This is a genomic window from Microbacterium sp. cx-59 (assembly GCF_020805625.1).
In the GTDB taxonomy this organism is placed as follows: domain Bacteria; phylum Actinomycetota; class Actinomycetes; order Actinomycetales; family Microbacteriaceae; genus Microbacterium.
Map to the genome: position 1 here is coordinate 456,123 of NZ_JAJHGO010000009.1, position 97,923 is coordinate 554,045.

93 protein-coding genes and 1 tRNA gene (1 of these 94 cut by a window edge) are annotated in these 97,923 nt (G+C 70.3%); 42 read left to right on the forward strand and 52 right to left on the reverse strand.

Features of this window, described 5'->3' with window-relative positions; translation table 11 throughout:
- Nucleotides 1–208, reverse strand: the 5' end (the start) of a protein-coding gene (locus LMI96_RS14305; protein ID WP_228361966.1) for a hypothetical protein. Its footprint begins 860 nt before the window's first position; only the first 208 of its 1,068 coding nucleotides appear in the window; the start codon lies at nt 206–208; its stop codon lies beyond the left edge, outside the window.
- 131 nt (nt 209–339) lie between these two features.
- On the opposite strand from LMI96_RS14305, the gene LMI96_RS14310 reads away from it, so the two are divergent.
- Nucleotides 340–1,698 carry an ATP-dependent RecD-like DNA helicase gene (locus tag LMI96_RS14310; RefSeq protein ID WP_228361967.1) on the forward strand — a complete coding sequence of 453 codons (1,359 nt, stop codon included), beginning with the start codon at nt 340–342 and terminating at the stop codon, nt 1,696–1,698.
- Between the two features lie 350 nt (nt 1,699–2,048).
- On the opposite strand, the gene LMI96_RS14315 is transcribed toward LMI96_RS14310, so the two are convergent.
- Together LMI96_RS14315 and LMI96_RS14320 are read right to left on the reverse strand one after the other, a co-directional pair.
- Nucleotides 2,049–2,705 (reverse strand): heme oxygenase (biliverdin-producing), encoded by a 657-nt coding sequence (locus tag LMI96_RS14315; RefSeq protein WP_228361968.1) that lies wholly within the window; start codon nt 2,703–2,705, stop codon nt 2,049–2,051.
- Between the two features lie 83 nt (nt 2,706–2,788).
- Nucleotides 2,789–3,097 (reverse strand): DUF2470 domain-containing protein, encoded by a 309-nt coding sequence (locus LMI96_RS14320; protein WP_228361969.1) that lies wholly within the window; start codon nt 3,095–3,097, stop codon nt 2,789–2,791.
- A 79-nt stretch (nt 3,098–3,176) separates the two neighbouring features.
- Here LMI96_RS14320 and LMI96_RS14325 point away from each other — a divergent pair, with 79 nt between their 5' ends.
- Both LMI96_RS14325 and LMI96_RS14330 read left to right on the forward strand, forming a co-directional pair.
- The gene (locus tag LMI96_RS14325; RefSeq protein WP_228362034.1) at nt 3,177–4,433 is read left to right on the forward strand and encodes a serine hydrolase; all 1,257 of its coding nucleotides are present in this window, start codon (nt 3,177–3,179) and stop codon (nt 4,431–4,433) included.
- Complete coding sequence (locus LMI96_RS14330; RefSeq protein WP_228361970.1) at nt 4,430–5,389, forward strand: DMT family transporter; 960 nt, start codon at nt 4,430–4,432, stop codon at nt 5,387–5,389. Before LMI96_RS14325 ends, LMI96_RS14330 begins: the two co-directional genes overlap by 4 nt.
- Before the next feature lie 166 nt (nt 5,390–5,555).
- Here LMI96_RS14330 and LMI96_RS14335 read toward each other — a convergent pair whose 3' ends face one another.
- A complete protein-coding gene (locus LMI96_RS14335; RefSeq protein ID WP_228361971.1) occupies nt 5,556–6,512 on the reverse strand; it encodes a nucleoside hydrolase in 957 nt (318 codons plus the stop codon).
- Nucleotides 6,513–7,194: 682 nt separating this feature from the next.
- Here LMI96_RS14335 and LMI96_RS14340 point away from each other — a divergent pair.
- Nucleotides 7,195–8,031: a ribokinase gene (locus LMI96_RS14340; RefSeq protein WP_223723271.1), complete on the forward strand. Its 837-nt coding sequence runs from the start codon at nt 7,195–7,197 to the stop codon at nt 8,029–8,031.
- A gap of 378 nt (nt 8,032–8,409) precedes the next feature.
- The gene (locus tag LMI96_RS14345) at nt 8,410–9,417 is read left to right on the forward strand and encodes an aldo/keto reductase (protein ID WP_223723327.1); all 1,008 of its coding nucleotides are present in this window, start codon (nt 8,410–8,412) and stop codon (nt 9,415–9,417) included.
- A 148-nt stretch (nt 9,418–9,565) separates the two neighbouring features.
- Here the strand turns inward: LMI96_RS14345 and LMI96_RS14350 are convergent, their stop codons facing one another.
- Nucleotides 9,566–10,216 carry an NAD(P)-dependent oxidoreductase gene (locus LMI96_RS14350; RefSeq protein ID WP_223723270.1) on the reverse strand — a complete coding sequence of 217 codons (651 nt, stop codon included), beginning with the start codon at nt 10,214–10,216 and terminating at the stop codon, nt 9,566–9,568.
- Nucleotides 10,217–10,296: 80 nt separating this feature from the next.
- On the opposite strand from LMI96_RS14350, the gene LMI96_RS14355 reads away from it, so the two are divergent.
- The gene (locus LMI96_RS14355; RefSeq protein ID WP_263317739.1) at nt 10,297–10,701 is read left to right on the forward strand and encodes a helix-turn-helix domain-containing protein; all 405 of its coding nucleotides are present in this window, start codon (nt 10,297–10,299) and stop codon (nt 10,699–10,701) included.
- A gap of 65 nt (nt 10,702–10,766) precedes the next feature.
- Here the strand turns inward: LMI96_RS14355 and LMI96_RS14360 are convergent, their stop codons facing one another.
- From LMI96_RS14360 to LMI96_RS14370, 3 genes are all read right to left on the reverse strand, one after another.
- The gene (locus LMI96_RS14360; RefSeq protein ID WP_223723269.1) at nt 10,767–11,192 is read right to left on the reverse strand and encodes a nuclear transport factor 2 family protein; all 426 of its coding nucleotides are present in this window, start codon (nt 11,190–11,192) and stop codon (nt 10,767–10,769) included.
- Nucleotides 11,183–11,989, reverse strand: a complete 807-nt coding sequence (locus tag LMI96_RS14365) for an MBL fold metallo-hydrolase (protein WP_223723268.1) — start codon at nt 11,987–11,989, stop codon at nt 11,183–11,185. Before LMI96_RS14365 ends, LMI96_RS14360 begins: the two co-directional genes overlap by 10 nt.
- A gap of 111 nt (nt 11,990–12,100) precedes the next feature.
- Nucleotides 12,101–12,595, reverse strand: coding sequence for a MarR family winged helix-turn-helix transcriptional regulator (locus LMI96_RS14370; RefSeq protein ID WP_223723267.1), 495 nt, complete (start codon nt 12,593–12,595; stop codon nt 12,101–12,103).
- A 106-nt stretch (nt 12,596–12,701) separates the two neighbouring features.
- Here LMI96_RS14370 and LMI96_RS14375 point away from each other — a divergent pair, with 106 nt between their 5' ends.
- Nucleotides 12,702–13,880 carry an SDR family oxidoreductase gene (locus LMI96_RS14375; protein ID WP_223723266.1) on the forward strand — a complete coding sequence of 393 codons (1,179 nt, stop codon included), beginning with the start codon at nt 12,702–12,704 and terminating at the stop codon, nt 13,878–13,880.
- A 115-nt stretch (nt 13,881–13,995) separates the two neighbouring features.
- On the opposite strand, the gene LMI96_RS14380 is transcribed toward LMI96_RS14375, so the two are convergent.
- Both LMI96_RS14380 and LMI96_RS14385 read right to left on the reverse strand, forming a co-directional pair.
- Nucleotides 13,996–14,136, reverse strand: a complete 141-nt coding sequence (locus tag LMI96_RS14380) for a hypothetical protein (RefSeq protein WP_223723265.1) — start codon at nt 14,134–14,136, stop codon at nt 13,996–13,998.
- 424 nt (nt 14,137–14,560) lie between these two features.
- Nucleotides 14,561–14,634 (reverse strand) — tRNA-Gly (locus tag LMI96_RS14385).
- 58 nt (nt 14,635–14,692) lie between these two features.
- Here LMI96_RS14385 and dcd point away from each other — a divergent pair.
- Complete coding sequence (dcd, locus tag LMI96_RS14390; protein WP_223723263.1) at nt 14,693–15,298, forward strand: dCTP deaminase; 606 nt, start codon at nt 14,693–14,695, stop codon at nt 15,296–15,298.
- Between the two features lie 199 nt (nt 15,299–15,497).
- Here dcd and LMI96_RS14395 read toward each other — a convergent pair whose 3' ends face one another.
- Nucleotides 15,498–16,307: a MarR family winged helix-turn-helix transcriptional regulator gene (locus LMI96_RS14395; RefSeq protein ID WP_228361972.1), complete on the reverse strand. Its 810-nt coding sequence runs from the start codon at nt 16,305–16,307 to the stop codon at nt 15,498–15,500.
- 115 nt (nt 16,308–16,422) lie between these two features.
- On the opposite strand from LMI96_RS14395, the gene LMI96_RS14400 reads away from it, so the two are divergent.
- From LMI96_RS14400 to LMI96_RS14410, 3 genes are all read left to right on the forward strand, one after another.
- Nucleotides 16,423–16,971, forward strand: a complete 549-nt coding sequence (locus tag LMI96_RS14400) for a MarR family winged helix-turn-helix transcriptional regulator (RefSeq protein ID WP_228361973.1) — start codon at nt 16,423–16,425, stop codon at nt 16,969–16,971.
- Between the two features lie 135 nt (nt 16,972–17,106).
- Nucleotides 17,107–17,559, forward strand: a complete 453-nt coding sequence (locus LMI96_RS14405; RefSeq protein WP_228361974.1) for a GNAT family N-acetyltransferase — start codon at nt 17,107–17,109, stop codon at nt 17,557–17,559.
- Nucleotides 17,560–17,765: 206 nt separating this feature from the next.
- Nucleotides 17,766–18,401, forward strand: a complete 636-nt coding sequence (locus LMI96_RS14410) for an NADPH-dependent F420 reductase (protein WP_228361975.1) — start codon at nt 17,766–17,768, stop codon at nt 18,399–18,401.
- Nucleotides 18,402–18,577: 176 nt separating this feature from the next.
- Here the strand turns inward: LMI96_RS14410 and LMI96_RS14415 are convergent, their stop codons facing one another.
- Nucleotides 18,578–20,014, reverse strand: coding sequence for an MFS transporter (locus LMI96_RS14415; RefSeq protein WP_228361976.1), 1,437 nt, complete (start codon nt 20,012–20,014; stop codon nt 18,578–18,580).
- A gap of 378 nt (nt 20,015–20,392) precedes the next feature.
- Between LMI96_RS14415 and dnaK the strand changes: the two genes are divergently transcribed.
- The 8 genes from dnaK (at nt 20,393) to LMI96_RS14455 (ending at nt 29,613) form a co-directional block, all read left to right on the forward strand.
- Nucleotides 20,393–22,261, forward strand: coding sequence for a molecular chaperone DnaK (gene dnaK, locus LMI96_RS14420; protein ID WP_223723257.1), 1,869 nt, complete (start codon nt 20,393–20,395; stop codon nt 22,259–22,261).
- Between the two features lie 10 nt (nt 22,262–22,271).
- Nucleotides 22,272–22,880 (forward strand): nucleotide exchange factor GrpE, encoded by a 609-nt coding sequence (locus LMI96_RS14425; protein WP_223723256.1) that lies wholly within the window; start codon nt 22,272–22,274, stop codon nt 22,878–22,880.
- Between the two features lie 9 nt (nt 22,881–22,889).
- Nucleotides 22,890–23,888, forward strand: a complete 999-nt coding sequence (locus tag LMI96_RS14430; RefSeq protein ID WP_223723255.1) for a DnaJ C-terminal domain-containing protein — start codon at nt 22,890–22,892, stop codon at nt 23,886–23,888.
- A 16-nt stretch (nt 23,889–23,904) separates the two neighbouring features.
- Nucleotides 23,905–24,354: a heat shock protein transcriptional repressor HspR gene (locus LMI96_RS14435; protein WP_269216550.1), complete on the forward strand. Its 450-nt coding sequence runs from the start codon at nt 23,905–23,907 to the stop codon at nt 24,352–24,354.
- A gap of 23 nt (nt 24,355–24,377) precedes the next feature.
- Nucleotides 24,378–25,178: a potassium channel family protein gene (locus LMI96_RS14440; RefSeq protein WP_223723253.1), complete on the forward strand. Its 801-nt coding sequence runs from the start codon at nt 24,378–24,380 to the stop codon at nt 25,176–25,178.
- A 99-nt stretch (nt 25,179–25,277) separates the two neighbouring features.
- On the forward strand, nt 25,278–27,005 hold the full coding sequence (locus tag LMI96_RS14445) for an ABC transporter ATP-binding protein (RefSeq protein ID WP_223723325.1): 1,728 nt from the start codon (nt 25,278–25,280) through the stop codon (nt 27,003–27,005).
- On the forward strand, nt 27,002–29,167 hold the full coding sequence (locus LMI96_RS14450) for an ABC transporter ATP-binding protein (protein ID WP_223723252.1): 2,166 nt from the start codon (nt 27,002–27,004) through the stop codon (nt 29,165–29,167). The genes LMI96_RS14445 and LMI96_RS14450 overlap by 4 nt, the downstream gene beginning before the upstream one ends.
- Nucleotides 29,168–29,298: 131 nt before the next feature.
- On the forward strand, nt 29,299–29,613 hold the full coding sequence (locus LMI96_RS14455) for a DUF2277 domain-containing protein (RefSeq protein ID WP_223723251.1): 315 nt from the start codon (nt 29,299–29,301) through the stop codon (nt 29,611–29,613).
- Nucleotides 29,614–29,634: 21 nt separating this feature from the next.
- Here LMI96_RS14455 and LMI96_RS14460 read toward each other — a convergent pair whose 3' ends face one another.
- On the reverse strand, nt 29,635–29,943 hold the full coding sequence (locus LMI96_RS14460) for a hypothetical protein (RefSeq protein ID WP_228361977.1): 309 nt from the start codon (nt 29,941–29,943) through the stop codon (nt 29,635–29,637).
- 149 nt (nt 29,944–30,092) lie between these two features.
- Between LMI96_RS14460 and LMI96_RS14465 the strand changes: the two genes are divergently transcribed.
- Complete coding sequence (locus LMI96_RS14465) at nt 30,093–30,263, forward strand: hypothetical protein (RefSeq protein WP_228361978.1); 171 nt, start codon at nt 30,093–30,095, stop codon at nt 30,261–30,263.
- Between the two features lie 68 nt (nt 30,264–30,331).
- On the opposite strand, the gene LMI96_RS14470 is transcribed toward LMI96_RS14465, so the two are convergent.
- Nucleotides 30,332–30,970, reverse strand: a complete 639-nt coding sequence (locus LMI96_RS14470) for a hypothetical protein (protein WP_228361979.1) — start codon at nt 30,968–30,970, stop codon at nt 30,332–30,334.
- 134 nt (nt 30,971–31,104) lie between these two features.
- On the opposite strand from LMI96_RS14470, the gene LMI96_RS14475 reads away from it, so the two are divergent.
- Nucleotides 31,105–32,319: a glycosyltransferase gene (locus LMI96_RS14475; RefSeq protein ID WP_223723247.1), complete on the forward strand. Its 1,215-nt coding sequence runs from the start codon at nt 31,105–31,107 to the stop codon at nt 32,317–32,319.
- A gap of 14 nt (nt 32,320–32,333) precedes the next feature.
- Nucleotides 32,334–33,434, forward strand: a complete 1,101-nt coding sequence (locus LMI96_RS14480; RefSeq protein ID WP_228362035.1) for a glycosyltransferase family 1 protein — start codon at nt 32,334–32,336, stop codon at nt 33,432–33,434.
- On the opposite strand, the gene LMI96_RS14485 is transcribed toward LMI96_RS14480, so the two are convergent.
- Nucleotides 33,370–33,765, reverse strand: a complete 396-nt coding sequence (locus LMI96_RS14485; protein WP_228361980.1) for a hypothetical protein — start codon at nt 33,763–33,765, stop codon at nt 33,370–33,372. The genes LMI96_RS14480 and LMI96_RS14485 overlap by 65 nt on opposite strands.
- 111 nt (nt 33,766–33,876) lie before the next feature.
- Between LMI96_RS14485 and LMI96_RS14490 the strand changes: the two genes are divergently transcribed.
- The 3 genes from LMI96_RS14490 (at nt 33,877) to LMI96_RS14500 (ending at nt 38,188) form a co-directional block, all read left to right on the forward strand.
- A complete protein-coding gene (locus LMI96_RS14490) occupies nt 33,877–34,899 on the forward strand; it encodes a GlxA family transcriptional regulator (RefSeq protein ID WP_223723245.1) in 1,023 nt (340 codons plus the stop codon).
- A gap of 116 nt (nt 34,900–35,015) precedes the next feature.
- A complete protein-coding gene (locus LMI96_RS14495) occupies nt 35,016–37,211 on the forward strand; it encodes an ATP-dependent Clp protease ATP-binding subunit (protein WP_223723244.1) in 2,196 nt (731 codons plus the stop codon).
- A gap of 122 nt (nt 37,212–37,333) precedes the next feature.
- Nucleotides 37,334–38,188 carry a UbiA family prenyltransferase gene (locus LMI96_RS14500; RefSeq protein WP_228361981.1) on the forward strand — a complete coding sequence of 285 codons (855 nt, stop codon included), beginning with the start codon at nt 37,334–37,336 and terminating at the stop codon, nt 38,186–38,188.
- A gap of 148 nt (nt 38,189–38,336) precedes the next feature.
- Here LMI96_RS14500 and LMI96_RS14505 read toward each other — a convergent pair whose 3' ends face one another.
- The 10 genes from LMI96_RS14505 to LMI96_RS14550 form a co-directional block, all read right to left on the reverse strand.
- Complete coding sequence (locus tag LMI96_RS14505) at nt 38,337–39,464, reverse strand: NAD(P)/FAD-dependent oxidoreductase (RefSeq protein WP_223723242.1); 1,128 nt, start codon at nt 39,462–39,464, stop codon at nt 38,337–38,339.
- Entirely contained in the window at nt 39,457–40,338 is an 882-nt protein-coding gene (locus LMI96_RS14510) for a methyltransferase domain-containing protein (RefSeq protein WP_308015777.1), read from the reverse strand. The genes LMI96_RS14505 and LMI96_RS14510 overlap by 8 nt, the downstream gene beginning before the upstream one ends.
- A gap of 11 nt (nt 40,339–40,349) precedes the next feature.
- A complete protein-coding gene (locus LMI96_RS14515) occupies nt 40,350–41,432 on the reverse strand; it encodes a type III polyketide synthase (protein WP_228361982.1) in 1,083 nt (360 codons plus the stop codon).
- A gap of 310 nt (nt 41,433–41,742) precedes the next feature.
- On the reverse strand, nt 41,743–42,327 hold the full coding sequence (locus LMI96_RS14520; RefSeq protein WP_228361983.1) for a nitroreductase family protein: 585 nt from the start codon (nt 42,325–42,327) through the stop codon (nt 41,743–41,745).
- 605 nt (nt 42,328–42,932) lie between these two features.
- Nucleotides 42,933–43,853, reverse strand: coding sequence for a carbohydrate ABC transporter permease (locus LMI96_RS14525; RefSeq protein ID WP_223723239.1), 921 nt, complete (start codon nt 43,851–43,853; stop codon nt 42,933–42,935).
- Nucleotides 43,843–44,793, reverse strand: coding sequence for a carbohydrate ABC transporter permease (locus LMI96_RS14530; protein WP_223723238.1), 951 nt, complete (start codon nt 44,791–44,793; stop codon nt 43,843–43,845). The genes LMI96_RS14525 and LMI96_RS14530 overlap by 11 nt, the downstream gene beginning before the upstream one ends.
- Nucleotides 44,794–44,795: 2 nt before the next feature.
- Nucleotides 44,796–46,085: an ABC transporter substrate-binding protein gene (locus LMI96_RS14535; RefSeq protein WP_228361984.1), complete on the reverse strand. Its 1,290-nt coding sequence runs from the start codon at nt 46,083–46,085 to the stop codon at nt 44,796–44,798.
- Between the two features lie 20 nt (nt 46,086–46,105).
- Nucleotides 46,106–47,710 (reverse strand): FAD-dependent oxidoreductase, encoded by a 1,605-nt coding sequence (locus tag LMI96_RS14540; RefSeq protein WP_228361985.1) that lies wholly within the window; start codon nt 47,708–47,710, stop codon nt 46,106–46,108.
- Complete coding sequence (locus LMI96_RS14545; protein WP_228361986.1) at nt 47,707–48,753, reverse strand: LacI family DNA-binding transcriptional regulator; 1,047 nt, start codon at nt 48,751–48,753, stop codon at nt 47,707–47,709. Before LMI96_RS14545 ends, LMI96_RS14540 begins: the two co-directional genes overlap by 4 nt.
- 309 nt (nt 48,754–49,062) lie before the next feature.
- The gene (locus LMI96_RS14550; protein WP_228361987.1) at nt 49,063–50,430 is read right to left on the reverse strand and encodes a glucose-6-phosphate dehydrogenase; all 1,368 of its coding nucleotides are present in this window, start codon (nt 50,428–50,430) and stop codon (nt 49,063–49,065) included.
- A gap of 75 nt (nt 50,431–50,505) precedes the next feature.
- Here LMI96_RS14550 and LMI96_RS14555 point away from each other — a divergent pair, with 75 nt between their 5' ends.
- On the forward strand, nt 50,506–52,299 hold the full coding sequence (locus LMI96_RS14555; RefSeq protein WP_228361988.1) for a glycoside hydrolase family 15 protein: 1,794 nt from the start codon (nt 50,506–50,508) through the stop codon (nt 52,297–52,299).
- A 105-nt stretch (nt 52,300–52,404) separates the two neighbouring features.
- On the opposite strand, the gene LMI96_RS14560 is transcribed toward LMI96_RS14555, so the two are convergent.
- From LMI96_RS14560 to LMI96_RS14580, 5 genes are all read right to left on the reverse strand, one after another.
- Complete coding sequence (locus LMI96_RS14560; RefSeq protein WP_228361989.1) at nt 52,405–53,532, reverse strand: ABC transporter permease; 1,128 nt, start codon at nt 53,530–53,532, stop codon at nt 52,405–52,407.
- Entirely contained in the window at nt 53,529–54,413 is an 885-nt protein-coding gene (locus LMI96_RS14565; protein ID WP_228361990.1) for an ABC transporter ATP-binding protein, read from the reverse strand. Before LMI96_RS14565 ends, LMI96_RS14560 begins: the two co-directional genes overlap by 4 nt.
- Nucleotides 54,414–54,977: 564 nt before the next feature.
- A complete protein-coding gene (locus LMI96_RS14570) occupies nt 54,978–55,640 on the reverse strand; it encodes a response regulator (RefSeq protein WP_374197934.1) in 663 nt (220 codons plus the stop codon).
- 50 nt (nt 55,641–55,690) lie between these two features.
- The gene (locus LMI96_RS14575; RefSeq protein ID WP_228361991.1) at nt 55,691–56,953 is read right to left on the reverse strand and encodes a sensor histidine kinase; all 1,263 of its coding nucleotides are present in this window, start codon (nt 56,951–56,953) and stop codon (nt 55,691–55,693) included.
- 355 nt (nt 56,954–57,308) lie between these two features.
- Nucleotides 57,309–58,154, reverse strand: a complete 846-nt coding sequence (locus tag LMI96_RS14580; RefSeq protein WP_228361992.1) for an exodeoxyribonuclease III — start codon at nt 58,152–58,154, stop codon at nt 57,309–57,311.
- 163 nt (nt 58,155–58,317) lie between these two features.
- Between LMI96_RS14580 and pyrE the strand changes: the two genes are divergently transcribed.
- Nucleotides 58,318–58,896, forward strand: a complete 579-nt coding sequence (pyrE, locus tag LMI96_RS14585; protein WP_223723228.1) for an orotate phosphoribosyltransferase — start codon at nt 58,318–58,320, stop codon at nt 58,894–58,896.
- A gap of 254 nt (nt 58,897–59,150) precedes the next feature.
- Here pyrE and LMI96_RS14590 read toward each other — a convergent pair whose 3' ends face one another.
- Nucleotides 59,151–59,960 (reverse strand): HAD-IIA family hydrolase, encoded by an 810-nt coding sequence (locus LMI96_RS14590; RefSeq protein WP_223723227.1) that lies wholly within the window; start codon nt 59,958–59,960, stop codon nt 59,151–59,153.
- 120 nt (nt 59,961–60,080) lie between these two features.
- Here LMI96_RS14590 and LMI96_RS14595 point away from each other — a divergent pair, with 120 nt between their 5' ends.
- On the forward strand, nt 60,081–61,034 hold the full coding sequence (locus LMI96_RS14595) for an SDR family NAD(P)-dependent oxidoreductase (protein WP_228361993.1): 954 nt from the start codon (nt 60,081–60,083) through the stop codon (nt 61,032–61,034).
- Between the two features lie 129 nt (nt 61,035–61,163).
- Here LMI96_RS14595 and LMI96_RS14600 read toward each other — a convergent pair whose 3' ends face one another.
- The gene (locus LMI96_RS14600) at nt 61,164–61,820 is read right to left on the reverse strand and encodes a metal-dependent transcriptional regulator (RefSeq protein ID WP_228361994.1); all 657 of its coding nucleotides are present in this window, start codon (nt 61,818–61,820) and stop codon (nt 61,164–61,166) included.
- A gap of 9 nt (nt 61,821–61,829) precedes the next feature.
- Entirely contained in the window at nt 61,830–63,098 is a 1,269-nt protein-coding gene (locus tag LMI96_RS14605) for an Nramp family divalent metal transporter (RefSeq protein ID WP_228361995.1), read from the reverse strand.
- A 341-nt stretch (nt 63,099–63,439) separates the two neighbouring features.
- Between LMI96_RS14605 and LMI96_RS14610 the strand changes: the two genes are divergently transcribed.
- Entirely contained in the window at nt 63,440–64,198 is a 759-nt protein-coding gene (locus tag LMI96_RS14610) for a TrmH family RNA methyltransferase (RefSeq protein WP_228361996.1), read from the forward strand.
- A 130-nt stretch (nt 64,199–64,328) separates the two neighbouring features.
- On the opposite strand, the gene LMI96_RS14615 is transcribed toward LMI96_RS14610, so the two are convergent.
- Entirely contained in the window at nt 64,329–65,309 is a 981-nt protein-coding gene (locus tag LMI96_RS14615) for a lytic transglycosylase domain-containing protein (RefSeq protein WP_223723222.1), read from the reverse strand.
- A gap of 207 nt (nt 65,310–65,516) precedes the next feature.
- Nucleotides 65,517–66,842, reverse strand: a complete 1,326-nt coding sequence (locus tag LMI96_RS14620; RefSeq protein WP_223723221.1) for an MATE family efflux transporter — start codon at nt 66,840–66,842, stop codon at nt 65,517–65,519.
- Nucleotides 66,843–66,907: 65 nt separating this feature from the next.
- Here LMI96_RS14620 and LMI96_RS14625 point away from each other — a divergent pair, with 65 nt between their 5' ends.
- The 3 genes from LMI96_RS14625 to LMI96_RS14635 all read left to right on the forward strand — a co-directional run bounded on the left by LMI96_RS14625 (nt 66,908) and on the right by LMI96_RS14635 (nt 71,063).
- On the forward strand, nt 66,908–68,872 hold the full coding sequence (locus LMI96_RS14625) for a M13 family metallopeptidase (protein WP_228361997.1): 1,965 nt from the start codon (nt 66,908–66,910) through the stop codon (nt 68,870–68,872).
- Between the two features lie 76 nt (nt 68,873–68,948).
- On the forward strand, nt 68,949–69,869 hold the full coding sequence (locus LMI96_RS14630) for a serine hydrolase (protein WP_228361998.1): 921 nt from the start codon (nt 68,949–68,951) through the stop codon (nt 69,867–69,869).
- Nucleotides 69,870–69,950: 81 nt separating this feature from the next.
- Nucleotides 69,951–71,063, forward strand: coding sequence for a 5-methyltetrahydropteroyltriglutamate--homocysteine S-methyltransferase (locus LMI96_RS14635; RefSeq protein WP_228361999.1), 1,113 nt, complete (start codon nt 69,951–69,953; stop codon nt 71,061–71,063).
- Between the two features lie 313 nt (nt 71,064–71,376).
- Here LMI96_RS14635 and LMI96_RS14640 read toward each other — a convergent pair whose 3' ends face one another.
- The 4 genes from LMI96_RS14640 to LMI96_RS14655 are packed head-to-tail and all read right to left on the reverse strand — an operon-like array spanning nt 71,377 to nt 74,885.
- Nucleotides 71,377–72,324, reverse strand: a complete 948-nt coding sequence (locus LMI96_RS14640; RefSeq protein WP_228362000.1) for a VOC family protein — start codon at nt 72,322–72,324, stop codon at nt 71,377–71,379.
- Between the two features lie 29 nt (nt 72,325–72,353).
- Nucleotides 72,354–73,427 carry a 4-oxalomesaconate tautomerase gene (locus LMI96_RS14645; protein ID WP_223723216.1) on the reverse strand — a complete coding sequence of 358 codons (1,074 nt, stop codon included), beginning with the start codon at nt 73,425–73,427 and terminating at the stop codon, nt 72,354–72,356.
- Nucleotides 73,417–74,133 carry a 4-carboxy-4-hydroxy-2-oxoadipate aldolase/oxaloacetate decarboxylase gene (locus LMI96_RS14650; RefSeq protein WP_228362001.1) on the reverse strand — a complete coding sequence of 239 codons (717 nt, stop codon included), beginning with the start codon at nt 74,131–74,133 and terminating at the stop codon, nt 73,417–73,419. Before LMI96_RS14650 ends, LMI96_RS14645 begins: the two co-directional genes overlap by 11 nt.
- Nucleotides 74,130–74,885, reverse strand: coding sequence for a PIG-L deacetylase family protein (locus LMI96_RS14655; protein WP_228362002.1), 756 nt, complete (start codon nt 74,883–74,885; stop codon nt 74,130–74,132). Before LMI96_RS14655 ends, LMI96_RS14650 begins: the two co-directional genes overlap by 4 nt.
- Before the next feature lie 276 nt (nt 74,886–75,161).
- On the opposite strand from LMI96_RS14655, the gene LMI96_RS14660 reads away from it, so the two are divergent.
- Nucleotides 75,162–76,565 (forward strand): aminomethyl transferase family protein, encoded by a 1,404-nt coding sequence (locus tag LMI96_RS14660; RefSeq protein WP_228362003.1) that lies wholly within the window; start codon nt 75,162–75,164, stop codon nt 76,563–76,565.
- A 359-nt stretch (nt 76,566–76,924) separates the two neighbouring features.
- On the opposite strand, the gene LMI96_RS14665 is transcribed toward LMI96_RS14660, so the two are convergent.
- From LMI96_RS14665 to LMI96_RS14675, 3 genes are all read right to left on the reverse strand, one after another.
- The gene (locus tag LMI96_RS14665) at nt 76,925–77,389 is read right to left on the reverse strand and encodes an SRPBCC domain-containing protein (RefSeq protein ID WP_228362004.1); all 465 of its coding nucleotides are present in this window, start codon (nt 77,387–77,389) and stop codon (nt 76,925–76,927) included.
- Nucleotides 77,386–77,718 carry a helix-turn-helix transcriptional regulator gene (locus LMI96_RS14670; RefSeq protein ID WP_228362005.1) on the reverse strand — a complete coding sequence of 111 codons (333 nt, stop codon included), beginning with the start codon at nt 77,716–77,718 and terminating at the stop codon, nt 77,386–77,388. The genes LMI96_RS14665 and LMI96_RS14670 overlap by 4 nt, the downstream gene beginning before the upstream one ends.
- Before the next feature lie 89 nt (nt 77,719–77,807).
- Nucleotides 77,808–78,791, reverse strand: a complete 984-nt coding sequence (locus LMI96_RS14675) for a LysR family transcriptional regulator (RefSeq protein WP_228362006.1) — start codon at nt 78,789–78,791, stop codon at nt 77,808–77,810.
- Nucleotides 78,792–78,886: 95 nt separating this feature from the next.
- Between LMI96_RS14675 and LMI96_RS14680 the strand changes: the two genes are divergently transcribed.
- The gene (locus tag LMI96_RS14680) at nt 78,887–80,248 is read left to right on the forward strand and encodes an aminomethyl transferase family protein (protein ID WP_228362007.1); all 1,362 of its coding nucleotides are present in this window, start codon (nt 78,887–78,889) and stop codon (nt 80,246–80,248) included.
- 168 nt (nt 80,249–80,416) lie between these two features.
- On the opposite strand, the gene LMI96_RS14685 is transcribed toward LMI96_RS14680, so the two are convergent.
- A complete protein-coding gene (locus LMI96_RS14685; protein WP_228362008.1) occupies nt 80,417–80,854 on the reverse strand; it encodes a MarR family winged helix-turn-helix transcriptional regulator in 438 nt (145 codons plus the stop codon).
- 145 nt (nt 80,855–80,999) lie between these two features.
- Here LMI96_RS14685 and LMI96_RS14690 point away from each other — a divergent pair, with 145 nt between their 5' ends.
- From LMI96_RS14690 to LMI96_RS14700, 3 genes are read left to right on the forward strand one after another with little or no spacing between them, the layout of a single operon-like run.
- Complete coding sequence (locus LMI96_RS14690) at nt 81,000–81,464, forward strand: MaoC family dehydratase (RefSeq protein WP_223723209.1); 465 nt, start codon at nt 81,000–81,002, stop codon at nt 81,462–81,464.
- A 5-nt stretch (nt 81,465–81,469) separates the two neighbouring features.
- A complete protein-coding gene (locus LMI96_RS14695) occupies nt 81,470–82,366 on the forward strand; it encodes an SDR family NAD(P)-dependent oxidoreductase (RefSeq protein WP_374197935.1) in 897 nt (298 codons plus the stop codon).
- A 43-nt stretch (nt 82,367–82,409) separates the two neighbouring features.
- Nucleotides 82,410–84,077 (forward strand): AMP-binding protein, encoded by a 1,668-nt coding sequence (locus LMI96_RS14700; RefSeq protein WP_228362010.1) that lies wholly within the window; start codon nt 82,410–82,412, stop codon nt 84,075–84,077.
- Nucleotides 84,078–84,132: 55 nt separating this feature from the next.
- On the opposite strand, the gene LMI96_RS14705 is transcribed toward LMI96_RS14700, so the two are convergent.
- Genes LMI96_RS14705 through LMI96_RS14715 form a run of 3 tightly spaced genes read right to left on the reverse strand, consistent with a single transcriptional unit; the run spans nt 84,133 to nt 87,210 of the window.
- Entirely contained in the window at nt 84,133–84,918 is a 786-nt protein-coding gene (locus LMI96_RS14705) for a DUF1932 domain-containing protein (RefSeq protein WP_228362011.1), read from the reverse strand.
- Nucleotides 84,915–85,808: an IclR family transcriptional regulator gene (locus tag LMI96_RS14710; protein WP_228362012.1), complete on the reverse strand. Its 894-nt coding sequence runs from the start codon at nt 85,806–85,808 to the stop codon at nt 84,915–84,917. The genes LMI96_RS14705 and LMI96_RS14710 overlap by 4 nt, the downstream gene beginning before the upstream one ends.
- 37 nt (nt 85,809–85,845) lie before the next feature.
- Nucleotides 85,846–87,210 carry an aminomethyl transferase family protein gene (locus LMI96_RS14715; RefSeq protein WP_228362013.1) on the reverse strand — a complete coding sequence of 455 codons (1,365 nt, stop codon included), beginning with the start codon at nt 87,208–87,210 and terminating at the stop codon, nt 85,846–85,848.
- A 278-nt stretch (nt 87,211–87,488) separates the two neighbouring features.
- On the opposite strand from LMI96_RS14715, the gene LMI96_RS14720 reads away from it, so the two are divergent.
- From LMI96_RS14720 to LMI96_RS14740, 5 genes are read left to right on the forward strand one after another with little or no spacing between them, the layout of a single operon-like run.
- Nucleotides 87,489–88,268 (forward strand): ABC transporter ATP-binding protein, encoded by a 780-nt coding sequence (locus LMI96_RS14720; protein ID WP_223723203.1) that lies wholly within the window; start codon nt 87,489–87,491, stop codon nt 88,266–88,268.
- Nucleotides 88,255–88,965, forward strand: coding sequence for an ABC transporter ATP-binding protein (locus LMI96_RS14725; protein ID WP_223723202.1), 711 nt, complete (start codon nt 88,255–88,257; stop codon nt 88,963–88,965). The genes LMI96_RS14720 and LMI96_RS14725 overlap by 14 nt, the downstream gene beginning before the upstream one ends.
- A 3-nt stretch (nt 88,966–88,968) precedes the next feature.
- Nucleotides 88,969–89,850 carry a branched-chain amino acid ABC transporter permease gene (locus LMI96_RS14730; RefSeq protein WP_223723201.1) on the forward strand — a complete coding sequence of 294 codons (882 nt, stop codon included), beginning with the start codon at nt 88,969–88,971 and terminating at the stop codon, nt 89,848–89,850.
- The gene (locus LMI96_RS14735; protein ID WP_228362014.1) at nt 89,850–90,980 is read left to right on the forward strand and encodes a branched-chain amino acid ABC transporter permease; all 1,131 of its coding nucleotides are present in this window, start codon (nt 89,850–89,852) and stop codon (nt 90,978–90,980) included. Before LMI96_RS14730 ends, LMI96_RS14735 begins: the two co-directional genes overlap by 1 nt.
- Entirely contained in the window at nt 90,977–92,236 is a 1,260-nt protein-coding gene (locus LMI96_RS14740; RefSeq protein WP_228362015.1) for an ABC transporter substrate-binding protein, read from the forward strand. The genes LMI96_RS14735 and LMI96_RS14740 overlap by 4 nt, the downstream gene beginning before the upstream one ends.
- 196 nt (nt 92,237–92,432) lie before the next feature.
- On the opposite strand, the gene LMI96_RS14745 is transcribed toward LMI96_RS14740, so the two are convergent.
- The 6 genes from LMI96_RS14745 to LMI96_RS14770 all read right to left on the reverse strand — a co-directional run bounded on the left by LMI96_RS14745 (nt 92,433) and on the right by LMI96_RS14770 (nt 97,742).
- Nucleotides 92,433–93,083 (reverse strand): GntR family transcriptional regulator, encoded by a 651-nt coding sequence (locus tag LMI96_RS14745; RefSeq protein ID WP_223723198.1) that lies wholly within the window; start codon nt 93,081–93,083, stop codon nt 92,433–92,435.
- A gap of 169 nt (nt 93,084–93,252) precedes the next feature.
- On the reverse strand, nt 93,253–93,837 hold the full coding sequence (gene folE, locus LMI96_RS14750) for a GTP cyclohydrolase I (RefSeq protein WP_223723197.1): 585 nt from the start codon (nt 93,835–93,837) through the stop codon (nt 93,253–93,255).
- Nucleotides 93,834–94,430, reverse strand: coding sequence for a PadR family transcriptional regulator (locus LMI96_RS14755; RefSeq protein ID WP_223723196.1), 597 nt, complete (start codon nt 94,428–94,430; stop codon nt 93,834–93,836). The genes folE and LMI96_RS14755 overlap by 4 nt, the downstream gene beginning before the upstream one ends.
- A 72-nt stretch (nt 94,431–94,502) precedes the next feature.
- Nucleotides 94,503–95,906, reverse strand: coding sequence for an aminomethyl transferase family protein (locus LMI96_RS14760; RefSeq protein ID WP_228362016.1), 1,404 nt, complete (start codon nt 95,904–95,906; stop codon nt 94,503–94,505).
- A gap of 50 nt (nt 95,907–95,956) precedes the next feature.
- Entirely contained in the window at nt 95,957–96,832 is an 876-nt protein-coding gene (gene purU / locus LMI96_RS14765; RefSeq protein WP_228362017.1) for a formyltetrahydrofolate deformylase, read from the reverse strand.
- A gap of 34 nt (nt 96,833–96,866) precedes the next feature.
- Nucleotides 96,867–97,742, reverse strand: coding sequence for a methylenetetrahydrofolate reductase (locus LMI96_RS14770; RefSeq protein WP_374197932.1), 876 nt, complete (start codon nt 97,740–97,742; stop codon nt 96,867–96,869).
- Between the last annotated feature and the right edge of the window lie 181 nt (nt 97,743–97,923).

Below are 97,923 nucleotides of genomic sequence, written 5' to 3' on the forward strand. Positions count from 1 at the left end.
TCGCGAGCGCATCGGCGGCGCGACCGGACTCCAGCATCGACAGGTAGCGGAGGACGAAGGCGGACGGACTGTAGAACCCGCGGTAGAGCGTGGCGGTGCCCGCCGCGAGCGCGCCGAACAGCAGAACGCCGATGAGCGCGAGGATGCCGAGGTCGAACGTCCGACCCCGGGCGCTCCGCATCCGCCCCCCGGTCGTCGCATTGCTCACGCGGTCAGTCTAGGAAACCCTCCCCGCGAGAACGTGGGGAGTCGCCACGGGGCGCAATGTGTGCTGTGGACGGCGGACGCGCGGGTGTGGACGGCCCGATTCTGCGCATCCGCCCGCCTACCATGGGAGGGATGAACACGCCGCCGCTCTCTGCCGAGCAGGAGGCGCTGTTCCGGCTCATCGAAGACACGCGCGAGCACGTGTTCGTGACGGGACGCGCCGGCACCGGAAAATCCACGCTCTTGCAGCACCTCGCGTGGAACACCGCGAAGACGATCGCCGTCTGCGCGCCCACCGGCGTCGCCGCGCTGAACGTCGAGGGCCAGACGATCCACTCGCTGTTCAAGCTGCCCATCGGCCTCATCGCGAACACCGAGCTCGATCAGTCCGAGGCGACCCGCAAGATCCTGAACTCTATCGACACCCTCGTGATCGATGAGATATCGATGGTCAACGCCGACCTGATGGACGGCATCGACCGCTCGCTCCGCCAGGCGCGTCGCCGCCGCGCCGAGCCGTTCGGCGGCGTGCAGCTGATCATGTTCGGCGACCCGTACCAGCTGGCACCCGTGCCGCCGCGCGGTGACGAGCTGCGGTACGTCAACGACCACTACCGGTCGTTCTGGTTCTTCGACGCGCACGTCTGGGCGGGCGAGCCATCCGACGACGGTCTGGTCGACCTCGGCCGGTTCGGTGCCGAGCTGCACGTGCGTGAGCTCCGCGACATCCACCGCCAGGCCGATCCGGGGTTCAAGGCTCTGCTGAACGCCGTGCGGCACGGCCAGGTCACGGCCGACATGGCGAAGATCCTGAACGACACCGGCGCACGTCGGCCCCCCGAGCCCAGCGCCGACGAACCCCCCATGATCACGCTCGCCACCCGCAACGACCGGGTGAACGCGATCAACCGGCGCCACCTCGAAGCGCTCGCAGGCAAGGCGCAGACGGCGCGCGCGGAGATCAGCGGCGACTTCGGTCGCGGTGAGGCGAACTATCCCGCGGATGCGGAACTGCAGCTGAAGCCGGGGGCGCAGGTGATGTTCCTCCGCAACGACATCCAGCCGCACGGCGAGGGCCCGCGATGGGTCAACGGGACGATCGGCACGGTCGTGAAGATGCGCGGAGGGTCGGTGCGGGTCGAGGTCGACGGCCGCGACCACGACGTCGAACCGGCCGTCTGGGAACGTTTCCGCTACGCCTACAACCCGGCAACCCGGTCGCTGAGCCGCGACATCGTGGCCGAGTTCACGCAGTTCCCGCTGCGGCTCGCCTGGGCCGTCACGATCCACAAGTCGCAGGGCAAGACCTACGAGCGCGCAATCGTCGACATGGGGGCCGGCGCCTTCGCGCCCGGCCAGACGTACGTCGCGCTGTCACGGCTGACATCGCTGGACGGGCTGTATCTGTCGCGACCGCTCCGCCCCTCGGACGTGCGGGTCGACCCCGACGTGGAGCGGTTCATGCGGAGCGCGCGCGCCGCCACCTCCTGACGCCGGGCGGGTGCGGGTGCGGGTGCGCGGTGCGGGCGCGCGGCGGTGTGGGTGCGGGTGGCGGGTGCTGCGGTGCGGGCGCGTGGCGGTGTGGGTGCTGGTGGCGGTGCTGCGGTGTCGCGAGATTCGGAGATGCGGCGAGATTCGGACCGGATCGGGGCGCAGCATCCGAATCTGGTGACATCTCCGAATCTCGTGACCGGAAGCGGTGGCGTGAGGGATGCCGGACGGGCCACGGGGACCGGATGCGGAGCCTTACCGGATGCGGCGGCGCAAGGGCTACCGGACGGGCTACGGCGACCGGATGCGGGTACGCCCGCGACCGCAGGCGGAGCACCCGCCCGGGCGGGTCAGGCGACGGCGGACTCGGCCTTCGCGCGCGCGAGGTCCTCGAAGAGTTCGGTGTTGAACCGGTAGGCCTGCAGGACCTCGTCGATCACGCGCTCGCGCTCGTCGTCATCCCACGGCACGGCGTCGAGCTGGAGGCGGTAGACGTCCTTGAACGCCTTCGGGTCGGCGATGTCGCCGAAGATGTAGAAGCCGATGCCGTTCGTGTCGAATCCGAAGCGGCGCTGCATGAGCTTGCCGATGAAGAGCCCGCCGGACAGGTCGCCCAGGTAACGCGTGTAGTGGTGCGCGACGAAGCCGCCGGCCCAGGTCGCGCCGACCTGGCGGATGCGGTCGACGTAGCGCTGCGTGGTCGGCAGGGGGGCGATGCGCTCGCGCCAATCCGGGCCGACGAGGAACTCGAGGTCGGCCTCGAGAGCGGGCAGCCGGGTGAGCTTCTCGGAGATGAAGACGGATGCCACGGGGTCGCGCCGCATCCGATCGGCCGCTCCTTCGAGCGCCTCATAGATAAACCAGTGCTGCGCCACGAGATTGATGTAGTCGTCTCGGGTGCCCTCGCCCTTGATGAGGTCGGACATGAATCCCGCGCCCTCGCTGCCGGAATGGGCGCCGCTGGAACGCTCGCGAAGGGCTGCGGAGAAGGAGATCGGCTCGCTCATGCCGCCACTATACCTTCAGCTAAGCAGAACCTAACCTCTGAATTTCTTCGGGTGTCGCTGAGTGTCCGCGAGCCCGCAGCCGCTCAGTGGGGCCGAGGGGTGATGCCGAGGCGACGGCACGCTTCGTCGTACAGGGCGACGACCTCGCGCCGCACCTCGGGTCGGGCCGTGATCGGGCCGCCCGGCCACGGAACCCGGAGTTCCGCGGTCTCGCCGCCGGCGGTGGTGACGACCCAATCCCCGCCGTCGCCGTCGAACCCGGTCATGCGTGCCGACTCCGGGGCGGGGGAGTCGCCGAAGGCGCGGGCGATGAGGATGTTGTCGTCGGTGTGGTCGGAGTTCATGTGACCGAGTACCGCGGTGACGGTCTGGTCGTCGAAGGCGTGAGGCATCCCCATAGCGTACGGACCGTCGTGATGGTCCTGTGATGTGCGTGTGTTTGAATGCTGGAGCACGATCACGGGGGTGAGCATGCCGTTCCGCACCGGCCTCAGACGCGCCGCCACAATCGTGGCGGGCGCGGCCGTCGTCGTGCTCGCGATCAGCGGATGCAGCGACTCCCGCACCGTGACCGTGGATGTTCCCGAGCAGGTCGAGGCCGCCTTCCCCGCCGAGACGCAGGCCTCGCTCGAAGCCGCGGTGACCTTCGCGATGGCGGCGACCGGCTCCACCGGGGCCGTCGTCGGCGTATGGGCGCCGTGGAGCGGTTCGTGGGTCGCCGGGGTGGGCGATGCATCCGCCGACGACGCGTTCCGTGTCGGCAACCTCACGCGTCCGATGACCTGCGACGTGCTCTACCAGATGGTCGATGCGGGAACCGTGTCGCTCGACGACGAGGTGCGCGAATACGTGCCGAGCGTCGCCGGGCTCGCGAACGTGACGCTCGGGATGCTGTGCGATGGCACGAGCGGGCTCGGATCTTACGGCCCCGTGCTCGGCCCGGAGGCCGTGGAACTGCCCACCCGCGTCTGGAACCCGAACGAGCTCGCGGCCTACGGCATCGTCGGGTACGACCCGTCGACGGCGGGTGCCGCCTGGCGCGACTCCGACACCGGATACGTGCTGCTCGGCCTCGCCCTGCAGAACGCGGCGAAGACCCCCGCGCCCACACTGCTCCAGCAGGACGTCTTCGGCCCGCTGGAGCTCGAGTCGACTTCGCTGCCGGTCGGCGCCGCCGCTCCGGCGGGCGACCCCGTGCTCACGGGGCTCCTGTCTCAGCCCGGCGCGGATGGTGCGCTGAACTGCGCCGAACCGCGCGACATGACCGACCTTTCGGCGAGCATCGGCTTCACCAACAGCGGTGTCGTCTCGAACATCACCGACGTCGCGCGGTACACGCAGGCCCTGGCGGCCGGGTCGCTCGTCCCGAGCGGCATCGATCGTTTCGGCAGCCCGCAGCCCATCGCCGCTGATCAGCCCTCGTGGCTGACGACCGACGGCGGCGCGGTTCAGGCCGGGTCGCTGATCGGTCAGTTCGGTTCGATCCCGGGCTACATCACGGCAGCCTTCGCCGATCCCGCGACCGGCATGACGGTCTCGGTCGTGCTGAACAACTCGGCGGCATCCGACCGGGTCGGCGCATACCTCGCGTGGGAGCTCGCCGCCACCGTCTCGAAGGCGCCCGCCGCGAGCGGGCGCACGGCCCCGGATGCCGGTCTGCCGTGGACCGCGCAGCAGTATCACGACGCGATCGCCGCTTCGGCGGTCTGCCCGCTGCCCGCCTCGTGACCCGCCGGTGGGGCGCGGGCCCCGCGGTGGGGTTCGTCTTCGTCGGGCTGGCGTGCCAGGAGATCGGCGCATCGGTCGCCGTTCTGCTGTTCCCCGCGGTCGGTCCGCTCGGCATGGTGATGCTGCGCCTCGTGTTCGCGGCGGTCGTGCTGCTGCTCATCTCGCGGCCGACGCTGCGCGGACACGGCCGCTCCGCCTGGACGGCGGTCGTGCAGTTCGGCGTCGTGCTGGCCGTCATGAACGGCCTGTTCTACCTCGCGCTGGAGCGGCTGCCCCTCGGGGTGACCGTGACGATCGAGGTGCTCGGACCCCTCGTGTTGTCGATCGTCGCGGCGAGGCGCGCCTCGGCGTGGATCTGGGCACTGCTCGCATTCGCCGGCGTCGCCGCGCTCGGCGGTGGCGGGTGGGAGCGTCTCGACCTGCTCGGCGTGCTCTTCGCGCTCGGCGCCGCGGTTGCGTGGGCGTTCTACATCCTCTCGTCCGCGCGCGTGGGGCGGGAGTTCGCGCGCCTCGACGGTCTCGCTCTCGCGATGGCGGTCGGCGCCGTGCTGTCGCTGCCGTTCGGGATCGCGGATGCGGGCGCCGCGCTGCTGCGCCCCGACCTGCTGGCGCTCGGGTTCGCGGTCGCGATGCTGTCATCGACGGTGCCGTACGCGTTCGAGCTCGTGGCGCTGCGGCGGTTGGCCGCATCCGTCTTCGCGATCCTGATGAGCCTCGGACCCGCGATCGCATCGATCGCCGGCTTCCTGCTGCTGGGGCAGCACCTGAATCTGCTCGAGGGCGCCGGAATCGCGCTCGTGATCGTCGCGAGCATCGGTGCGGTGCTGACGGGTGCCCGGCGCGGCCCGGGTACGGTGCGTTCGGGGGCGTCCGGCTCGGGTGGGGGGCGTTCGGGCTCGTCGGGCGAGTCGGGCCCGTCCGGCACGCCGGTGCCGCCCGCCGAGCCGCTGGCCTGACCGCGCTGCGCACCCGCCCCTTGACCGCGAGACGGGTTCTTCGCGCCGAAACCGTGGGGTAACCCCCCTGTCTCGGCGCGAAGATCCCGTCTCGCGGATGGAAGCCGGGCGCGGGGCCGGGCGCGGGCCGCGGGCGCGGGCCTCAGCGCGACCCTCGGGCCGAGGGTCAGACCGAGAGGATCGTCTCGAGCAGGTGCGGCCCGATCGGAGCGTCGACCTCGAGCACGACGCGGGTGCGGGCGCCGTCGTGGTGGCGCACGCCGAGGCGCTGTCCGCGCAGGTCGGCGATCGTCTGACCGCGCCCGGGACCGTGCGACACGTCGACCTCGACGGGCACGCGCGGCGCGCGCGTCGGCTGAGAGCCGCCCGCCGCGATGACCGCCGCCAGCGGGTCGTGCAGTGCGCAACTGCGCACCCCGTAGGTGGGCAGGTAGAAGTCGAAGTAGTGGTCCAGAATCTCGCCGACGGCCCGGACGAACGGATGCGGCGAAGCCAGCAGCATCCGCCGCTGATCCTCGTCGAGAGTGTGATCGAGGGTGACGTCGAGCGGCACGAGCGTGACATCCCAGTCGGCGCCGACCAGCGCGGCGGCCGCCTGCGGGTCGTTGTAGACGTTGGCTTCGGCGACGGGCGTGATGTTGCCGGCGGCCAGCGCTGCGCCCCCCATCGCGGTGACCTCGGCGACTCGACCGGGCAGGGTCGGGTCGAGTTCCAGCGCGTGGGCCAGATTGGTCATCGGACCGATCGTCAGCACGTGCAGCCGTCCCTCGTAGGTGTGCGACAGGTCGACCAGCAGCTGCGCCGCGCCTCGCGGGTCGGGCTCGGCGGCCGCGCGGGGAAGTTCGACGCCACCGATGCCGTTCTCGCCGTGCACGTGACGAGCGCCGCCACCGTAAGGGTGGTCGAGGTGGTCGTGAGCGCCGACGGCGACGGGGATGTCTGCGTGCCCCGCGAGAGCGAGCAGATCGAGCGTGTTGCGGGCGGCTTGTGCGGCGTCGATGTTGCCGCTCACCGTGCCGATGCCGACCACTTCGACGGCGGGGGAGGCGAGCAGATACGCCAGCGCGACGGTGTCGTCGACACCGGTGTCGCAGTCGAGGTAGACGGGGATGGGCGTGGTCATGACGTGCTCCTGGAGTCGGGCGGATCGGACTCCGTCGTCCGCGCGCCCGGATGCGGGCACTCTCTCGGTTATAGCTCGATCGTGTGTCGCGCACGTGACGCGGTGTGCTCGTGCGGGTGCGGGTGCGGGTGCGGGTGTGGGTGCGGGTGATCGTGAGACAGATGTTGCGGCGGGCTGCTTTTCGGCCGGAAGCGAGGTGATCTGCCGGAGCGAGGTTCGGGTGGGCCGGATTGCTCCTCGCTTGGGCAGATCTCCTCGCAAGGGCCAGGGCCAGGGCCAGGGCCAGGGCCAGGGCACAGGGCACAGGGCCGAGCCAGGACTCAGGGCTGGGGCCCGTGCGCACGTGCGGTGCGGTGCGGGAGGCCCCTCAGCGGCTGGGTTTCCGGCCCGAAGCGAGGTGATCTGCCGGAGCGAGGTTCGGATGCCGGGAATCGCTCCTCGCTCGGGCAGATCTCCTCGCTAGGGCGGGGCTGGGGCTGAGGGCTGGGGCCCGTGCACACGCCACGTGCGGTGCGGGAGGCCTCGCGGCGGCTGGATTTTCGGCCCGAAGCGAGGTGATCTGCCGGAGCGAGGTTCGGATGCCGGGAATCGCTCCTCGCCTGGGCAGATCTCCTCGCTAGGCCCGGGCGGGGGCTGAGGGCTGGGGCCCGTGCACACGCGCAGGGCGTGGTCAAATGGAGCTATGCCCGCTTCCTTCGGCCCCCTGTGCGTGGTGGGCAGCATCAACATCGACGTGACCGCATCCGTCGAACGACTTCCCGCTCCGGGCGAGACCGTGCTCGGCGGGGCGCTGCGTCGTGAGCCCGGTGGAAAGGGCGCGAACCAGGCCGTCGCCGCGGCGCGGCTCGGTGCCCGCGTGCGGATGATCGGCGCGGTCGGCGACGACACGGACGGCCAGCGGATGCTGCAGAACCTCGCCGACGCCGGCGTCGATCCGAGCGGAATCTGGCTGGGTGACACCCCCACCGGAACCGCGCTCATCACCGTCGACGAGACCGGCGAGAACCAGATCGTCGTGTGCCCCGGGGCGAACGACGATGTGACGGCGGATGCGGAGACCTTCTCGGACGACGAAGCGGTGCTGGTGCAGCTCGAGATCCCGATGGCGACGGTGGAGGCGGTGGCCGCATCCGTCTCCGGGTTCTTCGTGGTGAACGCGGCACCGGCTCAGTCGCTCCCGCCGGAGGTGGTGGCGCGCGCCGACCTGGTGATCGTGAACGAGACCGAGTACGCGCTGCTGCCCGAGCTGTCGGCGGCGCGACTCGTCGCGGTGACCTACGGCTCGGCGGGAGCCGCCCTCGTGCGGGACGGCGTCGAGATCGTGCGGGTGCCCGCGCCGCGGGTGCAGCCGGTGAGCGCGGTCGGCGCCGGCGACGCGTTCTGCGCGGCCCTCACGCTCGGCCTGCACGCCGGTTGGGAGCCCGAGCTCGCCCTGACGGCCGCGTGCGCGGTGGGGGCGGATGCGGTCACCCACCCCGAGTCGCAGCCGCCGCTCCGGGGTCTCGCGGCGTACACCTGACGCCCGGCGGCCCCGCCGCCCCCGACATCAGGTCGCCCCGCGCCACTTTCCCGCTCGCGCGCGACCTTCCCTCTCGCGCGCCACCTTCTCGCTGCGCGCCACTTCCGCGCGCTACCTTGCCGCCCGCGCGCGACCTTCCCCGCCCGCGCGCGACCTTCCCCGCCCGCGCGCAATCTTCCCGCCGCGCGCCACTTTCCCGCTCGCGCGCTACAGATCTGAGGCGCGTGAGCAGGAAAGTGGCGCGCGCGGGCACGGGGCTGGCGCCAGAGCGAACGGGGCGACGCGCGAGCAGGACCGCCACGACCGCTAGAGTTCGCAGAGCTCCCCACCCAGGAAGAGGCACCGATGCCCATCTCGCCCGATGATTCCCGCCTGCCCGTGCCCCACGTCGCCGCGGCGACCCGGTACGACGACGTTCCGTTCGCTCGAGCGGGGGCGAGCGGCATCCGTCTTCCGAAGGTGTCGCTCGGTCTGTGGCAGAACTTCGGTTCGGGTCGTGCGCTCGCCGATCAGCGCGAGATCCTGCTGCATGCGTTCGATCGCGGTGTGACCCAGATCGACCTCGCCAACAATTACGGCCCGCCCTACGGTCAGGCGGAGGTCACGTTCGGGACGGTGCTCGACAGCGATCTCGGGCGGTACCGCGACGAACTGTTCCTCACGACGAAGGCCGGGTACGACATGTGGCCGGGCCCGTACGGCGACGGCGGATCGCGAAAGTACCTCGTGCGTTCGCTGGAGCAGAGCCTGACCCGGATGCGGACCGACTACGTCGACGTCTTCTACTCGCACCGGCACGACCCGGAGACTCCCCTCGAAGAGACGATGACGGCGCTCGCCGATATCGTGCGCAGCGGCAAGGCCCTGTACGTCGGCATCTCGAACTACCCGGCCGACCTCACCCGGCGGGCCCACGAGCTGCTCGCGAACGAGGGCGTTCGGCTGCTGCTGCACCAGCCGCGCTACTCCGCGCTCGACCGCACGCCCGAGGAGTCGCTGTTCCCCGCGCTCCGCGAGCTCGGCGTCGGCAGCGCCGTCTTCTCACCGCTCGCGCAGGGACTGCTGACGGCGAAATACCTCGACGGCACGGTTCCCGCCGACTCCCGCGCGGCCAACAGCATCTTCCTGAACTCCTCGGCCCTGACCGACGATTATCTGCGCCGCATCCGCGGAATCGCCGGCGTCGCCGAGCAGGCGGGTCTGTCGATCCCGGCTCTCGCAGTCGCGTTCGTGCTGCGCGACCCCGTGGTCACGACCGCGATCATCGGGGCGTCGCGCCCCGGGCAGGTCGACGAGGCCATCGAGGCGAGCAAGGCCGAGATCCCCGCGGATGTCTGGACGGCTCTCGACGAGTTCATCGCTGCACCGGGCGAGCGCCTGGCCTGACGGCTCGGACACGGGGCGGCACGGCCCGAGCGCCTCGCGTGACGGCGCGGACGCCGGGCGGCACGGACCGCCCGCCTGGCCTGACGGCTCCGCCGCCGGACATGACGCAGGGCCCGGGGAATCTCCCGGGCCCTGCGTCATGCGTTTCTCAGTATGCGACGCTGGCGTGCTCCCGGCGGTGCGCGGGGCGCTCGATCTCATCGACGATCGCGAGGGCGAAGTCCGCGCCGCTGATGGCAGAGACCCCGTTCTCGTCGAAGAACGCGACGTCACCGCCCAGGCGGTAGCGGCCGAGCGTCTCGCCGGGGGCGTACGACCCGAACTGCTGCGCGGGAGAGAAGAACACCCAGTCGACGGACGGGGATGCAGCCAGCAGCTCGGTGAGGATGGTGTTCATCTGCTTCGCCTCACCCGCGAACTGCGGGGGCAGGTCGTCGCCGTCGGCGAACCGGGGCGCGCCGTCGGCGGGGCGCAGTGAGCTGAAACCGCCCACGATCGCGATGCGCTTTCCCTGCTCGCCCGCGAGGGCAGCGAGCTCGCGATCGACCTCGACCAGGCGGCCGTCGAGTTCGCCGCGCGGAGAGAGTGTCGAGACGATGACGTCGGCTCCGGCGACCGCGCGGGAGCGGACGTCGGCATCGAGCATCGACCCCGTCTCGTACTGCACCCCGTCGATCCGGGCGTCGACGGCGGGCAGGTTGCGGCTGTAGGACGTGACGTGATGACCGCGCGATGCGGCCTCGCGAACGACGTTGCTCCCGGCGTAGCCGGTTCCGCCGATGACGGTGATTCGGGTCATGAGATTTCCTCCGGTCGTGCGTGTGTTGCTCTGCGTCGATACGCTAGATCCGATAGTCACTTTTCGGAAGTAGGCACTTCTTGGTAACCATCAACACCCCGGCGACCTTCACGGCGGCTGATCTCGATCCCTATGCCGACGGATGCCCCAGCCGCCGCCTGCTCGATCGCATCGGCGACCGGTGGACGGTCCTCATCATCGGCACGCTGGGCGACGGTCCCCGCCGTTTCTCGGAGATCCGCCGGGCGGTCGAGGGGATCTCGCAGAAGATGCTCACCCAGACCCTCCGGGGTCTCGAGCGCGACGGACTCGTCACCCGCACGGTGTACGCCGAGGTTCCGCCGCGGGTCGAATACGAGCTGACGGATGCGGGCGAGACCCTTCGTGCACCGCTCAAGGCGCTCGAGCGCTGGTCGATCGAACACTTCGGCCAGGTGGCGGCATCCTGGGAGCGTTACGACGGGACCGCCGCGAACGCAGGCTGAGGCGCCGCACCGGGCGGGCCCTCGCGCGGGCGACTACCCGAGGGGCGCCGCCCGCGCGACAGTCTTCAGGAAGCGGCGGCTTCGGCGACCTTCGCGGTGTCGACGAACTGCTCGAAGCGGACGATCAGGCCGCCTCGCACGACGAACGCGTGGGCCACGCGCACGTCGAGGCTCTTCCCCGTGCCGCGGTGGGTTGCCGTGTATCGGGCGAGGACCACCACGTTCTCGCCGTCGACGACGTAGGTGTCGTCGTGGGCGGCCCAACCCTCCCAGTCGCGACCGAGCACCTCCATCACGTTCGACGTGACGCCTTCGGGGGTGCGGTACGTTCCGGCGAGCGGGAAGCCCGCCATCTCCGTCCACTCCACGTCGGGGGCAAGCGTCGCGCGCAGGGCGTCCAAGTCGCCCGTGGCCGACGCGATGTACTGGCGGCGCACGACGTCGCGCGGCGCGGTCGAGGTCGCCGGATCGGCGGATTCGTTCAGCCCCATGTCATCTCACCCTTCGCAACCTTCGGCCCGATCTGGGCCGCGATCAGCATTCCCGCCTCAGGGTAGGCCGCGATGAGCGCCGCCGTCACGGCCGCCGCGTCGGCCGACTCTTCGAGGATGGTCTCGAAGTTCCGCAGGTAGTCGCGCGTGTGGTCGATCGCGGTGGTGTCATTCGGGGCACCGGGCAGGCGGTGGCCCGCGATCACGAGCGCGGGTTCGAGCGCCGACATCTCGTCGAGCAGGTCGATCCAGGCGGCGCGCTTCTCGGGTGTCGCCGTGTCGGCCGTCCAGACGTGCTCCTGCTGGAACAACAGCACACCACCGAGGATCGCCCGGTGCTCAGCGCTCCAGAGGTACGCGCGGTCGGGAAGGACCGGAGATCCGCCGCGCAGTTCGAGCGCGCCGCCGTCGATCGAGAGCGTGGCTCCCTCGAGCGGGGTGATCTCGGGAAGACGGGTGGGCAGGTTGGCGCCGAGCGCGGCCCACGCCTTGAGCTTTCCTTCGTACGATGCGCGGATGTGGTCGATGACCGTCTGCGTCGCGACGATGGCCGCATCCGGGAAGGCGTCGGCGATGACCTCGAGGCCGAAGTAGAAGTCGGGGTCGGCGTGGCTGATGAAGACCGTCCGCAGGGTCTTGCCGGAGTCGAGAATGGCCGCGACGAGGCGGTGCCCGTCGGCGCGGGTGAACCCGGCGTCGACCAGGAGGGCCTCGTTCGGGCCGGTCACGAGGACGGCGGACTTGTTGGGGGAGCCGACGGGGAAGTCGAGGTCGAAGACCTGGAATTCGAGAGACATGGGGATCCTTCCTGAGGAGGCTCGGCGGGGCCGAGGCCGCGAACGTCGCTCGCGGCTGTCAAGAAGAACAATAGCTGAGCAGTCAGCTATTCCCGAAGAAGAGAAAGTGCGTCAGGGCATGACGGGAAGCGCATCGCCGGCGCGCAGACTCAGCATCCGGATCGCCCGCGCGAACGTCTCCACGTCGCCGGCGGGAAGGTTGTCGATCAGATAGCGCTGGATGTTCTCGACGTGCGCCTCGCTGGCGCGAAGCACCGTCTGGGTGCCCTGTGCGGTGAGCGTCACGAGCTGCACCCGCGCATCGTCGGGGGAGGGCCGGCGCTCGACGAGCCCGTCCGTGACGGCGCGTTGCACGAGCCGGGTGGCGCCGCCCGAGGTCACGACGCGACCCTGTGCGATGTCTCGGATGGGGATGCCGCCCGCGCCGGCACGCCCGACGAGAAGCAGCAGTTCGAATGTCGAGTGGCTGATGCCGTAGTTCTCCTCCAGCGCCCGCCCGAGCAGGTAGTCGAGGCGGTTGGCTGCGCCCAGCAGCCGCCCGAAGAGGAGGATGCGCGGGTCGTTCGCCGCATCTTGGGCCGTGGGGAACTCGGTCGACTCGCTCACCAGACCACCGTACGGCGGCGGCGACCCGACGCGCAGACGCGCGGTGACACCGCACGCCGGACCGGGGAGGGGGAATGCTGCCGGGTCCACGGCGTTGCCCCGGGTAATGACTTCTCCTGCAGAGACCCCGCCCCGCCCGCTCGACATCGACGAGGACCTCGCCGACGAGAACGACATCGACCCGAACCGCGCCGACGAGAACCGCATCGGCCCGAACACTCCGGAGCGCCGCGCGCTCGTCGTGGGTGCCACCGGCATCGGAGGTTCTGCTCTCGTCGACCTGCTCGCGGCGCAAGGGTGGCCGGTGACCGCGCTCTCGCGGCGTCCGATCGCCGAGCGCCCGGGCATCCGCGCGCTGTCGGCCGACCTCCGCTCCGCCGATGATCTCTCGCGCGCACTTGCCGACGAGCACCCGACGCACGTGTTCTTCACCGCGTGGTCGCGGCAGGACACCGAGGAGCAGAACATCGCGGTGAACGGCGCGATGGTGCGTGATCTGTTCGCCGCGCTCTCTCATGCGCCGCTGCAGCACGCCGCACTCGTGACGGGGCTGAAGCACTACCTCGGACCCTTCGAGGCATACGGTCAGGGCGATATGCCCGATACGCCGTTTCATGAGGAGGAAGCGCGCCTCGACGCCCCGAACTTCTACTACGCGCAAGAGGACGAACTGTTCGCAGCCGCCGACCGCGCGGCATTCACGTGGTCGGTGCACCGCTCGCACACCGTGATCGGATACGCCGTCGGCAACGCCATGAACATGGGCTCGACGCTCGCCGTCTACGCGTCGATCTGCCGCGAGCTCGGCACGCCGTTCGTGTTCCCCGGGTCGCTCACGCAGTGGAACGGACTGACCGACATGACCGATGCCACGGTTCTCGCGGAGCAGATGCTCTGGGCGTCGACAACGGATGCGGGGCGCAACGAGGCCTTCAACGTCGTCAACGGGGACGTGTTCCGGTGGCGGTGGATGTGGACGCGCCTCGCCCAGTACTTCGGGGTCGAGCCGGTCGGGCCCGGGGTAGACCCGCAGCCACTGGCGCAGCAGATGGCCGGTGCGCAGGACGTGTGGACGCGCATCGCGCGCGAGAACGACCTCGTCGAGGACGACCTCGGGCGCATCGCTTCGTGGTGGCACACGGATGCGGACCTGGGTCGCGGCATCGAGGTCGTGACCGACATCAGCAAGTCCCGCCTGGCCGGTTTCGGTGTGCACCACCGCACGGTCGACTCGTTCACGGCGCTGTTCGACCGCTACCGCGCGGACCGGCTCATCCCCGCCTGACGCCGCTCGGCGTCGTGCGGACCGCATCCGATGGTCGGGATGCTCGCTGCGCGCCTCCGCGTGCGGCGACGGTCAGCCGCTCTCCGACGCCCTGCGCGCGACGATCTGACCTCGATCAGGTCGGTTCGGTCGTGCGGATCAGCCCGCACGTGATGCACGACCACGCCACGAGGAAGCGCTCGTCATCGAGGATCTCGAACCGCAGCACATCGCCGCAGGTCGGGCACGCGGGCAGCCCCGCAGCGCGCGCGTTCATGGGAGCAGCTTACGGATGCGGCGGTGTGGGTGGGGTCGTGTGCGCGGGTCCGGGGGCGCGGTGTGGGCGGCTCAGCGCGGCCCGGAGCGAGGAGATCTGCCCGAGCGAGGACGGGATTCGCACCATCCGTCCTCTGCTCGGCAGATCTCCTCGCTTCGGGCTGACCAGCGGCGCGATCTGCGGATGCGACGCGATCTGCGGATGCGGCCCACCCAGGGTTCGCGTCACTCTGCCGAAACGCGAAGAACGGCCCGGACGAGCCGAGCCGTTCTTGGCGTGGAGGGGCTGACGGGAATCGTCCCGCCGCCACACCACCCGCCGCTGCGCGGCGCGCGGAGCCTCGGGCGGCGGGGCCCACCCAGGGGTTCGCTTCACTTCGAACACGATTGCCCTGCCGCGCGGCCGGAGCCGCACGTCAGGGCGATGGAGGGGCTGACGGGAATCGAACCCGCGCTATCTGCTTGGGAAGCAGAAGTTCTGCCATTGAACTACAGCCCCGTACGCCTCGCGGCGCTGGGCCAGCATAGCAGCGCCCTTCGATCGCTAGGCTGAGTGCGTGCTGCTCTCCGATCGCGACATCAAGCAGGAACTGGCCGCCGGACGCATCGGTCTCGAGCCCTCCGATCTGAGCATGGTGCAGCCATCCAGCGTCGACGTTCGGCTCGACCGGTACTTCCGGCTGTTCGACAACCACAAGTACCCGTTCATCGACCCGGCGGTCGACCAGCCGGAGCTGACCCGCCTGATCGAGGTGGACCCGGACGAGCCGTTCATTCTGCATCCGGGTGAGTTCGCGCTCGGATCGACCTTCGAACAGGTGAGCCTGCCCGACGATGTCGCCGCGCGCCTCGAGGGCAAGTCGTCGCTCGGGCGATTGGGGCTTCTCACCCACTCGACCGCCGGTTTCATCGACCCCGGCTTCACCGGTCACGTGACGCTCGAGCTCTCCAACGTCGCGACGCTGCCGATGACGCTCTGGCCGGGCATGAAGATCGGTCAGCTCTGCTTCTTCCGCCTCAGCTCCCCCGCCGAGAACCCGTACGGCTCGGGTCCCTACGGCAACCGGTACCAGGGGCAGCGGGGGCCGACCGCATCGCGGTCGTTCCAGAACTTCCACGTCACCGACGTCGGCACGACGGATGCGGGCTCGCCCGGTCACTGAACCGATCGCTCGAGCGACGCTGGTGCTGGTGCTGGTGCTGGTGCTGGTGCTGGCGCAGGCGTAGGCGCGAGAAAGCGCGGGAGCCGTCGAGGTTCCCGCGCTTCGTCGTGTGGCCGGTTGTCCGGATGGTGGGGCACCGGGCCGGTGCAGCGTCAGGACAAGGGGCGTCGTGCCGCTGTCGTGTCTTGCCGCGGTCGCGTCAGGCTGCGGAGGTGTCCGACGCGTGAGCGCCGAAGCCGGCGCGGAAGCCGCGCTCGTACGCCTGCTCGGCATCGTTGCGCGCGTGCCGGCCGTGGCCGCCGCCGCATCCGTGCTGAGCGTGCATGCCGTGCCCGTGTCGACCGAAGCCGTGCTCGCCGTCCGGGCCGAAGCCGTCGCGGGGATCGAAGCCCGGGCGCGGGCCGAAGCCGTGACGCGGGCCGAAGCCGTCGCGGGGATCGAAGCCCGGGCGCGGATCGAAGCCGTGCTCGCCGTCCGGGCCGAACCCGTGGCGGGCGCCGAAGCCGTGCCGGTGCTCCGGGTGCGGGCCGAAGCGGTGGCCGCCGAAGCGACCCGGGCCGAACCCGCGGCGACCGTGACCGTATGTGCTCTGCTCGTCCCAGCCCAACTGGCGGGCCATGGTCTCGAGCGAGGTCATCGTGGTGGCGAAGTCCTCGGGGCTGACAGCGCCCGAGATCTCGTCGCGAACGGCGGCGATCGTCTCGGAGAGGCGATCCTTCGCCGCGCGTCCCTCGTCGGTCAGCGTCCAGGTGCCGTCTGTTTCGGTCACCCAGCCGCGGTCGGCGAGCGAGCGCAGCTTCTTGCCGCGCCGCGCGAGGCGCTCCGCGAATCCGGGAGCCGGAACGTCGCCGGAGAGCACGTTCAGCAGCATCCATTCGCGGCGTCCGATGCCCTCGGCCTCGAAGGCCGCGGCGACTCGCTCGGAGATGCGTGCGTCGAGCGCGCGCAGCCAGTAGCCGAGCGGCCGTTCGCGAGGGGGAGTGGTGGGGGTCTGAGTGTCGTCTTCCATGAGACGTCCTTTCGTCGTGTCGCCTGTGCGGCGGCGGAAATACTTGTCATGTGGCATGTGCATGCAGTGTGACATGTAATCCGGTCGCATGTCAATATGCATGTAAATTTGACGCATGGCCGACCCGCAGAACTCCGACCGCCGCCCCGAAGAGGTGATCGCCGACGCGCTCGGGCGTCTGCGCGGACGACGCGGCGGATGGCGCGGCATGCCCGGCCCGCACGACGGGCCGCACCACCACGGGCACTCCGACGGACCGTTCGGACGGGGCGACGGGCACCTGCCGCCTCGCATGCCGCCCTGGGCGGGTGGGCGCGGTCGTCCCTCCGACGGCCCGGCGAAGATGCGGGTTCTCGTGGCGCTGGCATCCGCATCCGGGCCGCTGTCGGTCAGCGAGATCGGCGACGCGATCGGGGTCGACCAGCCCCGCGCATCGCGGCTCGTGCAGCAGGGCGTCGACCACGGACTGCTGCGCCGGGAGGCGGACCCCGACGACGCGCGGCGTACGCGGATCGTGCTCACCGAGAGCGGGTCGGCGATCGCGAATGGGTTCCGCGGGGAGCGTCGCGAGGCGATCCGCACGGCGCTCGGTGGCCTGACCGAGACGGAGCAACAAGAATTCGCCCGGCTGCTCGCGAAGTTCGCCGACGGTTGGCCGCAGTAGCCTGCCGACGTCGCGGACGCAGTAGCTGGCCGCAGTAGCCCGCCGAGGTTGTGGCTTGAAGTAGCCCGCCGAGGTTGTGGCTTGCAGTAGCCCGCCGACGTCGCTGCCGGGGGTCGCGCCGCTAGCGTGGAGCATATGCCCGTCGAGTACCACCGCGCCCCGCTGCGCGAGATCGCGCCCGAGACGCTCTACCGCATCCTGTGGTTGCGAGTGACGGTGTTCGTCGTCGAGCAGGAGGCCGCGTACCCCGAGCTCGACGGTCGCGACCTCGAACCGGATGCGGAACTCCTCTGGGCCGAGGACGGCGCCGAGGTGGTCGCGACGCTCCGGGTGCTGCACGACGGCGACGTCGCGCGCATCGGCCGGGTGGCGACGGCCGCATCGGCTCGGGGGCAGGGGATCGCCGCTCGGCTGATGGAGCGCGGTGTCGCGCGATGCGAGGAGCGGTGGCCGCAGCATGCGATCGTCCTCGATGCGCAGCAGCATCTCGGCCCCTGGTACGCCCGCTTCGGCTTCGTCATCAGCGGGGAGCCGTTCTCGGAGGATGGAATCCCGCACGTCCCGATGCGCCGCCCCGCCCGCGCCTGACCCCGGCGGGGGCGAGCCCGGCCCACCTCCACCCGCGAGACGGGATCTTCGCGCCGAGACTTGGGGGTAACCCCACGGTCTCGGCGCCCCGATCCCGTCTCGTGGTCGGATGGGGGCCCGGCGCCACGATCGTGCTCATGAGGTCGGAGGGGGTGAGACGGCCTGCCGGGTGGGAATTCTGCGCGGCGGGAGTCGTTGACCGCAGTATGACTACTGTCGGAATCATCGGAGCAGGACACATCGGATCGGCCCTCGCGCGCGGGCTCGTCGACCGCGGCTATGACGTCGTGATCAGCAACTCTCGCGGCCCGGAGACCCTCGCGGACCTCGTCGCCGACCTCGGTCCGCGGGCGACCGCCGGAACGCCCCAGGATGCTGCCGAGCGCGGCGACTGGGCGATCGTCACGGTTCCGCTCCGGGCGCTCGAGTCGGTGCCCGTCGAGCCCCTGGCGGGCAAGATCGTGCTCGATACGAACAACTACTACTGGGAGCGCGACGGCCGCATCGCCGCTCTCGACGAGAAGCGCACGACGACATCGCAGATGCTTCAGGAGCACCTGCCCGCATCCATCGTCGCGAAGGCCTTCAACCACATCATGTCGGGCGACATCCTCACGGACGGCACCCCCGCCGGCACCCCGGGACGCCGCGCGCTCGCCACCGCGAGCGACTCCGCCGAGGGTTCCGCATTCGTGACCGCGATCTACGACGAGTTCGGCTTCGACACCGTCAACATCGGACCGCTCGCCGACAGCTGGCGCGTCGAGCGCGACCGCCCGGCGTACGTCGTGCGTCAGGATGCGGCCGAGCTCGAGGCGAACCTGGCCCGCGCCGAGCGCTGACCCGCGCGCCCCGATCGACCACCGAGACGGGATCTTCGCGCCGAGACTTAGGGGTTACCCCACTGTCTCGGCGCGAAGATCCCGTCTCGCGGTTGGATGCAGCGGATGCAGCGGACGCAGCGGATGCAGTGGACGCGAGGTCGGGCAGCGGACGCGCCGGGGCATCCCGCCGCGGGTCAGCGCAGGCGGGTGTGCGGGGGCAGCTTCACGAAGAGCAGGATGATGAGGCCGACCAGCAGCACGAGGCCGAGCCCGAGCACGCCGTAGATGATGGCGCCGAACAGCGCGATCGAGAGCGTCCACGCGGCCGGCGCGAGGAAGCTCGCGACGCGGCCGGTCGTGGCGTACAGGCCGAAGATCTCGCCCTGCATTCCGTTCGGAGTCACCCGCGCGAGAAGCGACCGGCTCGATGCCTGCGCCGGCCCCACGCAAGCGGAGAGCGCGAGCCCGCCGATCCAGAAGATGACAGGCCCCAAATCGTGCAGGGCGAACAGCACGACGGCCATCACGACGAGTCCGAGCAGGGCGCCGATGATCACGGCGCGCGCGCCGAACAGGTCGTCGAAGCGGCCGGCGATGATCGTCGAGATGCCCGCGACGATATTCGCCGCGATCCCGAAGATCATGACCTCCGTATCCGAGAAGCCGAAGCCGGCGGCGGCCAGCACGCCGCCGAACGCGAAGACCCCCGCGAGCCCGTCGCGATAGATCGCGCTGGCGAACAGGAACCAGAACGTCGGCCGATGCGTGCGGTAGAGGCGTGCGACGTCCTTCACGAGCACCACGTAGCCGGCGAAGAATCCCACCTTCTGCGCGCCGGGGATCGGGGGCGCTTCCGGAACGTTCTTGAACAGCGGGATGGCGAAGACGAGCGTCCAGATTCCGCATCCGACCGCGATGAGGCGGTAGGCGAGGCCGTTGGACGTGTCCATGCCGAACCAGTCGGCGAAGGTGAGCACGACGACGAGTGTGAGCGCCAGAATGCCGCCGATGTACCCGAGGCCCCAGCCGAGCCCGCTCACGCGACCGATCGTGCGGGGCGTCGAGACCTGCACGAGCATCGCGTTGTAGTTCACGCCCGCGATCTCCGACACGACGGCTCCCACGGCCAGCACGATCGCGCCGTACCAGAAGTAGGCCGGGTCGGCGAGGGTGAAGAAGAGCGCGAACTGCAGGAGTGCGAGCAGCACGGTGAACACGCCCAGCCAGCGCTTCTTGCGTCCGGCGCGGTCGGCGGACTGCCCCAGAACCGGGGCGAGCAGCAGGATCAGGATGCCGGCGAGCGTCGTCGCGAGGCCGTACCCGCTCGCGAGGTCGGCGATGGCGCGTTCCTTGACCGCATCCGTGTCGGGGAGGGCGGCGATGTCGGCCGGAAGGAACGAGTCCGACACGATGTACAGCGATGCGAACACGAACGTCAGGATCACCGAGTTGAACGGCTGCGTCGCCCAGTCCCAGAACGCCCACGAGATGACCTGCGTGCGCGGAACCACGCGGTCGGAGTCCGCATCCTGGAACAACTCGCCCATCGGTCCGATCGCGCCGGTGTTGGCGGTCGGCGGCGGCACGGGAGGCGTGGCGGATGCGGCTGACGACCGCGACTCGGGATCCATGTGCGTCACGGTATGGCCCTTCGGTGAACGGGCGGTTTCCGGGAGTGCCGCCGCGCCGCATCCTCGCGGCGTGCGCTCAGGCTACCCGCGCCGCCCGCCCTCCCCGCGCCGCCCGCATCCGCTCGCCTGCCCCGCTCGCCCCCGCGCCCTGCCCACGAGACGGCAACGGCGCGGCGAGACGTCGGCTCCCGACCAACGTCTCGTGCCGAAACTGCAGTCTCGCGGTCGGAAGCCCGCCACAGGAGCCGCGTGCTGAAAGTTGAGTGGGTTCATGTCAAGTTCATTTGACGGATGCGGGAGCCCGAGTTACGCTTGAGTCATCGCGGCTCACCTTTGAGTCGCCCCCAGACATTTCCGATCCATACGAAGGAGAAGCACATGCCCCGTGCAGTAGGAATCGACCTCGGTACGACCAACTCCGTGGTCAGCGTCCTCGAGGGTGGCGAGCCGAAGGTCATCGCCAACGCCGAAGGTTTCCGCACCACCCCCTCGGTCGTCGCGTTCACGAAGGATGGCGAGGTGCTCGTCGGTGAGACCGCGAAGCGCCAGGCCGTCACGAACGTCGACCGCACCCTTACCTCCGTCAAGCGCCACATGGGCACCGACTGGAAGACCCAGGCGATCGACGGCAAGGGCTACACGCCCCAGGAGATCTCGGCCCGCATCCTGCAGAAGCTGAAGCGCGACGCCGAGGAGTACCTGGGCGACAAGGTGACCGACGCGGTCATCACGGTTCCCGCGTACTTCAACGACGCCGAGCGTCAGGCCACCAAGGAGGCCGGTGAGATCGCGGGCCTCAACGTGCTGCGCATCATCAACGAGCCGACCGCCGCCGCTCTCGCCTACGGCCTCGACCGCGGCAAGGAAGACGAGCTCATCCTCGTCTTCGACCTCGGTGGCGGAACGTTCGACGTGTCGCTGCTCGAGGTGGGCAAGGACGACGACTTCTCGACCATCCAGGTGCGTTCGACCGCCGGAGACAACCGTCTCGGTGGCGACGACTGGGACCAGCGGGTCGTCGACTACCTGATCAAGCAGTTCAAGGACACCACCGGCGTCGACGTCTCGGGTGACAAGATCGCCCTCCAGCGCCTCAAGGAGGCTGCGGAGCAGGCGAAGAAGGAGCTCTCCAGCTCCACGTCCACGAGCATCAACCTGCCGTACCTGTCGCTGACCGACTCGGGCCCGGTGTCGCTCTCCGAGACGCTCACCCGCGCGAAGTTCGAGGACCTCACCAAGGACCTCCTCGACCGCACGAAGAAGCCCTTCGAAGACGTCATCCGCGAGGCCGGCATCAAGGTCGACGACATCGACCACGTCGTGCTCGTCGGTGGATCGACCCGTATGCCCCAGGTCGCCGAGCTCGTGAAGAAGCTCACCGGCAAGGAGCCCAACAAGGGCGTGAACCCGGATGAGGTCGTCGCCGTCGGCGCTGCCCTCCAGGCCGGTGTCCTCAAGGGCGAGCGCAAGGACGTCCTCCTCATCGACGTGACCCCCCTGAGCCTCGGAATCGAGACCAAGGGCGGCATCATGACGAAGCTCATCGAGCGCAACACCGCCATCCCGACCAAGCGCAGCGAGACCTTCACGACCGCCGACGACAACCAGCCGTCGGTCGCCATCCAGGTCTTCCAGGGCGAGCGCGAGTTCACCCGCGACAACAAGCCGCTCGGTACCTTCGAGCTGACCGGCATCGCGCCGGCTCCTCGGGGCATCCCGCAGGTCGAGGTCACCTTCGACCTCGACGCCAACGGCATCGTGCACGTGTCCGCCAAGGACAAGGGCACCGGCAAGGAGCAGTCGATGACCATCACCGGCGGCTCTTCGCTGCCGAAGGAAGACATCGAGCGGATGGTGCGCGAGGCCGAAGAGCACGCGGCCGAAGACAAGAAGCGTCGCGAGTCGGCCGAGGTGCGCAACCAGGCCGAGACGCTCTCGTACTCGATCGAGAAGCTCATCGCAGACAACGCCGACAAGCTGCCCGAAGACGTCAAGACCGACGTGCAGGCCGATGTCGACGCGCTGAAGACCGCGCTCGCGGGCGAAGACGATGACGCCGTGAAGACGGCCTTCGACAAGCTCAACCAGAGCCAGGGCAAGCTCGGCGAGGCCATCTACGCCTCCTCGCAGTCCGAGCCGTCTCCCGCGGCAGACGGCGACGCTCCCGCCGGTGACACCGGATCGGCATCCGCCGACGAGGATGTCATCGACGCCGAGGTCGTCGACGACGAAGACGACAAGAAGTAAGAGAGTCGACATGACCGACAAGAACTTCGACAACGCCGGCTCCGACGCGGGTCGCGGCGACGACGAGGTTCGGCCGAACGAGGAGGGTGCGGAGGCTCAGGCCTCCGCCCCCACCCCGTCGGAACCGGAGCTCACGATCGACGACATCCTCGGAGCCGAACAGAACGTGGATGCGGCGGCGGAGGACGCGGCGCTGAACGACCACGAGTCCGCCCTGCTGGGCGACCTCAAGCGTCTGCAGGCCGAGTACGCGAACTACCGGCGTCGCACGGAAGACCAGCGCGAAGTCGAGATCGAGCGCGCCAAGGGCTCGGTCGCGAAGAACCTGCTGCCCGTGCTTGATGACCTCGACCGCGCGGCCAAGCACGGCGACCTGGTCGATGGCACCCCGTTCGCGGCGATCGCGGAGAAGATGCGGAGCATCGCGGAGCGCGTGGGTCTGTCGACCTACGGTGCGGTGGGCGACGTGTTCGACCCGCAGCAGCACGAGGCGATCTTCCAGCAGCCGACCCCCGGTGCGACCGAGACGACCGTCCTCGACGTCGTCGAGGTCGGTTACCGCCTCGGATCGATCGAACTTCGTCCCGCGAAGGTCGTCGTTGCCGTTCCGGCGGACTAGGAGGCGCGTGTGGCAAGTCAGGATTGGTTCGATAAGGACTTCTACGCGACGCTCGGCGTCTCGAAGGACGTCGCCGACGCCGATCTGAAGAAGACCTACCGCAAACTCGCCCGCAAGTATCACCCCGACTCCAATCAGGGCGATGCGACGGCCGAGGCCAAGTTCAAAGAGGTCAGCGAGGCGTACGCCGTGCTGAGCGACAAGGAACAGCGCGAGGAGTACGACCAGATCCGCGCGATGGGCTCCGGTGCCCGCTTCACGGCGGGCGGCCAGGGCGCCGGCGGGTTCGAGGACGTGTTCTCGCGGTTCGGTCAGGGCGGTGCCCGAAGCGGTACCCGCTTCGACGCACCCGAGGGCTTCGACGACTTCTTCACGATGTTCAACCAGGGCTCCGGCGGCTTCGGCTCCGGGCGCTTCGGGCAGACCACCGGCGGTTACCGCGGGGCGGGCGGCCCCACCCGGGGCGCCGACGTCACGGCGCGTACCACCCTCGATTTCGTGACCGCCGCGGGCGGCGAGACGATCTCGCTCCAGGGCGAGGACGGCAAGCCCTTCAAGGTGAAGATCCCCGCGGGCGTCGCGGACGGGCAGAAGATCCGTCTGCGCGGACGCGGGCGGCCTTCACCCGACGGCGGTGAGAACGGCGACATCGTCGTGCAGATCTCGGTGCGTCCGCATCCGGTGTTCGTCCGCGATGGGCTGAACCTCCGGCTGACCGTGCCCATCACGTTCACCGAGGCCGTGCTCGGCGCGACGATCGAGGTTCCGGCGCTCGGCGGTGAGACCGTGAAGCTGCGGGTTGCTCCCGGCACGCCGTCCGGACGCGTCCTTCGCGTCAAGGGCCGTGGCATCCAGACGCCGAAGGGCACCGGCGACCTGCTCGCCGAGGTCCAGGTCGTCGTGCCCACCCACCTCGACGACGCCGCCCGCGCGGCGCTCGAGCGGTTCCAGGAACTCGAGCCCAAAGAGAACCCCCGGGCCGACATGATGAGTCGCGCCCGCAACTGACCGAGCGCAGGAGGTGATGCACATGGATGATGAGATCGACGCCGAGACTCCTGTCTTCGCCATCGCGACGGCCGCCGACCTGGCCGGCATGCATCCGCAGACCCTCCGCCAGTACGACCGCCTCGGACTCGTCGTACCCAACCGCACGAAGGGCGGCTCGCGCCGCTATTCGGTGCGGCACGTCGAGCAGCTGCGCGAAGTCTCCCGGCTCTCCGCCGACGGCATGAGCCTGCCCGCGATCGCGCGGATCATCGAGCTCGAGAACCAGGTGCGCGAACTCCACCAGCGCGTGGTCGGACTCGAGTCCCGGATGCGGGAAGAGCTCGCCAAGCGCCCCGGTGCGCGCGTGTTCGCCGCCGGGGCCACCGGCTCGGTCGTCACGATCCGCTCGGGCACGCGCGTGCGCCGGGCGACCGACGTGGTCGTGTGGCGCCCGCGGCGCGAGCTGCCGCCGAGCGGAGACTGACGCCGGCTCCCTAGAGTGCTGCCATGAGCGAGCAGCACGCGCCAGACCGCCCGCACCGCGGGCACGGCGACGAGTCCGAAGAATCACACCGGCGTGGCGGCGATCCGCGCGGGGAGACCGCCGCGACCCGCCGCTGGGAGAAGGCCACCTTCTGGCCCCTCACGGCCGCCGCGCTCGCCTTCATCGTCGCGCAGACCGTGCACGTGCTCGCTCAGGTCACCGACGGTCTCGCCGCCGTGACCGGAACGATCGTGGGCGTGACATGGGCGCTGTTCATCGCCGACTACCTCGCGCGCCTCGCGATGTCGCGCCCCCGCGGGCGCTGGTTCCGCGCGCATCTGTTCGACCTCGCTGTTGCGGCGCTGCCCGTGCTTCGACCGGTTCGACTGCTGGGTGCGCTGACCCGGATCCCCGCGTTCACCCGGACGGCCGCCGGTTCGCTCCGCAGCCGGTTGCTCGTCTACGGCTTCGGTGCTGCACTGCTGCTGATCTGGACGGCCTCGGTCACGGTCCTCGGTTTCGAGCGGGCGGCGCCGGGCGGCACCATCCGTTCCTTCGGCGACGCCGTCTGGTGGGCCTTCTGCACGGTGACGACGGTCGGCTACGGCGACTTCGTGCCGGTGACGGTGCCCGGTCGGATCATCGCGGTCGGCCTGATGTTCGGCGGTGTGGTTCTGGTGGGGCTCATCGTCGCGACGTTCTCGTCGTGGGTGATGGAACGCGCAACGCGTACGCACATCGAGCAGCGACCGGCGACGCGCGGAGACATCCAGCGGCTCGAGGCGGAGCTGCGCGGCGACCGCCCCGACCCGCCGGTCGACTGACCTGACGCCGTCTCCTCCCGGGGGTGGATGCGGATGTCGGAGGGTGGGCCTAATCTGGCCCTGCGCAGGAATCTCCTGCCTGACGAACCCGGAGTCGACGTGCTCGGCAAGCTGCTCATCCGCTACCTCTCGACCTACCGCTGGCTGCTGCTCGCGGTGCTGGTCTTCCAGTTCGCGTCGGCGATGGCCTCGCTCTATCTGCCGCGCCTGAACGCCGACATCATCGACCGCGGCGTCGCCCAGGGCGATACCGCCTTCATCTGGTCGCAGGGCACGATCATGCTCGTGATCTCGCTCGGCCAGATCACGGCATCCATCATCGCGACGTACTTCGCCGCGCGGGCCGCCATGTCGGCCGGCCGCGACATCCGCCGCGACGTCTTCGAGAAGGTCAGCGGGTTCTCCGAGCGCGAGGTGTCGCAGTTCGGGCCGGGTTCGCTCATCACCCGCAACACGAACGACGTGCAGCAGGTGCAGATGCTGGCGATGATGGGCGCGACGATGCTCGTCACCGCGCCGCTTCTCGCGATCGGCGGCATCGTCATGGCGCTCCAGCAAGACGTCGGCCTCAGCTGGCTGATCGGTGTCGCCGTCCCCGCGCTGCTGCTCATCGCGGGCCTCGTCATCAGCCGGATGGTGCCGCTGTTCCGGCAGTTCCAGAAGAAGCTCGATGCGGTGAACCGCATCATGCGCGAACAGCTCACCGGTGTGCGTGTCGTGCGCGCGTTCGTCCGTGAAGACATCGAAGAAGAACGCTTCCGCGGGGCGAACACCGAGATCATGGTGGTCGGCCGCAAGGTCGGGTCGCTGTTCGTGCTGCTCTTCCCGCTCGCCATGCTCGTGCTCAACGTCACCGTGGTCGGCGTGATCTGGTTCGGCGGCATCCAGGTCGACGCGGGTCAGGTCGAGATCGGTACCCTCTTCGCGTTCATGCAGTACGTCGGTCAGATCCTCATGGGGGTGCTGATGGCCAGCTTCATGACGATCATGATCCCGCGCGCCGCGGTCTCCGCCGAACGCATCGGCGAAGTGCTCGCCTCCGAATCGACCCTCGTGCGCCCCGAGCACCCGGTGAGCGACTTCCCGGCACCGGGCGAGCTCGTCTTCGACGGCGTCGAATTCACCTACCCCGGGGCCGAATCCCCGGTCCTGCACGGCATCGACTTCCGCGTCGCGCCCGGCGAAACGCTCGCCATCGTCGGCTCGACCGGTTCGGGCAAGACCACGCTCGTCTCGCTCATCCCGCGCCTGTTCGACGTCACCGGCGGCTCCGTGCAGGTCGGCGGGGTCGACGTTCGCGAGGCCGACCTCGATGCGCTGTGGAGCGGCATCGGTCTCGTGCCGCAGCGACCGTTCCTGTTCACCGGCACGATCGCCTCCAACCTGCGCTTCGGGCGCGAGGAGGCGACCGACGACGAGCTGTGGGAAGCGCTCGAGATCGCGCAAGGACGTGACTTCGTCGAAGAGATGGAGGGCGGTCTCGACGCGCGCATCGCGCAGGGCGGCACGAACGTCTCGGGCGGCCAGCGGCAACGCCTGGCCATCGCGCGGGCCATCGTCCACCGCCCCCGGGTTCTGGTCTTCGACGACTCCTTCTCGGCGCTCGATCTGCGCACCGACGCCAATCTGCGTCAGGCGCTCTGGCAGGCGCTTCCCGACGTGACGAAGGTCGTGGTCGCTCAGCGCATCTCGACGGTCACCGGAGCCGACCGCATCCTGGTGCTCGACGGCGGCCGCACCGTCGGGCTCGGCACCCACGACGAGCTCCTCGCGACGAGCGAGACGTACCGCGAGATCGTCGACTCGCAGCTGGGAGTCGAAGCATGAGCGCCCCCGACACGATCACCGAAGAGGAGCGTCTCGAGCTCGAACTCGCCGAACAGGCGCGGCAGGCATCGGGCGACTGGGACTCGGTCGCCCCCGGAAAGGCCGCGAACTTCGGTGCATCCTTCGGCCGTCTGATCGGGCTCCTGCGGCCGCACGCCATCGCGTTCGTCTTCGTCTCGGTACTCGGGGCGCTCGGCGTCGTGCTGGCCGTCATCGCCCCGCGCGTGCTGGGCGATGCGACGAACATCATCTTCGAGGGCGTGGTCTCGGCCTCCCTCGGCGGGCAGTTCCCCGTGGGCACTCCGCAGGCCGACGTCGTCGCCGCCCTGCAGTCGGCCGGTCAGAACGACCTCGCCAACATGGTCTCGGCGATGCCGAACTTCTCCGTCGGCACCGGCGTCGACTTCGATCGCCTCCGGATGGTGACGATGGCGGCACTCGCGATCTACATCGCGTCGGCCTTCCTCACCTGGATCCAGGGCTACGTCATCAACATCATCATGGTGCGCACCATGTGGCGGCTGCGCGAGTCGGTCGAGGCGAAGATCAACCGCCTTCCGCTGTCGTACTTCGACCGGGTGCAGCGCGGTGAACTCATCTCGCGGGTGACGAACGACATCGACAACATCACCCAGACGATGCAGCAGTCGCTCTCGACCGTGGTCACCTCTGTGCTGACGGTCGTCGGCGTGCTCGTGATGATGTTCTCGATCTCCTGGCAGCTCGCGATCGTCGCACTCATCTCCCTCCCGCTCATGGCCGTGATCTTCGGCGTCATCGGGCCGCGCTCGCAGAAGGCGTTCGGTACGCAGTGGCGCAAGGTCGGGCGGCTGAACGCGCGGGTCGAGGAATCGTTCTCCGGCCACGCGCTGATGAAGGTCTACGGCCGCGAAGCCGACTCCCGCGCGAAGTTCGAGGCCGAGAACGAAGAGCTCTTCCAGGCGAGCTTCCGAGCCCAGTTCCTGTCGGGCATCATCATGCCGGGCATGATGTTCATCGGAAACCTGACGTACGTCGGCATCGCCGTCCTCGGCGGCCTCATGGTCGCCGGCGGTCAGCTGCGCCTCGGTGACGTGCAGGCGTTCATCCAGTACTCGCAGCAGTTCACGCAGCCGCTGTCGGAGCTCGGCGGCATGGCCGCGGTGATCCAGTCGGGCACGGCCTCCGCCGAGCGGGTCTTCGAGCTGCTCGACGCCGAAGAGCAGGAGCCGGATGCGGATGACGCCCCGCGCCCCCGCGGCGGGGCCGGCGTCATCGAGTTCGATCACGTGCGCTTCGCCTACGCGCCCGATCATCCCCTCATCACCGACCTGTCGTTCCGCGTGGAACCCGGGCAGACGGTCGCGATCGTCGGGCCGACGGGCGCCGGCAAGACGACGCTCGTGAACCTCATCATGCGGTTCTACGAACTCGACGGCGGCAGCATTCTGCTCGACGGGCAAGACATCGCCGAGTTCTCCCGCGACGACGTCCGCTCCCGCACCGGCATGGTGCTGCAGGACCCGTGGCTGTTCGCCGGCACCATCCGCGAGAACATCCGGTACGGCCGTGCGTCGGCGACCGACGAGGAGATCGCCGATGCCGCGGTCGCGACACGGGTCGATCGGTTCGTGCGCTCCCTGCCCGACGGCTACGACACGGTGCTCGACGAAGATGCCTCGAACGTCTCCGCGGGCGAGAAGCAGCTCATCACGATCGCGCGCGCGTTCGTCGCACAACCCAGCGTGCTGATCCTCGACGAGGCGACGTCGTCGGTCGACACCCGCACCGAACTGCTGTTGCAGCACGCGATGGCCGCGCTCCGCGAGGGGCGCACATCGTTCGTCATCGCGCATCGGCTTTCGACCATCCGCGACGCCGACCTCATCCTCGTGATGGAGCACGGCGACATCGTCGAGAAGGGCACGCACGAAGAACTCATTGCCGCCGAGGGTGCCTACTGGCGTCTGTACCGCTCGCAGTTCGAGCAGGCCGTCGCCGATGGGAGCGAGGCGGATGCCGCGCAGCCCGGCACGGCGGCCGATACGACGCCGCGGGAACAGGCCGGGGGAGGCGTGCTGCCCGGCGGGCCGGTCGCTCCCGGTGCGCCGGTCGCGCCGGGAGGCTCGGCGGCGCCCGGCGGCCCCGCGGTGAACACGACCGACGCGTCGACCTCGGGCTGAAAGGGATTCGTGCCGGGGTGCTCGGGTCGGGTGTACCGGCTCGCTCCTCCGGCAGGAACCGGCCCGCTCAGGCCGGGGGTTCTTCGGCGGACCCCTGGGAAACTGGGCGGCAACGCCCTACTCTGACGGGCATGTGCCGGAACATCGTGCCCCTTCACAACTTCGAACCTCCCGCCACCGACCAGGAATGTCGTGACGCGGCACTCCAGTTCGTTCGCAAGGTGGCCGGAATGAACAAGCCGTCGCAGGCGAATCAGGCGACCTTCGACGCGGCCGTCGACCAGATCACGCGCGCGACCCGGGACCTGATCGACGGACTCGTCTCGCCCGTGGCTCCGAAGAACCGTGACCAAGAGGCGGCGAAAAGGCAGGCCCGATCGGCGGAACGGTACGAGGCCATCCGGGTCTACCAGCAGGAGAAGCGCGCCGCGCGCGCCGCATCCTGACGCGGTCCCTGCGACGGACGGTCAGCGCGAACGCGGCGGGCCGATGCGCCCGGCCACGAACGGCAGCGCCGGCGCACGATAGACGAGCTCCGGCGGATCCGCCGGAGCGAGAGCGACCTCGGCCTGGCCGAAGCGCCACATCCGGTTGAAGACGTACACCCCGATCACCACCGTCTGATCCGACGGGAACTGCCATGTGCCGCGGCCCCACTGCGCCGGCTGTCCGCGGCCCCCAACGACGAGGGTCGGGCGGATCCCCGCCCAGAGCGCGAACCACGGCCGGTGCAGGGTGATCTCGACGCGGCGCGTCCGACAGCCGTCGGCGCTCACACGTCGACCCGTTGTGCGGTCGTAGCCGCGCACCGCGGCGCCCGCATTCGTCGGAAGAGCATGCTCGACCGTAACGCGCCCCGCGCGGTTCGGACGCGCGCGACCGGGCGCGGCTACGCTGTGCCGTGTCGCCGATCGAAGGAACAGCCGTGTCCGACTCCGCCCCGCATCCCGCCGCGCCGCACATCCCCGAAGAAGGGGAGCCGACCATCCCCGAGCTCGAGGAGGACGAGACCATTCCGCCGCGGCCCGAGGAGGAGATCGCCGACGCCCTCCGCGCCGAGCCCGACGTCGAGGACCACAGCGCACACCCCGCCTGACGGCGCGCGACCGCACACCGCGACTGACGCCCCCCGCGGCTGCACCCCGCGACTGACGCGCCCCGCGCTCAGGCGGGATCGATGCGCAGCACCTGCGCGCCCTCGCCGAGGGGCAGGTCGTCGACGATCCGGAGCGTCCGCGCGAGCGCGTCCACCTCGCCGAGCACGGTGCCGAATCGCTCCCGGTCTCCCGAGACCGCGCTGAGCGTGACGAGGTGCGTGCCGGTGTCCCAGGTGTAGCTGACGAACGGAGGCGTCTGCGGGTTCGGCGGCAGGTCCATCAGCAGCCGCTCACCCGCCCCGAGATGGGGGTTCCGGAAGGTCTCGGTGTCGTCGTACTCGATCGGCATCATCGCGCGCGCCGTGCGCAGCTGCGGCGTGAGCTCCTGCACCTGCGCGAGCACGACGACGAGCTCGGGGTCGGCCTTCCACATCCACGCCCGCACCCGACCGGCCGCCCGGCGCATAAGAAACGGTGTCGCCTGGCTCATCAGCCACGCGGCCACACCGCCCCCGCCGCGAGCCGCGCCGGAGCCCGCCGTGCCGGCCCCCGCTGCGCCGGCACCCACCTGGCCGCTCATCGCGCCGCTCGCCTGAGTCAGCAGCATCCGGATCGCCGTCTTGCGGTGACGGCGCCCGCGAAAGCCCAGCGATTCGGTCACGGGTTCCCAGCGATCGGCGGATGCGTCGGCCTGCAGTCTCAGCATGGCTCCAGGGTAGGGGCGGATGCTGTGCTGCCGCCCCGCGGGGTGGCAGCCGGGCGGGCCGGAGGCCCTCGGGTACATTGGAAGGGCATGTGCAGACCCCCGCACGCTACTCGGAGATTGGCAGCCACCACCCCGTGACTACCCCCTCGACCCCCGACCTTCCCGTTTCGGACGCGAGCTTCCGCCCGCTGACCATCGTGATCGGCTGCGACACGTTCGCTCCCGACGTGAACGGTGCGGCTCGCTTCGCCGAGCGCCTGGCCGCCGGCCTCGCCGCGCGCGGCCACGACGTCCACGTCGTCGCGCCCGCGCAGAAGTACCGGCGCTTCCCCCCGGCCACCGAGCTCATCGAGGGCGTGCCGGTCACGGTGCACCGCATCCCGGCCGTCCGCTGGCCCCCGCACGACTGGCTGCGGTTCGTGTGGCCCTGGCGGTCCAAGCACTACGCCCGCAAGGTGCTCGACAGCGTCCTGCCCGACGTCGTCCACATCCAGTCGCACATCGTCATCGGGCGCGGTCTGGCTCGCGAGGCGAAGAAGCGCGGCATCCCGGTCGTGGCCACCAACCACGTGATGGCCGAGAACATCCTCGACTTCACCACGCTGCCGCCGGTGCTCGACAAGCTGATGCTGAAGCTCGCCTGGGACGACGCCTCGCGCACGTTCCACATCGCGCGCGCCGTGACGACGCCGACCCGTCGTGCGGCCGAGTTCCTCGAGACCACGATCGACATCGACGGCGTCATTCCGATCAGCTGCGGCATCGACGCCTCGGGATACACGCCGTCGCTGGGTCAGCGCGACGTGAACCGCATCCTCTTCGTCGGTCGCCTGACCACCGAGAAGCACATCGACACCCTGTTGCACGCGGTCGCCAAGCTCGACCCCGCGCTCCAGGTCACGGTCGACATCGTGGGCGGCGGCGACCAGCGGAAGTCGCTCGACGCGCTCACCCAGCAGCTCGGCCTCACCGACCGGGTCACGTTCCACGGTCGTGTCGAGGAAGAAGACCTGCGCAGCCTGTACTCGCGGGCGTCCGTGTTCGCGATGCCGTCGATCGCGGAGCTGCAGTCGATCGCGACCATGGAGGCGATGGCGTCGGGGCTGCCGGTGGTCGCGGCCGACGCGCTCGCGCTGCCCCACCTCGTGCACGACGGCGAGAACGGGTGGCTGTTCCGTCCGCAGGACGCCGACGACCTCGCCGCGAAGCTCACCCGCGTTCTCACCGCCTCGCCGGAGGAGTACAGCGCACTGCAGCAGGGTTCGCTGGCGGGCGTCGAGATCCACGACATCGACCGCACACTCGACACGTTCGAGAAGCTCTACCGGGGCGAGCCGGTCGCACCGTGACCGCAGCGGCGCCGGTGCGGCTGTTCTTCGACGCGCGCTACATCCGCACGGATTTCCACGACGGCATCAGCCGCTACTCGGCGGAGCTCGCCGAGGCGGTCCAGGATGCGGCGTCGGCGGCGGGCGTCGAGGTGACCTTCCTCGTGTCGGAGCCGGGGCAGATCGACCTGCTGCCGAGCGGTGCGACGACCCTCGGCATTCACCGCCCCACGTCGTGGCGGGAGCCCTTCACCGCGCGCCTGCTGAACCGGTTCGCGCCCGATGTCGTGTTCTCGCCGATGCAGACCATCGGCACGATGGGGCGACGATTCCGCCTCATCCTGACGCTGCACGACACGATCTACTACCGCCACCGCACACCGCCCCGAAACCTCCCGGCCGCGGTGCGGGTCGGATGGCGACTCTTCCACCTGAGCTACGTTCCGCAGCGCGTCACGCTGAACGCGGCCGACATCGTGGCGACGGTGAGTGAGACCAGCAAGCGGCAGTTCGCGGCGGTCCGGCTCACGAAGCGCCCGGTCGTGGTCGTGCCGAACGCCCCGCAGCGCCTCGCGGACCTGCTGCCCGCCGATGCCGAAGAGCCCGGCGGCGCCCCCTGGAACATCGTCTACATGGGGTCGTTCATGGGCTACAAGAACGTCGAGACGCTCGTGCGCGCGATGGGCCTGCTTCCTGGGCGCACGCTGCATCTGCTCAGTCGCATCACCCCGGAGCGGCGTCGCGAGCTGGCGGGTCTCACGCCGGCCGGCGCCCAGGTCGTGTTCCACAACGGGGTGTCGGATGCGGATTACGCCGCGCTTCTCGCCGACCACGCGGTGCTCGCGAGCACGAGCCTCGACGAGGGCTACGGTCTGCCGCTCGCCGAGGCGCTCGCTCTCGGTGTGCCGGTCGTGGCGAGCGACCTCGACATCTTCCACGAGGTGGCCGGGCCCGGCGCCCGTTACGTCGATCCGCAGGATCCCGCCGCGGTGGCGGATGCGGTGCGAGCGCTCGACGACGACGCCGAGCGGCGCCGGGTGATCGATGCGGGCGCCGCGCACATCGCCCGGTTCACCTGGGCGACTTCGGCGCAGACGCTGCTCGACGCGGTCCGCGAGCTCGCCCGCCGCGCCTGACCGCCGCGTGCGCCACGGCCTCGGTCGGGGTGTTGGTGAGCGCGGGCTCGACGCTCGGCGCCTCCGTCGGGGCGCTGCGCGGCGCGGCTTCGGCCGGGAGTGAGTGTCCCGCGGCCGGGAGCGGAGTGCCCGTCGGTGTGTTCGCGCGGACGGCAGATTCCTCATCCGCGTCGATCTGAGCGGCGGTGCGGCGTCCTTCGACGGCGCGGGCGGGAAGACGCGACCGGTCGGTGCGGACGGGGCGGTACCCGTCTCGCGCGACGGCCACGACGGTCGCGGCGACAGCGGTGACGGAGACGAGGAGGACGACGGTGAGGAGGAAAGTGGACATGGCAGTAAACCTACGGATGGTGGAATCTCGCCACGAGTGGCAGGATGGACAGCGGTCGCGTTCTTTCTGCCAAAGCGCGTCCGCATCCGCCCCTCTTCGATCGGAGTAGACGTGAAGACCGTTGCCGTCATCGTCCAGCCTGGCTTCTCGCCCTTCGAGTTCGGTCTCGCCTGCGAGGCGTTCGGCCTCGACCGCACCGATGACGGCATCGAGATGTTCGACTTCCGCGTCTGCGCGATCACGCCCGGGGCGATCGAATCGAATATGCGGTTCTCGATCAACGTCGAGAACGACCTGACCTTCGCCGACGAGGCCGATCTCGTGGTCGTCACTCCGGTGCCCCGGGCGACGTGGGGCACGCTCGACGAGCGGATCGCCGGCGTGCTGCAGCGTGCCGTGGCGCGCAACGCATGGGTGCTGAGCGTCTGCAGCGGGTCCTTCGTGCTGGGCGAATCCGGCATCCTGAACGGCCGCCGCGCGACGACGCACTGGAAGTACGCGGCGCGGATGGCGCAGATGTACCCGAAGATCGAGATCGATCCCGACGTGCTCTACGTGCAGGACGGCAAGATCATCACGAGTGCCGGCACCGCCGCGGGCCTCGACGCGTGCCTCCACCTGCTCCGGCAGGAGCTCGGTGCGGAGGTCACCAATACCATCGCCCGGCGCATGGTCGTGGCGCCGCAGCGGGACGGCGGGCAAGCCCAGTTCGTCGATCGGCCGATTCCCGCGACCCTGTCGCTGTCGCTCGCGCCGGTCACCGAGTGGATGCTGGAGAATCTGCGCTTCGATCTGACGGTCGAACAGCTCGCGGCGAAGGCGCACATGTCTCCGCGGACGTTCGCGCGCCGGTTCAAGGCGGACCTCGGCGCGACGCCCGCCGCGTGGCTCGGGCGCCAGCGGGTGCTGCACGCGCAGCGCATGCTCGAGCAGACCGACCTCGGACTCGACCGGATCGCCTACGAGTGCGGCTTCGGCTCTGCCGCGGTGATGCGGCAGAACTTTGCCCGCACGCTCGCGATCACCCCCACGGCCTACCGTGCGCGGTTCGCCTGCGTCGACGACACGAACCACCGGGACGAGGCTCCGAGCGAGCATCGCGACGACGAGGTGATGACCGCATCCGTCGCCTGACGCCTCTCACGAGTCCGACGTCGGATGCGGCTTCTGCCCTCGCGTTCGTGCGGGCGATGCGATAAACTTGAGCTACATCGACTCAAGTTTGAGTCGCACAGATTTCAGGAGAACAGATGAACGCCACGCCACAGCCCGGGCAGGAGGAAGCGAAGAGCCCCCTCGAACAGTTCGGGATCAACCTCACCGAGCGCGCCCGCATGGGCAAGCTCGACCCCGTCATCGGACGCGACAGCGAGATCCGTCGCGTCAGCCAGGTGCTCACCCGACGTACGAAGAACAACCCCGTCCTGATCGGTGAGCCCGGCGTCGGAAAGACCGCCGTCGTCGAAGGACTCGCCCAGCGCATCGTCGCGGGCGACGTCGCGGAGTCGCTGAAGAACAAAGAACTGATCTCGCTCGACATCTCCGCGCTCGTCGCAGGCGCGATGTACCGCGGCCAGTTCGAGGAGCGCCTGAAGAGCGTCCTCAAGGAGATCACCGAATCCGAAGGTCGCGTCATCACCTTCATCGACGAACTGCACGTGCTCATGGGTGCGGGCGGCGGCGAGGGTTCGGTGGCCGCATCCAACATGCTGAAGCCGATGCTCGCGCGCGGCGAACTGCGCCTCATCGGGGCGACCACGCTCGACGAGTACCGCGAGTTCATCGAGAAGGATGCGGCGCTCGAACGCCGCTTCCAGCAGGTGTACGTCGGCGAGCCGTCGGTCGAAGACACGATCGCGATCCTCCGCGGCCTGAAGGAGCGCTACGAGGCGCATCACAAGGTCGCCATCGCCGACGGCGCCCTGGTGGCGGCCGCATCCCTGTCGAACCGCTACATTCCGTCGCGGCAGCTGCCCGACAAGGCGATCGACCTGATCGACGAGGCGGCGTCTCGGCTGCGCATGGAGATCGACTCGGCCCCGCTCGAGATCGACGAACTGCGCCGCCACGTCGACCGGCTGAAGCTCGAAGAGCTGGCGCTGAAGAAGGAGAAGGACGACGCGTCGAAGGAGCGTCTCGCGAAGCTGCGCGAAGACCTCGTCTCCGAGCAGGCGCGCCTCGGCGAGCTCCAGGAGCGCTGGGAACGCGAGCGTGCCTCGCTGAACCGTGTCGGTGACCTGAAGACCCGTCTGGATGCGGCCCGCGTCGAGGCCGAACGCGCACAGCGCGAGGGCAACCTCGAGAAGGCGTCGCGGCTGCTGTACGCCGAGATCCCCGCGCTCGAACGCGAGGTCGTCGCCGCCGAGCAGGCCGAGTCCTCGGGCGAGCGGATGGTGAACGACCAGGTGACGGACGAAGACATCGCCTCTGTCATCGCCGCGTGGACGGGCATCCCGGTCGGCCGGCTGCTGCAGGGTGAGACCGAGAAGCTCGTGCACCTCGAGTCCGAGCTGGGCAAGCGGCTCATCGGCCAGAAGCAGGCCGTGAAAGCGGTCGCCGACGCCGTGCGCCGCTCCCGCGCCGGCATCAGCGACCCGAATCGTCCGACGGGTTCGTTCCTGTTCCTCGGTCCAACCGGCGTCGGAAAGACCGAGCTCGCGAAGGCGCTCGCCGAGTTCCTCTTCGACGACGAGCACGCGCTCGTGCGCATAGACATGTCCGAGTACGGCGAGAAGCACTCCGTCGCACGTCTCGTCGGTGCCCCTCCGGGGTACGTCGGCTACGAACAGGGCGGTCAGCTCACCGAGGCCGTCCGCCGTCGTCCGTACTCCGTGGTGCTCATGGACGAGGTCGAGAAGGCGCATCCGGAAGTATTCGACGTGCTGCTGCAGGTCATGGACGACGGTCGCCTGACCGACGGCCAGGGTCGGACGGTCGACTTCACCAACGTCATCCTGATCCTGACGTCGAACCTCGGCTCCCCGATCCTCATCGACCCGACCCTCTCGGCCCTGCAGAAGCGGGATCAGGTGCAGGCGCTCGTGCGGCAGGCGTTCCGGCCCGAGTTCGTGAACCGGCTCGATGACACCGTGATCTTCCAGGCGCTGACCGAAGACGACCTCGCGCAGATCGTCGAGCTGTCGGTCTACGCGCTCCAGCGTCGGCTCAAGGATCGCCGACTCACCCTGGCGGTCACCCCCGATGCGCGGGCCTGGCTCGCCGAGCGCGGGTACGACCCGGTGTACGGAGCGCGGCCGCTGCGGCGCCTCATCCAGTCCGAAATCCAGGACCGCCTCGCGATGGCGATCCTGTCGGGCGGGGCTCACGACGGCGACACCGTGCGCGTCGACGTCGCGGCCGACGGCTCGCAGCTCGTGCTGACGAGCGCCGGGCGGCCCGACGACGAGGACGACGAGGTCGTCGTAGCCGAACTGCTCGACGACTAGCGGAGCGGCGGGCGGTTGCGTTCGCCGGGTGTGAGCGTGCGTCGCGGGGTGCCGGGTGCGAGCGGTGCCCCGTGGGCGCGCAAGGGGCGCCGGCGGGTCCGCGCACCCCGTAACGTCGGAGCATGTCCTCGCCCGCCGTCGTCATCCGCGGACTGTGGCAGTCCTCGCATCCCGGCCCGACGTGCGTCGTCACGGCGCTGGCGCTCGCACTCGGGGTGGCCGCCGGTCTCGAGCTGTGGCGGATGCTGCTGCTCGCGGCCGCGGTCTTCGCCGGCCAGCTCTCGATCGGCATCTCGAACGACGCGATCGACGCCGCCCGCGACCGCGCCGTGGGGCGCACCGACAAGCCTCTCGCGCGCGGGGACGTCCGCATCCGCACCGCCTGGATCGCGGCGGTCGGCTGCGCGATCGTCGCTCTCGTGCTGTCGGCGCCGCTCGGGGTCGGGATGCTGGTGGCACACGCCGTCGCCGTGATCTCCGGGTGGGCGTACAACGCACCGCTGAAGGCCACGGCGTTCTCGGTCGTGCCGTTCCTCGTGACCTTCGGCCTGTTCCCGTCGCTCGCGACCCTGTCGGCCGCCGAACCCCGCTTCGCCGCGCCGTGGGCGTTCGTCGCCGGCGCCGCGCTCGGGGCGGCCGTGCATCTGTCGAACGTGCTGCCGGATCTCGACGATGACCGGGCTACCGGCATCCGCGGTCTGCCGCATCGCATCGGCGGCCCGGCGTCTGCGGTGGCCGCGGCCGCGGGCGTCATCGCCGGGGCGCTCGCCGTGCTGCTCGGCCCGGTGGGCGGGCGCGTCGGCGACGTGTCCGGGCTCTCGTGGGTGTTCTTCGTGGCGGTGTCGGTCGTCGCGGTGCTGTCCGCGGTCGTGGGGGGCCGCGGCGCCCCCCGCCCGCGCGCCGAGACCCACGGGGGTGGGGGGGCGCGGCAGCTCCCCGCACCACAAGTCGCGACCGGTGGCGCCCTCGCCGCCTGACCCCGCCCGCCGTCCCTCGGGGCGCGCTGATCGCGAAACTGCAGTTGCGCGGCGAGACGTTGGTCGCGGACCGACGTCTCGTGCCGAAACGGCAGTCTCGCGGGAAGAGCGGCGGCGCGAGGCTCGCGCGGGGGAGCGAGGGCGCGGACTACGCGTCGCGGTCGAGGCCCATCGCGTAGGCGTGGGCGAAGAGCATTCCGGACGGGCCGGAGAGCACAGCGCGCAGCGCGCGGCGACGGAGGGCATCGCCACGGGGGCCGAGGGGGCGCCCGAGCGCGGTGTTGGCCGACGCGAGCGCTGCCGCCGTGCGGGCGGACGTCAGCCGGCGGCGCTCCCAGCGCGCAAGAGCGGCGGCGGGTTCTTCACCGCGCCGCACCCACTCCGCCAGCAGAGGCGCAAGACCGGCGGCATCGAGCAGGCCGAGGTTCATGCCCTGACCCCCGATCGGGCTCACCTCGTGCGCTCCGTCGCCGATGACGAACAGGGTGCCGCGCCGCATCCGGGGCACGACGACACGACGCACGCGGAATCCGGATGCGGCCGCCACCCGCTCCGCCGCCGCGCCCTCCCCGTGCGCCGCGAGCGCCCTGCGGAACCGCTCCAGCCGCGCGTCTGGCCGGTCGTCGTCCGGGTCGTCGTCCCACGCGACGTAGCGGCGACGCTCACCGGGGAGCGGAAACGACTCGAGCACTCCGCGGCGCCCGAGCCGCACGATCGCGGTCGGGTCGTCGTAGCCCACATCTGTGTCGCTCATCAGATAGCGGTCGGCGTAGGAGTGCACGCGCACGGCGCCCGGCCGGTACGCGACCGCCCGCCCGCCCGCACCGGTCGCCACCACGACGATGCCGGCGTCGAGATCGTCGCCGCCTCGGAGGCTGATCCGCATCCGGTCACCGACGCGGCGGATGCGGGTGACCTCGGCGCCGCGCTGAACCGGCGGTCCGCCGTGTGCGAGGGCTGCTTCGGTCGCCGACTGCGGCAGCGTGGCGACGAACGGGAACCGTGCGCGGAGCCGGTCGAAGTGCACGGTTCCCAGAAGCTGCGCGCCCGACCGCGCCTCGCCGCGGTGGACCCGGAGCGCCGACGCGAGGAGTCGCTCGGTGACGCCGGACGGTTCGAGCGCGGCCAGCACGGGGGAGTGCACGCCGATCGCGCGGGATCCGCCGCCCGCCGACGGGCGCCGTTCGAGCAGCCGCGTACCGATGCCCCGGCGGTGCAGTTCGCTCGCGAGCAGCAACCCCACGGGGCCGGCTCCCACGACGACGACGTCAGCCACGACCGCGCCCCACGGCCACGAGCCGGAACGGCACAGGACGCCGGATGACCCAGCCCTCGGACGGCGGCAGCGCGGCCGCCAACTCCGCTTCGCGGTAGCTGCGACGGATGGAACGCAGCCCATCGGTGAGAAGGAACGTGCCGGGCGCGAGGGGCGTGATCCCGGCCGCGTACAACGCGTACGCCGTGCGGCTGCGTTCGATGTCGGCGTGCACCACGATCTGACGCGAGAGGGCGAGGGAGTCGTCGGCGAAAGCGTGCAGTTCCGCATCCGTCAGATGGTGCAGCACGTGGTTGGAGAGCACGAGGTCGAACCGTTCGCCTTCCGCGCGAAGGGTCGCGGAGTCGGTGGTGCGGAACGTCACCCCCGGCGCCTCGCGCCGCCGGGCGATCGGGAGGGCGCGCGCATCCGGGTCGACACCGAGCCACTCCGCCGTGAGCCCGTCGGCGCGCGCGAGCCGCGCGAGCCGAGCGAGAACATCGCCGCCGCCGCATCCGAGGTCGAGCACCCGCGCCGAGCCGCCCGTGCGCGCGAGGACCGGGCGGACAGCGCGGCGATAGATCGTGTCCCAGCCCGAGATGAGCCGGTTGACCGCGTCGAAGCGCTGCCAGGTCGCGGCGAGGCGGTGCGGGTCGCAGTCCGGGTCGTCCATGAGCTCCTGCAGCGCGCGATCCCGCTCGCGGAGCGACACGTGGTGCGGGCCGCGCCTGGCGCTCACGCTGCGTTTGCCCGGCTCGCGTCCGCCGTGGCTCTCGCGCGGGTTGCCGCTCTCGCGCTTGCGCTCGCCGTCGCTGTCGCGTCTGCCGTCGGTCGCGCGCACGCGCGCGCACTCGCGCCTGTCGTCGGTCGCGCGTCTGCCGTCGGACGTGCGCACGCGCTCGCTACTCACGCGCCCGCTGCCGTGCGCCGGTGCAGGCGGGCCGACTCGACCGTGAGGCCCGGGCCGAAGGCGAGCGCGCCGATATCGGCGTCTCCGAGGGAATCGTCGTGCAGCAGGCGGCGCAGGATGAAGAGGATCGTCGCGCTCGACATGTTGCCGTAGTCGCGCAGCACCTCACGCGACGGCGCCATCTGCGCGTCGGTCAGCTCGAGGCCCGCGGCCACGCGATCGAGCACGCTGCGCCCACCCGGGTGCACCGCCCACGCGTCGACATCGAGCAGATCGGATGCGGCGGCCCGCACCTCGCGGCCCACGATGCGCGGCACCTCCGCCGACAGGCGCATCTCGAAGCCCTCGTCACCGATCGTCCAGGTCATGTCGTCCTCTCCGTCGCTGGTGAGGGCGGTGGCGAAGGTGTCGAGCTCGAGGCGCACCCCGGTTGAGGGTGCGGACGTGACGATCGCGGCCGCGGCGCCGTCGGCGAACAGCGACGCGGCGACGATCTGCTCGGGGTCGGACGATGCCCGCAGGTGCAGCGAGCACAGCTCGGCGCACGCGACGAGCACGACCGACCCGGGTTGGGCGACCGCGATCCGGTGCGCGGCGCGAAGAGCGGGCACCGCCGCCGCGCACCCGACGAACCCGTGGTGGTAGCGCTCGACGTTCGGGCTCAGCCCGAGATCGCGGACGAGCCGCATGTCGGGCCCGGGGGCGAACAGGCCCGTGCACGAGACCGTGATGACGTGGGTGACGGCGGCCGCATCCAGTCCCGCATCCGCCAACGCCTGCCGCGATGCCTCGGCGAAAAGGGCAGGAACGAGGCGGCGGTACTCGGCGTTGCGCGCGGACGTGGGCGGCGAGAGCAGCACGTCGCCGTGGCGGACGGAAAGCCCGTCTCCAGAGTCGCCGAGCAGCCCCGACAGCACGGTGTGGCGGTACTCGATCGCCGACGCGTCGAACGCGGCGTGGACGAGACGCTGCGTGAGGCGGCCGATTCCGGGTTGCGTCGCGAACACCTCGCGCACGTCGTGCTGGGCGAGGCGGGTCGGCGGCACGGCGGTGCCGATCGCCACGATGCTCGGGTTCATGGTTCACCATAAACACGCATTGCGGGTGTGCGGGTCGCACTGGTGCACCCGCTGCGGTCGATCTAGAGTGTCGCCGCTCCGGGGTGCGGGATTCGCGCCTCGCTCCAGTGCCGCAGCGGCCGAAGCGAGGAGATCTGCTCGAGCGAGGAGCGAAGCATCCGCATCCGTCCTCGCTTCGGCACATCTCCTCGCTTCGGGCCAGGTCGGGCGTGGGCCGGGCGGGGCTTGGGTGGCGCAGGGGCGGAGCCGGGCATCACCTCGCGGGCCGGGCGGATGCTGCGCGCCGGGGCGGCAGCATCCGGAACCCGGATCAGGCGTTGACGATGAGCGTCTCGGCGATCGGGCGGCGGGTGCGCGGGGCACCCTCTCGCTCGACGATTCCCGCGTCGGCGGTCGCCGGGTCGCCGAGCGTGCCGACGGCCATGATCGAGACGGCTTCGAAGCGGGAATCCAGGCCGAAGGTCGAGGCGATCACGTCGCGGTGGAATCCGCCCATCTGGTGGGTCGCGAGACCGCCCGCGTGCGCCTGGATCGTGAAGAATGCGGCGGCCTGACCGGTGTCGTAGACCGCCCAGGGCAGCGGCTCGTTGTCTTCGCGCGCCAGCTCGGTGACGAAGACGACGAGGGCGGATGCGTCGCCCGCCCAGGCCTGGTTGAAGCCCATCAGGGCATCGAGCACCTGCTGGTGCTCGGGCGTGCCGCGACGCGCGACGATGGCGCGCCAGGGCTGCGTGTTGCTCGCCGAGGGCGCCCAGCGCGCGGCTTCGAGGGCGCTCTGGAAGGCGTCTTCATCGAGCGGGGCGGCGGCATCGAAGATGCGGGTGCTCCAGCGCTCGGCGAAAACGTCGAGGACGGGACGGTCGGTGACGGCCGTGCGGGACGAAATCGTGCTCATGATGTCTCCGGGTGTCTCTGAAGTTGATCTATGGGGACGCCGTCGGCCCGATCCATGCAACCGTATGCGACCCGCGGATGTTCCCGCCGCGATTCCCCGCAGGCTCATAGGTCCCGGCCACCCGCCACCCGGCACCCGGCCACCCGGCGCCCGGCACCCGGCTTGCACCCGCTCCGCCTGTCTGCTCGCGCGCCAGCCGCCCCCCGAAGCCCCGAGCGCGCGCTAACTCCTCCGGAAACGTGCGTCAGCCGGTCTGGGTGCCCCGGACGCCGCGGTTTGGAGGAGTTGGAGCGCGCTCGGAGGTCGCGGGAGCGCGCTCGGAGGTCGCGCCGCCCGCCCGGGTCAGTGCAGCGCGGCCTCGGTGCGGACGCCCATCGCGCGCCAACTCCTCCAGAATCGTGCGTCGGCAGGCCGGGGCGCCCCGAAACCCGCGTTTTGGAGGAGTTGGAGCGCGCCCGGAGGTGGCACCGCCCGGCCCGGGTCAGTGCGGCGCGGCCTCGGTGCACGCCCCGCGCGCTAACCCCTCCAAATTCGTGCCCCCCCGCAAACGCGAAGCGGCGTCCGACGCCGCGCGGGCATCGGACGCCGGTTCGGCGTGGGATCGGTTAGCCTTTCAGCCCGGTCTGGGCGAGGCCTTCCACGAACTGCTTCTGCGCGAACACGAAGACGATCAGCACGGGCAGCGCGGTCATCGTGGATGCCGCCATCTGCACGTTCCACATCTCGCCGCCGTACGCATCCGCGTATCGCGTGAGCGCCTGCGGAAGCGTGAACAGTTCGGGGGAGAGCAGGTAGACGGTCGGCTCCAGGTAGAGGTTCCACACGTGCAGGAACGTGAAGATCGCAACGGCGGCCAGCGCGGTCCGCGACAGGGGCAGCGCGATCCGCCACCAGATCGCCCAGCGTCCGAGTCCGTCGAGCCGGGCGGCCTCTTCGAGCTCCACCGGCAGCGTGAGGAAGAACTGCCGCATGATGAACGTCGCCAGCACGCTCGGCGCCCCGAAGGTCGTCACGAGCAGGATCGGCCAGTGCGTGTTGACGAGTCCGAGCGTGTTGAACATCTGGAACAGCGGAACGATCGTCACCTCGCTCGGAATGAGCAGTCCCGTCAGCACCACGAGGAACAGCACGTTCTGCCCGGGGAAGCGGATGCGGGCGAACGCATAGCCGGCCATCGCCGAGATCAGCATCGTGCCCACCGTGACGAACACGGCGATGTACAGGCTGTTGAAATACTGCTGGGCGAACGGCTGCATCGTGAACGCGTCGACGTAGGCGTCCAGCGTCGGGTCGGTCGGCCACAGCGATGGCGGGAACGCGAAGATCTCCGAGACCGGCTTCAGCGACGACGTGATCATCCACCACGTCGGGAAGACGAACGGGATGGCGAGGATGCTGAGTGCTCCGTAGAAGAACACCTTGCGCCACGGGGATCCGGGGGCGGGCCGGCGCGGGCGGCCGGCCGGCACGACGGGCGGTGCCGGTGCGGCGGCGGGTGCCGGGGCGGGCGGGGCGTCAGTTCTCATAGAAGACCCATCTCTTGCGCAACTGCCACTGCGCGACCGTGAGGACGAGGACGATCAGGAACAGCAGGATGGCGAGCGTCGACCCGTATCCGAACTGGTGGAATTCGAATGCCTGCTGGACGAGGTAGTAGACGAGCACCGTGGTCGAGATGCCCGGGCCGCCCTGCGTGAGCACGGCGATCTGCGCGTACACCTGCAGCGAACCGACGATCGTGATCACGAGTGTCAGCAGGATGGTGGGGGAGATAAGGGGAAGGACGATGCGGGTGAAGACCGTGCGGTCGCTCGCTCCATCGACCCGGGCGGCTTCCTGCAGCTCGCGCGGAACTCCCTGCAACGCGGCCAGGAAGAGCACCATGTTCAGCCCGACGTTTTTGAAGACCTGCACCACGATGACGCTCGCCATCGCCGTGCCGCCCTCGCGCAGCCAGTTCGGGCCGTCGATTCCGACGACCGCCAGGAGCCCGTTGATGCCGCCGTTGTCTTGCAGGAGGAAGCCCCAGACGATCGTCCACGCGACGAGCGAGACGACGACGGGGGAGAAGAAGATCGTGCGGAAGGCGGTGACTCCGCGCCAGCGGCGGTTCAGGAGCACCGCGAGCAGAAGCGCCAGCGACAGGTTGAAGATCACGAGACCGATGGAGAAGACACCCGTCGCGGTGAGGACCGGCGCGAGTTGGGGATCGGAGAACAGCCGATCCACGTTCTCGAGGCCGACGAACGTGAAGGTGCCCGCCAGCACGTTCCACTCGTGGAACGCGTAGTAGAAGATCAGCCCGAGGGGGACCAGGACGAACAGTACGATGCCGATCAGCTGCGGGGCGATGAACACGTACCCCGCGAGGGCGTCGCGGCGGGCGTAGGTCAGCCACGGCTTCCGGGGTGCCCCCTCGGGCCGCGCGGAGGCGCGACCCGAGGAGACGGAGGAGGGGAGAGCCATCATCAGCCTTCGAGGAGGGGGGAGATGTTTCCGCAGGTGGTCTCGAGAACCGCGGGGATGTCAGCATCCGCCACCCAGAGGGCGTCGAGTCCGGCACGCACCTGCTGCGCGATCTGCGCGGAGTCGGTGTGACTCGGTCGCACCTCACCGTTCTCGATGCCGGGGATGACGACGTCCTCGATCTGCCCGGGGGTGAGCAGCGGGTTCGCACCGGCGAGCGTGTCGACCGTGAGGAGCGACGTGCGCGGCGGCGGGAAGTACTCCGCGAGCTGCGCGGCATTCTCCGGGTTGGTGAAGAACGCCAGGAACTCCGTCGCGGCGGCGGTGTTCGCGCCGTTCGCGAGGGCGCCGATACCGGCCTGGCCGGTCACCGAGTATTCACCGACCGGTCCCTCCGGAAGCGGCAGCAGGTTCCACGTGAAACCTCCGTCGGCGAGCAGGTTCGCCCGGGAGATCTGGGTGACCGTGAATGCGGCCTCGCCGGCGAAGAAGTCGGCCGTCGTTCCCGGTCCGGGCATCGACTGCGATGTGAACGCCGCGTCGTGCAGGAACGTGAAGGCGTCGACCATCTCGTCGCTGGCGAACGTGCACTCGGTGCCGTCGGCGTTCCAGGGCGCGGCGCCCCATCCGTTCCACACGGTGCTGAGGTAGTCCCAGTTCAGGTAGTCGAAGTCGCGCACCACGAAGCCGGCCTTGCCGGTGCTGGAGTGAACGGCGGAACCGATCTCGTCGATCTTCTCCCAGTTCCAATCGCCGGATGCCTGCAGCTCGGCCGACGTCGGCTGCCCCGCCTGAGCGAGCAGATCGTCGTTCGCGAAGACCACGAACGGCGAGGTACTGAACGGGTACGCGACGAGCTGGTCGTCGGCGGTCCAGAGTTCCGTGGCGCTCGGGGCGAGGTCGTCGTACTCGTACCCGTCGGTCGCCTCGAAGACGTCGGTGAGGGGCACGAGTGCGCCGCTCGAGACGAAGTCGGGCGCCGCGTTCTCGAGGATCCACGCCAGGTCGGGGGCGTTCCCGCCGGCGATCTGCGTGGTCACGGTGCTCGTGTAGTCATCGAACGGGAGCGGATCGAAGGTGATGGAGGCGATCTCCGGGTGGTCGGCCATGTAGGCGTCGGCGATCGAGTCGAAGAGGGCCAGGTGGTCCTCGTTCGATGACCACACCGTCATCCGCAGATCGATGTTCTCGGTCGGCTCGGAGGTGTTGCCCGACCCTCCCGCGCACGCGGTGACGGCGAGGGCGGTCGCTGTGGTGATCGCCGCGACGGCCAGCGTCTTTGCTGATCTCATAGGTGTCTCTCCTGATAGCCCTAGTAGCCTCGGACGTCGGGCCAGTGCAGCTCGACGCCGTCTCGGGTGAGTGAGGTCTGGAATTCCCGCAGGAGCGCGGGAGTGCTGTGGACGGCGCCGGGCAGCGCCGCACGGTCGATGCAGAACGCGGCGAGTGCCCCCGCCGCTTCGCCGATGTTCCACTCGACGGGGTGCAGTCGGATCGCCCCGTTCGTGATGTGGGTCGTGCCGACGTTCTTGCTTCCGGCGAGCAGATTCTCGATGCGACGCGGCACCAGGATCCCGAGGGGGATCTCGAAGGGGACGCTCGCGATGTCGAGGTAGTTGTCGCCGCCGGACGACGGATGCAGATCGATCCGGTACATCCCGATGCCGACGCTGTCGGGCGTCGTGAACGGATCGCCGTGGCCGCGGAGCGCGATCGACAGGTCGTTCTCGGTCACGGTCGTGCGCGCCTTGATCCGGCGCGACTCGCGGATGTAGGGGGCCATCGCGAGTCCGTCCGGGCCCTGGGTCACATCGCCCCGCAGTCGCAGTCCGGGGAAGCCGGTTCCGCCGTCGGGGCGAGGCGCCTCGGTCTGCAGCCAGTAGAGCATCGACAGCGACTGCTGGCGTGCCGCGGCTTCGTGGCGGGCGACCTCGTCTGCGGGAACGTCGACGATCGTGCCGCCGAGGTAGTCGATCATCGGCCAGTTGACGAGCACGAGGTCGCTCGGGATCGCCCCGGGCAGGAGGTTGTCGCGGGAGAGGATCCGGCGGAAGGTCCAGAGTTCCCGGTCGCCGGGGTCTTTGCCTTGATCCGCGACGGCATCGGCGCGGGAGGCTCCGGGCGTGAAGGTGCGGGTGAGGGTTTCGAGGGTGCGCGGGTCGGGGCCGGTGAGCGAGATCATCGGCGCTCCCCAGAAGTCCGGCTGCACGGCGCGCCAGGTGTCGTAGTCGACGGGCCGGTCGATCGTGTGGTCGCCCTCGACGTGGTCGACGACGAAGCACCAGCTGAACGCCTGCTGGTTGTGCGGCTGCGCCTCCTCGGGTGCGCTGGGTTCGCCCGTGTCGGCGCGGGCCTCGAACCCGGTCACGTACTCGGCGCCGGTGAGCGGGAGCAGATCGCCGAGCTCGGTCGCATCGACCACGAACCGCGCGACGATCTCGGTCTCGCGATCGTCGTCGAGACCGCGCACGGTCACCGCGCGGATCCGATCGTGGTGGACGTCGGCGGACACGGCGACGGCGGGCTGGATGAGGGTGAGCCGGCGGGCCGAACGGTGGGGCGCCAGCATCGCGTCGATGACTGCGACGCCCGCGCGCGGCTCCGCGCACATCCGGCTCACGAGGCCGTTGCCCGGGTTGAGTGTGGCGTCCGCGCGCGCTGCGGCCGTGAGTGGATACCAGTCGCGGTAGTAGTCGCGGATGCCGTCGCGCAGGCGCCGGTAGCGCGAGGTCGCACCGAACTGCTCGATCCAGCTGTGCTCGTCGAGCGGCACGGCCTGGCTCGTCAGCTGCCCACCGAGCCAGGCGTACTGCTCGACGAGCACGACCCGTTGCCCGGCCTCGAGCGCGGCGAGCGTCGCGGCGACACCGCCGAGCCCCCCGCCGACGACGAGGACGTCGGTCTCGAGCGCGCTCATCGGGTGGCCCGTGCCGCGGCGAGGGTGACGCCGTCGGCGATCGGGCACTCCATGAGCGTGCGGCGGTCGGCGGCCGGAACCTCGGCGCCTTCGCTCAGGATGCGGGCCAGCAGCGCCACGGCGCGCTCGCCGAGCTCTTCGCGGGGCGGCACGAGCCGGGTGATTTCGACGGCGGCGGCGCCGGGGCGGGCGACCGAACCGAGCGCGACGACGCTCAGGTCGTGGGGCACGGATACGCCGTCGCGCTCCGCCAGGTCGAGGATGGCGGCGGCGAGGGCGGGCTCTTCGGCGATGAGGAGAGTGGCTCCGGAGGCACGCACCGCGGCCCAGTCCGCCTTCGGGTCGACGCCGTCCGTCGTGCGGTTCTCGAGGGCGATGCCCGCGGTGGCCGCCCCCTCGACGACACCGCGACGGCGATCGAGCACGGACTCTCCGAGGCTGGAGCGGTGCAGGAAGATGGCGCGCTCGTGCCCGAGGGCGGCGGCGCGGTGCACGAGGGCGGTCGCGGCGGCCGCGTAGTCGATTCCCACGTAGGGGATGCCGGGGGTGTCACGGCGACCGACGGCGACGACCCGGAAGTCGTCTTCGGTGAGGCGGCGCAGCTCCACCGGATCCATCTCGACGCCGAGCAGGAGCACACCATCCGCCAGCCGCAGCCGGTTGCGCTCGTGGAAGAGCTGACGACGGCCGTCGACGACGGGGGCGCTCGTGAAGAGCAGCAGGTCGGATCCGACGATCTCGGCGCCGGCCTCGATGCCCGCGAGCAGTGGAGTGTAGAAGTCGATGCTCTCGGTGGGGAAGGCGGGCTCGTAGGTGAAGACGCCCAGGATGTGGTTGTCGCCACCCGCGAGTCGGCGTGCTGACGGATCGGCGACGTAGCCGGTCTCCTCGATGACCTTGAGGATGCGCTCGCGGGTCTCTTGCGGGATGCGGACGCTACCGTCGCTGCGGCCGTTCAGGACCAGGGAGACCGTGGACTGGCTGACCCCCGCGAGCTGCGCGATGCGCTGCTGGGTGATCCGTCCGGTTTCGCTGCGGCTCATGTGCTCTCCGTCGAGTGGTGAAGCTGATAATGCGCATCATCACGATACTCGCCTCACGCTAATGCGCATTATCTGATTTCGCAACACATTTCTCTGCGGCCCTGCTGTTCTGGCGCGCACGAGGGGCGGCGCGCGCGGAGGGCGCGAGAGATCAGCGCGCGCGAGCGCGGGCGCGCGTGGGAAGCCTTGGGTCCGGGGAGTGCGCGGGCGCGCCCGCAGGCGCGCGCGGGAAACCTCGGGTCAGGGGGAGTGCGGCCGCACACCCGAGGCGCGCGGGCGAACCCCCGAGGCGCACGGGCGAACCCCGGGTCAGGGGAGTGCGGGCCAGGACTCCGGGCCGCTCGAGCCGGCGGGATACTCGTCGAGGGGCACGTCGCCGCGGTGCCAGGCGTCGAGGATCGGCTGCACGATGCGCCAGCACTGCTCGGCGGCGTCGCCGCGGACCGCCAGCGCGGCATCGCCGTCGAGGATGCTGGAGAGCACCTCGGCGTACGCGCGCAGCGCGCCCTCACCGAGCGACGCCTCCATCGTCTGGCGGGTCAAGGTGAAGGGGTCCTCGCCGCCGTTGACGTTGAGGGCGAGCGCCATCGCGTCGGGCCCGAGCGAGAAACGCAGCACCGAACCGGGCGCGGCGCCGGTGAACCCCGCAGGCAGGTGCCGCACCGGCCGGAACGTCAGTGTGATGTCGGCCTGCGGGCGCCCGATCGCCTTCCCCGAGCGCAGTGTGAACGGCACGCCCGCCCATCGGCTGGTCCGCACCTCGAACGTCGCCTCCGCGAGCGTCTCGGTCGCGCGCGCGGGATCTACGCCGGGCTCGTCGGCGTAGGACGGCAGATCCTCGCCGCCGACCTCACCCGCGGTGTACCGCGCGCGACGCGAGGACCGCACGGCGTTGTCGTCCCACACGACCGTCGCCCGCAGCGCCGCGGTGATCGCGTCGCGGAGGTCGGCTTCGTGCAGGGTCGCCGGCGGCTGCATCGCCACAACGGCCATGACCTGCAACAGGTGGCTCTGGATCATGTCGACGAGGGCCCCGGCCTCGTCGTAGTACCCGGCCCGATCCTCGAGACCGAGCGATTCATCGAACCGGATGACGACCGATTCGACGTGTTCGGCCGACCACACCGGTTCGAAGATCCGGTTCGCGAACCGGATGCCGAGCACATTCAACGTCGTCGAGCGGCCCAGGAAATGATCGACCCGGAAGATCTGGTTCTCCGGAACGAGACGGCGAAGCGCCTCGTTCAAGGTGTGCGCGCTGGCCTGGTCGGAACCGAACGGCTTCTCCAACGCCAGCACCGTGCCCTCGGGCAGGTCGCCGGGCTCGAGCTGTTCGCACGCCTGCTGCGCGACCTGCGGCGGCAGCGCGAAGTACAGCACGGCCCGCCCCTCCACCTCGCCGAGCAGCGTCTTCAGCGCGGCCGCGTCGGTCGGATCGACCTGACGGAACACGGTCGCCTTCGCGACGGCGGCCGCCGCATCCGACCGCTCCTCGCCGAACGCCTTCCGCACGAGCGCGCGCCAGGCCGTGTCGGTGAGCGAACGGCGACCGCAGCCGATCAGCCGCACGCTGCGCTGCGGCTCGCGTTCGAGCAGCTGGGCGAGGGCGGGCAGAACGAGGCGCGACGTCAGGTCGCCCGTCGCCCCGAAGATCACGAGCGTGGTGTCATCGGTCACGACAGCCACGTTAGTGTTCGCTGCGACTCGTCGAGCAGGTGAACACCGGGCTTGACGAACGGGCATGATCAGGGGGTGAGCGCCCCGATCGAGGACTACGCCCTCCTCAGCAACTGCCGCACGGCCGCCCTCGTCTCGCGCGAGGGGAGCGTCGACTGGTTCTGTGCGCCGCGGTTCGATTCCGCATCCGTCTTCGGTGCGCTCCTCGGGGAGGCGGAGCAGGGATGCTGGCGCCTCCGCCCGCACGACGAGGCGGCGCGCGCCACCCGTCGGTACGACGGCGACACCTTCGTGCTCATCACGCGCTGGGAGACTCCGTCCGGGGTCGCCGAGGTACACGACCTGCTGCCGGTCGACGGCGGACGCGTGGATCTCGTGCGCCGGGTGGTCGGGGTGTCGGGCGAGGTCGAGTTCACGACGCACCTCCGCATCCGCTTCGATTATGCCCGCGCCCTTCCGTGGGTGCGGCAGATGGGCGACCTGACAGCTCCCGCGCTGCACGCGACCGCGGGCCCGGACGCCCTCGTCGTGCGCGGCGTGGCGCTCGCCCCGCACGGACACGCGCACCGGGGCCGACTGACCGTCGCGGCCGGCGAGACCCGCGACCTGACCGCCACCTGGTTTCCGTCGTACGCGCCGACGCCCGAGCCGCTCGATGTCGACGCCGCGCTCGCGGAGACGCGCGACTGGTGGACGCAGTGGGCCGCGTCGATCGCGCACGACGGACCCCACCGCGACGAGGTCGTGCGTTCGCTGCTCGTGCTGCGCGCCCTCTCGCACCAGGACACCGGCGGAATCGTCGCGGCCGTGACGACGTCGCTGCCGGAGCAGTTCGGCGGCGCACGCAACTGGGACTACCGCTACGTCTGGCTCCGGGATGCGGCGCTGACCCTCGAGGCGCTGGTGAATCACGGGTTCCTCGACGTCGCGGAGTCGTGGCGGCTGTGGCTGCTGCGCGCGGTCGCGGGGGATCCGGCCGAGATGCAGATCATGTACGGCATCGCCGGGGAACGCGACCTCGCCGAACGCGAGCTCACCAGCCTGCCCGGATATCAGGGGGCGGCGCCCGTGCGGGTCGGCAACGGCGCGGTCGACCAGTATCAGGCGGACGTCGTCGGCGAGGTGATGGTCGCGCTCGAAGCCGCCCGCGTCGCGGGCCTGCCGGATGAGCCGTTCTCCTGGGCGCTGCAGCGCGCCCTGCTCGACGGCGTGGCCGCCAACCTCGACCGGCCCGACAACGGCATCTGGGAGATCCGCGGCGAACCGCGCCTGTTCACGCAGTCCCGCGTGATGATGTGGGCCGCGTTCGACCGGGGGGTGCGCGCCGTCGAGGAGCACGGGCTCGACGGCCCGGTCGATCGGTGGCGGATGCTGCGCGACCACCTCCGCGACGAGATCCTCGCGCGGGGCGTCGATGCGACGGGCGGTTACTTCACCCAGCACTACGACTCCCACGAGGTCGACGCGTCCTTGCTGGTGCTGCCGCAGGTCGGGTTCTGCGCGCCCGATGACCCGCGGATGCTCGCGACCGTGGCCGAGATCGAGCGGCAGCTCATGGGCACCGGACTCGTGGACCGGTACCGCACCGCGTCGGGCGTCGACGGACTGGCCGGGACGGAGCATCCGTTCCTCGCCTGCTCGTTCTGGCTCGTCGAGCAGTACGCGTCTTCGGGTCGGGTGGCGGATGCGGAGAAGCTGATGGACCTCGCCTGCCTCGCGCACAACGACGTCGGGTTGCTGTCGGAGGAGTTCGATCCGGTTGCCGGTCGCCAGGTGGGCAACACGCCGCAGGCGTTCTCGCACCTCGCGCTCGTCCGCGCGGCCGACGCCCTGCACGGTCACAGTGGCCGCGCCGCCCACCGCCGCTGAGCGCCGCACAAGCCCGCGAGACTGGATCTTCGCGCCGAGACCTGGGGGTTACCCCTCGGTTTCGGCGCCCAGATCCCGTCTCGCGGGCTGTGGGTGGGGTGGGGGTCAGCGGCGCGAGAGGGCCTCGGACAGCTTCACCCGCGCACCCATCCGGAGCAGCGAACCCGAGTAGATCCGGGCGCCCAGAACGATCGCCGCGATGCACGTCGCGATCAGGATCACGAGCGCCACCAGCGGCTCCCACCACATCGCCTCACCGAGGTAGAGCCGAAGCGGCATCCCGACCGGAGCCGAGAACGGCACGTACGACATGATCGTCAGCACGAGCGAGTTGTCGTTGAAGAAGATGACGAGGAAATACGGCAGCATCACGAGCGTCGTGATCGGCGCGGTGGTCGACCCGATGTCCTCCTGACGAGACACCATCGCCCCCGCCGCCGCGAACAGCGACGCCAGCAGGATGAAGCCGAAGAGGAAGAACACCGCGAACCACACGACCGGCCCGCCGAGCCCGGTGAGCACGAGATCCTGCCCGGTGACCGAGAGCCCGATCACCGCGATCGCCGCGAGCACCACGATCTGGGCCATCGCGAGGATCGTATTGCCGAGCACCTTTCCGGCCAGCAGCGACCGCACCGGGATCGCCGAGATCAGCAGCTCGACGACACGCGTCTGCTTCTCCTCCACGACCGACTGCGCAATGGTTCCGCCGAACGTCGACGCGGCCAGCAGGAAGACGATCCCGAACCCGAGCGCCACGAAGTAACGCAGCAGGAAGTCCGTGCTCGACGGGTCGAGCAGGTGCACGGCGGGCGACTGGCTGAGCAGCGGCATGAGGCCCGACGGCACCTCGTCGTTCGCGACGATCGTGTAATCGAATGGACCGGATGCGGACGCCGCCGCATCCGGAACCTGATCGCTCGGGATCAGCGCCGCGCTGACCGTGCCGTCCTCGACGAGGGCGAGGGCAGCGTCGGTGGAGTCCGCATCCGTCACCTCGAGGCCGTCGACGCCGGTGACCGCGGACGACGTGTCGGAGGTGACCGCGACCGTGATGGCATTCGACTGGCTCGCCGAGAACCCGCCCCAGACGACCGCCGCCAGCGCGATGAGGAAGAGGATCACCGTCGAGACGATGAACGTCTTGCTGCGCAGTCGCGAGCCGATCTCGCGCTCGGCGACCAGCCAGACGCTCTGCGCCGCCGACGGGGCGGTGGGGGTGTGAGCGTTCATCGGATGACCTCCCGGAAGATCTGAGCGAGCGACGGATGCTGCGGAGCGAACGAGTCGACGTCTCCGCCGGCGACGGCGCGCGTCAACACGCGCCGGGCGACGTCGGGCTCGGCCGCATCGAACACGGCCTGGCCGCCGGCGAACTCGACGACCTCCACGCCCGGCTCGTCGCGCAGCCAGCCGAGGTCGCCGGAGGTGACGATCTCGTAGCGCGGCGACGCGTACTGATCGCGGAGCGACTGGCGGGTGCCCGCCGCGCGGATCGTGCCGGCCGCGATGATCACGAGGTCATCGCACAGCCGTTCGACGACATCGAGCTGATGCGAGGAGAACAGCACCGCGACGCCGGCCGCGGCCCGCTCCTGCAGCACTCCGGCAACGACCTCGACCGCCAGCGGGTCGAGGCCCGAGAACGGCTCGTCGAGGATCAGGATCTCCGGCTCGTGCACGAGCGCTGCGGCGATCTGCGCGCGCTGCTGATTACCGAGCGAGAGCGTCTCGACCGTGTCGCCGAGCCGCTCACCCAAGCCGAGCCGGTCGAGGAGCGTCTCGGCTTTCGCCGTCGCATCCGCCTTGCTGTACCCGTGCAGCCGAGCGAGGTAGGCGATGTGCTCGCCGACCTTCATCTTCGGGTACAGGCCGCGTTCCTCGGGCATGTAGCCGAACCGGCGCCGGTCCTCGGACGTCACGGGCGTGCCGTCGAGCGTGACGGTCCCCGCATCCGCGGCCAGCACGCCGAGAGCGATGCGCATCGTCGTGGTCTTGCCGGCGCCGTTACCGCCGACGAAACCGGTGAGCCGGCCGTCTCCGACCGTGAACCCGACATCGTCGAGCACGCGGCGGTCGCCGTAGCTCTTGGTCACCCCGCTGAGGTGCAGCATGGATCCTCCTTCGTCCGTGCTTCGACGCTACGGATCGGGGCTCGCCCGCACCTCCCCCCGCCGGGGGAGGTGCGGCCGCTCCTCCTGACGGGGGAGAGCCGCGTGCCGCAGGTGGTGGGGTGGCGCGGCGCGGGTCAGGTGGTGCGGGTGGGGTGGTGCGGGTGGGCCGGAGATCGGCCGTTTCGGCCCGGAACTCCGCAGTTGTGCCCGCCGCGGGGCGGGCGTGGGCCCCGTTCGGGTCGGTCGGGGGTGGATAACTCCTCCAAAACCGGCTCCCGGAGCGATCCAGCGGGGGTTCCGAGCTGATCTGGAGGAGTTGGCGCCGGTGTGCCGGGGTTCGCCGCAGCCGGCGCGGTGCGCCCGGGGCGAGGCCGCTGCGGTGCCCTCGGGCTGAGTCAGACCATCGTCAGCGGGGCGCGGGCCCTGTTCGGCTCGGTCGGGCGTCGATAACTCCTCCAAAACCGACGCCCGGAGCGATCCAGCGCGGGTTCCGAGCCGATCTGGAGGAGTTGGCGGCGGGCCCGGTGCGCCCGGGCTACGCGAGCCCGCCGCGGTGCGCCCGGGCTACGCGAGGCCGCTGCGGTGCGCCAGGACGACGGCCTGCACCCGGTCGCGGGCGCCCAGCTTCTGCAGCACGTTCGACACGTGCGTCTTGACGGTGGCCTCGCCGATGAAGAGGCGGTGGGCGATCTCGCCGTTCGACAGTGCTTCCGCCATCAGGCGGAGTACCTCGGTCTCGCGCTCCGTGAGCCCCGCGCGCTCGCCGATCGCATCGCCGGGAACCCCCACGTGCGACGCGCCGGTCCCTCCGACAGCGGACGACCCCGGCGCCCCCGCACCGGCCGCGAAGCGGGCGATCACGCGCCGCGTCACCTCCGGGGCGAGCAGCGCGTCACCGGCCGCGACGACCCGCACAGCGGCCAGGAGCTCCTCGGGGCCGGCGTTCTTCAGCAGGAACCCACTCGCCCCCGCCTCGAGCGCCGCGAACAGGTAGTCGTCGCGGTCGAAGGTTGTGACGACCAGGACGGCGGCCGAGGTGTCAGCGCCCGCCACGATGCGCCGGGTGGCTTCGAGCCCGTCCATGTCGGGCATCTGCACGTCCATGCAGACGACATCCGGATGCAGCGCCCGCACCTGCGCGACCGCCTCGATGCCGGTCGCGGCTTCGCCGACGACCGCGATGTTCCCGGCCGCTTCGAGGATCATCCGGAATCCGGCGCGCATCATCGCGTGGTCATCGACGAGCAGCACGCGGATCGGCGTCGCCACGAGGCCGTTCACGCTCCAGCCTCGACGCGGTCGCCGGCCGCCGGGGCGGCCTGGCGCGGCACGCGCACCCGGACGAGGAACCCGCCGCTCGAACGCGGCAGCAGTTCGACCGAGCCCCCGGATGCAGCGGCCCGCTCCCGCATCCCGATGTTCCCCATCCCGGGCTTCGGGTCGCGTACGGCGCGGCCCGTGTTGGCGATCTCGAGTTCGACCGAGTCGTCCGCGTAGCGCAGCCGCACGTCGGCGCGGGCGTTCGTGCCGCCGTGGCGGCGGGCGTTGGTCAGCGCCTCCTGCGCGATCCGGTACAGGTTGACCTGCACCGTCTCGGGCACGACCCCGGGTTCGCCGACGATGCGGAACTCCGTCGGGAGCCCGGCACCCTCCGCCTCCGCCACCAGACCGGGGAGCGCCTCGAGGCCAAGCGTGGTCGGGGCCGTGTCGGGCGTCTCGGGCGACGTACGGAGCGCTTCCAGCAGGTGCCGCAGCTCCGCAAGGGCCGAGCGCGCCGATCCCTCGACCGCCGCGAGCGTGGCGCTCGCCGCATCCGGATCCTGGGCCATGATCGTGCGCGCGGCGCCCGCCTGCACCCCCATCAGCGACACGTGATGCGCGACGACGTCGTGCAGTTCGCGCGCGATCCGCACCCGTTCGAGCGCGACCGCCTGCGCCGCGGTCAGCTCCCGCTCCCGCTCGAGTTCGGCCGTCCGCTCTTCGAGTACTCGACGCTGCTGCATCGCCGCGTACGTGCGCTCGCCGAAGTAGTACGCCCCGCCGAAGAAGAGTCCGTTGATCAGCAGTGTCAGGAATGTGTAGGCGACGTACGGCGAGAATGCCCCCGCGCGCGAGAATCCTTCATCCGTCGGCTGGGTCGCGTCGATGAACATCACGGTGAGCAGCCACACGAACATCCCGGTGATGATGCCGATTCGCACCCAGTGCGCCCGGCGCCGATCGGTCGACCACGCCCCGACGGTGTAGATCGTGATGAACATCGCGATGCTGCCGGCGTAGACCTCGGGGATCCGGATGGTGACCGCCACGAAGTAGGCCGTCGCGACGACGATCGCGACGATCCCGGGAAAGCGGCGCCGGAACGCGAGCGGCACGGCGAGCACGAAGGAGTACACGACCGCGGACAGCATCCCGGCGTCCTCCCCGACCCCGTAGATGCCCGAGACCGACGAGAGGGTCGCGCTGATGAGCGCGCCCACGAACAGCACCGCCGCGAGTGCGACGTCGCGGCGCTGTTGAGAGGCGGTGAGCGGCAGCATCCTTCCACGTTACGGACGAGCGGATGCGGTGGCATCCCCCGCGCGGGGGAGTGCCCGCCGCGGGTATCCGCGAGGTTCGGTGCGGCGCGGGGTGACCGGATGCGGACGCATGCCCCCGGCGGCCCTCGGCCGCCTCCCGCCAGTCCCGATGCCAGCGCCCGCATCCGGTCCCCCCGCTCCGGTCGGCACGGGCCGGGCGCTGCCCGCGGGTGGCCGCGAGACTGCAGTTCGGCGGCGAGACGTTGGTCGCGGACAGCTGTCTCGCGGCGCCAGTGCAGTCTCGCGGTGGCGGTGGCGGTGGCGGTGGCGGTGGCGGTGGCGGGGCGGGAGCGGGAGCGGCGGCGCGGGCCGGGGGTCAGCCGAAGATCATCGGGCGGTCGTCGTCGTCCTCGGGTGAGGTGAGGTCGAGGTCGACCACCACGGGCACGTGGTCGCTCGGGATCTCGCCCTTGCGCTCGTCGCGGTGGATCGCGGCGCCCGAAACCGCCTGCGCGAACGCGTGCGAACCCAGGATGAAGTCGATGCGCAGCCCCTGGTTGCGCGGGAAGCGCAGCTGCTTGTAATCCCAGTACGTGTAGCCGGTGGGCACGAGCGGTCGGACCACGTCCTGCAGCCCGGCGGCCTCCAGCGCGCGGAACGCCTCACGCTCCGGCGGGGAGATGTGGGTCGAGACACCCGGAACGAGCGTCGGGTCGCCGTTGTCTTCATCGAGCGGGGCGATGTTGAAGTCCCCGACGAGCGCGAGCGCCAGATCGGGCTGCGCGGCGAGAGTCGCGCGGGTGTATTCGGTCAGCGCCGACAGCCAGTCCAGTTTGTAGACGTAGTGCGGGTCGTCGAGCCCGCGCCCGTTCGGCACGTACAGGCTCCACACCTTCACCCCGTCGATGGTCGCGCCGATCGCGCGCGCCTCCTGTGGCACATCCGGACCCTCGGCACCCTTGAGGAACCCGGGCATCTGCGGAAAGGCGAACTCGACGTCTTCGATCGGCGCGCGGCTCGCGATGGCGACGCCGTTCCACTGGTTGAGCCCGTGCGCCACGACGTGGTACCCGGCCTCTTCGAACGCCGCGTACGGAAACTGCTCGGGCTTGCACTTGATCTCCTGCATCGCGAGCACGTCGATGTTCTCGCGCACCGCGAACTCGACGGTGCGCACGACGCGCGCGCGGATGGAGTTGACGTTCCAGGTGGCCAGGCGCATGGGCACCAGCCTAAGACGAGGGTGCGACGTGCATCGCGCAACCGGATGCTGCCGCCTCCGCCCGCGACCGTGACCGACGCCCGCGTCCCGCCGCCGACCGTGCCGCGACCCCGCACCCGAGCTCGGGCGGAGCGCCGGCGCAACGCTCCGTAGACTCGACGTCGTGACCGCCGCATCCACGCCCGAAATCGAAGCCGACCGCCAGGCCCTCATCGCCCTGATCCGCGACGAGGCGGTGTTCCACGGCGACTTCACGCTCTCGAGCGGTAAGAAGGCGACGTACTACGTCGACATGCGCAAGCTCACCCTCGACCACCGCGCCGCCCCCGCGATCGGCCGCATCATGCTCGACCTCGTGAACCGGGTCGACGACGTCGTCGCGGTCGGCGGTCTCACCCTCGGCGCGGATCCGATCGCGAACGCGGTCATGCACGAATCCGTGCATGCGGGCACGCCGCTCGACGCGTTCGTCGTGCGCAAGGAGCCGAAGGACCACGGCCGCGGACGCCAGATCGAGGGCGCGGATGTCGCCGGCAAGCGCGTCGTCGTCGTCGAAGACACGTCCACCACGGGCCAGTCAGCGCTCAAGGCCGTGGAAGCCCTCCGCCGCGAGGGAGCAGAGCCCGTCGCGGTCGCCGTCATCGTCGACCGACGCACGGGTGCGCAGGCCGCGGTCGAGGCCGAGGGGCTCCAGTGGCTCGCCGCGATCGACCTCGACGACCTGGGTCTGCAGCCGCAGTAATACGGCAGCCGTAGGGCCGCGGGCCCGCGCGCCGGTGCCTGCGCGTCAGCGTTCGCCCTCGCAGGCCGCAGCATCCGCCGGCCGCGCACGCCCCCGCATCCGCCGGCTCCCGCATCCGCGACCCACGCAGCCCCCCGCATCCGCGGCGGAAACTCAGTCGCGGTCGCGACGGAAGTACTGCACGAGGAACGCGGCGAGCGTGCCGAGCAGGATGACGGCGGACACGATCAGGATGAGCGTGCGGTCGTCCACGGTCAGATGCCCTCGGGCATCTCTGATTCGAGCGGCTCGGGAGAGACCAGATCGGCGACCGAGGCGAGGATCTCGTCGGGGCGGAACGGGTACCGCACGATCTCGTTCTCGTCGCTGATCCCCGTCATCACGAGCACCGTGTGGAGTCCCGCCTCGATGCCCGCGACGATGTCGGTGTCCATGCGGTCGCCGATCATGCCGGTCGTCTCGGAGTGCGCGCCGATCCGGTTCAGCGCCGAGCGGAACATCATCGGGTTCGGCTTGCCGACGACGTACGGCTCCTTGCCGGTGGCCTTGGTGATGAGAGCCGTGATCGCCCCGGTCGCCGGCAGGGGGCCGTCGGCCGAGGGGCCGGTCGGATCGGGGTTGGTCGAGATGAATCGCGCGCCCGTCATCAGGAAGCGGATCGCCTTCGTGATCGCCTCGAACGAGTAGTTGCGGGTCTCGCCGACGACGACGTAATCCGGGTCGGTCTCGGTCAGAGTGAAACCGGCCTCGTGCAGTGCGGTCGTGAGCCCCGCCTCGCCGATCACGAACGCGGAGCCGCCCGAGCGCTGACCGCGCAAGAACTCGGCGGTCGCCATCGCCGACGTCCAGATCGACTCCTCCGGCACGATGAGTCCCGACGCGCGCAGGCGGGCGCTGAGGTCGCGAGGCGTGAAGATCGAATTGTTCGTCAGAACGAGGAACGGCACCCCCTGCGACTGCCACTGCTGGAGGAGCTCTGCCGCTCCCGGAATGGGCTGGTTCTCGTGGACGAGAACGCCGTCCATGTCGGTGAGCCAGCACTCGATGTCATCACGCGTGCGCATGGCCACAGCCTAGAGCGCACCGTGCGCTCGCGCCTCCCCGGGGCACGCCACCGGACGGCGTCGACGCGGCGTTACGGCACGGTCGCCGCGGGGCATCCGGGCGGCACTAGTCTCGAACCCGTGAGCTCGAGCGCCGAGGACTGGGATCCCCGCCGCCTGCCGGACCTCCGGGGCAGGACGTACCTCGTGACGGGCGCGAACGCCGGACTCGGTTTCTTCTCCAGCCGCCAGCTCGTCGGCGCTGGCGCTCACGTGATCATGACGGGCCGAAGCCCCAACCGCCTCGCGACCGCGCGGAAAGCGTTGGCTGCCGACCTTCCGGATGCAGCGGGCTCGGTCGAGACACTGCTGCTCGATACCAGCAACCTGGGTTCGGTGCGGGCCGCCGCGGCCACCGTGCGACAGCGCGGCCGGCTCGACGGGCTGCTGCTGAACGCGGGGATGGTGCACGCCCCGGCCAACCGGCAGACGACGCGCGACGGCAACGAACTCGTGCTCGCCACCAACGCCCTCGGCCACTACGCGCTCGCGGGGGCGCTGCTGTCGACGCTGGCGGCGCGGCGCGGACGGATGGTGTGGCTCGGCAGCATGTCGACATCGCTCGGCGCGAAGGATCCGGTGGATGTACAGCTCACCGAGGGCTACACGCCGTGGCGCGCCTACGTGCAGTCGAAGACCGTCACGACTGCTGTCGGCCTCGAAGCCGATCGGCGCCTGCGCGCGCACCATGTGCCCGTCATGAGCGTGATCGCCCACCCGGGGTACGCACCGAGCGGGCGCACGCGCGGCATCCGGGGCATCAACGAACCGTCCCGGCTCGGACGTTTCACCGACAACCTGCAGGCGCCGGTCACGCAGTCCAAGGAGCACGGCGCGTGGTCGCTCGTGCGCGCGCTCGTCGACCCGGCGATCGAGGGCGGCGAGTTCTGGGGTCCGCGCCTGATCGCGCGGGGCACCCCGCGCCGCGCGCAGCCCGCCAAACTCACGCGCGATCCCGCCATCGGCGAGCGGCTGTGGGTCATGTGCGAGAACGCGACGCGGATGCGGTGGCCGTTCGAGGCCGCCCGCCGCTGACCCGCGCCCCTTGCCCGCCCCCTGCCGAACCGCGAGACGGGATCTTCGCGCCGAGACCGTGGGGTTACCCCTCTGTCTCGGCGCCCGTATCCCGTCTCGCGGGTGAGAGTCGTCGGCCCGCGCGGGAGGTCAGGCCGAGAGCCAGATCGCGTCGTACGCCTCGCGCGGGAGGGCCACCGCATCCGAGTCGCCGGTGAAGCGCACGTCGAGGGCCGGGGCGGTCGCATCCACGACGGTCAGCTCTCGACCCACATCGACACCGAGGCGGTCGAGCTCGCGCAGCAACTGGGGGTCGCGGTCGCTGACCCGCAGCACCCGCGCGACATGCCCGGCCGGGGCGTCGCCGAGCATGATGAACGGCACCCGCTCGGTGCGGCCCGCCGCATCCGGAATCGCGTCGCCATGCGGATCGAACCGCGGACGCCCCAGCTGCGCATCGATCCGATCGAGCAGACGGTCGCTGAGGGCGTGCTCGAGGATCTCCGCCTCGTCGTGCACCTCGTCCCAGGTGTAGCCGTACTCGCGAACGAGCCACGTCTCCACGAGTCGGTGCCGCCGCACGATCGCGGCCGCGCGGTGCGCGCCGCCCTCGGTCAGCCGGATCGGGCCGTACCGGCGGTGATCGACGAGCCCGGCGGCGGCGAGCTTCTGCACCATCTCGGTCACACTCGACGGGGCAAGGCCCAGCTGCTGCGCCAGCTGCGACGGCGTGATGCGCTCGTCCTGCCACTCCGTGTGTTGATACACGACCTTCAGATAGTCGTCGACCGCGGCGGAAGAAGGCACGCGACCAGGCTACCCGCCGGTGACCGTCAGCCAGATGAGCACGATGTTCAGCGTCACCAGGAAAACGGATGCGGCCACGCCCCCGAGGGTCGTCAGCATCCGGTTGCGGAAATCGCCCAGCACCTCGCGCCGCGCGGTCAGCCACACGAGCGGGATCAGCGCGAACGGAATGCCGAACGACAGCACGACCTGGCTGAGCACGAGGGCGAGCGTCGGGTCGATTCCCGCGCCGAGGATCGCGAGCGCGGGAATGAGGGTGACGGCCCGTCGCGCGAGCAGGGGAACCCGGATGCGGAGCAGCCCGCTCATGATCTCGGACCCGGCGTACGCTCCGACGGAGCTCGAGGCCAGCCCGCTCGCGAGCAGGCCCACGGCGAAGAGCGTGGCGATGACCGGGCCGAGACTGTCACGGAGCGCCGCGTACGCGCCCTCGAGACTGTCGGTGCCCGGCACTCCCGCCAGGCTCGACGCCGCCAGCAGCAGCATGACGAGATTCACCGTGCCGGCGATCGCGAGGGCGATCGTGACGTCCCAGCGGGTCGCGCGGAGCAGGCGGCGCTCCCGCACGCCCCCGACCGTCGCCGTCGCGGCCGTCAGAGGGAACCGGTCGCGGACGAGCGAGGAGTGCGCGTAGATCGCGTGCGGCATCACCGTCGCGCCGAGGATCGATGCGGCCAGCAGCACCGACTCGGTGCCCTCGAACCGCGGCACGAGTCCGCCGAGGGTGGCCGCTGCATCCGGCGGCGAAGCGATGATGCCCGCACAGAAACCGACGACGATGACCACCAGCATCGTCACGACGACCGACTCGAACGCGCGCGCGCCGCGGCGCGTCTGGACCGTCAGCACGATCATCGACACGACACCGGTGATCACACCGCCCCACAGGAGCGGGAGGCCGAAGAGCAGGTTCAGCGCGACCGCGCCGCCGATGACCTCGGCCACGTCCGTCGCCATGGCGACGAGCTCCGCCTGCAGCCAGTACGCACGCCGGCCCCAACGGCTCCGGATGCGGTCGCCCAGCACCTGCGGCAGGCTCTGCCCGGTCACGATGCCGAGTTTGGCGGACAGGTACTGGATGAGCCAGGCCATCAGGTTGCCGAGGACGACGACCCAGACCAGGAGGTACCCGAACGCCGCCCCGGCGGTCATGTTCGCGGCCACGTTGCCGGGATCGAGGTAGGCGACGCCCGCGACGAGCGCCGGTCCGAGCAGCCAGATCAGGCGGCGGCCGGTCGCAGGGGGGCTCGCCGGGGGCGCCAAGGGAGATTTCGGCATACCGAAAACCTAGCCTGTTTTCGGTATGCCGAAAAGTGCCGCGCGGGGTTGTGTCGGGTCTCGGCAAGGCGGAGGGCGAGGGGGTCTTGGGTTGTGTGAGCTCTGGCCGTGTGGGTCGTGAGCTGGGCGAATTCGGCCGTGTGGTGCGTGACATGGGCGAAGTTTGCCCGGGTGGATCGTGAGTCGTCGGACCGGTGGGGCAGATGTACACGGTTGGGGCGGATGAGGCGCCCCGCGTGCGTTCGATCCGACGACTCGTGCGCCATCAGGGCCGGTACGCGCCCACGCCGAGCGGCAGCGCGCCCACGCGGAGCCACAGTGCGCCCGATTAGCCTGGACGGATGGCCGATCCGGACGCTCCACACCCTGCCGACCCCGCCGTGCGCCCTGCCTACCCCGCTGGGCACCCCGCCCCGCACCCCGCTGGGCACCCCGCCCCGCACCCCGCCGACCCCGCCGACCCCGACGGCGAGCTCGATGGCGCGGATGCGGCACCCGCGCACGGCGTCGGGCCGTGGCCGGGCGGGCCGGCGGCCTGGCCGGCCGACGCGCACTACGACCCCGAGCTGCTCGCCGCGGGAGACACCCGGAATGTCGTCGACGGTTACCGCTACTGGCGCATGGAGGCGATCGTCGCCGACCTCGACGCCCACCGGCACCCGTTCCACGTCGCCATCGAGAACTGGCAGCACGACATGAACATCGGCTCCATCGTGCGCAGCGCGAACGGATTCGGTGCGGCGGCGGTCCACATCATCGGCCGCCGACGCTGGAACCGCCGCGGCGCCATGGTCACGGATCGCTATCAGCACGTCTTCCACCATGAGGACGTCACCGCGTTCGCCGCGTGGGCGTCGGAGGAGCGGATGCCGGTCATCGCGGTCGACAACGTGCCCGGCTCCGTCGCGGTCGACCGGGCTGAGCTTCCCGAGCGCTGCGTGCTCGTCTTCGGTCAGGAGGGGCCGGGGCTGTCGGCCGAGGCGCTGGCGGCCGCATCCGGCGTCGTCGAAATCGCGCAATACGGCTCGACGCGCTCGCTCAACGCCGCCGCGGCCGCGGCCGTCGTGATGTACGAGTGGTGCCGCCGCTGGGCCCGCTGACCCCGTAACCACTCACGCTGGGCCCACTAACCGCTTACCCGCTCGCCCCGTACCCGCTCACCCCGGGCCCACTGACCCCGCACGCACGGAACGCCCCGCGGCTCGAGCCGCGGGGCGTTCCGGTGAGAAATCAGTACCAGCCGACCGACTGCGAGTGCGACCACGCGCCGCACGGCGAGCCGTATCGGCCGGAGATGTAGCCCAAGCCCCACGCGATCTGGGTGGCGGCGTTGGTCTGCCAGTCGGCGCCGGCCGAGGCCATCTTGCTGCCCGGGAGCGCCTGCGGGATGCCGTACGCACCGCTGCCGCCGTTGCTGGCGCGGTAGTTCCAGCCCGACTCCTTGTTCCACAGCGACACGAGGCAGCCGAACTGGTCGTCGCCCCAGCCATAACCGGCGAGCATGCCGCGGGCGGTCGCCTGGGCGCCGGCCGGGCTGTTGTCGCCGCTGCCGCCGCCCGAGGGCGCGGGAAGCGGGGCGGACGAGCCGGAGGACGCGGGCTTCGCGGCTGCCGCGGCGGCGGCCTTCTCCGCCTCGGCGGCGGCTGCGGCTTCGGCGGCGACGCGGGCGGCCTCTTCCTCTGCGGCTTTGGCCTTCGCTCCGTCGAGGCTGCCGCGCAGCTGGTTGGCGCGCTCGTCGACGGGCCCCACGAGTTCGGTCACGTGCTCGGTGAGTGCGGGCAGCAGCGGTGCGTTGACGGTGTCGGCCTCACGCAGCTCGGTCAGCGCGGTCTGCAGGGCAGTGGTGTCGACGGTCGGGTTCGGGTCTCCCACGTCGAGTCCGGATGCGGCGACATCGGCCGTCACGGATGCGGCGGCACTGACGGCGGTGTCTGCCTGGGTGATCGCGGCGTCGGCGTCGGAGTGCGCGTCGCCGATGGCGGTGTCGACGGACGTGCCGATCGATTCGATCGAGGTGTCGTAGGACGCGAGAGCGTAAGACGTGGGGGCGGCGGCGGTGCCGGCCTGAGCGGGCGCCATGCCCGTGACGCACGCGGCGACGACGACCCCGAACGCCAGCGAGGTGGTGAGGAAAGCGGGGCGGCGACGGCTGCGACGGGCGGCCTGACGACGGGTTCTGCGGGTGGGTGAAGACGATGAATCAGAGAGCATAAAACCAGTTCCGTATCAAGAATCTACGCCGGGGGAGACGAGGTGCGGTGGCCGGAAATCCAGACACAAAACCTTGAGTCTGCCGGTCGATTCTGGACGGTTCCTGGATGCGGGCGAGAAAAAGGCCTGATCCGAGGCTCGCGGGCGCCCCGCATCCGCCCGCACGGGCAACCCCGCGAACGCCGGGCCCCACCCCGCTCGCCCAGGTCAGACGGCGACGGTCATCCACTTCCCGCCGCGCACCCGGTACCCCAGAGTGGCCAGGCGGGCGAGCATGTAGACGCCGAAGAAGGCCACGGCGATCCAGGCGAGACCGGGCGCTCCCGCCGCGCCCATCCACACGAGGATCAGCAGCGCCGGCACGAACGGCACGAGGTTCAGCACCCCGGCCAGAGCGAGGTAGCGGCCGTCTCCGGCGCCGATCAGCACGCCGTCGAGCACGAAGACGACGGCGCAGATCGGCTGTGCGACGGCGAGCACGATGAGCGCCGGCTGCACGAGCGCGGCGATGTCGGGGTCCGAGGTGAAGACGAGTCCGATCACCCCGGACGTCGCCCCCACGATCAGCCCCACGATCACACCGAACCACACCCCCCACGCCACGGTGCGACCGAGCACCCGCCGCACGAACGCCGGGTCGCCCTCGCCGAGTCCGCGCCCGACGAGCGCCTGCGCGGCGATGGCCAACGCGTCGAGGGCGAACGCCGTGGTCGAGAAGAGGGTGAAAGCCACCTGCCATCCCGCCAGCTCGGCGGTGCCGAGAGTCGTCGCGACGGCGACCGTCGCCAGCAGCGCGGCGCGCAGCGACACCGTGCGCAGGAACATCCAGCCGCCGGCCCGGACGGTCGACGAGACCGTGTCACGGCGGATGCCGACGGATGCGGAATGCCGCCGCGCGAGGCGCGCCACGACGGCGACGTAGGCCGCGACCATGCCCCACTGCGCGACGACCGTTCCGACCGCGGAGCCCGCGATCCCCCAGCCGAAGCCGTAGATGAACAGGACGTTCAGGCCGGCGTTCGCCGCGAACCCCAGCCCGGCGATCCAGAGCGGGGTGACCGTGTTCTGCATCCCGCGGAGGAGCCCGGTCGCGGCGAACACGATGAGCATCGCCGGCAGCCCCCACATCGAGATGCCGAGGTAGGACTCCGCATCCGCCGTCACGTCGGGCGCCGCCCCGAACAGGCCGACGAGCACGGGCGTCGTCAGGTAGCCGACGAGCGCCAGGATGAAGCCGAGGCCGAGCGCCAGCCACATCCCGTCGATGCCGGCCGATACCGCGCCGCCGTGCTGCCCGGCCCCGAACCGACGTGCGACGGCGGGTGTCGTCGAGTACGCGAGGAACACCATGAGCCCGACGATCGTCTGCAGCACCGCGCCAGCGATACCGAGGGCCGCGAGGGGGACGACGCCGAGGTGTCCGATGAGGGCCGCGTCGACGATCAGGAACAGCGGTTCGGCGATCAGCGCGCCGAGCGCGGGCACGGCGAGCGCCAGGATCTGCCGGTTGAGAGTCGCGGGTGCCGCTGCCACTCTCAGAGCCTATTGATCGTCGCGGGAGGAGACGGTACCCAGCGCCGAGGCCTATCCTGGTCGCCATGACCGAATCCCCCCGTTCCGGTCTCGCGCTCGACGAACTGAGCGCTGAGATCCGCCCGCAGGACGACCTCTTCCGCTACGTGAACGGTGCCTGGATCGACCGCACCGAGATCCCCGAGGACAAGGCCCGCTGGGGCTCGTTCCACCTCCTCGCCGAGCAGGCCGAGGAAGACGTCCGCGCCATCATCGACGAGTCGCTCGGTGCCGAGTCGGGAACGGATGCGCGGAAGATCGGCGACCTCTACGCCAGCTTCCTCGACACCGCGACGATCAACGAGCTCGGCGCAGAGCCCCTGCGCGACCAGCTGGCGCGCATCGACGCGGTCGGCGACGTGCCCTCGCTGCTCCGGCTGGTGGGCACTCTCGAGCGCGACGGCGTCGGCGGCATCATCGACCTCTACATCGAGCCCGACCCGGGCAACCCCACGCGCTACGTGCCGTTCTTCACCCAGTCCGGACTCTCGCTGCCCGACGAGAGCTACTACCGGCTCGACTCGTTCGAAGAGACCCGTGCGGCGTTCCGCGGGCACATCGAGCGCATCCTGACTTTGGCCGGAGTAGCGGATGCGGCCGCATCCGCCGATCGGATCATCGCGCTCGAGACCGAGCTCGCCGCGCACCACTGGGACAACGTCCGAAACCGCGACGCTGTCGCCACATACAACCTGAAGAGCTGGGACGAGGTCGTCGCCCTTTCCGGAATCGACCTGCAGCCGTGGCTCGAGGGCGTCGCCCCCGGGTACGAGAGCGCGTTCGCCGAGGCCGTCGTCTCGCAGCCGAGCTTCATCGAGGGTCTGGGCGCGCTGCTCCAGGAGGAGCGCCTGGACGACTGGAAGGCGTGGCTGCGGTTCAAGGCGGTGCACGCCGCCGCCGCGTTCCTGCCCGACGAGTTCGTCGACGAGAACTTCTCTTTCTACGGCACGCAGCTGACCGGTGTGCCGGTGAACCGCGAGCGCTGGAAGCGCGGCGTCAGCCTCGTCGAGGCGGCGCTGGGCGAGGTCGTCGGCAAGGTCTACGTCGAGCGGCACTTCCCGCCCGCGGCGAAGGGCGCGATGGACGAGCTCGTCGCGAACCTCATCGAGGCCTATCGCGAATCCATCTCGGAGCTCGAGTGGATGAGCCCGGAGACGCGGGAGCGGGCGCTCGCCAAGCTCGACGCCTTCACCCCGAAGATCGGTTTCCCGGTGCGGTGGAAGAGCTACGACGGGCTCGAACTCGATGCCGCCGACCTGGTGGGCAACGTCCGCCGCGCGCACGTCCACGAGCACGACCGGCAGCTCGGCAAGGTCGGGCAGCCGATCGACCGCGACGAGTGGTACATGACGCCGCAGACGGTCAACGCGTACTACAACCCGCTGATGAACGAGATCGTGTTCCCCGCCGCCATCCTGCAGTATCCGTTCTTCGACGCCGAGCGCGATGCGGCGGCGAACTACGGCGGAATCGGTGCGGTCATCGGGCACGAGATCGGTCACGGGTTCGACGACCAGGGCAGCCGTTTCGACGGCGACGGGTCGCTCCGCGACTGGTGGACGGATGCCGACCGCGCGGCGTTCGAGGAGCGCACGGCCAGCCTCATCGCGCAGTATGACGAGCTCGTGCCGCAGGGCCTCTCGGAGGAGCACCACGTGAACGGTGCGCTCACGATCGGCGAGAACATCGGAGACCTCGGCGGACTCGGGATCGCCCTCCGGGCCTACCGGCTCTCGCTCCGCGGTGCGGAGGCTCCCGAGATCGACGGCCTGACCGGCGTGCAGCGACTGCTGCTCAGCTGGGCGCAGGTCTGGCAGCAGAAGGGCCGGGATGCCGAGACCATCCGGCTGCTGACGATCGACCCGCACTCCCCGAACGAGTTCCGGTGCAACCAGATCGTCCGCAACATCGACGCGTTCTACGAGGCGTTCGATGTGACGGAGAACGACGCCCTGTGGCTCGACGCCGACAAGCGCGTCACCATCTGGTAACCCCCGAGTGAGGACGACCGGTTAGGGTCGTCCCGCCCGTTCACCCGAGCAGTCCGACAGGGGAAGGATCTCGACCGTGGCAGTCTCGCCCGAACCCGCACGAGGGACGGATGCTGCGCGCGAATCGCGTCGCGGAGCGAAACGGATTCCGCGGCGCGCGGCAGCCGGACGCCGGTCGTTCACGTCGACCCTGAAAGCCCTCGACGCCCTGGCGGCGTCGGGGGCGCAGGTGTCGGTGCGCATCGACGACCTCGATCGGGGGAGCGCCGTGCTGGTCGGCGACGACTTCCTCAGTCTCCCGATCGCGGGCCTCGGGGTCGTGCCGCTGCTGGTCGAGGTGGCGGCGCAGTTCGAGGCGGGCACGCTGGATCCGCTCGAGATCGTCGACCGGGCGGGCCTGGAGCCGGTGACGGTGTCGGGACTCTGGCAGCACCTGAAGGCCCCGGCGCTTCCGCTGTCGGACGTCGCGGTGCTCGCCGCATCCGCCGGCGACGCACTCGCCGCGAACGCCCTGCTCTCCCGCGTCGGGTTGCCGGCCGTGCGGGGGCGCGTCGAGCAGCTCGGGCTCAGCCGATCGGCGCTGATGGACAGCTTCCGCGACGTGCGCGGCCCGGATGATGCGCCCCACGTCGCGCTCGGCTCGACGCGTGAGTATGCGCAGCTGTTCGCGTCGCTCGTGAACTCCGAGGCCGTCAGCCCCGGCGTGAGCGCGCAGGTCGCGGAGTGGCTGAGTCGCGATCACGACCTGTCGCTCGTGGGCACGTCGACAGGGCTCGACCCGTTCGCGCACGACAACGACGAGCACGGTCTGCTCTTCATCAACAAGACGGGCCGGGCTCCCGGCATCCGGACCGAAGCCGGGGTGCTCGCCGGCCCGCGTGCGGGTGTGGCGTACGCGCTGTTCGTCTGCTTCGACGATCTCTCGATCGCGCACCGCCTGCGCGCGCACGACGCGTTCCGCACCCTCGGCGTCGAGCTCATGGAGTACGTGTTCTGAGCCGGAGGGCGCCCTCCCTCACCGGCGACGCCGTGTGACCGGCGGGATGCCGCCGCGGGAGGGCCCGCGTAGCATCGCAGCATGACCGTGCGCCCTCCGTTCCGTGCCGACATCGTCGGTAGTTTCCTGCGTCCCGCCGAGCTCGCCGAGGCCCGGCGCCAGCACGCTGCGGGGGTGCTCACGAGCGATGCGCTGCGCGCCGTCGAAGACACGCAGATCGAGCGGCTCGTCGGCCTCGAATCGGAGAACGGGCTGCGGGTCGCGACCGACGGCGAGTTCCGGCGGTCGTGGTGGCACTTCGACTTCTTCGACCACCTCGACGGCGTCGAGATCGTCGAGCTCGACCACGGCATCCAGTTCCAGGGCGTGCAGACGAAGCCGCGGGGGATCGAGATCTCGGGGCCGATCGGGTTCTCGGCGCAGCATCCGTTCCTCGCGCACTTCCGTGCGCTGCAGGATGCGGCCGCGCAGACCGGCGCGACCCCGAAGTTCACGATCCCCGCGCCGACGGTGCTCGACTTCCGCCTCGAACCGGGCCACATCGACGCCGCGACGTACGACGGACGCGAGGCCATCACCGACGACCTCGTGCAGGCGTACCGCGACGCGCTCGCGGCGTTCTACGACGCCGGGGCACGGTATCTGCAGTTCGACGACACGGCGTGGGCGTACCTCTGCTCCGACGTGGAGCTCGCGAAGGCGCGCGAGCGCGGCATCGACACCGACGGCATCGCCGACCGGTACGCGAGCATGCTGACCCGCATCCTCGACGGCAAGCCCGACGACCTCGTCGTCACGACCCACGTCTGTCGCGGCAACTTCCGGTCGACGTGGATCTCGTCCGGCGGATACGAGCCGGTCGCCGAGGCGCTGCTCGCCGGCACCCCGTACGACGGGTACTTCCTCGAGTACGACTCGGAGCGCGCCGGCGGCTTCGAGCCGCTGCGGTTCCTTCCCGAGGGCGACAAGATCGTCGTGCTCGGGCTCATCACGACCAAGACCGGCGAGCTCGAGGATGCTGACGCCATCCGGAACCGGATCGACGAGGCCGCCCGCTTCGCCCCGCTCGAGCAGCTCGCCCTCAGTCCCCAGTGCGGCTTCGCCTCGACCGAGGAGGGCAATGCGCTCACCGAGGACGAGCAGTGGGCGAAGATCCGCTCCGTCGTCGACATCGCCGGCTCCGTCTGGGGTTGAGTCCCGCTGGCGCCCCTGACCGTGAGACTGCAGTCGGGCGTCGAGACATTGGCTCTGGACAGACGTCTCGCGCCGAAACTGCAGTCTCGCGGTGAGGCAGTGAGGAACCCAGCGGAGCGGGGGTGTTCCTGGCGGGACTGGCATCGAGATTGGCGGGAGCCGGCCAAAGGCCGGCGGGGGACTGTCCCGTCAGGGACACCCCCGCGCAGCGAGAGCCCCCGCGCGCCAATATCCTGCTCCCGCGCTTCAGATCTGAGGCGCGGGAGCAGAAAACTGGCGCGTGGGCGTAAAGGTCGGAGCGTCGCCCCGGGTTTCAGACGAGCGGGGTGCCGTGGGTGTGGAACGTCTCGATCGTCTTCATGCCCCACGCCTGGCCCTTCTTGCGCTCCTCCTGCGTCCACTCGACGACGGGCTGGTCGGGGTCGAGCAGCAGGCGGGCGCCGGCGTTCGCGAACTCGATGCGGTTGCCACCCGGCTCCCACACGTAGAGGAAGAACGTCTGGTTGATGGCATGCTTGTGCGGCCCGGATTCGATGTGGATGCCGTTCTCGAGAAAGATGTCGGCGGCCTTCAGGATGTCTTCGCGCGTATCGGGCGCGAAGGCGATGTGGTGCAGGCGGTTGCCGTGCTTGGTCCAGTCGTCGGAGTAGACGACGTCGTAGGACTTCAGCGAGAAGTGGAACCACCAGGCGGCGAACTTGCCGTCATCGTTGCGGATGCGTTCGCTCTCGCGCATGCCGAGGGCACCCGCGAGGAACTCGCCGTTGGCCTCCACATCCTTCGCGAGGTAGTTGATGTGGTCGAGTCGGCGGGCGTTGACGCCGTGGCCGGGGAAGCGCGACGCCTGGTTCTTCAGCGCAGGCTTGTCGTCGGTCGCGACGTAGCGTTCGGTCTCGTAGTAGATGCCCATCGAATGCCCGTCGGGGTCGCGGAACCGAAAGGTGGGACCCGTGCCGACCTCACCGTCGACCCAGCCTTCGCCGAAGCCGGTCGCCTCGATCGCCGCGACCCGGCGCGCCAGTGCGTCGGGGGAGATCGCGCGGAAGGTCGTCAGGCCGACGCCCGCCGCATCCGAGGGGGTGAGCTTGATCGTGTACAGCTCGTACTCGTCCCAGGTGCGGAGGTACACCGAGCCGGCGTGCTCGGCGACTACGCGCATCGCGAGCAGGTCCTGGAAGAACCACAGGCTCCGCTCGAACTCGGGGGTGAGCAGCTCGACGCTGCCGATGTGGGCGACGTCGAATGAGGTGGAGTCGGTCATCGGGCGGTCCTTCCTAGCGGTGGGTGAGGTCAGCGGCGGGGCCGCGGGAACACGGTGCCGTCGAACAGGGGGCGGGCGGTGCGGACGGACACGGATGCCGCATGCCAGCGGCCGTCCGCATCCTGGTGCACCGAGACCCGGGCGGAGAACGTGCCGGTCGGGTGCTCGATCCGGGTCGTGTCGCCGTCCGCGGCTCGGGCGAGGTCCGCGGCGATCGTGCCCGGGATGCGGACGCCGGCGGCTACCGAGGCCGCCATGAGCACCCCGATCGACGTATGTACGCGAATCGGAATGAACGCTCGCGCCGAGATCGCCCCGGTCGCCGACGGCGGCGACAGCAGGATCATCTTCGGTATGGTCTGCGCGCGCACGTCGCCCAGGCCCATGCGCTCGCCGGCGACGAGACGCACGCGTTCGAGGGCGTCGAGCAGATCGACGCGAGCCTCGAGATCGCCGGGGGATTCGTCGCCGGCGACGCCGAACTCGCCCGCGGCGAGCAGCACGACCGGCATCCCGTTGTCGATCAGGGTGACGCGGTGCCCGTCGATCTTGTCGGTGATCGCTCCGCTCGGGAACAGCGGCTTGTCGCCCCCCGACACCTGGAGCGAGATTCCCGCGGCGGTTCCCGGAACGCCGTCGATCGCGACGTCGCCGTCGTAATCGGGCCGGCCGCCCGGGGTCGCGAAGGTCGCGTCGGCGATGTCGCCGGTGTTGCGTAGGCGGATGCGGACCACGGTCTCGTCGCCCGTCGCGCGCACGAGTCCGCGCTCGAGGGCGAACGGGCCGATTGCCGCGAGCAGGTTGCCGCACGTCTGCGCGTCGGCGACGAGCGGCTCGTCGACGGCCACCTGCAGGAACAGGTAATCGATGTCGATGCCGGGCTCGTCGGAGCGCCGCACGACGGCGACCTTCGAGGTGAGGGGATGCGCGCCGCCGATGCCGTCGATCTGCGCGGGGTCGGGGCTGCCCATGATCCGCAGCAGCAGATCGTCGCGGGCGGCCGGGTCTGAAGGGAGGTCTTCTTCGAGAAAGAACGCGCCCTTCGAGGTGCCGCCGCGCATGAGCATGCAGCGCACGCCCGCCGCGCGATCGTCAGTCGTCATCGCGCTCGAACTCCGCCTGTGTCACGAACCGCACTCCGAGGTCGGCGAGCACCGGCCGCAGGGCGTTCAGATCCATCGAAATCTCGCCGGCGCGGTAGCGCTCGCGGTTGGCGGCCTCGCGCGCGGCGCGAGTGCGGGCCGCGTCGAGCGTCTCGGCGGCGCGTTCACGCGGCACGACGGTGACCCCGTCGTCATCCGCGACGATGACATCGCCCGGCCGCACGGCCACCCCGTCGAGGATGATCGGCACGTTCACGGCGCCCGCGGTGTCTTTGACCGTGCCTTCGGCGCTGACGTGCGCGGTCCACACCGGAAACCCCATCGTCCGCAGCTCGGCCGTGTCGCGGACGCCGCCGGAGGTCACATACGCCCGCACGCCGCGGGTCTGCATCTGCGTAGCCATCAGCTCGCCGATGAACCCGTACGCCGAATCGGTCACCGGAGCGACGACGATCACATCTCCCGGCTGCGCCTGCTCGATCGCGGCGTGCACCATCAGGTTGTCGCCCGGGGCGACGCGCACGGTGATCGCCGTGCCCGACACGGCCGCGCCCTGCTGGATGGGGCGGATGCGGGGCCCCGCGTATCCGGTGCGACCCATCGCCTCGTGCACGGTCGCCGAGCCGAATTCGGCCAACGCCGCGGCGGTGTCGGCATCCGCTCGCCGGATGTCGGTCACCACGATCCGCCCGGATGCCGCGGTCATTCGAGCAAGCCCGTCACCTGGGGGAAGTAGCGCATGTACGCCTCGCCCATCGTGTCGTGCGCGAGGCCGAGGTTCGGGCCGGCATTGCGCGTGACCTGCACCCCGCGGCGGACGGCGAGATCGGTGTAGTACGACCACATGTGCTTCTGCGCGGGCAGGCACTCCATGGCGGCGCGCTTGGCGGGAAACGCGTCCGTGATGTCGAGCAGCACGTTCGGCACGAAGCCGCTCTGCTCCGGCTGGTGCGGTTCAAAGAAGAAGACCGGCGGGGCGCCGATGATCGTCTCCTTCGTGGGGAACGAGCCGTCGGAGTTCGCGACGCCGATCGCCTGGGCCAGCACCCGTGCCTCCAGAGCCATGCGCGCCGCGGCGGGATGGTCGCCGTTATACGGGTCGGTCAGCGGGTGGGTGAGCACCACGGTCGGCTGCACACGGCGGTACACGTCGACGAGGGCGGCGACCGCATCCGGGGTCTCGCGGAGCGGGTAGTCGCCGAGGTCGAGGAACTCGACGGCGGCACCGAGGGCGGATGCGGCCGCCTCCGCCTCGCCGCGACGGATCGCCTTGATCTCGTCGAGGGCTTTGCCCTGCAGCCACTGGCTGGCGGATTCGCCGCGCTCGCCGTAGCTCAGGCACACGACCGTCGCGCGCTCGCCGCGCAGGGTGGCGGCGGCGATCGCGCCGCCCGCCCGCCAGACGAAGTCGCCCGCGTGGGCGCTGAGCACGAGCAGCGAAGGGGTGATCTCTGCCATGTTCGCTCCAGTTCGTCGTCGACCGGTGAGGGGTCGGGCCGGTGTCGAGGCGGCCCGTGCAATCGTCGGGTGGGCCCGTCGACGACGTTGTTCGCCGCGTTTCGGCGGTGACCATGGCGGCGACGGTGCCGGTCCGAGGGCTTCAGCGAATCACACCCCTGGCGGAGTGGTCAAGATTTTGTTTACAATCATGGCGACGAAAACCACTATGGACAGAGGGATCCTCCTCGGTACCATCGCGGATCAGCCGACGGACAAGGAAGTCGAGGGCGACCTATGGCACGCAACCTGCAGGAGCTGCTGGATGAGCGGGGGAACATCGTCGAGATGCTCCGCGATTCGCAGCTCGGAACCTACATCTACCCGGTCGTTCCGGCCGAGTTCACGAACTGGCGGCGCGAGCAGAAGGCCTGGCGTGAGACCGCCGTGCTCTACGACCAGACGCACCACATGGTCAACTTCTTCGTCTCGGGTCCCGATGCGCTGAAGCTCCTGAGCGACACCGGCATCAATTCGTTCGCGAACTTCCCCGTGAACACCGCCAAGCAGTTCGTGCCGACCGCATCCAACGGCGGCGTGATCGGTGACGGCATCCTGTTCCACGAGGCGCAGGGCGACTACGTCTACGTCGGTCGCGCGCCGGCGGCGAACTGGCTGCAGTTCCACGCCGAGACGGGCGGATACGACGTCGAGTTCCGCTACGACGACCGCTCGCCCTCGCGTCCCTACGGCGCGGCCGTCCATCGCGACTACTACCGCTTCCAGATCCAGGGGCCGAACGCCTGGGCCATCATCGAGAAGCTCAACGGCGGACCGCTCGAGAAGGTGCGGTTCTTCCACATGGGCGAGATGACGATCGCGGGTGAGCGCGTACGGACGCTCCGGCACGGGATGGCGGGTGCTCCGGGGCTCGAGATCTGGGGCCCCTACGAGCAGCACGCGAAGATCCGCGAAGCCGTCCTCGAGGCCGGCCGCGAGTTCGGGATCGAGCCCTGCGGCTCACGCGCGTACTCGTCGAACACGCTCGAATCCGGCTGGATCCCGTCGCCGCTGCCGGCCATCTACACCGGCGAGGCCGAGCGGGCGTACCGCGAGTGGCTGCCCGCGAACAGCTACGAGGCGATCAACGCGCTCGCCGGCTCGTTCGTATCGGACGACATCGAGGACTACTACCTCACCCCGGGGGAGCTCGGCTACGGCTCGTTCGTGAAGTTCGACCACGACTTCATCGGCCGCGACGCCCTCGAGAAGGTGGATGCGGACGCGCAGCGCAAGAAGGTCACGCTCGCCTGGAACGACGAGGACCTGGCGAAGATCCTCACGAGCGTGATCGACCGCGAGGGTGTCGGCTACCAGTTCTTCGATCTGCCGAACGCGAACTACGGTTCGTCCAACTACGACGCCGTGATCGACGCCGACGGCAACCAGATCGGGCTCTCGCTGTTCACGGGAGTCACGGCGAACGAGAAGCGCGGGCTGTCGCTCGCGACCGTCGATCGGGATGTGCCGATCGGGGCCGAGGTGCGCGTCGTCTGGGGCGAACCGGATGGCGGATCGAAGAAGACGACCGTCGAGCCGCACGAGCAGATCGCCGTGCGCGCGATCGTCAGCCCGGTGCCCTACGCCGAGACCGCCCGGCAGGAGTACCAGGGGGGTTGGCGCACCGCGGGCACGCTGTAGCTCGCGGCGCCCGCGGTTGCCGCGGCACGGCGGTTGCGCTCGGCGCGAGCAGTCACTCGCTGCCGCACCGCTGCGTGCACAACTCAGGAGGAACCGACCCGGATGCGGCCGCGCAGCGCGCGGGTGCAGCGGATCTCCTGCGTTGTGCACGCCGGGCGGCCGCGCCGCGGTGTGAGGTGACTCGCTGACGCGTTTGCGCGGCGCGGACGGGCGAGTGGGTCATGAGTTGTCGGACCGCTGGGGCGGATGTCTACGGATGTGGCGGATGAGGCGGGCTGCGCGCGTTCGATCCGACGACCGATGCGCCATCGCGCCTGCTGAGCCACCTCCGGCTCAGGAGCCTTCGCCTGCGAGTCCGGTCATTCCGCCGCGCGGCCGTGCGCGGCGGTGTCGAGCAGCTTCGCGAGATGCTTCAGCGCGGTCGTCCATCCCTCGGTGTGCTCTTCGGCCGTGGCGTCGTCGGGGAGCTCCTGCTCGGTGAGGGTGACGAGGGTGCCCTCTCCGTGCGCGGCGAAGGTGACCTCGGTGCGGAGCGTCAGGTCTCCCTCTCCCTCGAGCGTGCCCGTCCAGGCCAGGTGGTGCGGGGCGTCGAAGGCGGTGTAGGTCCCGTGTTCGCGGTACGCGTCACCCTCGGGGGGTGGGCCGAACGTGACGGTGTACGAGCCGCCTACTCCGGGACTCACTTCCGCCGAGCCGACGACCCAGCCCTCGACCGGGGCGTACCAATGCCGCAGCGACTCCGGGTCGACCCACACCTCGAACACGTCCGCCGGAGGACGCGCGTACGTGCGGGTGAGGGTGATGGATCGATCGTTCGCGGTCATGTCGTCTCTCCTTGTTCGAGCGTCCGGTCGAGTGACCGGAGCCGGTGGGCCCACATCCGCTGTCTGCGGGTGATCCAGGCGGATGCCTCGTCCAGCGCCCCCGGACGCAGTGCGCATGCGCGCACCCGGCCGGACTTCGTCGTCTCCACGAGCCCGGCATCGACGAGCACTCTGACGTGGGTCATCGCGGTCGGAAGTGCGATGCCGAAGGGAGCGGCGAGATCGGTGACGGAGACCGGGCCGTCTGTCATCCGGTCGAGCATCGTGCGACGGGTGGGGTCGGCGAGGGCGTGCAGCACACCGTCGAGCCCATCGCGATACTTAGTCATATTGCTAAGTGTGCCACACGCCCCGCCGCCCCGCGCGAACGCCCCGCCGGGCCGCGTGAGCGGGCGCCGCACGGGCCCGAGGCGAAGCGTCAGCCGTCCGCGGCGTCGCCGTGGATCACCTGGAACCGTCCCGACGACCCGCGGATGGCGCGCGCCACCGTCTCGAACAGCCAGTCGAGCGCGGCCGTGTGCGCCGTCGTGGAGCGGCGGTAGAGGCTGACATCGAGCGGCGCCATCTCGAAGGGCAGGGGTCGCACCACCAGCGGCCATGTCTGCGCCCAGCCCTCGGCGATCGTGTCGGGCATCGTCGCGATCAGGTCGTGACTCGCGGCGAGCAGCGGCGGCAGCGCCGCGAAGTGGTGCGCGGCGATGCGCGGCTCGATCGTGACTCCGGCCAGACGCAACGCGTGCTCCACGGCGGGTGCACCCGAGTCGCTCGCCACGACGATGTGGCCGGCCGTCGCGTAGGCGTCGAGGTCGAGCGAATCTGCGGCGAGCGGATGCCGCGACGACATCACGACGCCGTACCCCTGGGTCTTCAGAACCACCTTCTCGAACCGCCCCGGCACGGGTGACGGGGTGGCAGCCAGATCGACCGTGCCGCGCCCCAGCCACTCGGGAAGCGCCTGCACGTCCATCGGGACGACCTCGATCCGCATCTCGGGCGCGCGTCGCCGGACGGCCCGGACGATGGCGGGGAGCCAGCCGATCTCGCCGAGCTCGGACAGCGCGATCCGGAAGGTGCGCGTCGAGTCCGCCGGGTCGAACCGGCGCACGCCGTCGAGGGTGCGGTCGACCGCAGCTAAGGCCTCGCGGAACCCGGGGTAGACGCTGTCGGCGAGGGGTGTGGGGACCATCGCGCGCCCGACGCGGTGGAACAGCGGGTCGTCGAGTTCGCGGCGGAGGCGCCCGAGCGCCTGGCTGACCGCGGGCTGCGTCACGTACAGCCGCGCGGCAGCGGAGGTGAGACTGCGGGTCTCGGCGATCGCGACGAACACGCGGATGAGGTTCAGGTCCACGGGCGCGATTCCGCTGCGTGCCGCACGCCGAAGCTCGAGCGGCCCCTCAGGCATCCTTGCCGGTCCATAAGCACAGCTTATGCACGCCCGCACTGCGGATGAATGGAGTTTCCTAGAGTTGCTCTCGTTCTGGAACGAAGGAGTTCACCATGACCGAATCCGCCGCCGCCGCGATCGCCCGCGTCGGAGACCCCGTCGCCCTGCTGCGGAACGCGCAGGCGAGGCCGACGATCTTCCCCGTCACGCCGGAGTTCAGCAATTGGCGGAGCGAGCAGCGGTCGTGGCGCGAGAGCGTGGCTCTGCTTGATCAGTCGCACCACATGACCGACCTGTTCATCTCCGGCCCGGATGCGGCCCGCCTGCTCAGCGAGACGGGCGTGAACAGTTTCGCGACCTTCCCGGTCGATGCCGCGAAGCAGTTCGTGGCCGTGAACCACGAGGGGTACCTGATCGGCGACGCCATCCTGTTCCATCTCGACGACGAGGTGTACGACCTCGTGGGCTGGTACATGGTGCTCGACTGGGTGCAGTTCATCGGCGAGACGGGCGACTACGACGTCACCTTCGAGCGCGATGCGAACACACTGATGCGCGAGCCCGGCACCCCGCCGACCCTCTACCGGTACGAGGTGCAGGGCCCGCACGCCCTGGCGCTCGTGGAGAAGCTCATCGGCGGGCCGGTGCCGGCGACGAAGTTCTTCGGGATGGCGACGTTCGAGATCGCGGGCGCCACCGTGCGCTCTCTCCGGCACGGGATGGCGGGTCAGCCGGGGTTCGAGCTGTTCGGTCCGTGGGCGGATGGTGACCGCATCCGTGACGCGATCCTCTCTGCGGGCGAGGAGTTCGGTCTCGTGCGGGTCGGGGCGAAGGCGTATTCGTCGGCGAACCTCGAGTCGGCGTGGGTGCCGTCACCCCTGCCGGCGATCTTCACGGGCGAGCGCTCGGCCGAGTATCTGGCCTGGTTGCCGGCGGCGCGGCTCGGTTCGCTGGCCGGGAGCTTCGTGTCGGATGACATCGAGGACTACTACCTGACCCCGTACGACCTCGGGTACGGGCGCAGCGTCGCCTTCGACCACGACTTCATCGGGCGGGCGGCGCTCGAGCGGCACGCGGCGTCGCCGCAGCGGGTGAAGGTCACGCTGGTCTGGGAGCCGGAAGACGTGGCGGCCGCGCAACGATCGCTGTACGAGGCGGGCGTGCCGGCGAAGTACATCGACTTCCCGAAGGCGCGGTACGGGCTCTATCAGGTCGATCGCGTGTCGGCGGAGGACGGGGCGGATGCGGGCATCTCGCACGACGTGGGGTACATCACGGGTGAGCAGGTCTTCGTGTCGCTCGCGAGTGTGGCGCCGGAGTACGCCGAGCCGGGCACGCGGGTCGTCGTCACCTGGGGTGAGCAGCCCCACACGGCCAAGCCCGCGGTCGAGCCGCACCGGCAGGTCGAGATCCGCGCGACCGTGCAGCCCGCTCCGTACTCGCGGTTCGCGCGGGAGAACTATCGCAAGAGTTGACGCCGCTCACCCGCAGCGCCTGGGCAGCGTCGGTGCGCGCGCGAGGTCCTGTCGAGCGGAGGATGATCCGTCCGCGCGAGGGTGAATGCGGCCGCGACATCCTCCGCTCGCGCGATCATCCTCATCTCGGCGACCGGCGGCGACCCACGTCGTCGGGCGCGCGGCGGCTCAGGCGGGACGGTGGCCCTGCTCGTCGAGCGACCGCCGCGCGCGTCGGAGGAGCGCGGCGAAAACTTCGCGCTCCTCCTCGTCGAAGTCCGCGAGCATCAGTTCTTCGACGCCGGCGACCTGCGGGTCGAGCCGCGCGAGGGTCATCGTGCCCGCATCCGTGAGCCGGAGCAGGATCTGACGGCCCGGGCCGGGATCGCGGCTGACGAGGCCGGCGTCGACCAGCGGATCGATGATCCCCGCCATGGTCTGCGGGCGCACGAACGAGCGGCGGGCGAGCTCCGAGCCGCTGATACCGGGGCGGCGTTCGAGCACGGTCAGCGCGGTGTACTGCGCGGCGGTCATGCCGGCGGCCGCGCACGCCGCGTGGAACCGCGGGCGCAGCGCCAGCTCGAGCTGCTTGATCTGGTAGACGAGGCTGCGTCGCTGTGGGGTCATCCGGCTTCTCCTCCGCGGCGCTCACGCTAGCGCACGGCTGTTCTCCGGTGATCGTCGCCGCGTGTTGACGACCCGGAGGTCTCGTCCTAGTATTTCAGGCAACCTGAAATAATGCTCCCGTGCAACGATGCAAAGGACGGTCCCGATGACGGATGCCGCACGACTCTCGCTCGATGTCGCCGAGCTCGCGAACGCCGCGGGCGCCTCGTTCGGTCCCTCCTCGTGGCGGGAGATCACGCAGGACGAGGTCGACCTGTTCGCGCGCGTCACCGGCGATCACAACCCCATCCACCTCGACGCCGCGTACGCCGCGAGCACCCCGTTCGGCACGCGCATCGCGCACGGGCTGCTGACGCTCAGCCTCGTCGTACCGCTGATGGCCGAGGTCTTCGACGTGCCCGACGCGGGGATGGGCATCAACTACGGACTCAACCGCGTGCGCTTCCCGGCGCCCGTGCCGGTCGGATCTCGGATCCGCGTCGTCGGCGAGGTGCGCACGGCGTCGGAGGTTCCGGGCGGCGTGCAGATCGAGGTGCCGGTCACGTTCGAGATCGAGGGTGCGCCGAAACCCGCGTGCGTGGCCGAGCTCGTGCTGAGGTACTACCGATGAGCGCGGTGCGGCTGGACGGGCGGGTGGTGATCGTCACCGGCGCCGGGCGCAGTCTCGGGCGCGCGTACGCGCTCGCGCTCGCCGACGCCGGGGCAGCGGTGGTCGTGAACGACGTCGATGCGGAGAGCGCGGCCCAGACGGTATCTGACATCACGGATGCGGGCGGGTCGGCGGTCGCCGTCGTCGCGGCCGTGGGCACGAGCGCGGCCGCCGACGAGCTGGTGGCGGCGGCGCTCTCGTCGTTCGGGCGCCTCGACGTGCTCGTGGCCAACGCGGGTGTGCTGCGGGACCGCGTGCTGTGGAAGATGTCGGATGACGACTTCGACGCCGTGATCAGCACGCACCTGCGGGGGTCATTCACCTGCGGGCGCGCGGCCGCGGTCGCGATGCGCGAGCGGGGCGAGGGCGGTCGCATCATCCTGATCGGTTCGCCCGCGGGGCAGTTCGGCAGTTTCGGCCAGACGAACTACGCGGCGGCGAAGGCGGGACTGGTCGCGATGGCCCGCACCTGGTCGCTCGAGCTCGCGCGCGCGGGGATCACCGCCAACGCGGTCATCCCGACCGCGCTCAGCCCGATGACCGCGACGATCCCCGCCTACACGCAGGTGTACGAGGACTTCGTGGCCGGGAAGGGCATCCCCACCGAGTACCGGCGCGACCACGCGCTCGGCACCCCGGAGGATGTCGCGGCCCTCATCGTGTGGCTGGCGTCGGAGCACTCGGCGGCCGTGACGGGGCAGGCGATCGGCATCGGCGGAGACCGGCTCGCGCTGTACGCGCACCCGGCGGTGCTCGAGACCGCCGACCGCGACGGCGGATGGTCGGCGGAGGAGATCGATGGCGTCTGGCGCGATCGATTCGCGCCGCTCGCGCAGCGATCCGGCCCGCCCACGCTCGACTGAGCGCACAGGGATCGATCGTGCCGAGGCGAACGAGGGAGTTCGGATGAGAGGCCACTACAGCGACGTATGGCAGGCGATCGCGCGCGCGTTCCCCGATCGACCGGCGATCGTCACCCCGGACGACACGATGACCTATCGGCGCTTCGCCGCGGATGCCGGCGCGCTCGCGGGGCACCTTGCCCGGGCGGGCGTCGGCCCGGGCGACGCCGTCGCGGTGATGCTCTACAACCGTCCCGAGTATCTCGTCACCCTGTTCGCCTGCTTCGCCCGCGCGATCGCGCCGGTGACCCTGAACTACCGGTATCGCGCGACCGAGGTGCGGGCGCTCCTGGAGGATTCCGGTGCCCGCGTGCTGGTGTACCCCACGTCGCTGTGGCCCGTGGTGCGCGAGGCGGTGGCGGACTGGGCGCACGCCCCCGCCCTGATCGCCGTGGACGACGACCCGCCCGCCCTTCCGTCCGCGGATGCGGATGCGGACGCGGATGCGGATGCGGGGGTTCCGTGGTCCGAGGCGATCGCTGTGCCCGGAATCCTTCCCGTGACTCCGCCCGCCGGCGCCGAGCTGCGCCTCTACACGGGCGGAACCACGGGGCAACCGAAGGCCGTCGTCTGGGGCGCCGAAGACATCCTCTCGGTGCAGCTCTACTCGATCTACGGCACGGTCGGGCTTCCGCTCCCGCAGACGATGGACGACGTCGTGGCCGTCGCCGCCGACCCGGCGACGCCCGCTCCGCGTACCCTCCCGCTCGCCCCGTTCATGCACGGCACCGCGCTGTTCACCTCGATGAACACCCTCGTGCTGGGCGGCACCATCCTCGTGATCCCCTCGCCGCGCCTCGATGCCGATGCGGCGTTCCGGTTCGCGGTCGACGCGGGCGCCACCCGACTCGTCGTGGCCGGTGATGCCATCGCGCTCCCGCTGATCGAGGCGTGGGAGCGCTCGGGTGAGCGTTCGTTCGGCGCGGTCGGGTCTCTCATCAGTTCCGGGATGCGGTTCAGCCCGCAAGCGAAGCGCCGGTTCCACGCGCGGGCCGACCTGGTCATCATCGACCTGCTCGCCTCGACCGAGGGCGGACCGTACGCGGTCAACACGACCGCATCCGTCGCCGATGTTCCCGGGCGGCTGCGCCTGCTGCCGGGGGCCGTGGTGCTCGACGACGACCTGCGCGAGGTGCAGCACCTCGAGGGGGGTCGGGGTGTCCTCGCCTTCCGTGGCACGTTGCCGAGGGGCTACTTCCGCGACGAGGAGAAGACCCGTGAGGCCTTCCCGGTGATCAACGGGGTGCGTCACGTCATGCCCGGCGACTGGGCGGTCTCTCACGGCGACGGCACGGTCGACCTGCTCGGGCGGGGGAGCGCCGTGGTCAACACGGGCGGCGAGAAGGTCTATCCGGTCGAGGTCGAAGAGGCCCTCCTCGCTTTTCCGGCGATTGCGGATGCGGTCGTCTTCGGTATGCCGGACGCCCGCTACGGCGAGGCGGTCACGGCGGTCGTCGTCGTCCAGGGAACGGTCGCTCTCGATGCGGACGCCCTCCGCGCCCATCTCGACACGCTCCTCGCCGGCTACAAGAAGCCCCGGAACGTGATCGTCCGCGACAGTCTCGAGCGCAGCCCGCACGGCAAGGTGGATCTCCCGCGGATGAAGGCCTCGCTCCGGACGGTTGTCGGCGCCGTCGATACCCCCACGGGGACCCTGCGGATCGTGCGCTGAGCGCCGCCGGGCGATGCGCGGCCGCCGAGCGATGTTGCGGTGAGGCAGGGCGCGGTCAGGGCCGGTCTTCTCCGCGTTCGTCGAGGATGCGTTCGAACCACGCGAGGGTGCCGCGGGTCATGTCGGCGGGTGTGCCGAGGGAGTCGAGGAGGTCGAGGGCGTCTCGCACCTCCTGTTCGCGCCGCGCGGTGTGAGCGTACGTGCCGGTGAGGAGTCGCTCGACGAGTGCGGGGGCGTCGGGTCCTAACTCCGCGGTCAGCTGATCCCGCATCCATGGCTCCGCGCCCGCGGCATCCGCCGTCGTCAGGGTCTCGATGAGCAGTGTCGCCAGGCCCTTCATGAACACGCTCCGCACGAGTTTCAGTCGGGCGGCGGTTCCGGCGGGGCCCGCGACCGTGTCGACCGGCACGCCGAACGGCCGGAGGAGGCGGCCGACCTCTGCCGCGCCCGGGCCACTCGCGAGCAGGGGCGTCCGCGACCCGGCGCGGGTGACCGGGGCGAGCACCGCCACATCCGCGACGGCGACGCCGACGTCGACACCGACGGCTGCGACGGCGGCCTTCGTCTCCGGTGACGCGGTGTTGAAATCGGCGAACACGACCCCCGGGCCCAGAAGCGGCAGCGCCGCCGCCGCGACGCTCATCGCCGCGTGCGCGCCCACGAGGCTGATCGCGAGATCCGCGTCGCGAAGCGCGCCGGCGAGGTCGGCGGCGCGATCGATGCCCTCGGTGACGCGGGACGGCGACGTGTCGTACCCGCGCACCACGGCGCCGGCCGCGCGCAGCCCGGTGGCATACCGGCGTCCGGCCTCGCCGAGTCCGATGACGGCGATGCGGGTCATCGCGCGCCCGCCCGAGCCGTGCCGGGCGCGTGCTCGCCGGCGAGTGCGGCGATGTACTCCCACGACCGCGCCGACACGCCCGCATCCGGCCGCAGCCCGTGTGCGGCGGCGTCGTCGTCGGTCGCGGAGGCCGAGGCGTACGCGTCGCGGAGTGCGCGGGTGACGCCGGCCGCGGCCACCCGGAGCGTCTCGATCACGGCCGGGTCCGACCCGCCGTCGTTCGGGATCACCGCGCCCATCGCGGCATACACCGAGCCGTCCGGGCCGTGCACAGGAACGGCGATCCCGCGGGAATCGAGATGGATGTGACCGGGAGCGACCGCCACGCCCTCCGCGCGGATCCGGGCGAGGGTCGCGCGGAGCTCCGCCTCTCTCGTGAGGGTCCGGGGCGTGTACGCCCGGGGCCCCGACGCGAGCAGGTGCGAGAGCACCCCGGCCGGGGCGTGGGCGAGCAGCACGAGTCCGATCGACGAGGCGTGCAGCGGGATGCGGCCGCCGATGAGCGTGGCGTTGACCACCGCATCCGGAGCCGACATCCGCTCCACGAACAGCACATCGTCGCCCGCGCGGACACCGAGCTGGATGTGCTGCCGGATGCGGGAGTGCGCGGCGGCGAGCCACGGCCGGGCGACCTCGCGGATACCGAGGGCGCCCGGCGTTCGTGACGCGTACTCCCAGAGCCGTACCCCGAGCCGGTAGGTGCGGTCCGGCATCCGTTCGAGCAGGCCCGTCTCGGTGAGCTCCGCGACGAGGCGATGCGCGGTCGAGGGCGCCAGGCCCGCGGCGGACGCGATCTCGCTGAGGGTCAGGAACGGATGCAGCGCCTCGAACGCGTCGAGCACCCGCAGGTGCCGCTGCAGTGCCGACTGCCCGGCTGATCCACGCGCCATCGCGTCCTCCTCACGAGGACCCTACACACCGTCGGCGCTATGCCCGGTACACCGTCCGAGCCCACTCGTGGTACGGCGCGGGGGCGACCGTGGCGCGGATCCGCACCTGGCGGTGATCCTGGTCGACCGAGTCCTTCGCCGACACCGGGTTCTCGCCCCAGACGACCTCGACTTCGGCCCCGTCGTCGATTCCCTCGTCGAGGGTGGCGAGTGACATATAGAGCTGTTCGTAGGCGATGTAGCCCGCATCCGTCGAGATGCCCACGAGATCCTCGCCGCGGCGCACTTCGTCCATCTGGTAGAGCCCGTACCGGGCCTTCGGGAAGTCGAGGAACTTCGCGGGAGTGCCCGGCTCGAGCTGCGAACGCACGACACCGGCGACGTCCTCGGCGTTCCAGAGCAGCGTCACCTTGCGGCGCCGGGGCGCCGCCGCATGGCGCTCCAACGCCTCGCGACCGTGGAAGTCGTGGTCGAAGCGCACCGACCGGCCGAGGCCGATGTCGTACGGGGTGAGGTAGAAATCGCGCACGTCGTCGGAGATGAGCGACCCGGCGACCGACCCGATCCGCGCGGCCGGCAGCCACTCGCGGTATTCGGCCAGGTCGTCATCGAAGACGGCGGGGAAGGGCGTGGGCACCCACCCTGATTCGAGCGGCGTGGCCGAGTAGGCCTTGGCGCCGACCCGGTGGATGCCGAACTCCGCACCCGCCTCGAGGATGGCATCCCGCACGGGCTCGCTGTCGGCCCACGGGCCGAAGAACTCGAAGCCGGGCTGCCCGGCCATCCCGTGCCGGAGCCCCTTGACGGTGCGGCCGGCGATCGTGAAGTCGCCGATGTGGAAGAACTTCACCTCCGGCACGGGGCCGGCGAACAGCTTCTCCATCACCTCGTTCGCGAACGGTCCCTGCAGCTCGTAGCGGTAGAACGTGGGCGGGCCCTGACGCATGTGCGAGTTCGCCTCGAGGCGGTAGTGCACGTCCTTGCCGGCGGCCTCCGCCTTCTCGACGTTGTAGCGCACCCAGTCGATCAGGATGTGGTGTCCGACCAGCACGAGCCCCTCGGGGGCGTCCTCGTTGTAGAAGAGGATGCCGTCACCGATGAGGTAGCCGTCCTTGTTCACCGAGATCAGCTGCTTCGCGACGCCCGGACGGAACGTGGCGAACGTGTTGGGGGAGATCGTTCCGAGCAGCGGCAGCAGGTCGGCGCCGCCCAGGAACAGCTGCGTCATGTGGTGCGACTGGTCCATGAGGGCGACCGTCGTGTTCCACGAGCGCTGCTCGTCGCGCCAGTTCGTGAACTCCGGAGCGACCGGGAACGTGAACGCGGGCCAGTTCTGGTTGCGCAGCAGCTCCACGGGGCTGCCGGCACGGGTGATCGCCTCGGCGAGGGATTCGGATGTCATCGTCGACCTTCCTGTCAGTGCTTCCGATCGTGCGCCGGATGCCGAGGCGTCATACGGAAGATTCGCATGAACGGAATCGGCGGGCGATGCCGGATGCGGCGCCCGCACTCTGAGAGCGGACATCCTGCCGCAACGAGGCGGTCGGGCACGGTCCGACAACGACTCTCCGATTGCGCGCCAAAATCGTTGACAATCTGAGCGTGAATCCGTACCGTCCAGAATCAGGGCGATGACGCCCCGGGTCGAAGCGATGTGGCAACGACGCAGGAAGGTGAGCGATGGCAGCTCGACTGACTCTGAACGACGTGAATCTCCGTTTCGGGGGGATCACGGTGCTCCACGACGTGACCTTCGAGGTCGAACCCGGTCAGATCTTCGGTCTGGTCGGGCCCAACGGTGCCGGGAAGACCTCGCTGTTCAACTGCATCAGCGGCCACTACCGCCCGAGCTCCGGATCCATCCGGATCGACGGCGACGAGGTGCTCGGCACCACGCCCTCGGGGCTGGCGAAGCGCGGTCTCGCGCGCACGTTCCAGCATCCGGCTCTGCAACTGCACGCGTCCGTGCTCGAGAACGTCCTGCTCGGTGCGCACACGCGACTCCCGGCGGGTCCGCTCGAGTGGGCCATCCGGACCCCGCGGACCGTGCGCTCCGAGCGCGAGCAGCGGCGCGAAGCCCTCGATCTGCTCGAGCGCACCGGACTCGGCTGGGCCGCGCACCTTCCCGCCGACGAACTCTCGCACGGCCTGCACAAGGGCATCGAGCTCTGCCGCGCCCTGCTCACCCGCCCGAGCCTGCTGCTGCTCGACGAGCCCGCCGCCGGCCTCCCGCATTCCGAGGTCGAGCAGCTCATCGCGACCGTTCGCACCATCCGCGACGACGACATCACCGTCGTGATCGTCGAGCACCACATGGGACTCATCGCCGCCCTCACCGACCGTGTCGTGGTTCTCGACCACGGCCGCACCCTGATGGAGGGCACGGCCGCGCAGGCGCAGTCCGACCCGCGGGTCATCGAGGCGTACATCGGAAAGGACGCCGCGGATGACGCTGCTTGAACTCGAAGGCGTGACCGCCTTCTACGGCCCCGTGCAGGTGCTCGACGGGGTGTCACTGTCGGTTCCCGAGAACGGCGCCGTCGGCATCCTGGGCGCGAACGGCGCCGGCAAGACCACGACCCTCCGCGCCATCAGCGGCACCGTGCGGGCGGGCGGCAGCATCCGCTTCGAGGGCACAGACATCCGCGGGATGCGGCCCGACCGGGTCGCGGCGATCGGCATCGCGCATGTGCCCGAGGGGCGCGGCACCCTCGGGGGGCTGACCGTCCGCGAGAACCTGCGGGTCGGCGCCTACCTGCGGAAAGACCGCAAGGGCATCGACGCCGACGTCGAGTACTGTCTCGAGCTCTTCCCGAACCTCAAGGAGCGCTATCGCTCGCACGCGTCCGCGCTGTCGGGCGGAGAACAGCAGATGCTCGCGGTCGCCCGCGCCGTGATGGCCAAGCCCCGACTGCTGCTCCTCGACGAAGCGTCGCTCGGCCTCGCGCCCAGCACCGCACGAAACGTCTACGACGCGATCGCGCGCCTGCGTCGCGAATCCGGCATCTCCATGCTCGTCGTCGAGCAGAACGCCACCCTCGCCTTCCGCCTCGTCGATTCGGCCACCGTGCTCGAGACCGGACGCAACGTCCTCACCGGCACCTCCGCCGAGCTCAAAGGCATGGACGAGATCCGACGCGCCTACCTGGGAGGCTGACCGATGGGCACCTTCATCCAACTCGTCGTCGACGGACTCTCGATCGGCTCGGTGTACGCGGCGCTTGCGCTCGCGATCGTGCTGGTCAACCAGGCGACGGGCCTCATCAACTTCGCGCAGGGCGGGATGGCGGTGCTCTCGGCCTATGTGGCCTGGTGGTTCACCGGCCTCGGCGTGCCGCTGATCCTCGCGATCCTGCTGTCGATCCTGTTCTCCTTCGCCATGGGCGCCTTCATCGAGCGCTACGTCATGCGGCGATTCGAACGAGGCGATCCCGACACGGCGGTCGTCGTGACGATCGGTCTGCTGACACTCATCACCGGCATCTGCGGCTGGTTGTGGAGCTACAACAACCAGCAGTTCGCGTCGCTGTTCCCGCTCGACACGATCTCGATCCTCGGCGCGTCGGTCAGCATCCGCTCGATCGGCACGACCCTCGTCATCGTCGCGATGATGATCCTGCTGCAGGGGCTCTTCCTCGGCACGAAACTGGGGCTCGCGCTGCGCGCGGTCGCCGTGAATCCCGAGTCCGCCTCGTTCTCGGGCCTGCCCGTCGGGCGCCTCCTGATGGTCGGATGGGGCCTGGCCGCCGTGCTCGGCGCGGTCGCCGGCGCCCTCATCGCCCCGCAGCTCACCCTCACCCCCGGAATGATGGACAACGCGCTCGTCTACGCGCTCGCCGCCGTGATCCTCGGCGGACTGTCGAGCCCGATCGGCGTCGTGATCGCGGCGTGGATGATCGGCGTGCTCGAGAACCTCGCCGCCGTGTACGTGCCGTTCATCGGCTACGACCTCAAGGTCGCCGTGCCGTTCGTGCTGATCTTCGTCGTGCTCATCGTCAGACCCCAGGGCCTGTTCGGCCGGAAAGCCGTGGTGCGCGTCTGATGTCTCGAGCTACCGAGTTCTTCGGCCGACGCCCGGTGCGCATCGCGGTCGCGCTCGCCGTCGTCATCCTGCTGGTCGTGCTGCCGCTCGTCCTGCCCGAGTTCGCCAACCAGACCGTCGCCCGGGTCGGCGTCTTCGCCGTCGCGGTGCTGGGGCTGAACGTCGTGATGGGCTACACCGGCCAGGTCTCACTCGGCCAGATCTTCTTCGTCGGCTTCGGCGCGTACATCACGGCCTACGGCGTGGAGAACGACTGGAACATCGTCGTCGTCTTCGCCGCCAGCATCCTGCTGCCCGGCATCGTGGGCCTTCTGATCGCGCTCGCGGCAGCGCGGCTCGGCGGACTCGCGATCGCGATGGTCACGATCGCGCTGCCGATCGTGGGCGTGCCGCTCGCCAAGCGGCTCTCGGACTTCACCGGCGGATCGCAGGGCATCTCGGCCCGGTTCGCGTCGGCGCCGGAGTGGACCGGACTCTACGACGACCAGTGGCAGCTGTACCTCGTGATCGCCATCGGCGGGATCGTGTTCCTTCTCACCCGCAACCTCGTGCGCGGCAAGTACGGTCGGGCGTTCGCGATCGTGAAGGAGAACGAGGCCGTCGCCTCATCGATGGGGATCTCGCCCTACCGCTATAAGGTCATGGCCTTCACGGTCGCGTCGCTGATCGGCGGAGTGAGCGGGTTCCTCTACATGGTGGTCGTGCAGTACACCTCGCCCGAGACGATGAGCTTCGGGCACTCCATCCAGTTGCTCGCCGCGATGGTGATCGGCGGAGCGGGCAGCATCATCGGGTCGCTCCTCGGCGGAGCGTTCTACGTGCTCGCACCGCAGCTGACGAACGCGCTCGACGCGAACCTCACCGCAGTCCTGCAGGGGGCGCTGCTGCTGCTCGTGCTCTTCCTGCTCCCGGGCGGACTCGCCTCGCTCCCCGCGCGGCTGCGCCGGTGGGGGCGAAAGCCCCGGCGTGGCGGCGGGTCCGGCGGCCCGGGGTCCGGCGGCCCTGCATCCGGGGGCCCGGCATCCGGGGCTCGCTCATCCGGCACTCCTTCTTCCGGTACTCCGCAGGGTGGCGCGCCCGTGCCGCCCGCCGCGGAGACGACCCACACAGAGAGGCAAGATCAGGCATGAACATCAGCACCACACGCAGAAAGGTCCTCGGCATCGTCGCCGTCGGATCCGTGCTCGCGTTGACGCTCGCCGGCTGTTCCCGCGGCGGCGGCGGAGACGCGAGCGACGGCGGCAGTGCGGCGAGCCCCGGCATCACCGACACCAGCATTTCGCTCGGCATCACGACTCCGCTCAGCGGCGCCACCGCCGGCCCCGGCACGTGCACGGTCGCCGGAATCTCGGCGTACTTCGGCGCGAAGAACGCCGAGGGTGGCGTCGAGTTCGGTGACGGCAAGACCCGCACGGTCGACATCCAGGCGCTCGACGACGCCTACGACCCGCAGAAGGCGAAGGCCAACTACGACCAGCTCAAAGACAGTGTCTTCGCGATGACGGCGGGCCTCGGCACGCCGACGAACCGCGCCTACCGCGAGGCCGCCATCGCCGACGAGGTGCCGCAGGTGCTCGTGATGACCGGCGACCCGATCTTCAGCGACACCGAACAGAGCCCGTGGCAGCTCGGCTTCGTGCCGATCTACCAGAACGAGGGGCAGGCCTTCGGCGAGCTGCTGGCCGCATCCGGCGAAGACCACAAAGTGGCCGTGCTCTACCAGAACGACGACTACGGCGAGGGATACCTCGAGGGCTTCACGAACGCCGTCGAGGGTGCCGACAACATCGAGATCGTGAAGGAGCTCACCTATGAGGCGACCGACACGGCCGTCGACGCGCAGCTCACCGAGCTCGCGAACTCGGGCGCCGACGTCTTCTTCAACGCGATGTCGATCACGCCGCTCGTGATCTCGTCGCTGCAGAAGGCGCAACAGCTCAACTGGACGCCGAGCTGGTTCCTGCCCTCGAACACCTCGAGCCCGACGGCGATCCTCCAGCCGGGCGGGGCCGACGCCTTCCCCGGCGTCTACTCGGTGTCGTTTTCGAAGGCGCCGGCGAGCCCCGCGTTCGCGGACGACGAGGACGTGCAGGGCTTCCTGACGAACCTCAAGGAGTACGGCGACTACCCCGACATGCCCGCGTTCCCGCACTGCATGTGGAGCTACATGGTCGGCGCGACGCTCGAGAAGGCGTTCGGGGAGATGACCGAACCGACGCGCGAGAACTTCATGGAGGCGCTCCGCGGGATCACCGACTTCCAGGCGCCGCTCATGCTCGACGGCACGGCGGTCGACACGACGGTCGACGGCCAGCCCGCCGTCTCGTCGGTGGTGGTGCAGAAGTACAACGGCAAGGGCTACGACACGGTCGAGGACTTCGGCTGATCGCCCGCTGACCCGCATCCGAACGGCGGCCCGGCCTCATGCGCCGGGCCGCCGTTCCGTGCCGCCGCCGGTGTTCCGACCGCGAGACGGGATCTGGGCGCCGAGACCGTGGGGTAACCCCTCCGTCTCGGCGCGAAGATCCCGTCTCGCGGGTTTCTGCGGGGCGGGCGGATGCGGGGCGGGCGGATGCGGGGGGTCAGTCGAGAGTGCGGAGCACCTCGACGATGCCCGCCAGGTGTGCGCGCGTCGCGGCGTCGGCCGCATCCGGATCCCGGGCGATCACGGCGTCGATGATCGCGATGTGCTCGGGCGCGGACTGCGCGGCACGGCCCGGGTGGAACGCGAGCCGGAACTGGTGCCGCGCGGACTGGGCGCGCAGCCGCTCGAGAAGCTGGGTGGCGGTCGCGTGGCCGCTGAGGTCCCGCATCCGCCGGTCCATCTCCTGGTTCAGGCGCGAGTACTCGACGAGGTTGCCCCCCGCGACGGCCGACTCGATGTCGGCGCGCAGGATGCGGAGACCGGCGATGTCGTCGTCGTCGGCGTTCTCCGCGGCCTTGCGCGCGCAGAGCGACTCCAGCCCCATCCGCACCTCGACGATCTCGACGGCTTCGTCGACGCTGATCGCGCGCACACGGGCGCCGCGATTGGGGAGGCGCTCCACCAGCCCCTCGCTCGCCAGCGTCAGCAGCGCCGTCCGCACCGCCGCCCGGGTCGCCTGGAACCGTGCACTCAGATCGGCTTCGATCAGACGCTGATGCGGCGCGAACTCGCCGCCGAGGATCGCGTCGCGGATCGTCGCCGCCAGATCCGGGCGGCCATCGGTCTCGGCGACAGGCGTGAGCGTCATCGTCTTCCCCACCTCCGCGCAGAGGGTCCGCCGCGGATCGTCTGCACTATTGTCGCCGATCCGGACGCCAATCCGCAGCACCCGCGCGCGGGCACCTGCGGAGTGGGCGGCGGATGCAAGCGCAAGCGCTCCGCGCCCGAGCGTACCCGGCAGCCCACCGGTCGGGCCGTCAGTGCGGCGCGGGGTCCCGCACGGCGAGGCGCCAGGTCGCGTCGGGAATCGAGCCGACCGTGGCGACCGTGACGGCGCGCGCGGCCGCCGCGCGGGGTTCGAGGTGCGCGACGCAACCGTGGGTCGCCTCGATGCGCACGGCCACCCCGTGCGGTTGCAGGACCGCCATCAACGCATCCGCGATCTGCTGGCCCAGACGCTCCTGCAGTTGCGGGCGCCGCGCGGCGAGGTCGACGAGCGTGGCGATGCGGCTGAGCCCCGCGATGTGCCGGCTCGGTGCGTAGTAGACGTCGACCGTGCCGTCGAACGGCAGCAGGTGGTGCTCGCACACCGAGCGGAACGGGATGCCGGTCATGCCGACGAGTTCGCCGGGATGCTCGTTCTCGGTGAGGGCGACGGGTGCGCCGAGGGCGGATGCGGGGTCCACCCCGAGCCCGGAGAACAGATCGAGCATGAGGTCGGCGACGCGTTCGGGGGTGCGCAGCAGCCCCAGCCGATCGGCGTCCTCGCCGACGGCGAGCAGCAGCTCACGGACGGCGGCGACCGCGCGGGCGCGATCGGTTCCGGTGGTGGCGATGGTCACGGGGAGTCCTCCGGCCCTTCCAGTCGCGCGATGAGATCGAGGCCGCTCCGGGCCCACTGGATCTCGCCCCGCGCGCGCTCGACGAGACCTTCGTACGCGTACCGCTTGTAGGCGATCGTGCGCTCGCGGTCCTCCTCGGCGGTGGCGGCGAGGCGTCGCAGCAACATGGGGTTGTCGACGGCGTCGATGCGGCGGAGTTCGCCCTCCCACTGCTCGAGTTCGCCCTCCCACTGCGCGACGTGGGCGCGGAGGAAGGCGCGCGCCTGCGCGGGCGTCGCCGTCTCGAGGTAGGCGGCGCGCAGGTGAGCGGGATCGCGCACCCGTTGGTACTCGGGCGGCGACGCCATCCAATCGAGGAACGCCTGATCGCCCGCGGGGGTGATGTGGTACATCCGGCGGGTGCCGCGCTCCCCGCGCTGCTCCTCCTCGCCCTGCACGAGTCCTTCGCGCTCCATCTTGCGCAGCTCGGGGTAGATCTGGGAGTCGGGGGCGTGCCACACGTGTCCGACGGAGACGGCGAACTGCTTCTGCAGGTCGTAGCCGGACTGCGGCCCGACCCGCACCAGGGCGAGCAGTGCGTATCGCAGACTCATGGGTTCCTCTCGGCGGTGCCGCGGGTAAGACGGAGGGGCCCGGGAGCGTCGTCCCGGACCCCTCGGTACGGTTCAGTCGGTGTAGCCGGTTCGCCATCCGCCCTGGTAGGTCTGGCGGGCGACGGTCGAGTACGGCACGGGGCTGACGATCGCTCGCACCTCGGTCTGCTCGTGCTCTTCGACCGATGCCTTGGACGTGCCGCCGTTCGGCTCACCCCAGACGACCTTGAGCTCGGTGCCCTCGGGCACGTCGGGGTCGACGACGCCGAGCGAGAGGCCGCGCTTCTCGTTCGCGCTGTAGCCGGTGAACATCGAGAAGCCGACGACCGTGCCGTCCGCATCCACGACCGAGTCGTAGTTCGCCGAACCGTAGTTCGCCAGCGGCAGGTCGAAGAACTTGTAGGTGGGCCCGTCGACGTTCAGGAGCGAGCCCCAGACCTTCGCCAGATCTTCGGCGTTCCAGGCGAGCGTGACCTTCTTGCGCTGGCTGGCCGGGTCGATCTTCTCGAGGGCGTCGCGGCCGATGAAGTCGTGGTCGAACTTCACGAACGAGCCGTAGCCGAGCTCCCAGGGGGTCAGGTAGTAGTCCTCGATGTCGTCCGACACGAACGAGCCGGCGAGGGTGCCGGTGGCCTCGTAGCTGTCGGTGCCGAGCCATTCGCGGTACGCCCGTTCGCCCTCGCCCGTGTAGATCGCGGGCAGCGGCGAGGGGATCCAGCCGGATTCGAGCGTGTTCGACGGGTAGGCGCGCGAGCCCACGGCGACGAGGCCGAACTCGGCGCCCGCGTCGACGATCGCGTCGCGGATGATGTCGTGGTCGGCGTACGGTCCCCAGACCTCGAGCCCGGGGGCACCCGCCATGCCGTGACGGAGGGTGCGCACCTGCTTGCCGGCGATGATCATCGTCGACATGTTGAAGAAGCCGAGCTTCTCCAGCGGGCCGCCGTTGAGCTTCTCGATGACCGACCAGGCGTTCGGGCCCTGGATCTGGAATCGGTAGTACTGACGCGTGACGGGGTGCCCGTACGGTCGCGAGGGGGACCGACGGTCGACCGAGATGTCGAGGTTCTGGTACCCGCCGGTCTCGCCGTGGAAGAGCAGCCAGTTCGACGCGGGGGCGCGGCCGACGTACACGTACTCGTCCTCGGCCTCGCGGAACAGGATGCCGTCACCGATCACGTGGCCCGACGACGTCGTCGGCACGTACTGCTTGGCCTTGTTGACGGCGAAGTTCGCGACCGAGTTGATGGCGGTGTCGCTGATGAGCCGGATGGCGTCCGAGCCCTTCAGGAACACGTTGTCCATGTGGTGCGACTGGTCGTACAGCACGGCGGTCTTCCGCCACGCCTGCTGCTCTTTGATCCAGTTCTGGAAGTCGGCCGGCACGACCGGGTAGATGTACGAACCGATCTGCGAGTTGCGCAGCATCTCGACCGGGTTGGTGCCGTCGATGAGTTCCTGAAGATTGTCGGCCACGGATGAACCTCTCTGTTCTGTCGGTGGGCGTCTCGGGTGAGGCGTCCGGGTCAGGTGAAGACGATGGTCTGGTTGCCGTGCCGGATGACACGGTCTTCGGCGTGCCACTGCACCGCGCGCGACAGCACCGCGCGTTCGACGTAGGCACCGCGGGACTGCAGGTCGGCGGCGCTCATCGAGTGGTCGACGCGGGCGACGTCCTGCTCGATGATCGGGCCCTCGTCGAGGTCTTTCGTGACGTAGTGCGAGGTCGCGCCGATGAGCTTGACGCCGCGTTCCTTGGCCTTCTTGTAGGGGCCGGCGCCGATGAAGGCGGGCAGGAACGAGTGGTGGATGTTGATGACCGGCACGCCGACGTTCCCGAGGAAGTCGTCGGAAAGGATCTGCATGTACCGGGCGAGCACGACGAAATCGACGTTGCCGGCGAGGAGCTTCACGATCTCCGCTTCGGCGGCCGACTTGTCGGGGCCTTGCGAGGGGATGTGGAAGAACGGGATGCCGAACGACCGCACGTCTTCCGCGGTGTTGGTGTGGTTGGAGATGACCATCGGGATGGTGACGTTCAGCTCGCCACGGCGGTGCCGCCACAGCAGGTCGAGCAGGCAGTGATCTGACGTCGAGGCGAGGATCGCCATCCGTTTCGGCACGGACTGGTCGGTGAGCTGCCACTGCATCCCGTACGGCTCGAGAGTCGTGGCGAGATCCGCTTCGAGGTCGGGCATCGCCGCCGCCAGGTCGGGGCGATGGAAGACGACCCGCTGGAAGAACGCGCCGCCCTCCGGGTTGTCGGAGTACTGGTCGAGGGTGACGATGTTCGCCTTGTTGCGCGTGATGAGCGAGGTCACTGCCGCGACGATCCCGGGCTTGTCCGGGCCGTGCACGATCAGGCAGGCGTGGTCGCGGAGGGCATCGGTGTGCAGTGTCATCAGGGTGTCTCCTCGGGCCGCGGTCGGCGGGGTCTCAGGCGCGGGCGGCGACGTAGTCCCGCGCCCACTGTGAGGTCGCGAGCAGTCCGCCGAATGTGTAGAAATGCAGTTTGACACTTCCCGAGGCGGGGTCCTGCGCGAGCAGCGCGGCGAGGTCGGTGACGAATTGATCGGGTCCGGCGGTGCCCATGAGGTTCGTGAGCGAGAAGCCGTACTTCTTCACGATCATCGCGTTCGCGCCGACGCCGAAGCGGCGGGCGAAGCCGATGAGGCGCTTGATGCCCGCGGGACCGGGGGTGCCGATGCGGATCTCGGTGTCGATGCCGCGGTCGCGGACGCTCTTCACCCAGGCCGTGACCGGGTCGGTGTCGAAGGCGAACTGCGTGAGGATGACCGCATCCAGTCCGCGCTCCTTCAGCGCCGCCGACTTGTCTTCGAGGTGACGCCACAGCACGTCGCTGGGGATGTCGGGGTGGCCTTCGGGGTACCCCGCGATGGAGACCTCCTTCACGCCGAAGCGCTCCAGGATGCCGGAGCGGATGACCGAGAGCGAGTCGGGGTACGGGCCCTCGGGCTCGGCCGGGTCGCCGCCGACGGCGAAGACGTGGTCGCTCGCGCCGACCTCCTGCAGGCGGCCGAGGAACTCTTCGAGCTGGCCCTCGGAGGAGAGTCGCCGAGCGGAGACGTGGGGGACCGGGATGAACCCCATCTCCTTCACGGCCTTGGCCGCCGCGATCCGCATGTCGAGGTCTTCGTTGCCGAGGAACGTGACGTTGATCTTGGTTCCGGCGGGGATCGCGTGCCGGGCCTCTTCGAGTCCGGGGATGTCTTTGCCGGTCATCTCCAGCGAGAAGTCATCGACGAGTCGGAGGGATGCGGCGTCATTCGACGCGGGGGAGTTCTGGGCCACTGATCGAGGTCCTTTCCGCTCTCAGGGGGACGCATCATCGCGCCTCTGAAATGGACAGTACCTATGTCGATAGGTATTGGCAAGAGGTATTCCGCTGAACGGAACCCGGGGCTCCTCCTCACCCGCGAAACAGCAGTGGGGGGGGGGGGGGGGGGGGGGGGGGGGGGGGGGGGGGGGGCGG

Excerpts from the sequence above, each read along its gene's own strand:
- LMI96_RS14635 (WP_228361999.1), top strand. The coding sequence starts at position 69,951 with ATGACCGTGCGCCCTCCGTTCCGTGCCGACATCGTCGGTAGTTTCCTG.
- purU (WP_228362017.1), bottom strand. The coding sequence starts at position 96,832 with ATGACACTGCACACCGATGCCCTCCGCGACCACGCCTGCCTGATCGTG.
- LMI96_RS14535 (WP_228361984.1), bottom strand. The coding sequence starts at position 46,085 with ATGAGATCAGCAAAGACGCTGGCCGTCGCGGCGATCACCACAGCGACC.
- LMI96_RS14440 (WP_223723253.1), top strand. The coding sequence starts at position 24,378 with ATGAGCGAGCAGCACGCGCCAGACCGCCCGCACCGCGGGCACGGCGAC.
- LMI96_RS14375 (WP_223723266.1), top strand. The coding sequence starts at position 12,702 with ATGACTTCTCCTGCAGAGACCCCGCCCCGCCCGCTCGACATCGACGAG.
- LMI96_RS14425 (WP_223723256.1), top strand. The coding sequence starts at position 22,272 with ATGACCGACAAGAACTTCGACAACGCCGGCTCCGACGCGGGTCGCGGC.
- LMI96_RS14515 (WP_228361982.1), bottom strand. The coding sequence starts at position 41,432 with ATGAACCCGAGCATCGTGGCGATCGGCACCGCCGTGCCGCCGACCCGC.
- LMI96_RS14605 (WP_228361995.1), bottom strand. The coding sequence starts at position 63,098 with ATGCCGAAATCTCCCTTGGCGCCCCCGGCGAGCCCCCCTGCGACCGGC.
- LMI96_RS14325 (WP_228362034.1), top strand. The coding sequence starts at position 3,177 with ATGCCGTTCCGCACCGGCCTCAGACGCGCCGCCACAATCGTGGCGGGC.
- LMI96_RS14735 (WP_228362014.1), top strand. The coding sequence starts at position 89,850 with ATGTCTCGAGCTACCGAGTTCTTCGGCCGACGCCCGGTGCGCATCGCG.
- LMI96_RS14725 (WP_223723202.1), top strand. The coding sequence starts at position 88,255 with ATGACGCTGCTTGAACTCGAAGGCGTGACCGCCTTCTACGGCCCCGTG.
- LMI96_RS14320 (WP_228361969.1), bottom strand. The coding sequence starts at position 3,097 with ATGCCTCACGCCTTCGACGACCAGACCGTCACCGCGGTACTCGGTCAC.
- LMI96_RS14685 (WP_228362008.1), bottom strand. The coding sequence starts at position 80,854 with ATGACCCCACAGCGACGCAGCCTCGTCTACCAGATCAAGCAGCTCGAG.
- LMI96_RS14745 (WP_223723198.1), bottom strand. The coding sequence starts at position 93,083 with ATGACGCTCACGCCTGTCGCCGAGACCGATGGCCGCCCGGATCTGGCG.
- LMI96_RS14580 (WP_228361992.1), bottom strand. The coding sequence starts at position 58,154 with ATGCGCCTGGCCACCTGGAACGTCAACTCCATCCGCGCGCGCGTCGTG.
- LMI96_RS14570 (WP_374197934.1), bottom strand. The coding sequence starts at position 55,640 with ATGATGCGCGCCGGATTCCGGATGATCCTCGAAGCGGCCGGGAACATC.
- LMI96_RS14730 (WP_223723201.1), top strand. The coding sequence starts at position 88,969 with ATGGGCACCTTCATCCAACTCGTCGTCGACGGACTCTCGATCGGCTCG.
- LMI96_RS14665 (WP_228362004.1), bottom strand. The coding sequence starts at position 77,389 with ATGACCGCGAACGATCGATCCATCACCCTCACCCGCACGTACGCGCGT.
- LMI96_RS14755 (WP_223723196.1), bottom strand. The coding sequence starts at position 94,430 with ATGAGTCTGCGATACGCACTGCTCGCCCTGGTGCGGGTCGGGCCGCAG.
- LMI96_RS14315 (WP_228361968.1), bottom strand. The coding sequence starts at position 2,705 with ATGAGCGAGCCGATCTCCTTCTCCGCAGCCCTTCGCGAGCGTTCCAGC.
- LMI96_RS14350 (WP_223723270.1), bottom strand. The coding sequence starts at position 10,216 with ATGACCCGAATCACCGTCATCGGCGGAACCGGCTACGCCGGGAGCAAC.
- LMI96_RS14340 (WP_223723271.1), top strand. The coding sequence starts at position 7,195 with ATGCCCGCTTCCTTCGGCCCCCTGTGCGTGGTGGGCAGCATCAACATC.
- LMI96_RS14500 (WP_228361981.1), top strand. The coding sequence starts at position 37,334 with ATGTCCTCGCCCGCCGTCGTCATCCGCGGACTGTGGCAGTCCTCGCAT.
- LMI96_RS14395 (WP_228361972.1), bottom strand. The coding sequence starts at position 16,307 with ATGGAAGACGACACTCAGACCCCCACCACTCCCCCTCGCGAACGGCCG.
- LMI96_RS14710 (WP_228362012.1), bottom strand. The coding sequence starts at position 85,808 with ATGGCGCGTGGATCAGCCGGGCAGTCGGCACTGCAGCGGCACCTGCGG.
- LMI96_RS14435 (WP_269216550.1), top strand. The coding sequence starts at position 23,905 with ATGCACATGGATGATGAGATCGACGCCGAGACTCCTGTCTTCGCCATC.
- LMI96_RS14530 (WP_223723238.1), bottom strand. The coding sequence starts at position 44,793 with ATGGCTCTCCCCTCCTCCGTCTCCTCGGGTCGCGCCTCCGCGCGGCCC.
- LMI96_RS14610 (WP_228361996.1), top strand. The coding sequence starts at position 63,440 with ATGGCCGATCCGGACGCTCCACACCCTGCCGACCCCGCCGTGCGCCCT.
- LMI96_RS14495 (WP_223723244.1), top strand. The coding sequence starts at position 35,016 with ATGAACGCCACGCCACAGCCCGGGCAGGAGGAAGCGAAGAGCCCCCTC.
- dnaK (WP_223723257.1), top strand. The coding sequence starts at position 20,393 with ATGCCCCGTGCAGTAGGAATCGACCTCGGTACGACCAACTCCGTGGTC.
- LMI96_RS14415 (WP_228361976.1), bottom strand. The coding sequence starts at position 20,014 with ATGGATCCCGAGTCGCGGTCGTCAGCCGCATCCGCCACGCCTCCCGTG.
- LMI96_RS14310 (WP_228361967.1), top strand. The coding sequence starts at position 340 with ATGAACACGCCGCCGCTCTCTGCCGAGCAGGAGGCGCTGTTCCGGCTC.
- LMI96_RS14380 (WP_223723265.1), bottom strand. The coding sequence starts at position 14,136 with ATGAACGCGCGCGCTGCGGGGCTGCCCGCGTGCCCGACCTGCGGCGAT.
- LMI96_RS14720 (WP_223723203.1), top strand. The coding sequence starts at position 87,489 with ATGGCAGCTCGACTGACTCTGAACGACGTGAATCTCCGTTTCGGGGGG.
- LMI96_RS14645 (WP_223723216.1), bottom strand. The coding sequence starts at position 73,427 with ATGACGACTGACGATCGCGCGGCGGGCGTGCGCTGCATGCTCATGCGC.
- LMI96_RS14660 (WP_228362003.1), top strand. The coding sequence starts at position 75,162 with ATGGCACGCAACCTGCAGGAGCTGCTGGATGAGCGGGGGAACATCGTC.
- LMI96_RS14740 (WP_228362015.1), top strand. The coding sequence starts at position 90,977 with ATGAACATCAGCACCACACGCAGAAAGGTCCTCGGCATCGTCGCCGTC.
- LMI96_RS14675 (WP_228362006.1), bottom strand. The coding sequence starts at position 78,791 with ATGCCTGAGGGGCCGCTCGAGCTTCGGCGTGCGGCACGCAGCGGAATC.
- LMI96_RS14520 (WP_228361983.1), bottom strand. The coding sequence starts at position 42,327 with ATGAGCACGATTTCGTCCCGCACGGCCGTCACCGACCGTCCCGTCCTC.
- LMI96_RS14410 (WP_228361975.1), top strand. The coding sequence starts at position 17,766 with ATGACTACTGTCGGAATCATCGGAGCAGGACACATCGGATCGGCCCTC.
- LMI96_RS14615 (WP_223723222.1), bottom strand. The coding sequence starts at position 65,309 with ATGCTCTCTGATTCATCGTCTTCACCCACCCGCAGAACCCGTCGTCAG.
- LMI96_RS14625 (WP_228361997.1), top strand. The coding sequence starts at position 66,908 with ATGACCGAATCCCCCCGTTCCGGTCTCGCGCTCGACGAACTGAGCGCT.
- LMI96_RS14470 (WP_228361979.1), bottom strand. The coding sequence starts at position 30,970 with ATGCTGAGACTGCAGGCCGACGCATCCGCCGATCGCTGGGAACCCGTG.
- LMI96_RS14400 (WP_228361973.1), top strand. The coding sequence starts at position 16,423 with ATGGCCGACCCGCAGAACTCCGACCGCCGCCCCGAAGAGGTGATCGCC.
- LMI96_RS14525 (WP_223723239.1), bottom strand. The coding sequence starts at position 43,853 with ATGAGAACTGACGCCCCGCCCGCCCCGGCACCCGCCGCCGCACCGGCA.
- LMI96_RS14715 (WP_228362013.1), bottom strand. The coding sequence starts at position 87,210 with ATGACATCCGAATCCCTCGCCGAGGCGATCACCCGTGCCGGCAGCCCC.
- LMI96_RS14700 (WP_228362010.1), top strand. The coding sequence starts at position 82,410 with ATGAGAGGCCACTACAGCGACGTATGGCAGGCGATCGCGCGCGCGTTC.
- LMI96_RS14705 (WP_228362011.1), bottom strand. The coding sequence starts at position 84,918 with ATGACCCGCATCGCCGTCATCGGACTCGGCGAGGCCGGACGCCGGTAT.
- LMI96_RS14670 (WP_228362005.1), bottom strand. The coding sequence starts at position 77,718 with ATGACTAAGTATCGCGATGGGCTCGACGGTGTGCTGCACGCCCTCGCC.
- LMI96_RS14405 (WP_228361974.1), top strand. The coding sequence starts at position 17,107 with ATGCCCGTCGAGTACCACCGCGCCCCGCTGCGCGAGATCGCGCCCGAG.
- LMI96_RS14680 (WP_228362007.1), top strand. The coding sequence starts at position 78,887 with ATGACCGAATCCGCCGCCGCCGCGATCGCCCGCGTCGGAGACCCCGTC.
- LMI96_RS14575 (WP_228361991.1), bottom strand. The coding sequence starts at position 56,953 with ATGCTGCCGCTCACCGCCTCTCAACAGCGCCGCGACGTCGCACTCGCG.
- LMI96_RS14650 (WP_228362001.1), bottom strand. The coding sequence starts at position 74,133 with ATGACCGCGGCATCCGGGCGGATCGTGGTGACCGACATCCGGCGAGCG.
- LMI96_RS14545 (WP_228361986.1), bottom strand. The coding sequence starts at position 48,753 with ATGAGCCGCAGCGAAACCGGACGGATCACCCAGCAGCGCATCGCGCAG.
- LMI96_RS14365 (WP_223723268.1), bottom strand. The coding sequence starts at position 11,989 with ATGTCTCTCGAATTCCAGGTCTTCGACCTCGACTTCCCCGTCGGCTCC.
- LMI96_RS14450 (WP_223723252.1), top strand. The coding sequence starts at position 27,002 with ATGAGCGCCCCCGACACGATCACCGAAGAGGAGCGTCTCGAGCTCGAA.
- LMI96_RS14565 (WP_228361990.1), bottom strand. The coding sequence starts at position 54,413 with ATGCTGCACCTCAGCGGGGTGACCAAGAGCTACGGCGACCGCCGCGTG.
- LMI96_RS14640 (WP_228362000.1), bottom strand. The coding sequence starts at position 72,324 with ATGACCGACTCCACCTCATTCGACGTCGCCCACATCGGCAGCGTCGAG.
- LMI96_RS14655 (WP_228362002.1), bottom strand. The coding sequence starts at position 74,885 with ATGGCAGAGATCACCCCTTCGCTGCTCGTGCTCAGCGCCCACGCGGGC.
- LMI96_RS14560 (WP_228361989.1), bottom strand. The coding sequence starts at position 53,532 with ATGAACGCTCACACCCCCACCGCCCCGTCGGCGGCGCAGAGCGTCTGG.
- LMI96_RS14590 (WP_223723227.1), bottom strand. The coding sequence starts at position 59,960 with ATGCGCACGCGTGATGACATCGAGTGCTGGCTCACCGACATGGACGGC.
- LMI96_RS14455 (WP_223723251.1), top strand. The coding sequence starts at position 29,299 with ATGTGCCGGAACATCGTGCCCCTTCACAACTTCGAACCTCCCGCCACC.
- LMI96_RS14335 (WP_228361971.1), bottom strand. The coding sequence starts at position 6,512 with ATGACCACGCCCATCCCCGTCTACCTCGACTGCGACACCGGTGTCGAC.
- LMI96_RS14540 (WP_228361985.1), bottom strand. The coding sequence starts at position 47,710 with ATGAGCGCGCTCGAGACCGACGTCCTCGTCGTCGGCGGGGGGCTCGGC.
- LMI96_RS14690 (WP_223723209.1), top strand. The coding sequence starts at position 81,000 with ATGACGGATGCCGCACGACTCTCGCTCGATGTCGCCGAGCTCGCGAAC.
- LMI96_RS14360 (WP_223723269.1), bottom strand. The coding sequence starts at position 11,192 with ATGGGGCTGAACGAATCCGCCGATCCGGCGACCTCGACCGCGCCGCGC.
- LMI96_RS14485 (WP_228361980.1), bottom strand. The coding sequence starts at position 33,765 with ATGTCCACTTTCCTCCTCACCGTCGTCCTCCTCGTCTCCGTCACCGCT.